Origin of the sequence: Microbacterium sp. (assembly GCF_031178445.1) — a bacterium.
Taxonomy (GTDB): Bacteria; Actinomycetota; Actinomycetes; order Actinomycetales; family Microbacteriaceae; genus Microbacterium.
Map to the genome: position 1 here is coordinate 113,419 of NZ_JAPSIY010000001.1, position 111,251 is coordinate 224,669.

General features: G+C 69.1%; 111 protein-coding genes and 1 tRNA gene (2 of these 112 only partly in view). 54 read left to right on the plus strand and 58 right to left on the minus strand.

Annotated elements, in window-relative coordinates; genetic code table 11:
* Positions 1-586, plus strand: partial view of a hypothetical protein gene (locus tag RIN43_RS00520; protein ID WP_309126915.1) — the 3' portion only. 269 nt of this gene lie to the left of the window's left edge; 586 of the gene's 855 nt are visible here — the last part of the coding sequence; the start codon falls outside the window, past its left edge; the stop codon is at positions 584-586.
* Positions 587-710: 124 nt separating this feature from the next.
* Here RIN43_RS00520 and RIN43_RS00525 read toward each other — a convergent pair whose 3' ends face one another.
* From RIN43_RS00525 to RIN43_RS00540, 4 genes are all read right to left on the minus strand, one after another.
* Entirely contained in the window at positions 711-1,847 is a 1,137-nt protein-coding gene (locus RIN43_RS00525) for a hypothetical protein (protein WP_309126916.1), read from the minus strand.
* 82 nt (positions 1,848-1,929) lie between these two features.
* The gene (locus RIN43_RS00530) at positions 1,930-2,586 is read right to left on the minus strand and encodes a response regulator transcription factor (RefSeq protein ID WP_309126917.1); all 657 of its coding nucleotides are present in this window, start codon (positions 2,584-2,586) and stop codon (positions 1,930-1,932) included.
* Positions 2,583-3,785 carry a histidine kinase gene (locus RIN43_RS00535; protein ID WP_309126918.1) on the minus strand — a complete coding sequence of 401 codons (1,203 nt, stop codon included), beginning with the start codon at positions 3,783-3,785 and terminating at the stop codon, positions 2,583-2,585. The genes RIN43_RS00530 and RIN43_RS00535 overlap by 4 nt, the downstream gene beginning before the upstream one ends.
* Positions 3,786-3,840: 55 nt before the next feature.
* The gene (locus tag RIN43_RS00540) at positions 3,841-4,470 is read right to left on the minus strand and encodes a TrmH family RNA methyltransferase (protein ID WP_309126919.1); all 630 of its coding nucleotides are present in this window, start codon (positions 4,468-4,470) and stop codon (positions 3,841-3,843) included.
* 127 nt (positions 4,471-4,597) lie between these two features.
* Here RIN43_RS00540 and RIN43_RS00545 point away from each other — a divergent pair, with 127 nt between their 5' ends.
* The 8 genes from RIN43_RS00545 (at position 4,598) to RIN43_RS00580 (ending at position 9,801) form a co-directional block, all read left to right on the plus strand.
* Positions 4,598-5,521, plus strand: coding sequence for a metal ABC transporter substrate-binding protein (locus RIN43_RS00545; RefSeq protein ID WP_309126920.1), 924 nt, complete (start codon positions 4,598-4,600; stop codon positions 5,519-5,521).
* A complete protein-coding gene (locus tag RIN43_RS00550) occupies positions 5,518-6,279 on the plus strand; it encodes a metal ABC transporter ATP-binding protein (RefSeq protein WP_309126921.1) in 762 nt (253 codons plus the stop codon). The genes RIN43_RS00545 and RIN43_RS00550 overlap by 4 nt, the downstream gene beginning before the upstream one ends.
* On the plus strand, positions 6,276-7,142 hold the full coding sequence (locus RIN43_RS00555) for a metal ABC transporter permease (protein WP_309126922.1): 867 nt from the start codon (positions 6,276-6,278) through the stop codon (positions 7,140-7,142). Before RIN43_RS00550 ends, RIN43_RS00555 begins: the two co-directional genes overlap by 4 nt.
* Positions 7,143-7,152: 10 nt before the next feature.
* A complete protein-coding gene (locus RIN43_RS00560) occupies positions 7,153-7,479 on the plus strand; it encodes a hypothetical protein (RefSeq protein WP_309126923.1) in 327 nt (108 codons plus the stop codon).
* 1 nt (position 7,480) lies between these two features.
* Positions 7,481-8,113, plus strand: a complete 633-nt coding sequence (locus RIN43_RS00565; protein WP_309126924.1) for a metal-dependent transcriptional regulator — start codon at positions 7,481-7,483, stop codon at positions 8,111-8,113.
* A gap of 142 nt (positions 8,114-8,255) precedes the next feature.
* On the plus strand, positions 8,256-9,065 hold the full coding sequence (locus RIN43_RS00570) for an HAD-IIA family hydrolase (RefSeq protein WP_309126925.1): 810 nt from the start codon (positions 8,256-8,258) through the stop codon (positions 9,063-9,065).
* Positions 9,065-9,637: a YdeI/OmpD-associated family protein gene (locus tag RIN43_RS00575; RefSeq protein WP_309126926.1), complete on the plus strand. Its 573-nt coding sequence runs from the start codon at positions 9,065-9,067 to the stop codon at positions 9,635-9,637. Before RIN43_RS00570 ends, RIN43_RS00575 begins: the two co-directional genes overlap by 1 nt.
* Entirely contained in the window at positions 9,634-9,801 is a 168-nt protein-coding gene (locus tag RIN43_RS00580) for a hypothetical protein (RefSeq protein ID WP_309126927.1), read from the plus strand. Before RIN43_RS00575 ends, RIN43_RS00580 begins: the two co-directional genes overlap by 4 nt.
* Positions 9,802-9,826: 25 nt before the next feature.
* Here RIN43_RS00580 and RIN43_RS00585 read toward each other — a convergent pair whose 3' ends face one another.
* Positions 9,827-10,729 (minus strand): ROK family protein, encoded by a 903-nt coding sequence (locus tag RIN43_RS00585; RefSeq protein ID WP_309126928.1) that lies wholly within the window; start codon positions 10,727-10,729, stop codon positions 9,827-9,829.
* Between the two features lie 130 nt (positions 10,730-10,859).
* Complete coding sequence (pyrE, locus tag RIN43_RS00590) at positions 10,860-11,420, minus strand: orotate phosphoribosyltransferase (RefSeq protein WP_309126929.1); 561 nt, start codon at positions 11,418-11,420, stop codon at positions 10,860-10,862.
* 66 nt (positions 11,421-11,486) lie between these two features.
* Between pyrE and RIN43_RS00595 the strand changes: the two genes are divergently transcribed.
* From RIN43_RS00595 to RIN43_RS00605, 3 genes are read left to right on the plus strand one after another with little or no spacing between them, the layout of a single operon-like run.
* Complete coding sequence (locus RIN43_RS00595; protein ID WP_309126930.1) at positions 11,487-12,023, plus strand: YbhB/YbcL family Raf kinase inhibitor-like protein; 537 nt, start codon at positions 11,487-11,489, stop codon at positions 12,021-12,023.
* A 32-nt stretch (positions 12,024-12,055) separates the two neighbouring features.
* A complete protein-coding gene (locus RIN43_RS00600; RefSeq protein WP_309126931.1) occupies positions 12,056-12,901 on the plus strand; it encodes an exodeoxyribonuclease III in 846 nt (281 codons plus the stop codon).
* Position 12,902: 1 nt separating this feature from the next.
* The gene (locus RIN43_RS00605) at positions 12,903-13,715 is read left to right on the plus strand and encodes an HAD family hydrolase (RefSeq protein ID WP_309126932.1); all 813 of its coding nucleotides are present in this window, start codon (positions 12,903-12,905) and stop codon (positions 13,713-13,715) included.
* Positions 13,716-13,862: 147 nt separating this feature from the next.
* Here RIN43_RS00605 and RIN43_RS00610 read toward each other — a convergent pair whose 3' ends face one another.
* From RIN43_RS00610 to RIN43_RS00620, 3 genes are all read right to left on the minus strand, one after another.
* The gene (locus tag RIN43_RS00610; protein WP_309126933.1) at positions 13,863-15,386 is read right to left on the minus strand and encodes a carboxypeptidase-like regulatory domain-containing protein; all 1,524 of its coding nucleotides are present in this window, start codon (positions 15,384-15,386) and stop codon (positions 13,863-13,865) included.
* A 382-nt stretch (positions 15,387-15,768) separates the two neighbouring features.
* Positions 15,769-17,382, minus strand: a complete 1,614-nt coding sequence (locus tag RIN43_RS00615) for an amidohydrolase (protein ID WP_309126934.1) — start codon at positions 17,380-17,382, stop codon at positions 15,769-15,771.
* Complete coding sequence (locus RIN43_RS00620) at positions 17,379-18,821, minus strand: cytosine permease (RefSeq protein ID WP_309127366.1); 1,443 nt, start codon at positions 18,819-18,821, stop codon at positions 17,379-17,381. Before RIN43_RS00620 ends, RIN43_RS00615 begins: the two co-directional genes overlap by 4 nt.
* A gap of 99 nt (positions 18,822-18,920) precedes the next feature.
* Between RIN43_RS00620 and RIN43_RS00625 the strand changes: the two genes are divergently transcribed.
* Positions 18,921-19,559, plus strand: coding sequence for a TetR family transcriptional regulator (locus tag RIN43_RS00625; protein WP_309126935.1), 639 nt, complete (start codon positions 18,921-18,923; stop codon positions 19,557-19,559).
* Here RIN43_RS00625 and RIN43_RS00630 read toward each other — a convergent pair whose 3' ends face one another.
* The 3 genes from RIN43_RS00630 to RIN43_RS00640 are packed head-to-tail and all read right to left on the minus strand — an operon-like array spanning position 19,560 to position 21,323.
* The gene (locus tag RIN43_RS00630; RefSeq protein WP_309126936.1) at positions 19,560-20,183 is read right to left on the minus strand and encodes a dihydrofolate reductase family protein; all 624 of its coding nucleotides are present in this window, start codon (positions 20,181-20,183) and stop codon (positions 19,560-19,562) included.
* Positions 20,180-20,881 carry a helix-turn-helix domain-containing protein gene (locus RIN43_RS00635; RefSeq protein WP_309126937.1) on the minus strand — a complete coding sequence of 234 codons (702 nt, stop codon included), beginning with the start codon at positions 20,879-20,881 and terminating at the stop codon, positions 20,180-20,182. Before RIN43_RS00635 ends, RIN43_RS00630 begins: the two co-directional genes overlap by 4 nt.
* Before the next feature lies 1 nt (position 20,882).
* Positions 20,883-21,323: a glyoxalase gene (locus RIN43_RS00640; RefSeq protein ID WP_309126938.1), complete on the minus strand. Its 441-nt coding sequence runs from the start codon at positions 21,321-21,323 to the stop codon at positions 20,883-20,885.
* 149 nt (positions 21,324-21,472) lie between these two features.
* On the opposite strand from RIN43_RS00640, the gene RIN43_RS00645 reads away from it, so the two are divergent.
* Genes RIN43_RS00645 through RIN43_RS00655 form a run of 3 tightly spaced genes read left to right on the plus strand, consistent with a single transcriptional unit; the run spans position 21,473 to position 23,883 of the window.
* Positions 21,473-22,741 carry a sensor histidine kinase gene (locus RIN43_RS00645; protein WP_309126939.1) on the plus strand — a complete coding sequence of 423 codons (1,269 nt, stop codon included), beginning with the start codon at positions 21,473-21,475 and terminating at the stop codon, positions 22,739-22,741.
* Positions 22,738-23,436, plus strand: a complete 699-nt coding sequence (locus tag RIN43_RS00650) for a response regulator transcription factor (protein WP_309126940.1) — start codon at positions 22,738-22,740, stop codon at positions 23,434-23,436. Before RIN43_RS00645 ends, RIN43_RS00650 begins: the two co-directional genes overlap by 4 nt.
* A gap of 54 nt (positions 23,437-23,490) precedes the next feature.
* Positions 23,491-23,883, plus strand: a complete 393-nt coding sequence (locus RIN43_RS00655) for a RidA family protein (RefSeq protein ID WP_309126941.1) — start codon at positions 23,491-23,493, stop codon at positions 23,881-23,883.
* A gap of 82 nt (positions 23,884-23,965) precedes the next feature.
* On the opposite strand, the gene RIN43_RS00660 is transcribed toward RIN43_RS00655, so the two are convergent.
* A complete protein-coding gene (locus RIN43_RS00660) occupies positions 23,966-24,538 on the minus strand; it encodes an NADPH-dependent FMN reductase (RefSeq protein WP_309126942.1) in 573 nt (190 codons plus the stop codon).
* 132 nt (positions 24,539-24,670) lie between these two features.
* Between RIN43_RS00660 and RIN43_RS00665 the strand changes: the two genes are divergently transcribed.
* The 3 genes from RIN43_RS00665 to RIN43_RS00675 all read left to right on the plus strand — a co-directional run bounded on the left by RIN43_RS00665 (position 24,671) and on the right by RIN43_RS00675 (position 27,984).
* The gene (locus RIN43_RS00665) at positions 24,671-25,837 is read left to right on the plus strand and encodes a benzoate/H(+) symporter BenE family transporter (protein WP_309126943.1); all 1,167 of its coding nucleotides are present in this window, start codon (positions 24,671-24,673) and stop codon (positions 25,835-25,837) included.
* Between the two features lie 117 nt (positions 25,838-25,954).
* Positions 25,955-26,851, plus strand: a complete 897-nt coding sequence (locus tag RIN43_RS00670; RefSeq protein WP_309126944.1) for an ATP-binding cassette domain-containing protein — start codon at positions 25,955-25,957, stop codon at positions 26,849-26,851.
* Between the two features lie 32 nt (positions 26,852-26,883).
* Entirely contained in the window at positions 26,884-27,984 is a 1,101-nt protein-coding gene (locus tag RIN43_RS00675; RefSeq protein ID WP_309126945.1) for an ABC transporter permease, read from the plus strand.
* 58 nt (positions 27,985-28,042) lie between these two features.
* On the opposite strand, the gene RIN43_RS00680 is transcribed toward RIN43_RS00675, so the two are convergent.
* The 3 genes from RIN43_RS00680 to RIN43_RS00690 all read right to left on the minus strand — a co-directional run bounded on the left by RIN43_RS00680 (position 28,043) and on the right by RIN43_RS00690 (position 31,684).
* Positions 28,043-28,177, minus strand: a complete 135-nt coding sequence (locus RIN43_RS00680) for a methionine/alanine import family NSS transporter small subunit (RefSeq protein ID WP_309126946.1) — start codon at positions 28,175-28,177, stop codon at positions 28,043-28,045.
* Positions 28,174-29,814: a sodium-dependent transporter gene (locus RIN43_RS00685; RefSeq protein WP_309126947.1), complete on the minus strand. Its 1,641-nt coding sequence runs from the start codon at positions 29,812-29,814 to the stop codon at positions 28,174-28,176. Before RIN43_RS00685 ends, RIN43_RS00680 begins: the two co-directional genes overlap by 4 nt.
* A 73-nt stretch (positions 29,815-29,887) precedes the next feature.
* On the minus strand, positions 29,888-31,684 hold the full coding sequence (locus RIN43_RS00690) for a glycoside hydrolase family 15 protein (protein WP_309126948.1): 1,797 nt from the start codon (positions 31,682-31,684) through the stop codon (positions 29,888-29,890).
* Positions 31,685-31,761: 77 nt separating this feature from the next.
* Here RIN43_RS00690 and RIN43_RS00695 point away from each other — a divergent pair, with 77 nt between their 5' ends.
* Positions 31,762-33,135: a glucose-6-phosphate dehydrogenase gene (locus RIN43_RS00695; protein WP_309126949.1), complete on the plus strand. Its 1,374-nt coding sequence runs from the start codon at positions 31,762-31,764 to the stop codon at positions 33,133-33,135.
* Between the two features lie 69 nt (positions 33,136-33,204).
* Here the strand turns inward: RIN43_RS00695 and RIN43_RS00700 are convergent, their stop codons facing one another.
* From RIN43_RS00700 to RIN43_RS00715, 4 genes are all read right to left on the minus strand, one after another.
* The gene (locus RIN43_RS00700) at positions 33,205-39,090 is read right to left on the minus strand and encodes a GEVED domain-containing protein (protein ID WP_309126950.1); all 5,886 of its coding nucleotides are present in this window, start codon (positions 39,088-39,090) and stop codon (positions 33,205-33,207) included.
* 227 nt (positions 39,091-39,317) lie between these two features.
* On the minus strand, positions 39,318-41,465 hold the full coding sequence (locus RIN43_RS00705) for an AAA family ATPase (RefSeq protein ID WP_309126951.1): 2,148 nt from the start codon (positions 41,463-41,465) through the stop codon (positions 39,318-39,320).
* A gap of 94 nt (positions 41,466-41,559) precedes the next feature.
* Positions 41,560-42,765, minus strand: coding sequence for a bifunctional phosphopantothenoylcysteine decarboxylase/phosphopantothenate--cysteine ligase CoaBC (gene coaBC / locus RIN43_RS00710; RefSeq protein WP_309126952.1), 1,206 nt, complete (start codon positions 42,763-42,765; stop codon positions 41,560-41,562).
* Positions 42,766-42,793: 28 nt separating this feature from the next.
* Positions 42,794-43,651: an alpha/beta hydrolase gene (locus tag RIN43_RS00715; RefSeq protein WP_309126953.1), complete on the minus strand. Its 858-nt coding sequence runs from the start codon at positions 43,649-43,651 to the stop codon at positions 42,794-42,796.
* 179 nt (positions 43,652-43,830) lie between these two features.
* Here RIN43_RS00715 and RIN43_RS00720 point away from each other — a divergent pair, with 179 nt between their 5' ends.
* Positions 43,831-44,547, plus strand: a complete 717-nt coding sequence (locus RIN43_RS00720; protein WP_309126954.1) for an NRDE family protein — start codon at positions 43,831-43,833, stop codon at positions 44,545-44,547.
* A 7-nt stretch (positions 44,548-44,554) separates the two neighbouring features.
* On the opposite strand, the gene RIN43_RS00725 is transcribed toward RIN43_RS00720, so the two are convergent.
* Positions 44,555-45,550, minus strand: coding sequence for a helix-turn-helix domain-containing protein (locus RIN43_RS00725; RefSeq protein WP_309126955.1), 996 nt, complete (start codon positions 45,548-45,550; stop codon positions 44,555-44,557).
* Positions 45,551-45,635: 85 nt separating this feature from the next.
* On the opposite strand from RIN43_RS00725, the gene RIN43_RS00730 reads away from it, so the two are divergent.
* A complete protein-coding gene (locus RIN43_RS00730) occupies positions 45,636-45,797 on the plus strand; it encodes a hypothetical protein (protein ID WP_309126956.1) in 162 nt (53 codons plus the stop codon).
* Between the two features lie 49 nt (positions 45,798-45,846).
* Here RIN43_RS00730 and RIN43_RS00735 read toward each other — a convergent pair whose 3' ends face one another.
* Positions 45,847-47,067 (minus strand): glycosyltransferase, encoded by a 1,221-nt coding sequence (locus RIN43_RS00735; protein ID WP_309126957.1) that lies wholly within the window; start codon positions 47,065-47,067, stop codon positions 45,847-45,849.
* Positions 47,068-47,212: 145 nt separating this feature from the next.
* Here RIN43_RS00735 and RIN43_RS00740 point away from each other — a divergent pair, with 145 nt between their 5' ends.
* Genes RIN43_RS00740 through RIN43_RS00750 form a run of 3 tightly spaced genes read left to right on the plus strand, consistent with a single transcriptional unit; the run spans position 47,213 to position 49,197 of the window.
* Positions 47,213-47,797 (plus strand): hypothetical protein, encoded by a 585-nt coding sequence (locus RIN43_RS00740; protein ID WP_309126958.1) that lies wholly within the window; start codon positions 47,213-47,215, stop codon positions 47,795-47,797.
* Positions 47,798-47,856: 59 nt separating this feature from the next.
* Entirely contained in the window at positions 47,857-48,375 is a 519-nt protein-coding gene (locus tag RIN43_RS00745; protein ID WP_309126959.1) for a VOC family protein, read from the plus strand.
* Positions 48,376-48,393: 18 nt separating this feature from the next.
* Complete coding sequence (locus tag RIN43_RS00750) at positions 48,394-49,197, plus strand: MerR family transcriptional regulator (protein WP_309126960.1); 804 nt, start codon at positions 48,394-48,396, stop codon at positions 49,195-49,197.
* 31 nt (positions 49,198-49,228) lie between these two features.
* Here the strand turns inward: RIN43_RS00750 and RIN43_RS00755 are convergent, their stop codons facing one another.
* A complete protein-coding gene (locus tag RIN43_RS00755; protein WP_309126961.1) occupies positions 49,229-49,804 on the minus strand; it encodes a dihydrofolate reductase family protein in 576 nt (191 codons plus the stop codon).
* Positions 49,805-49,872: 68 nt separating this feature from the next.
* Between RIN43_RS00755 and RIN43_RS00760 the strand changes: the two genes are divergently transcribed.
* Complete coding sequence (locus tag RIN43_RS00760) at positions 49,873-50,454, plus strand: TetR/AcrR family transcriptional regulator (protein ID WP_309126962.1); 582 nt, start codon at positions 49,873-49,875, stop codon at positions 50,452-50,454.
* An 18-nt stretch (positions 50,455-50,472) separates the two neighbouring features.
* Here the strand turns inward: RIN43_RS00760 and RIN43_RS00765 are convergent, their stop codons facing one another.
* The 15 genes from RIN43_RS00765 to RIN43_RS00835 form a co-directional block, all read right to left on the minus strand.
* The gene (locus RIN43_RS00765) at positions 50,473-51,129 is read right to left on the minus strand and encodes an SRPBCC domain-containing protein (protein WP_309126963.1); all 657 of its coding nucleotides are present in this window, start codon (positions 51,127-51,129) and stop codon (positions 50,473-50,475) included.
* Positions 51,130-51,131: 2 nt separating this feature from the next.
* The gene (locus tag RIN43_RS00770) at positions 51,132-51,518 is read right to left on the minus strand and encodes a metalloregulator ArsR/SmtB family transcription factor (RefSeq protein ID WP_309127367.1); all 387 of its coding nucleotides are present in this window, start codon (positions 51,516-51,518) and stop codon (positions 51,132-51,134) included.
* A 171-nt stretch (positions 51,519-51,689) separates the two neighbouring features.
* Entirely contained in the window at positions 51,690-53,321 is a 1,632-nt protein-coding gene (locus RIN43_RS00775; protein ID WP_309126964.1) for a fucose isomerase, read from the minus strand.
* Positions 53,322-53,347: 26 nt separating this feature from the next.
* The gene (locus RIN43_RS00780) at positions 53,348-54,835 is read right to left on the minus strand and encodes an FGGY family carbohydrate kinase (protein ID WP_309126965.1); all 1,488 of its coding nucleotides are present in this window, start codon (positions 54,833-54,835) and stop codon (positions 53,348-53,350) included.
* 110 nt (positions 54,836-54,945) lie between these two features.
* Positions 54,946-55,923: a LacI family DNA-binding transcriptional regulator gene (locus RIN43_RS00785; protein WP_309126966.1), complete on the minus strand. Its 978-nt coding sequence runs from the start codon at positions 55,921-55,923 to the stop codon at positions 54,946-54,948.
* Positions 55,924-55,987: 64 nt separating this feature from the next.
* Positions 55,988-56,911, minus strand: a complete 924-nt coding sequence (locus RIN43_RS00790) for a dihydrodipicolinate synthase family protein (RefSeq protein ID WP_309126967.1) — start codon at positions 56,909-56,911, stop codon at positions 55,988-55,990.
* Positions 56,905-57,738, minus strand: a complete 834-nt coding sequence (locus RIN43_RS00795) for an SDR family oxidoreductase (RefSeq protein ID WP_309126968.1) — start codon at positions 57,736-57,738, stop codon at positions 56,905-56,907. Before RIN43_RS00795 ends, RIN43_RS00790 begins: the two co-directional genes overlap by 7 nt.
* Before the next feature lie 24 nt (positions 57,739-57,762).
* Positions 57,763-58,635 (minus strand): carbohydrate ABC transporter permease, encoded by an 873-nt coding sequence (locus tag RIN43_RS00800; protein ID WP_309126969.1) that lies wholly within the window; start codon positions 58,633-58,635, stop codon positions 57,763-57,765.
* On the minus strand, positions 58,632-59,600 hold the full coding sequence (locus tag RIN43_RS00805; protein WP_309126970.1) for a sugar ABC transporter permease: 969 nt from the start codon (positions 59,598-59,600) through the stop codon (positions 58,632-58,634). Before RIN43_RS00805 ends, RIN43_RS00800 begins: the two co-directional genes overlap by 4 nt.
* 74 nt (positions 59,601-59,674) lie before the next feature.
* The gene (locus tag RIN43_RS00810; protein WP_309126971.1) at positions 59,675-60,964 is read right to left on the minus strand and encodes an extracellular solute-binding protein; all 1,290 of its coding nucleotides are present in this window, start codon (positions 60,962-60,964) and stop codon (positions 59,675-59,677) included.
* 320 nt (positions 60,965-61,284) lie between these two features.
* On the minus strand, positions 61,285-62,154 hold the full coding sequence (locus RIN43_RS00815) for a dihydrodipicolinate synthase family protein (RefSeq protein WP_309126972.1): 870 nt from the start codon (positions 62,152-62,154) through the stop codon (positions 61,285-61,287).
* A complete protein-coding gene (locus RIN43_RS00820) occupies positions 62,151-63,815 on the minus strand; it encodes a tripartite tricarboxylate transporter permease (RefSeq protein WP_309126973.1) in 1,665 nt (554 codons plus the stop codon). The genes RIN43_RS00815 and RIN43_RS00820 overlap by 4 nt, the downstream gene beginning before the upstream one ends.
* Positions 63,812-64,330: a tripartite tricarboxylate transporter TctB family protein gene (locus RIN43_RS00825; protein WP_309126974.1), complete on the minus strand. Its 519-nt coding sequence runs from the start codon at positions 64,328-64,330 to the stop codon at positions 63,812-63,814. Before RIN43_RS00825 ends, RIN43_RS00820 begins: the two co-directional genes overlap by 4 nt.
* Entirely contained in the window at positions 64,330-65,295 is a 966-nt protein-coding gene (locus RIN43_RS00830; protein ID WP_309126975.1) for a tripartite tricarboxylate transporter substrate binding protein, read from the minus strand. Before RIN43_RS00830 ends, RIN43_RS00825 begins: the two co-directional genes overlap by 1 nt.
* Positions 65,296-65,412: 117 nt before the next feature.
* Positions 65,413-66,078 (minus strand): GntR family transcriptional regulator, encoded by a 666-nt coding sequence (locus tag RIN43_RS00835; RefSeq protein ID WP_309126976.1) that lies wholly within the window; start codon positions 66,076-66,078, stop codon positions 65,413-65,415.
* Between the two features lie 265 nt (positions 66,079-66,343).
* Between RIN43_RS00835 and mgtE the strand changes: the two genes are divergently transcribed.
* Complete coding sequence (mgtE, locus tag RIN43_RS00840) at positions 66,344-67,702, plus strand: magnesium transporter (protein ID WP_309126977.1); 1,359 nt, start codon at positions 66,344-66,346, stop codon at positions 67,700-67,702.
* A gap of 17 nt (positions 67,703-67,719) precedes the next feature.
* Here the strand turns inward: mgtE and RIN43_RS00845 are convergent, their stop codons facing one another.
* Positions 67,720-68,757: a putative sulfate exporter family transporter gene (locus tag RIN43_RS00845; protein ID WP_309126978.1), complete on the minus strand. Its 1,038-nt coding sequence runs from the start codon at positions 68,755-68,757 to the stop codon at positions 67,720-67,722.
* 78 nt (positions 68,758-68,835) lie between these two features.
* Between RIN43_RS00845 and RIN43_RS00850 the strand changes: the two genes are divergently transcribed.
* Positions 68,836-69,774, plus strand: a complete 939-nt coding sequence (locus RIN43_RS00850; protein ID WP_309126979.1) for a LysR family transcriptional regulator — start codon at positions 68,836-68,838, stop codon at positions 69,772-69,774.
* A gap of 5 nt (positions 69,775-69,779) precedes the next feature.
* Here the strand turns inward: RIN43_RS00850 and RIN43_RS00855 are convergent, their stop codons facing one another.
* From RIN43_RS00855 to dnaK, 4 genes are read right to left on the minus strand one after another with little or no spacing between them, the layout of a single operon-like run.
* Positions 69,780-70,241, minus strand: coding sequence for a heat shock protein transcriptional repressor HspR (locus RIN43_RS00855; protein WP_309126980.1), 462 nt, complete (start codon positions 70,239-70,241; stop codon positions 69,780-69,782).
* Positions 70,242-70,260: 19 nt separating this feature from the next.
* The gene (locus RIN43_RS00860; RefSeq protein ID WP_309126981.1) at positions 70,261-71,238 is read right to left on the minus strand and encodes a DnaJ C-terminal domain-containing protein; all 978 of its coding nucleotides are present in this window, start codon (positions 71,236-71,238) and stop codon (positions 70,261-70,263) included.
* A gap of 7 nt (positions 71,239-71,245) precedes the next feature.
* Complete coding sequence (locus RIN43_RS00865; RefSeq protein ID WP_309126982.1) at positions 71,246-71,893, minus strand: nucleotide exchange factor GrpE; 648 nt, start codon at positions 71,891-71,893, stop codon at positions 71,246-71,248.
* Positions 71,894-71,895: 2 nt separating this feature from the next.
* Positions 71,896-73,761, minus strand: coding sequence for a molecular chaperone DnaK (gene dnaK, locus RIN43_RS00870; RefSeq protein ID WP_309126983.1), 1,866 nt, complete (start codon positions 73,759-73,761; stop codon positions 71,896-71,898).
* Positions 73,762-74,086: 325 nt separating this feature from the next.
* Between dnaK and RIN43_RS00875 the strand changes: the two genes are divergently transcribed.
* The 12 genes from RIN43_RS00875 (at position 74,087) to RIN43_RS00930 (ending at position 86,317) form a co-directional block, all read left to right on the plus strand.
* Complete coding sequence (locus tag RIN43_RS00875; RefSeq protein ID WP_309126984.1) at positions 74,087-74,779, plus strand: CbiX/SirB N-terminal domain-containing protein; 693 nt, start codon at positions 74,087-74,089, stop codon at positions 74,777-74,779.
* A gap of 180 nt (positions 74,780-74,959) precedes the next feature.
* A complete protein-coding gene (locus tag RIN43_RS00880) occupies positions 74,960-76,678 on the plus strand; it encodes a nitrite/sulfite reductase (RefSeq protein ID WP_309126985.1) in 1,719 nt (572 codons plus the stop codon).
* A complete protein-coding gene (locus RIN43_RS00885) occupies positions 76,675-77,415 on the plus strand; it encodes a phosphoadenylyl-sulfate reductase (RefSeq protein WP_309126986.1) in 741 nt (246 codons plus the stop codon). The genes RIN43_RS00880 and RIN43_RS00885 overlap by 4 nt, the downstream gene beginning before the upstream one ends.
* Positions 77,412-78,344, plus strand: coding sequence for a sulfate adenylyltransferase subunit CysD (gene cysD, locus RIN43_RS00890; RefSeq protein WP_309126987.1), 933 nt, complete (start codon positions 77,412-77,414; stop codon positions 78,342-78,344). The genes RIN43_RS00885 and cysD overlap by 4 nt, the downstream gene beginning before the upstream one ends.
* Positions 78,344-79,663, plus strand: a complete 1,320-nt coding sequence (locus RIN43_RS00895; RefSeq protein ID WP_309126988.1) for a GTP-binding protein — start codon at positions 78,344-78,346, stop codon at positions 79,661-79,663. The genes cysD and RIN43_RS00895 overlap by 1 nt, the downstream gene beginning before the upstream one ends.
* Positions 79,664-79,743: 80 nt before the next feature.
* Positions 79,744-80,817, plus strand: a complete 1,074-nt coding sequence (locus tag RIN43_RS00900; RefSeq protein ID WP_309126989.1) for an ABC transporter substrate-binding protein — start codon at positions 79,744-79,746, stop codon at positions 80,815-80,817.
* Positions 80,817-81,653, plus strand: a complete 837-nt coding sequence (locus RIN43_RS00905; protein WP_309126990.1) for an ABC transporter ATP-binding protein — start codon at positions 80,817-80,819, stop codon at positions 81,651-81,653. Before RIN43_RS00900 ends, RIN43_RS00905 begins: the two co-directional genes overlap by 1 nt.
* The gene (locus RIN43_RS00910; protein WP_309126991.1) at positions 81,643-82,563 is read left to right on the plus strand and encodes an ABC transporter permease; all 921 of its coding nucleotides are present in this window, start codon (positions 81,643-81,645) and stop codon (positions 82,561-82,563) included. Before RIN43_RS00905 ends, RIN43_RS00910 begins: the two co-directional genes overlap by 11 nt.
* The gene (gene cobA / locus RIN43_RS00915) at positions 82,560-83,567 is read left to right on the plus strand and encodes a uroporphyrinogen-III C-methyltransferase (protein WP_375163688.1); all 1,008 of its coding nucleotides are present in this window, start codon (positions 82,560-82,562) and stop codon (positions 83,565-83,567) included. Before RIN43_RS00910 ends, cobA begins: the two co-directional genes overlap by 4 nt.
* Entirely contained in the window at positions 83,564-84,943 is a 1,380-nt protein-coding gene (locus tag RIN43_RS00920; RefSeq protein ID WP_309126992.1) for an FAD-dependent oxidoreductase, read from the plus strand. The genes cobA and RIN43_RS00920 overlap by 4 nt, the downstream gene beginning before the upstream one ends.
* Positions 84,940-85,269, plus strand: a complete 330-nt coding sequence (gene fdxA / locus RIN43_RS00925) for a ferredoxin (RefSeq protein ID WP_309126993.1) — start codon at positions 84,940-84,942, stop codon at positions 85,267-85,269. The genes RIN43_RS00920 and fdxA overlap by 4 nt, the downstream gene beginning before the upstream one ends.
* Positions 85,262-86,317, plus strand: a complete 1,056-nt coding sequence (locus RIN43_RS00930; protein WP_309126994.1) for an NAD(P)/FAD-dependent oxidoreductase — start codon at positions 85,262-85,264, stop codon at positions 86,315-86,317. Before fdxA ends, RIN43_RS00930 begins: the two co-directional genes overlap by 8 nt.
* Before the next feature lie 29 nt (positions 86,318-86,346).
* Here the strand turns inward: RIN43_RS00930 and RIN43_RS00935 are convergent, their stop codons facing one another.
* Complete coding sequence (locus RIN43_RS00935; protein WP_309126995.1) at positions 86,347-86,808, minus strand: DUF3817 domain-containing protein; 462 nt, start codon at positions 86,806-86,808, stop codon at positions 86,347-86,349.
* A gap of 135 nt (positions 86,809-86,943) precedes the next feature.
* Between RIN43_RS00935 and RIN43_RS00940 the strand changes: the two genes are divergently transcribed.
* The gene (locus tag RIN43_RS00940; protein ID WP_309126996.1) at positions 86,944-87,444 is read left to right on the plus strand and encodes a tetratricopeptide repeat protein; all 501 of its coding nucleotides are present in this window, start codon (positions 86,944-86,946) and stop codon (positions 87,442-87,444) included.
* 154 nt (positions 87,445-87,598) lie between these two features.
* Here the strand turns inward: RIN43_RS00940 and RIN43_RS00945 are convergent, their stop codons facing one another.
* Positions 87,599-88,981 carry a DUF222 domain-containing protein gene (locus RIN43_RS00945; RefSeq protein WP_309126997.1) on the minus strand — a complete coding sequence of 461 codons (1,383 nt, stop codon included), beginning with the start codon at positions 88,979-88,981 and terminating at the stop codon, positions 87,599-87,601.
* Between the two features lie 164 nt (positions 88,982-89,145).
* Positions 89,146-89,622 carry an HIT family protein gene (locus RIN43_RS00950; RefSeq protein WP_309126998.1) on the minus strand — a complete coding sequence of 159 codons (477 nt, stop codon included), beginning with the start codon at positions 89,620-89,622 and terminating at the stop codon, positions 89,146-89,148.
* Between the two features lie 293 nt (positions 89,623-89,915).
* Here RIN43_RS00950 and RIN43_RS00955 point away from each other — a divergent pair, with 293 nt between their 5' ends.
* Positions 89,916-90,767 (plus strand): RIO1 family regulatory kinase/ATPase, encoded by an 852-nt coding sequence (locus RIN43_RS00955; protein WP_309126999.1) that lies wholly within the window; start codon positions 89,916-89,918, stop codon positions 90,765-90,767.
* Between the two features lie 47 nt (positions 90,768-90,814).
* Here the strand turns inward: RIN43_RS00955 and RIN43_RS00960 are convergent, their stop codons facing one another.
* Positions 90,815-93,517, minus strand: a complete 2,703-nt coding sequence (locus RIN43_RS00960; RefSeq protein WP_309127000.1) for a discoidin domain-containing protein — start codon at positions 93,515-93,517, stop codon at positions 90,815-90,817.
* A 196-nt stretch (positions 93,518-93,713) separates the two neighbouring features.
* Positions 93,714-94,289: an ATP-dependent endonuclease gene (locus tag RIN43_RS00965; protein WP_309127001.1), complete on the minus strand. Its 576-nt coding sequence runs from the start codon at positions 94,287-94,289 to the stop codon at positions 93,714-93,716.
* Between the two features lie 64 nt (positions 94,290-94,353).
* On the opposite strand from RIN43_RS00965, the gene RIN43_RS00970 reads away from it, so the two are divergent.
* A complete protein-coding gene (locus RIN43_RS00970) occupies positions 94,354-95,736 on the plus strand; it encodes an MFS transporter (RefSeq protein ID WP_375163689.1) in 1,383 nt (460 codons plus the stop codon).
* Between the two features lie 54 nt (positions 95,737-95,790).
* Here the strand turns inward: RIN43_RS00970 and RIN43_RS00975 are convergent, their stop codons facing one another.
* The gene (locus RIN43_RS00975; protein WP_309127002.1) at positions 95,791-96,471 is read right to left on the minus strand and encodes a TetR family transcriptional regulator C-terminal domain-containing protein; all 681 of its coding nucleotides are present in this window, start codon (positions 96,469-96,471) and stop codon (positions 95,791-95,793) included.
* Positions 96,472-96,537: 66 nt separating this feature from the next.
* On the opposite strand from RIN43_RS00975, the gene RIN43_RS00980 reads away from it, so the two are divergent.
* On the plus strand, positions 96,538-97,452 hold the full coding sequence (locus tag RIN43_RS00980) for an alpha/beta fold hydrolase (protein WP_309127003.1): 915 nt from the start codon (positions 96,538-96,540) through the stop codon (positions 97,450-97,452).
* Between the two features lie 5 nt (positions 97,453-97,457).
* On the opposite strand, the gene RIN43_RS00985 is transcribed toward RIN43_RS00980, so the two are convergent.
* Positions 97,458-97,955 (minus strand): MarR family winged helix-turn-helix transcriptional regulator, encoded by a 498-nt coding sequence (locus RIN43_RS00985; RefSeq protein WP_309127004.1) that lies wholly within the window; start codon positions 97,953-97,955, stop codon positions 97,458-97,460.
* An 84-nt stretch (positions 97,956-98,039) separates the two neighbouring features.
* Here RIN43_RS00985 and RIN43_RS00990 point away from each other — a divergent pair, with 84 nt between their 5' ends.
* Positions 98,040-98,726, plus strand: a complete 687-nt coding sequence (locus RIN43_RS00990; protein ID WP_309127005.1) for a hypothetical protein — start codon at positions 98,040-98,042, stop codon at positions 98,724-98,726.
* 98 nt (positions 98,727-98,824) lie between these two features.
* Positions 98,825-99,709, plus strand: coding sequence for an AraC family transcriptional regulator (locus RIN43_RS00995; RefSeq protein WP_309127006.1), 885 nt, complete (start codon positions 98,825-98,827; stop codon positions 99,707-99,709).
* Positions 99,710-99,817: 108 nt separating this feature from the next.
* Here the strand turns inward: RIN43_RS00995 and RIN43_RS01000 are convergent, their stop codons facing one another.
* The 7 genes from RIN43_RS01000 to RIN43_RS01030 all read right to left on the minus strand — a co-directional run bounded on the left by RIN43_RS01000 (position 99,818) and on the right by RIN43_RS01030 (position 106,123).
* Positions 99,818-101,017, minus strand: coding sequence for an MFS transporter (locus RIN43_RS01000; protein ID WP_309127007.1), 1,200 nt, complete (start codon positions 101,015-101,017; stop codon positions 99,818-99,820).
* A gap of 78 nt (positions 101,018-101,095) precedes the next feature.
* Positions 101,096-101,692: a hypothetical protein gene (locus tag RIN43_RS01005; protein ID WP_309127008.1), complete on the minus strand. Its 597-nt coding sequence runs from the start codon at positions 101,690-101,692 to the stop codon at positions 101,096-101,098.
* 1 nt (position 101,693) lies between these two features.
* The gene (gene dcd / locus RIN43_RS01010; RefSeq protein WP_309127009.1) at positions 101,694-102,299 is read right to left on the minus strand and encodes a dCTP deaminase; all 606 of its coding nucleotides are present in this window, start codon (positions 102,297-102,299) and stop codon (positions 101,694-101,696) included.
* Between the two features lie 54 nt (positions 102,300-102,353).
* Entirely contained in the window at positions 102,354-103,046 is a 693-nt protein-coding gene (locus RIN43_RS01015; RefSeq protein WP_309127010.1) for a response regulator transcription factor, read from the minus strand.
* Positions 103,043-104,338: a histidine kinase gene (locus RIN43_RS01020; RefSeq protein WP_309127011.1), complete on the minus strand. Its 1,296-nt coding sequence runs from the start codon at positions 104,336-104,338 to the stop codon at positions 103,043-103,045. The genes RIN43_RS01015 and RIN43_RS01020 overlap by 4 nt, the downstream gene beginning before the upstream one ends.
* A gap of 34 nt (positions 104,339-104,372) precedes the next feature.
* Positions 104,373-105,182, minus strand: coding sequence for an ABC transporter permease (locus RIN43_RS01025; protein WP_309127012.1), 810 nt, complete (start codon positions 105,180-105,182; stop codon positions 104,373-104,375).
* Positions 105,179-106,123, minus strand: coding sequence for an ABC transporter ATP-binding protein (locus tag RIN43_RS01030; protein WP_309127013.1), 945 nt, complete (start codon positions 106,121-106,123; stop codon positions 105,179-105,181). The genes RIN43_RS01025 and RIN43_RS01030 overlap by 4 nt, the downstream gene beginning before the upstream one ends.
* Positions 106,124-106,286: 163 nt before the next feature.
* On the opposite strand from RIN43_RS01030, the gene RIN43_RS01035 reads away from it, so the two are divergent.
* Both RIN43_RS01035 and RIN43_RS01040 read left to right on the plus strand, forming a co-directional pair.
* Positions 106,287-106,360 (plus strand) — tRNA-Gly (locus RIN43_RS01035).
* A gap of 150 nt (positions 106,361-106,510) precedes the next feature.
* Positions 106,511-107,497: a DUF4238 domain-containing protein gene (locus RIN43_RS01040; protein WP_309127014.1), complete on the plus strand. Its 987-nt coding sequence runs from the start codon at positions 106,511-106,513 to the stop codon at positions 107,495-107,497.
* Here RIN43_RS01040 and RIN43_RS01045 read toward each other — a convergent pair.
* Positions 107,494-108,663, minus strand: coding sequence for a tyrosine-type recombinase/integrase (locus RIN43_RS01045; protein ID WP_309127015.1), 1,170 nt, complete (start codon positions 108,661-108,663; stop codon positions 107,494-107,496). The two genes, RIN43_RS01040 and RIN43_RS01045, sit on opposite strands and share 4 nt — an antisense overlap.
* 317 nt (positions 108,664-108,980) lie before the next feature.
* Here RIN43_RS01045 and RIN43_RS01050 point away from each other — a divergent pair, with 317 nt between their 5' ends.
* The 6 genes from RIN43_RS01050 to RIN43_RS01075 all read left to right on the plus strand — a co-directional run.
* Positions 108,981-109,232 carry a hypothetical protein gene (locus RIN43_RS01050; protein WP_309127016.1) on the plus strand — a complete coding sequence of 84 codons (252 nt, stop codon included), beginning with the start codon at positions 108,981-108,983 and terminating at the stop codon, positions 109,230-109,232.
* 20 nt (positions 109,233-109,252) lie between these two features.
* On the plus strand, positions 109,253-109,402 hold the full coding sequence (locus RIN43_RS01055) for a hypothetical protein (protein ID WP_309127017.1): 150 nt from the start codon (positions 109,253-109,255) through the stop codon (positions 109,400-109,402).
* A complete protein-coding gene (locus tag RIN43_RS01060; protein WP_309127018.1) occupies positions 109,399-110,160 on the plus strand; it encodes a hypothetical protein in 762 nt (253 codons plus the stop codon). Before RIN43_RS01055 ends, RIN43_RS01060 begins: the two co-directional genes overlap by 4 nt.
* A complete protein-coding gene (locus tag RIN43_RS01065; RefSeq protein ID WP_309127019.1) occupies positions 110,157-110,606 on the plus strand; it encodes a helix-turn-helix domain-containing protein in 450 nt (149 codons plus the stop codon). The genes RIN43_RS01060 and RIN43_RS01065 overlap by 4 nt, the downstream gene beginning before the upstream one ends.
* Positions 110,607-110,609: 3 nt before the next feature.
* Complete coding sequence (locus tag RIN43_RS01070; protein ID WP_309127020.1) at positions 110,610-110,840, plus strand: hypothetical protein; 231 nt, start codon at positions 110,610-110,612, stop codon at positions 110,838-110,840.
* 394 nt (positions 110,841-111,234) lie between these two features.
* On the plus strand, positions 111,235-111,251 hold the 5' end (the start) of the coding sequence (locus RIN43_RS01075; protein WP_309127021.1) for a hypothetical protein. Its footprint extends 661 nt past the window's final position; the window shows 17 of its 678 coding nt (coding positions 1-17); the start codon lies at positions 111,235-111,237; the stop codon falls past the right edge of the window.

Sequence of the window (111,251 nt, forward strand, 5' to 3'; positions counted from 1 at the left end):
GCGGCTCGTCGCAGACCCGGTCAAGGTGCAGGGCTGTCCCGTCCATCTGGATGCCACCCTGAACGACCTCCCGTTCTCCTGGGTGACCTACGACACTGAGCTGACACCGGGCGACCCGTCGTCCCGGTACGGAGTCGATGAATCCGACGACCCCGCCTCGCCGACCGGCTCGTTCCGCGGTGCCCTGAGCGTGGATGACATCGGTCCGTTGCTCACCAAGGCGATGCGCCCGCTTCTCAGCGCCGAGGGTGTGCGGCTGCGCAGGCTCGCAGTGTCCGTCGAGAGCCCGGAGGCGGAACGGCTGCTCGTGCATGCCGTGATCTCGGCGAGGTGGAAGCTCCTTGCCGCGAAGGCCACTGCCGAGGTGGCCCTGCACATCAGCCCGGGTGCGGTGGTCACCGTCGAGCGGCTGCGGGTCGGCACGCGCAACCCGGTCGTCGCCCTCGGCCTGCGGCTGATGCGTGCGGAGCTGAAGGCCGTTGAGGGCCGCAGCTACGACATGAACGCGGATGCGGAGACGTTCCGGATCCGCGATCTGCGCTTCACCGTGGATGAGCGACTGACGGTCACGGGTCGGATCGGCTGAGAAGGCGGACCCCGCCGGCGACCCACCGCCCCCGCCGTGCCGGCCGCCGCACCGTGCCGGCCGCCCCACCGTGCCGGCCGCCGCACTGCCGGCCGCCGCACTGCCGGCCGCCGCACTGCCGGCGTCACGCCGGAACCGACACCAGCCCGCTGTCTCGACGCATCGCGTACCCCCAGGTCGCCACAGCGAGCAGCGGTCCCCACAACCAGAACGGCAGCATCAGCGCCATCTCCAGCGCTCCGGCGACGGCGGCGGTCCGCGTGGCCACCGCGACGATGAACTCGACACCGCCGACGGTGAACAGCACGGCGACCAGCACCGCCGGCACCACCGCGAGCAGGACCGGCACCTCGCGCCCGCCGAGACCCGCCAGCCAGCGGGGGAAGCGCTCGCCCCACGGGCGCACCAGTCCGATCGTCAGCACACCGCCGGCCAGCATCCCGGCACCGAGCATCAGCCCGGTGAGCTGCACCATCGGCTGGGCCGCGAACATCTCGGCGCTGCCGCCGAGCAGCGGCCAGGGAGTGAGCCAGCTCGCACGTGCCAGCACGTAAGGAACAGCGCACAGCGCCGCTGCGACCGTGATCGCCACGCGGTGCCTGCGCACCCAGATCGCCACGCCGCCGCGGTCACGCCGGGCGTCGAGAATCACCCAGACGATGAGCGCCGCCGCGGCACCGAGGTGCGCCAGGGCGACCAGAGCGGACGGCACGACGGGCGCAAACGCGGCGAGGATGCGCGGGATCAGCGCTCCCCCGTCGAGCCGGAGCACTGCCGACGCCACGAGCGCCGCGAGGACGGCGCCAACCGCCAGGCCGGCCCACGGCCTGCGCAGCAACAGCAGCACGACGATGACGACGGTCCCGCCCAGCACCGCGAGCGCGAACGCGTACCCCGCGACGGGGATCATGCCGCCCGGGGTCGTGACGGCGACGAACAGCGCCGTCACCACCGCAGCTGCGCGCAGAACGGCCCTCGTCCCCGTCGCACGGCCACCAGGGGCATACCGCACCGCGGAGTCGCGCGCCGCGGCATCCGACGCCTGCGCCATCACCACCACCGCGAGTACGCCGAGTGCACCGACGAACCCGATCGCGATCTCAGCGACAGGACCGGCAAGCGTGCCGACCAGTCCCGGCGGCAGTTCGCCGAACGTCTGCAGCGCAGCGGGCGCGAGCAGGCGCAGCACGCTGACGAGGATGACGGCCGACGCGCCGACGACCGCCACGAGGAACAGAGGAACACGATGCCGAGTGATCATGACTCCATGCTGAGGAACAGCCCTCGACCGGCACATCGCCCACCAGGGGCATCTCCTCACCCTCGCGGGTGAGATCGGCACATCATCCGCCCGGTCGGAGCACGCCGTTCTCGTACGCCCAGATCACCACGTGGACCCGGTCGGGCAGCGCGAGCTTCGAGAGCACGGCTTTGACGTGCGTCTTCACGGTGTTCTCCGACAGGAAGAGCCGACCGGCGATCTGCTCGTTCGACGCCCCCGATGCGAGCAGACGGGCCACCTCCTGCTCACGGGCGGTGAGCAGCGCCAGCGCTTCGCGACCGTCGCGCTGCCGGTGCCCGTCCCGAACGAAGCCGAGCACCGAGCGGGTGGCGCTCTCCGAGAGCACCGAGTCGCCCGATGCGACAGCGACGACGGCGTCGGCGAGCGCCGCCGGGGCGACATCCTTCGTGAGGAATCCGCTCGCCCCGGCCCGGATGGCGTCGTAGACGTACTCGTCGAGGTCGAACGTGGTCAGCACCAGCACGCGGCTACCAGGGCGCAGCCGGAGCACTTCGCGGGTCGCCACGATGCCGTCGACGCCCGGCATCCGGATGTCCATGAGCACCACGTCGACCGTATGCGCCCGCACGTGATCGATGGCCTCTGCCCCTCCGGCGACAGCCGTCACAGACGTGATGCGGTCGTCGCGTCCGAGCGTCAGCGCGATCGCGTCGCGGAACAGCTCCTGATCGTCCACGATCAGCACGCGGATGCTCACCGGCCCGCCTCCCCGAACGGCAGCCGCACGGTCACCGACCATCCGCCGTGCGCCTCGGGACCGGCCTCGAGCGTGCCGCCGACCGACGTCACCCGCTCGGAGGCGCCGATCAGCCCCGTACCCGAACCGAGACCGCCGCCCGCAGTGCCTGCGCCTCCGTCATCGGTGACCGCCGCGCGCAGTTCGACGTCGGACCATTCCAGTCTCGTCATGATGCGAACCGGATGCCGGGTGTGCCGCACCGCGTTGGTGAGCGCCTCGCGCACCGCACGATGAAGGGCCAGCACGGTCGGTGCAGGGAGGGGATGCCGGATGCCGCGCTCTTCGAACGACGCATCGCACAGCGGACTCCTGATCGCATCGACCAGCGCCGGGATGTCGTCGACCACGGGAGCCGGTTCGCGCGGAGCATCGGGATCAGCACGCACCACGGCGCGCATCCCGCGCAACGCCTCGCGACCTGTGTCGCCGACGACGGCGAGCGCCGCCGAGGCGCGGTCGGGATCGTCGTGCACCACCGCGCGTGCCGCGTCCGCCTGGGCGATCATCACAGTCATCGCGTGCGCGACCACGTCGTGCAAGTCGCGGCTGATCCGCATCCGCTCGTCCACGATCGCCTGCCCCATGCGCTCGTGGACCCTCTGCTCGGCCTGGGCACGTCGCACGCGCAGGAGCAGGCCGACGGCCCAGGCAGCGGTGACGGCGGCCGCCAGGCCGGCGAACGCCCCCAGCCGCAGCCCGGCACCGGCCCTGGCCGCGACAGCCAGTTCGGGAGCCGTGAGCGCGATCAGCGCCGCACCGAGCACCCCGCTGCCCCAGGCGGCCAGGCTGAGCGATCGCGGAGAGCGCGATGCGATCTGACCGAGACAGAGCAGATAGCCGATCCCCGACGGGTAGAGCGCCGCCGAGACCTCGAGTGCGAACGGCAGCACAGTGAGCGCGGCCATCGCAGCGGTCACCAGCGCGAATGCGGGCAGCGGATGCAGCACTGCCAGCAGCGGAGCGGCCAGCAGGACGATCAGCAGCGCGGCGACGGTGCCGGTCGCGGCCGGCGCGAGGGCCGCGCCTTCCTGGCCGAGCAGCACCAGGCTCGGCGGCAGCAGCACGACTGCGGTCACCACGGCGACGATCATGTCCGGCCGCAGCCACGTCGCCGAGCCGCTCACGGCGCGCAGGACAGGGGTCTTCCGAGTCGACATCGCCCTCATGCTCTCACGCGTCGTCGCCGGCCGGATCACCCGCGAGGGTGAGCGATCAGGCGTACCTGCGGCACCACTCGTACATCACGACAGCCGCCGCCGCGCTCGCGTTGATCGAGCGCGTGGAGCCGTACTGGGTGATCTCGATGTGCGCGGATGCCGCGGCCAGCGCCTCGGGCGAGAGCCCCGGCCCCTCCTGCCCGAACAGCAGCACGCATCGTTCCGGCAGCGCCGCCCTGTCGACCGGCACGGCCTCGCCGACGTTGTCGACCGCGATGATGGGAATGCCCTCGCTAGTCGCCCACGTCGAGAAGCCCTCCACGTCCTCGTGATGCACGACGTGCTGGTAGCGGTCGGTGACCATCGCGCCGCGCCGGTTCCAGCGCCTGCGGCCGATGATGTGCACGGTCTCGGCGAGGAAGGCGTTGGCGCTGCGCACGATCGAGCCGATGTTCATGTCGTGCTGCCAGTTCTCGATGGCGACGTGGAAGGGATGCCGCCTCGTGTCCAGGTCGGCGACGATGGCATCCATCCGCCAGTACCGGTAGCGGTCGATGACGTTGCGGGTGTCGCCGTGCTCGAGCAACTCGGGGTCGAAATGGTCGCCGGACGGCCACTCCCCCTGCCAGGGACCCAGCCCGTGCGTGGTGCGCTCCGGTGTGTCACCCGCGGTCTGATCGTCCATCCCCATCAGGTTAACGCCCGGACCATCCCCTCTTCGCTCCCGCCGCCGCCGGCACCCCGCCTCACCTCGATGAACCAGGGGCGCCGACGACGATTTAGGCACACCGAAAAGGAGCTATGATTTCGGCATGCCTAAATCGTCGCGGCGCGTGTACACCGGCATCATGCTCGGGGTGGCCGCGGTGCTGTCGCTGAGCGCCTGCGCCCCCGCTCAGGGCGGAGGGGGCGACCGCCCCGTGGTGCTGACGACCTTCACGGTGCTGGCAGACATCGCCGAGAACGTCGCCGGCGAGCACCTCACCGTCGAATCGATCACGAAGCCCGGCGCTGAGATCCACGGCTATGAGCCCACCCCGCGCGACATCGCGAAGGCGTCGGAGGCTGATCTCATCCTCGACAACGGGATGAACCTGGAAGCCTGGTTCTCGCAGTTCGTCGAGTCGATCGACGTGCCGCACGTCGTCGTCTCCGACGGGGTCGAGCCCATCGACATCACCGAGGACGCCTATGCGGGCAAGCCGAATCCGCATGCATGGATGAGTCCTGTGAACGCTCAGGCCTACGTGGACAACATGGTCGCCGCGTTCAGCGAGCTGGATTCCGCGCACGCCGACGACTACGCCGCCAACGGCGAGGCGTACAAGGCTCGACTGCAGGCCCTGCGCGACGACCTGGTCTCCGAGCTCGAATCGTTGCCCGAGCATCAACGAGCACTCGTGACCTGTGAGGGCGCCTTCTCGTATCTGGCCAGGGATGCCGGGCTCAGCGAAGCGTACATCTGGCCGGTGAACGCCGAGCAGCAGGCCACGCCGCAGCAGATCACGCGGACGATCGCGTTCGTCGAGAAGAACGACGTCCCGGCCGTGTTCTGCGAGTCCACCGTCTCCGACAAGCCGATGCAGCAGGTCGTGGAGGCGACCGGCGCCGATTTCGGCGGCATCCTCTACGTCGACTCCCTCTCCGAGGCCGACGGACCAGTGCCGACGTACATCGACCTGATCAGGCACGACGCCGAGACCATCATCCGCGGTCTCGCCGGAGCGGGATCATGACCGCGCAGCCCCTGTCGGCTGCGGGTGCCGCCATCCAGGTCGACGGCGTCGGCGTCCGTTACGGAGACGTGATCGCGCTCGAGGACGTGACGCTGCGCATCCCGAGCGGCCGCGTGACCGCGCTGGTCGGAATGAACGGCTCTGGCAAGTCCACGCTGTTCAAGGCGCTCACCGGGATGGTACGACCCGATCACGGCACGGTTCTGCTGAACGGCGACTCCCCCGCGGTCGCCCGGCGCCGGCGTCTGATCGGCTACGTGCCGCAGAGCGAAGACGTCGACTGGACGTTCCCGGTGTCGGTGCGCGATGTCGTCATGATGGGCCGGTACGGCCACCTCGGACCGACTCGTCGTCCCGGTCGGGAGGATCGTGAGCTGGTCGATCGCGCACTCGAGCGCGTGGAGCTCTCCGACCTCGCCGACCGCCAGATCGGCAGGCTGTCCGGCGGGCAGCGAAAGCGGGTCTTCGTCGCACGCGGGATCGCCCAGGATGCCACGATCCTGCTGCTGGACGAGCCGTTCGCGGGCGTTGACAAGAAGTCCGAGGCGATGATCGTACGGCTGCTGCGCGAATCGGCCGCCGAAGGGCGCACGGTGCTCGTCTCGAGCCACGACCTCCATGCCCTCCCCGGCCTGGCTGACGAGGCCGTGCTGCTGCTGCGCCGGGTGCTCTTCCACGGACCCGTCGCCGAGGCGCTGCGTCCCGAGCAGCTGACGCGCGCGTTCGGACTCGACATCCTCGGGAAGGAAGGCGCATGACCCTGCTCGAGCTCCTCCTCGAGCCGCTGCAGTACGAGTTCATGGTGCGCGCGCTCGTCACCACGGTCATCGCCGCCGTGGTGTGCGCTGTGCTGTCGTGCTGGCTGGTGCTGATCGGCTGGTCGCTGATGGGCGATGCGGTCTCGCATGCTGTGCTTCCCGGCGTGGTGCTCGCCTATGTGGTCGGTGCGCCGTTCGCGCTCGGCGCGCTGGTGTTCGGCTTCCTGGCCGTCGCGCTCATCGGCCTGATCAGGGGCACGAGCCGCGTGAAAGAGGATGCAGCCATCGGCATCGTCTTCACGACGCTCTTCGCGCTGGGGCTCGTGCTCATCTCGGTGACCCCCAGCCAGACGGATCTCAACCACATCATCTTCGGCAACATCCTGGGCATCTCTCAGGCCGACCTCGTGCAGATCGCGATCCTGGCGACCGCCGCCTTCATCGTGCTGATCGCGAAACGGCGCGACCTCACGCTGTACGCGTTCGACCCCGGGCACGCCTTCGCGATCGGCCTCTCGCCTCGGCTGCTCGGGGCACTCCTGCTCGGCCTCCTCGCCCTCACCGCGGTGGTCGCGCTGCAGGTGGTCGGCGTCATCCTGGTCGTGGCGATGCTCATCATCCCCGGCGCGACCGCCTACCTGCTCACCGACCGGTTCGGCATCATGCTGGCGCTCGCCCCCACGATCGCCGCCCTCTCGTCGGTCGCAGGGATCTACCTCAGCTACTGGCTGGATGCCGCATCGGGCGGCCTCGTCGTGGTCGTGCAGGGTGCCGTTTTCACCCTCGTCTACCTGTTCAGTCCGCGTCAGGGGCTGATCGGCCGGAGGCTGGCGCGCCGACGCGCTCTGCGGGCGCGCGGGTAGGCTCGAAGCCATGCCCTCCGCCCCTGCCACCAAGCATCGCGACGATTCCCAGGCGCGCCGCGCGATGAGGCTGTGCACCTGGATCGCGCTCGGTGCCGGGGCGCTCGGGGTGGCTCTGCTGATCTGGCCGCAGCTGCTGGCCGCCGGCGGGCCATGGGTTCAGCTCGTGCTGGGCGCGCTCACGCTGTTCTTCGCCTTCCGCGCACGCGCCATCGGCACTCGAGGAGTGAACGACTACGACGGACGGCTGTCGCTGCTGGCGGCGATGGCCGGCTTCGCGATCATGTTCTTCGCCGGTCAGGTGGCGTTCGGCACGCTCGTGCGGCTGGCAGGCTGACGTGGCCTCCCCCGCGTTCGACGACTACCTCAAGACGGTGTACTCGCACACCGAGTGGCAGGACGCACCGATCACGCCATCGCAGCTCGCCGCGGCGCTGGGGGTCGCGCCGTCGAGCGTCACCGAGATGGTCAAGAAGCTCGCCGCCGCGGGCCTCGTCTCGCATGTACCGTATGGAGCCGTGAAGCTGACGGACACCGGGCGCGAGCGCGCCCTGGCCATGCTGCGCCGGCATCGCCTGATCGAGACCTGGCTGGTGCGCGAGTTCGGCTACGCCTGGCACGAGGTGCATGACGAGGCCGAGGTGCTGGAGCACACCATCAGCGACCGCCTGCTCGAGGGCATCGACGAACGGCTCGGCCGCCCGCGCTTCGACCCGCACGGCGACGCGATTCCGGATGCCGACGGCAACGTGCAGCGCGAGCCCTTCGTGCTGCTGGCCGACGCGTCTCCGGGACACGTCGGTCGGGTGCTGCGGGTCAGCGACCGCGACCCGGATCTGCTGCAGGCCCTCGAGGATGCGGGTGTAGCCGTCGGCCGCACGGTTGAGGTGACCGCCGGCGGGCTCCGTCTCGACGGCACCGAGGCCGCCCTGCCGTCGGAGGCGGCCGACGCGATCTGGCTGCAGGGCTGACAGCATCCTCACCCTCCCGCGCCCCGCAACGTCGCAGTTCTGCATGACTTCGCAGCATCCGCTCCAGATGCTGCGAAGTTGCGCATTTCTGCGAGTGAGCACCACCCGCGCGTCCGTCCTCCCGCACCCATAAGCTGATCGCATGGGTGATCGCTCCGACATCGAATGCTGGCTGACCGACATGGACGGCGTTCTCGTGCACGAGAACGACGCGATCCCGGGAGCATCCGAGCTGCTGGCGGGCTGGGAGCGCGACGGCGTGCCCTACCTGGTGCTCACCAACAACTCGATCTTCACCGCGCGCGATCTCTCGGCCCGGCTCCGCGCGAGCGGTCTGCACGTGCCGGAAGAGCACATCTGGACCTCGGCGCTCGCCACCGCCGACTTCCTCGCCCAGCAGGTGCCGGGCGGGTCGGCGTTCGTGATCGGCGAGGCCGGCATCCTCACCGCCCTGCACGACGCAGGGTTCGTGATGACCGAGACGAACCCCGACTTCGTGGTGGTCGGCGAGACCCGAACGTACTCGTTCGAGGCGATCACCAGAGCGATCCGGCTCATCAACGGCGGCGCGCGGTTCATCATCACCAACCCGGATTCCACCGGACCCAGCATGGAGGGGCCGCTGCCCGCCACGGGCGCCGTCGCCGCGCTCATCACGAAGGCGACCGGCCGTGAGCCGTACGTGGTCGGCAAGCCCAATCCGATGATGTTCCGCTCGGCGCTGAACAAGATCGGCGCGCACTCGAAGAAGACCGGGATGATCGGCGACCGGATGGACACCGACATCGTCGCGGGCATCGAGGCCGGCCTGCACACCGTGCTCGTGCTGACGGGCATCAGCGATCAGGCCGAGATCCTGAAGTACCCGTTCCGGCCCGACGAGGTGGTGCAGTCGGTGGCGGATCTTATCCCGGCCGCACACGCCGACGAGCCGAAGGACGCGAAGAGCTGATGGGCGCGCTCGACGAGGGTGAGCGGGTGGTCGCACCGGATGCCGCCACCTGGCGCGCCTGGCTCGAAGCGAATCACGCCACCTCCAAGGGCGCCTGGCTCGTGCGCCCGCGCGCGGGGAACGACGACCCCTGCGTCGGCTACGAGGAATCCATCCTGCACGCGCTGTGCTTCGGGTGGATCGACGGGCCGGTGCGCAGCTTCGACGAGCGCATCGGGGGACTGTGGTTCGCGCCGCGGAGGCCGTCGAGCGGGTGGGCCGCGACGAACAAGGCCAGGGTGGCCAGACTCGAAGCCGAGGGCCTGCTGACGCCTGCCGGCATCCGCGCGATCGAGGTCGCCAAGGCGAACGGCGCGTGGTCCGTGCTCGACGGACCAGAGGCCGGGATCGAGCCGGATGATCTCACCGCGGCGCTGGACGCGGTTCCCGCGGCGCGGGCGGCGTGGGACGCGTTCCCGCCCTCGACGCGCAAACTGGGACTCACGCAGATCGCGATGGCGAAGCGGGCGGAGACCCGCGCCGCCCGGATCGCGAAGATCGTGGCGGATGCCGCGGAAGGGAGACGACCGTGACCCAGCAGGATCTGCTCTTCATGGTGATGATCGGCATCGGGCTGGCCACCCTCACGCTGATCGCGGTCAGGCTGCTACGACGCCCGAAACGCGACGAGGGCGGCGAGTGGTACGAGGGCCCGTGGGATGACGATGACGACCGCCCCCGTGGCCGGCGGCGCTGACCTCGGGACGAGGTCGGATGCGGCGTCAGCGCAATACGAGGGCGGCGGCGCCGATGAGCGGCCCGCCGTCGCCGAGGCCCGAACGCACCACCCGGGTGCGGCGCGAGTAGGCGTGCACGGCTGACGCCGACAGCGCCTGCTGCACGAGGTCGATGTAGTCGTCTGAGACGCGGGAGAACCCGCCGCCGATCGCCACGACGTCGAGGTCGACGAGCGTCGCGGCATCCGCGAGCGCCTCACCCACGGCACGGGCCGAGCGCTCGATGGCCCGGCGGGCGGTGGAGACCCCCGCCGCGGCGTCGCGCGCGAGGTCCTCGCCGGTGGCGCCGTTCCAGCCCTGGGATCGCGCCCAGGCCGCGGATGCCGGGCCCGACGCGATCTCCTCGAGGGTCAGGCCGCCCTCGCGACGCACCTGTCCGAGGTGGCCGGCGTTGCCGGAGGCGCCCGGCGCGTAGGCGCCGTCGAGGGTGAAGCCGCCGCCGACACCGGTCGAGACGACGATGGACAGAGCGGCGCGGGCTCCGCGCGTGGCGCCCAACCACGACTCCGCGAGCGCGAGGGCGCCTCCGTCGTGACCGAGCACGGCTGCCACGTCGCGTCCGAGTACGGCGGATGCGGCGCGGCGCACGGCCTCGGCGAGCGGATACCCGTGCGCGCTCGGCATGTTCACCGGGTCGATGGCGCCTGCCGAACGGTCGACGGGTCCCGCGCTGCCGATGCCCGCGCCGACCAGTTCGGCGTTCGCCGGCAAGGCGGCGAGCGCATGTGCGACCGCCTCGCCGATCGCTGCGTCGAGCGAGACGGCATCCGCATCCCGCCCGGTGGGGCGCCGCGTCCGGCTCCCGTCGACGATCGTGCCGTCGTCGCCGACCAGCGCCGCCTCGAGCTTGGTGCCGCCGACGTCGACGGCGAGTGCGTACCGGTTCATGGATGCTCCTTGCGTCGGCGGTTCTTCGCAGATCTGCGGGAATTCGCAGAACATCGTGGGCTGCGCGGCGAGATCGTGCAGATCTGCGGAGTTGTGCAGCGAGCTCGCGTCAGCGGATCTGCAGTTGCTCCTACTGCGGGTCGAGGCCGAGGTCGTCCAGGTCGAACGCGGCGAGCCACTGCAGCCCCTCGGCCTCGATGGCGGCCTGCGCGCCGGTCTTGCGGTCGACGATCACGGCGACCGCGACGACCTCGGCGCCCTCCCGGCGCAGCACCTCCACTGCCTTCAGCGCCGACTGCCCCGTGGTCGAGGTGTCCTCCAGAACGACGACGCGCTTGCCGGCGACTTCGGCCCCCTCGATCTGACGTCCGCGGCCGTGATCCTTGGGCTCCTTGCGCACGACGAACGCGTCCAGCGGGCGGTCGGTCGCGACGGAGGCGTGCATCACCGAGTTCGCGATCGGGTCGGCACCCAGCGTGAGACCGCCGACTGCGACGGCATCCGTGTCCTTGATGAGATCGAGCATGACCCGGCCGATCGCCGGTGCGGCGCGATGATCGAGGGTGAGCTTGCGCATGTCGACGTAGTACGTCGCCTTCTTGCCGCTGGAAAGCGTGAAGTCGCCGTGGAACACCGCCTCTGCGGTGATGAGGTCGAGCAGGGCCTGGCGGTCTGAGGCGAGGTCGGTCACGGCGTCAAGTGTATTCGGGGCTGGTTCCGTCGCGCTCACCCGTCTAGCGTGGCTGACGGAGGTCCCATGTTCTCGTACGATCCCTACGCCGCCCTCGCCGAACTGCGCCCCGTCGCACCGCTCGAGCTCACCAGCCCCCACTTCACCGCAGGCGGCGCGCTGCCGCTGTTCGCCTGGGCAGAGAAGCGCGGCGGAGAAGACCGCCACCCGACTCTCGAGTGGTCTCAGCCGCCAGCCGGGACGAAGAGTCTCGCGATCTCGTGCTTCGACCCCGACGCCCCGACGGGATCGGGATTCTGGCACTGGGCCGCGTACAACCTGCCGGCCGATCTGCGCTCGATCGAGGCCGGAGACGGCACCGCGAAGAGCCTGCCGGATGGGGTGACGGTCCTGCCCAACGAGGCGCGCCTGGAGCGCTTCATCGGCGCCGCCCCGCCTGAAGGAACCGGCGTGCACCGCTACTTCTTCGTGGTGGACGCGCTGGACGTGGAGAGGTTGGAGCTCGAGGTCGGCGCCACGCCGGCGGTGCTCGGGTTCAACCGTCACTTCCACACCCTGGCACGCGGCATCCTGATGGGAACGGCCGACCCCGCCGAGCGGTGAGAGCTGTCGGCGTCCCGCCGTAGGCTGGATGCATGCGTCTGGCCACCTGGAACATCAACTCGATCCGCACGCGCGTCGGTCGCGCTGTCGATTTCGCGGTGCGCGAGGACATCGACGTGCTCGCATTCCAGGAGATCAAGTGCAAGCCCGAGCAGTTCCCCTACGCGCCGTTCGAGGAAGCCGGGTATCACGTCGAAGTGCACGGCTTCAATCAGTGGAACGGCGTCGCGATCGCCAGCAGGCTGCCCATCACCGATGTGCGCACGTCGTTCGAGGGCCAGCCCGGATTCGCGAAGGGTCATGAAGGACCGGATGCCCCCATCGAGGCGCGCGCCCTCGGTGTGATGGTCGACGGCGTGCGGGTCTGGAGCCTGTACGTGCCGAACGGCCGCGCGCTGGGCGACGAGCACTACGCGTACAAGCTGCACTGGCTCGAGGCGCTGCGCACCGCGACCGCCGCCGAGCTCGCCGCGAACCCGAGCCTGCCGCTCGCGCTGGTCGGCGATTTCAACATCATCCCCTTCGATCACGACAACGGCGATCCTGCGATCGTGCAGGGCTTCTCGACGCACGTGTCCCCGCCCGAGCGCGAGGCGTTCTTCGCGCTCGAGAGCGCCGGCGTCAAGGACGTCGTGCGCCCGCTGATCCCCGAGGGGTTCACGTACTGGGACTACCAGCGGCTGAAGTTCCCCCGCAACGAGGGCATCCGCATCGACTTCATCCTTGGGTCGGAGGCCTTCGCGGATGCGGTGACCGCTGCGGCGATCCACCGTAACGAGCGCAAGGGCGAGCAGCCCAGCGATCATGTGCCGGTCGTCGTGGACCTCGACTTCGGCGGCGCCGCAGAGGATGACGATCTGCCGATGATCTTCGCCTGATATGCCCATCCGGCTGATCGCGACCGACCTCGACGGCACCCTGATCGGCGCCGACGGCCGCGTCTCGACGCGCACGCGAGCTGCGCTGGATGCGGCGCGGGAGGCCGGGGTCGCGACGATCCCCGTCACGGCGCGGCAGCCGATCGGTCTGCGTCCGATCGCCGAACAGGCCGGTTTCGACGACTGGGCGCTGTGCGGAAACGGCGCCTATGGAGTACACCTCACGACCGGCGAGCACCTGTTCGCCGAGGAGATCGCACCCGACGTGCAGCGGCAGCTTGCCGAGGCGCTGCAGGAGGTGCTGCCCGACCTCGTGTTCGCCAGCGTGCGCGACGCCGGCGAGGGATTCGTCGCCCAGGAAGGCTACGCCGCGCTCGCGCAGCTGAACGACCACAAGCGCGACCCGGCGACCATGCACGGCGTGCCGCTCGCGGACGTGCTGGGCTCGCCCAGCCTGAAGCTCGTGATCCGGCATCCGTCCATCCCGATCCACGAGGTGTTCGAGGCGCTGCGATCGCTCGGCTTGACCGGCTTCGAGGCGACCATGTCGGGCGCGCCGTTCGTCGAGGTGATGGCTCAGGGAGTCACCAAGGCGACCGGCGTCGCGCAGGTCTGCTCGCGGCTCGGCATCGACAGCAGCCAAGTGCTCGCCTTCGGCGACGCGCTGAACGACCTCGAGATGCTCGAGTGGGCGGGCAGGGGCGTCGCCGTCGCGAACGCCATCGACGCGGTGCGGGATGCGGCCGACGAGGTCACTGAGTCGAACGAGGACGACGGGGTGGCGATAGTGATCGAGCGGATGCTCGGCGGCTGATCCCGCCGCGCGCGCGGCTCCGCCCCGCCGCCGCGCGTCTCACCGGGTCGCCCCCACCACCGAGCCTGCGCGCCACCATGCAACCGGCCTGGGCTCTCTGGTGGGGCGACGGCAGCATGGCGGCGCAGAACCCAGTGCTCGCAGGCGTCAGAGCGTCAGTTCGCGGCGCCTGCCTCGCGTCGCGAGCAGCGCGCCGGCGATCAACATGATCGCTGCGACCGCCACGGCGGGCAGAGGCGGTTCCGACCCCGTGCTCGCGAGAGCACCGGTAGTCGGCTGCGCCCCGGCGTCGCCCGGGGTGTCGATCGGCGGCAGACTCGGCTCGGTGGGCGTGACGGTGGCTGTCAGCGCGAAGTCGACCCCAGCCCGGATCTCGCCCTCGGCGACGGTTATCGGCGTGGCCTCCTCAGCCGTGGCGACGTGATCGAAATACTGCACGGGGACCTCGACGTGCCCCTCTCGCATGACCGCGGAGGCACGGACGATGTACGTGCCTGCCGGCACGTGGAGGGTATATCGTCCGCGGTCGTCTGCGTATGCCATCGCGACCAGGGTCGCCCCGTCGTACGCCTCCACGAACGTGGCGTACGACGCCCTCGATTCGGCTTCGATCGTGCCGGTGATCAGCGCTGTCGCTTCGAGGACCGCGTCGATGCCCTCCAGATGCGCACCCTCGTCCACGGCGATCGGCGTCGCCTCCGCGCCATCGCGGGCATCGCGCCAGTACTCGCCGAGGGCGGTCTGGTCGCGGCTGACGAACTGCAGCGTGTAGGTCCCTGGGGGCAGGAAGAGCGTGTACGAGCCTCCGTCGTCGATGTCGACGCTGGTGGAGAAGCCGGAGTCGCCGCTCGCCCAGACGAAGCCGTTCACCGGGGCGCCGTCCGAAGACCTCGTCACCGTGCCGCTGATGCTCTGGTTCGGCTGCAGCCAGACGTCGGCGTTCGCTGTCTCTCCGACGCCGAGCTCGATCGCGGTCGCATCCTCCCGCTCGAACGCGTCCTGCCAGAACTGGGGCACGAAGGTGTCCTCATCGGACTCGAAGTACACGATGTAAGAGCCAGCCGGTAGTCCCCCGATGCGGTAGTGGCCGGTGTCGTCGGTCTGCACAGCGTCGACGAGCACATCATCGAGCGTGTACACCGCGGCCCACACCGACCGGACGGGCAGACCGTCCCCGTACCGGAAGGCCGTTCCGTCGATGAAAGACGCCCAGGCCAACTGCGCATCCACGCCCTCTTGACTCGCGCCCTCCGTCACCGTGACCAGCACCGCGGACTGTTCGTCCGCAGTGTCGCCCCAGAACTCGAACGCGTAGTCTCCATCGGATTCGAACAGCAGGATGTAGTCGCCGCCAGGCAGGCCCTCGAGACGGTAGTGTCCATCGTGCTCCGTCGTCGTCTCGCCGTATCCCGCACCACCGACCTGCCGCGCCGATACCGTCACGGCGGAGACTCCCAGCTCGGGGTCGTCGTCGAGTGTCACCCGACCCGCGATCGCGCCGCCCGCGGCGACCGACGGCGCGGCCGCAGCCTGAGGAGCGTGCGATGTCGCGCTCTCATCAGGTGCTTCGTCGGCGTCGGGATCCGGTGAAAGGATCGCGTCATCGGGTCCATCTACGAGCTCACCAGCACCGACCTCTGCGTCCACCCCCACCGGAGGATCCGCCGGCATCGGAGCATCCGCCGTCGCAACGTGGGACGCCGGCGATTCGGGGGTGGCCGGCTCATCCGCGGCCGCAGCCGCCGTTCCCCCGAGGGTCAACACCAGCACGCTGATTACGGATACAGACGCCCGCAAAGCAGCGCGTGAACGCGATCGCACCATCCACACCTCAGACTCGGCCGGATCTCGGCGTCAGCGCCGGAGCTCCGCTCCCCCACCTGCTCCAAGACGGTGCATTGAGCACGAATCTAGTGGCTGACGGGCCCGCAGCGGAAGAGCGGACTCTTCGTGGGTTCAGCTCACCGGGTCGCGCCCCCACCACCGAGCCTGCGCGCCACCATGCAACCGGCGTGGGCTCTCTGGTGGCGCGACGACCGTCAGCCCCTCCATCTCAGAGAGGCTTCTCCTCGTAGACCGTGACGCCGCCGACGACGGTGCGCGTCACCTTCGCCTCGAGCAGCTCATCGACGGGGCGCGCGAAGACATCGCGGTCGAGCACGACGAAATCGGCACTCCGTCCCGCCTCGAGGGCGCCGTACAGGTGCTCCGCTCCGCACGCCCACGCGGCGTCACGCGTCGCGTGCTCGATGGCGTCGGCGAGAGGCAGGGCGAACGCGGGGATGTTGGCGGGCAGCGACGGGTCGATCGCGGAGCGGCGCGTGGCCGCGATGAACATGTTCCGCAGCGGCGGATGGGGCGAGGTCGGCGAATCGGTGCCGAAGGCGAGTCGCCCTCCGGCCTCGGTCACGTAGGGCCAGGGGTACCCTCGCTCGACGCGATCGTCGCCGAGCATCGCACGCCAGTTCTCCTGGATCGCGGGATCGCAGTGCACTGGTTGCATGGACGCGACGATGCCGAGGGCGGCGAGGCGCTCGACATCGGCCTGCTCGGCGATCTCGAGGTGCTCGATGCGGTGGCGGCGCTCACGCGGTCCGTTGGCGGCGATCGCCCGTTCGACGGCGCTGACAGCGATGCGCACCGCCTCGTCGCCGATCGCGTGCATCGCCACCCGGATCCCGAGCGCATCGGCCTCGGTGACCACCGGTGCGAGCTCCTCGAGCGACCAGATGGGCTCGGCTCCGACGCCGGTGACATACGGCCGGCTGACGGCGGCGGTGCAGCCGTCGATCGTGCCGTCGATCATGACCTTGATGCCGACGACCCGCAGCCGATCGCTCTTGTGCCGCTGCGCGTGCCCAGCCGCTTCACGCACCTGCTCGATGTTCTGCTCGACGTCTCCGGTCGGCGCGACGAACCAGTACGCCGCCACACGGGCGGTGAGCTCTCCGGCGGACTCGGCCCTCGCGAACGCGGCGAGATCGACAGCGTCGAGGGCCATGTCCGTGGCGGCGGTGACTCCGGAGGCCCGGTACCCGGCGAGCGCCTGCCGCAGCGCCTGGTCGCGGTCGTCGGCCGTCACGAAGTCGTCCAGCACCGGGTACACGAGGCGATGCATCGCGATCTCGTCGACGTAGCCGGTCGGGTCGCCCGCGGCATCCCGATGCACCTCTCCGCCGGGCGGCGAGACAGTATGACGGTCGATCCCGACCTCGGCCAGCGCGGCGGAGTTGAGCCAGACCGAGTGGAAGTCGAACGCCTGAGCGTAGACCGGCCGATCGGGTACCGCGGCGTCCAGCATCTGCCGGGTCGGCTGACCGCCGACCACGTCGTGCCGCCAGCCGTGCGCCCGGATTCGCGGCAGCTCGGGGTTCGCAGCCGCGAACTCCGCGATCGCCCGCTGGACGTCGTCGAGGGATGACGCGCCCCACAGATCGACGTGCTGCGCGGATTCGCCGGTGTTGATCACGTGCGCGTGCCCGTCTACGAACCCGGGCAGCACGGTCGCGCCGCCGAGGTCGGTGACCCCCGCTCCGGCGCCGGCCAGGCGGCGCGCGGTGTCGTCGTCGCCGACGTACGCGAGCCTGCCCTCCTGCACGACCAGCGCCGTGGCCCAGCGCCGGGATGTCGCGGTGAACACCTTCCCACCCAGATAGACGTCGGTCATCGCAGAGCTCCTTCCCGCGCCTGATCCGTTGGCTGACCGGCGAACCGCGTCCTGATCAGCACGAGGTACGTCGCCGCCGTGGTCAGGATGCCCAACGGCACCGACAGGTCGATGTAGCCGAGCGCGACGGCGATCGGACCCGTCCACACCTCGGTGGTGAGGCACAGCGCGGTGATCACCGCGCCGAGCAGCACGGCTGCGATGCCTGGCACGCTCCAGCCGCCGGTGTACCAGAACCGGGAGGTGCGGGTCTCATCGAACAGCTCGACGCCGTCGTAGCGGTTGCGCCGCAGCAGCACGTCGACGACGAACACGGTCATGGTCGGCGCCGAGACGATGACGACGAACTGCAGGATGAGGTTCACGGCTCCGAGCAGGCTGGTCGACAGCACGAGGACGATCGTGAGGGCAGTGCCGATCACACCGACGACCACGGCCGCCGGCACTCGGCGGATCGGCAGGCCGATCGCCTGCAGCGCCATGCTGGACGTGTACGTCGTCATCGCGTTGAGCGAGATGGTGTTGACCACGACTCCGACGACGAGCACAGGACCGAGCCACGCGGGCAGGATGCCGATCAGCGCCTTCTCGATGCCGTCAGCCTGGATCGCGGATCCCACCCCCGTGGCGACGAAGACGCCGATCGCCGTGAAGAGGATGTTGGGGATCGCTCCACCGAGCGCGGTGGCAGCGGCGATGTGGCTCGGCCGGGTGCTGCGCGGCAGATAGCGGGCGAGGTCGGGGCTGTTGATGTACGACAGCGGTGACGAGGCGAGGAGCGTGAACCCGATGGTCAGCGAAGACCACAGCGCCACCCCGCCGAGCGGTTCCGGGTTGACGTAGGAGAAGTCGGCGTGCGGCAGCGCGAACGCCGCGACGACGACGAAGATCACCACGAGCACGAGAGACACGGCGCCGTAGGTCCTCAGGATGAGCCCGTGCCCGTAGACGGCGACCAGCACGGTGACAGCCGAGATCACGAGCGTGACGATGATCGGCGTCCACAGGGCATCGCCGATGCCGAGCCGCCCGACGAGGTCGGCGCCGAGGAACGACGAGCCCAGCCAGTTCAGGGCGAGGTAGACGGAGCCGATGAGCCAGCCGACGAGGGCGACGATGAGGCGGTTGCCGATGACGCCGTAGATCGCACGTGTGATCACCGACCCCGAGGTTCCTGCCGCAGGGCCGCTCGCCGCGATGATCCCCGGCAGGACCCAGAGCGTCGAGGCGACGAGGATGACGGCGATCGCCTGCCAGATCTCCAGACCCAGCAGGATCAGCGAGGCGCCGATCGTGAAGTTCAGGATGCTGACGTTGGGCGCCGCCCATACGGCGAACAGGTCGCGCGCGCGGCCATGGCGCTGCCCATCGCCAATGAGGTCGATCCCCCGCGTCTCGATCCGTGTGGCGAAGTCGTCGACCACCGCGTCCTGGGTCATGTGCACTCGCTTTCGATGCCCGGCATCCTCGCCGGGGGTGACGTTGTTGGTCATGCGACCAACACAGGTTGTTGGTCGCAAAGCTAATAGCATGACGGCATGGCGTCAACCCCTGCCCGCCCGCGGGTCCGCAAGAGCCCCGAAGCGCGACGTAGCGAGATCCTCGGCGCGGCCTCTGCGATCGCGCTCTCCGAGGGCCTCGAGCGCATCACGCTGAGAGCTGTGGCGGAGCGGCTGGGCGTGCGACCGGGGCTGGTCACGCACTACTTCCCTGCGGCCGAGGCGCTCGTGGTCGAGGCCTTCGTGACCGCCGCATCCGAGCAGCGCGAACGACTGTTCCGCGTCAACGGCAGCCCGCTCGAGCGGATCGCGCGATTCGTCGCACACGCCGACGGCGCCGACGCACTGCCGCTTGCCCGTCTGTGGCTGAACGCCCGCCACCTCAGCCGTTTCATACCGGGTCTCGCCGGTGCGCTTGAGGAGCAGGAGAAGCTCGACGAGGCGCGGCTCCGTCAGGTCATCGAGGCCGCGATCGCGGACGGCGACGTTCCGGCGCGCGACGCCGGCGATACGGCCATCCGCATCCTGATGGCCCTCGACGGCAAGGGCGCGTACGCCAACGACCGCACACCGTACACGGATGAGGTCTACCTGCACTTCGTGACCGATTACGCGGAGTGGGCTCTCGGCGTGCCGCGCGGTCGGCTGCGCGACGGCGGCCGCCGCGGCCCGGACTGATTACTCTCCCACCGTCCCCGTCTGCACCTCGCCGGGAAGGGGTGCGTACCGCAGCAGCAGCGTGCCGCCGTCGCCGATCTCGGAGTGCACCAGCCGCATGTTGGTGGGCGTCGCGCCGTCACCGAAGACCTTCTTGCCCTGGCCGAGCACGACCGGGTAGACCCACAGCTGCAGCTCGTCGTACAGCCGTTCGGCGAGCAGGGTCTGCACGAGGTCGATGCTGCCGATGACGTGCACGTCCTCGTGCTTCTCTCGCAGTTCCGCGATCTCCGAGGCGAGATCGTCGCCGACGCGACTGGATCCCTGCCAGCCGAGCTCGATCCCCGCATCCCGCGACGCCACGTACTTGGGCACCCTGTCGAAGAGCTGCCCGATCCATCCTTCCGGACCGGTGGTGTGCTGCGGCCAGTAGCCGGCGAAGATGTCGTAGGTGCGCCGGCCGAGCAGCAGCGCGTCGAGGGTGTCCATGCCCTCGGTGACGCTGCGTCCTACGGCCTCGCTCGGCAGGGGCGCCTGCCAGCCGCCGAAGCGGAATCCGTCGCTGGGATCCTCCTCCGGCCCACCCGGCGCCTGGGCGACGCCGTCGAGGGTCGTGAACAGGTCGATGATGATGCGTCCGGTCATGGTGTGCTCCCTTGCAGTTCGGACGTGACGGGTGCGATGTGGAAGGCGGACGCGAAGGCATCCAGCATCCGCTCGTCGCCGCGCACCACGGCGACGATGTCGTTCTCGATGGCCTCGGCGGGCGTCACGGCGCCCGCGATGAGCAGCCGGATGCCGGGGCCGGCGACGAGCACCGCCTCCGGCTCGCCCGCAGGGGGCGCGCCCCCGACGGGCGGCGCGGGCGGGGCGAGCTGCGCCACCCGCAGCGCAGCCGAAACGACCTGCACCCGCAGCACCACATCCCCGACATGCAGCTCGACGTCGAGGTCGCGCGCGTGCTCCGACTGGAACGACGTGCGCAGCGCCATCGTGAGCGAATCAGGCGTCACGACATCGTCGGGCGCAGGATCACCCATCGACTGGAACCCCCAGCGCCCGATCGCGAGGACGATCGGCTCCAGCGCCCGCCCGTACGGAGTGAGCTCGTACACCAGTCCGCAGTTCAGCAACGGCACACGCCGCACCACTCCGCCCTCCTGCAGCTCTTTCAGCCGGGTGGACAGGATGTTGGTGGGGATGCGCGGCAGCCCCTGTTTGAGGTCGGTGTAGCGGCGGGGGCCGACGAGCAGATCGCGGACGATGAGCAGTGCCCACCGCTCCCCGATCAGCTCGACGGCCGTCGTGACGCCGCAGTACTGACCGTAGCTGCGTGCGGCCATGTCAGACCGACGCGGTGCTCTGCTCCGCCACGTGATCCGGACCGTTCTCCACGGCCTCGGGCGTCATGTACAGGAAGCCGAGCGAGTTGCCGTCGGGGTCGTCGAGATCGCGCGAGTACATGAAGCCGTAGTCCTGGGCGGGCTTCGGCTCGGCACCACCGGCGGCCAGCCCCTTGGCGAGGATGTCGTCCACCTCCTCGCGCGAGTCGCGGCTGAGAGCGACCGAGACCTGCAGGCTCTCGTTCGGGTCGGCGATCGGCTTGTCGGTGAAGGTGCTGAAGAACTCCCGCTTCAAGACCATGAAGAAGATGTCTTCGCTCCACACGATGCAGGCGGCGTTCTCATCGGTGAAGTCCGGATTGATGTCGCACCCGAGAGCCGTGTAGAACGCCTTACTGCGCTCGAGGTCGGCGGTGGGCAGGTTGACGAAGACCTTGGTCATGATGACTCCCTTGTCGATGTGCGGCCCGGCACTCGCCGAACCCGATGCGTCGATACTTGCAAAAAGCAACCGAACTTGTCAATAGCAAGTAAGCCGCGATCCCCCGTGCGGCGGATGTGGCGGCATCCGCACGGTCGTACGGTGGAAGGATGCCGGAATCCGCCGCGTTCACGCGCACACCGACCGAGCGCGAGCTGCGCCAGGATCTTCTGCTCGCCGCCGTCGTGCTCGTCGGAGGCGTCATCAGCGCCGGCCTGTCGAGCATCGCCCAGGTCTACGGCGACGAGCAGGCGCCGATGTGGACCGCGCTCCTCGTGGTGGCGGCGGTGGCTGCGCCCATCGCCGTGCGACGCCGGCGGCCCGCGATCGTCGCCGTCTTCATCGCCCTGGTGTTCTTCGTCAGCGTGACGTACCGCGTGCCCGAGGTGTACGTGCTGAACATCGCCATGTTCGTGGCGCTGTACACGGTCGGTGCGTGGATGAACGATCGCAGGGACGCCGTGCTCGTGCGCATCGGCATCATCGCCGGGATGTTCGTCTGGCTCCTCATCGTGATGTACCGCGACGCCATCGCCGAGGCCGACGACGCGAACGTGTCGGCGGGGCTGTTCTCGCCGTTCGTCGCCTTCATGATGATCCAGCTGCTGCTGAACGTGCTGTACTTCGGCGGCGCCTACTACTTCGGCGAACGCTCGTGGATCGCTGCACGCGAACGTGAGGCACTGGCGGGGCGCACCCGTGAGCTCGAGGCGGAACGCGAGGTCACGGCGGCGCTCGCGGTCGCGCTCGACCGGGTGCGCATCGCGCGCGAACTGCATGACGTCGTCGCCCACCACGTCTCGGTGATGGGGGTGCAGGCCGGGGCGGCACGGCTCGTCGTCGACACGGATCCGGAGCGGGCGAAGCGGATGCTGGCCGGCATCGAGGAATCGTCGCGCGAGGCGATCGGCGACTTCCGCCAGCTGCTCGAGACGCTGCGTTCCCCCGGGGATGGAGAGGCCGAGGATCCGGTGACGGCGTATCGCCTGGACGACATCCACGACCTTGCGCGGTCGTCGACGGATGCGGGACTGCCCACCGCGTTCACGGTGGTCGGAGAGCCGGTGCCTGTGCCGGACGTCGTCGCCGTGAACCTCTATCGGATCGCACAGGAGGCGCTGACCAACGCCCGCAGGCACGCCGGAGCCGGAGCGAGTGCCGATGTACGCCTGCGGTACGGATCGGATGCGGTCGAGCTCGAGGTGGTGAACACCGGTCGCACCGTCGGCTCGGTGCGACCAGGTCTCGGCCAACTCGGCATGCGCGAGCGCGCACTGGCCTCCGGCGGCTCCATCGAGTTGATGCCTCGCGCCCAGGGCGGCTTCCGTGTACGGGCGACTGTGCCGCTTCGAACCGCGGCCAGGGAGGCCCGGCGATGATCCGCGTGCTGCTCGTCGACGACCACGCGATGCTCCGCGCGGGCTTTCGAACCATCCTCGATTCGCAGCCCGATATCGACGTCGTCGGCGAGGCGAGAACCGGGGCCGAGGGCGTCGAGCTGGCCGCCCGGCTGCAACCGGACGTCATCACGATGGACGTGCAGATGCCCGATATGGACGGTATCGAGGCGACCCGCCGAATCGTCGCCGAGCCATCGGTGACCGCGTCGGTCGCCGTGGTGACCACGTTCGACCGCGACGACTATCTGTTTCAGGCGCTCGAAGCGGGCGCAAGCGGGTTCCTGCTCAAGAACGCCGGCCCCGAGGAGCTGATCGCCGCTGTGCGGGCACTCGCATCAGGCGAAGGCATCCTCGCGCCGGAGGTCACCCGACGCGTGCTCGCACGCTTCGCCGCATCCGGGTCCACGCCGGCCGCCGCGGCGCCACCGGCTTCCACCGCGGGCACCGCATCGAGGCCCACGGTCGACGTCGAGGTGCTCGCCGAGCCGCTCACGGAACGCGAGCAGGACGTGCTGGCGCTGATGGCCGACGCCCGCAGCAACGCCGAGATCGCGGCGGCGCTGTTCATCGGCGAGGCGACGGTGAAGACGCACGTGTCGCGGATCCTGCAGAAGCTCGGCGCCCGGGATCGGGTACAGGCCGTCGTGCTCGCACACCGACACCACTTGGTGTGATGGTTGTCGGCGGTCGGCGGCAGAATGGGCGCGGTCACAACAGAAGGAGTCTTCATGAGCACGGGACCCATCCCGGTCGATCCGCCAGACCTGTTCCGCAGCCCCGCTTTCGCACAGGGCATGATCGCGCCGGCCGGGCGCACGCTGTACGTGGGGGGCCAGAACGGCGTGGACGCTTCAGGCGCCCTGCTCGAGGGTCTTCGCGCGCAGACCGAGCAGGCATTGCGCAATGTGCTGTCTGTACTGGCCGCCGCGGGCACGGATGCCGATCACGTGGCCAAGCTGACGATCCACCTCGACCCGGCGGTCGACCCCACTGAGGCGTACGCCGCGACCGGGGCCGTATGGGGCTCGCGCCGCGCCGCGGTCACCGTGCTGGCGGTGGCCCCGGCGAAGCCCGGGGCGCTCGTCGAGGTCGAGGCCATCGCTTCGGTCCCCGACGCCTGAGCCGCGATGACGGATGCCCCGGGGCCGTCAGGCCGCGGGGCATCCGATCTGCTTCCACGCCGATTCGTGTCGGCGCGGACGGTCAGGCGCTGAGCAGCTCCGCGGAGTGCTGCACGCGGGCGATGAGGCCGCTGAACGCCTCGAGATACGCCGTGAGGAACGCCGCGGTGCTCTCGTCGGTGACCTCGCCGTCGTCAGTGATCAGCCCCGGGGTGACCTGGATGAATCCCTCGGGCTGACCCATCGTCACGGCGTTGAAGTGGCCGAGGATGGCGCGAAGGTGCTGCTGGGCGGCAGCCGTGGCGACCCCGCCGACGGATGCGCCGATGACAGCGGTCGGCTTGCCGCTGAACGACATCTGACCGTAGGGGCGGGTCGACCAGTCGAGGGCGTTCTTGAGCACACCGGGGATCGACCGGCTGTACTCGGGGGTGACGATGATGACGCCGTCGACGTCGGCGATGGCCTGCTTGTAGTCGAGCGCGACCTGGGGGAAGTCTCCGTCGTAGTCGGGCGAGTAGAACGGCAGGTCCTTGATCGGGATCTCGACGAGCTCGACTCCTTCGGGGGCGAGCCGCTGCAGAGCCGTCGCCAGGCGACGGTTGATCGAGTTGCTCGAGATGCTGCCGACGATGTAGCCGATGGTGCGGGTCACTGTGGTTCCTTCGTGATCTGAGCCGGGGTGTCCGGCGAGCCGTAACGGTTCGCCGCATACAACATTCATGCGACCGCATATTATTCCCGTGAATTGGAAATGGCCGGCGCCGGCGGCCGCTATCCTCGGCTCATGCCCGACACCGCGCCATTGACCCGCCCCATCGCGGCCGGAATCGTCACGGCGCTGGTCGGGTTCACCAGCTCATTCGCGGTGGTCCTCACCGGTCTCGCCGCCGTCGGCGCGACGCCGGATCAGGCGGCGAGCGGACTGCTCGCGCTCAGCCTCACCATGGGCACCGTCTGCATCGTTCTGGCGATGCGTCACCGGATGCCGATCACCGTCGCCTGGTCGACTCCCGGCGCGGCGCTGCTGGCCGCCACCACGGCCGGCTCGTGGCCCGCCGCGGTCGGCGCCTTCCTGATTGTCGCCACCCTGATCCTGCTGACCGCACTGGTTCCCCGCATCGGCGCTCTGATCGCCGCCATCCCTCCGTCCATCGCGCAGGCGATGCTCGCCGGCGTGCTGCTGCCGCTGTGCATCGCCCCGGTCTCCGGCCTGGTGGAGAATCCCTGGGGCGTCGTGCCCGTCGTGGCGACCTGGCTCTTGTTCAGCCGCGTCGCACCGCGCTGGGCCGTACCGGCCGCCTTCGTCGCCGCTGCCGTCGTCGTGGTCGTCGGCCTCGCCGAAAGCGGCACACCGCTCGATCCCGCCCTGCTTCTCCCTCGTTTCGAACTCACGGCGCCGGTGCTGACGGTCGAGGCCGCGATCGGCCTCGCACTGCCGCTGTTCATCGTCACCATGGCATCGCAGAACGTGCCCGGCGTCGCCGTGATGCGCAGCTTCGGCTATGAGGTTCCGTGGCGGAGCTCGATGCTCGTCACAGGCGTCGGCTCGGCGCTCAGCGCCCCGGCAGGAGGCCACGCCATCAACCTGGCTGCGATCAGCGCGGCCCTCGCGGCCGCTCCCGACGCCGACCCGGACCCCAGCAGACGATGGGTGGCGGGGGTGTCGACCGGCGTGACGTACCTCGTACTCGGCGGCGGTTCGGCGGTGTTCGCCGCCCTCGCCCTGCTCGCCCCGACCGCGGTGATCCCAGCGGTCGCCGGTCTGGCGCTGCTCGGCGCGTTCGGTTTGGCCGTGCAGCAGGCCATCGACGACCCCGGCGAGCGGGTGCCGGCGGTCGTGACGTTCCTGGTCGCGGCATCCGGCGTCGCACCACTCGGCATCAGCGCCGCGTTCTGGGCCCTGATCGCCGGTCTCCTCGTGCGTGGCGTGCTCCACCTCGGCCGCCGCTGATCCTCCTGCCGGTGGAGCGCGCGCGATCCGTCTCGCGGGGGATGCCGCGCGCGCTTCCCGTTCCTAGCCTTGAAGTGCCCGGCGACCGGCGGGCACTGAGCGAAGGAGTGAGTCGACGTGACCACAGGGCAGCTGCACCTAGACGGCATAGTCAAGAGCTACGGCTCGCGCATCGTGCTCGACGGAGTCGGGTTCGACGTCGCGCCGGGAAGGCTGACCGGATTCGTCGGCGGCAACGGAGCCGGCAAGACGACGACCATGCGCATCATCCTCGGCGTGCTCGCCGCAGATGCGGGCACTGTGACCCTCAACGGCTCGGCGCTCAGCACGGCCGACCGCCGCCGCTTCGGCTATATGCCTGAGGAGCGGGGGCTGTACCCGAAGATGAAGGTGCTCGAGCAGGTCGTCTACCTCGCCAGACTGCACGGCTTCGCCAAGGCGGACGCCACCGCGAGAGCCACCGCTCTGCTCGAAGAGCTCGGTCTCGGCGAACGCCTGAACGACACCATCGAGTCACTGTCGCTCGGCAACCAGCAGCGGGCGCAGATCGCCGCCGCACTCGTTCACGACCCTGAGGTGCTCATCCTCGACGAGCCGTTCTCCGGCTTGGACCCCATCGCCGTCGATGTGGTCGCCGATGTGCTGCAGGCGCGCGCCGCTCAGGGGGCTTCGATCCTGTTCTCGTCCCACCAGCTCGACGTGGTCGAACGGCTCTGCGACGACCTGATCATCATCGCGGGGGGCACCATCCGCGCCGCCGGCTCCCGCGAGCAGCTGCGTGCGCAGCACTCCACCCTGCGATACGAGCTCGACTCCACCGGCGACGCCGGATGGCTGCGGGCTGAGACGGGGATCGAGGTCATCGACTTCGAGGGCGGCACCGCGCTGTTCGACGCCGACAGCCCGGAGGCCGCACAGCGCGTGCTGCGCGAGGCAGTGGGCCGCGGCGACGTGACCGGCTTCACTCAGCGGCATCCGTCTCTCGCGCAGATCTTCAAGGAGGTCATCCGATGACCCCCGCAACCCACCAGACAGGAGGCCGTCCGATGACGTCTGACACCAATGCCCAGCCGATGTCGTCGGCGCAGGCGATCTGGCTCGTCGCCGAGCGGGAGATCGGGTCCAAGCTACGCAGCAAGGCCTTTATGATCTCCACCGGCATCCTTCTGATGATCGCGCTGGCCGGTGTGCTGATCGGCGGATTCGCGAGCAAGTCGCCCAGCACCGATGCGATCGCCGCCACACCGCAGACCGCTTCCGTCGTGGAGGCACTGCCGAACGTCGAGCTCACGGAGGTGGCCGACCGCGCGGCGGCCGAGCACCTGGTGCTCGATGACGAGGTGAAGGCGGCGGTCGTCCCCGCTGACGACGACCCGCTCGGCTTCGTGATCCTCGCTAAGGAGGATGCGCCGACGAGCCTGGTGATGGGTCTGTCGCAGACGCCGCAGGTGGAGGTCCTGCAGCCTGCGGAGACCAACCCGTTCGTGCGCTACCTCGTCGCCATCGGCTTCGGAATCGTCTTCCTGATGGCTGCGTCCACGTTCGGCGGCACGATCGCGCAGAGCGTCGTGGAGGAGAAGCAGACCCGCGTGGTCGAGCTGCTCATCTCGGCGATCCCGACCAGGGCTCTGCTGGCCGGCAAGGTGGTCGGCAACACCGTGCTCGCGATGGCGCAGATCGTGCTGCTCGCTGCGATCGCGGTCGTCGGCCTCATCGTCACCGGTCAGAACGAGCTGCTGGCCGGGATCGGGGCGCCGGTGCTCTGGTTCGGCGTGTTCTTCCTGTTCGGGTTCATCCTGCTGGCGGCGCTCTACGCGGCAGCGGCGGCGATGGTCTCGCGTCAGGAGGACATCGGCTCGACCACCATGCCGCTCATGATGCTCGTGATGGCCCCGTACTTCCTGGTGATCTTCTTCAACGACAACCCGCTGGTGCTGACGATCATGTCGTACGTGCCGTTCTCGGCGCCGGTGGCGATGCCGGTGCGCCTGTTCGTCGGCGAGGCGCAGTGGTGGGAGCCGCTGCTGTCGCTCGTGATCCTGCTGATCACCTGCGTCGGGGCGATCCTGGTCGGCGCGAAGATCTACCAGAACTCGCTGCTGCGCATGGGTGCCAGAGTGAGGCTCGGCGAGGCGCTGCGCGGCTGACGCCACGCAGAACAGGGCGCCCCTTCCCGGCCTCGGGAAGGGGCGCCCTGCGTGTGCGTCACAGCTCGACCGGCGGCCCCGGCTCGGTCTCGGCGACCTCGGGGTGCCGCGCGAGATTGACGATCGCCGCGATCAGACCGCCCCAGACGGTGACCGTCGCGACGATCATCATGACGATGGCGGTGGGGGTCATGCTCGTCCTCCGTTCGACATGTGATCCGGCGCCATGTAGCCGGGCGCGGTGCCGATCGCGCCCGTCTCGGCATCCGGGTGGTATGCCTCCTCGACGAGGAACTCGTCATAGTCGGGATCCTCCTTGGCGTGCGAGCGCCTGCTCCACGGCAGCAGCGCCAGCAGCACCGCGAGCACGACGAGTGCGATCACCATGCCCCAGCCGAAGATCCACAGGAACCAGACGGGGTACCCCTCGTACGGCGTGCTGATCTTGGCGCGGAGCTCGCTCACGAACAGGTAGCCGAGCACCACGGGGGCGAGTGCCCCGACGAGCAGCATCCAGAACCAGCCGACGCGCAGGCTCGAGCGCCGGTTGAGGTGCTCGCGCAGCACCGGCAGCCGGTGCAGGAACCACGCCACGACGATCACGGCCACGAGGGCGACGGCCATGATGCCGAACGCGTTGACGAAGGCATCCGTCGTGTCAAGCACGGCCAGTGCGGTGGTCGTCGAGAACAGCGCGATCGAGATCAGCGCCACCGGGATCGCGACCACCAGCGTGGTGCGCACCCGGCCCCAGCCGAGTTTGTCCTGCAGAGCGGCGACGACCACCTCGAGCACCGAGATGAGCGAGGTCACGCCCGCGAACACCAGCGCGCCGAAGAACAGCACCCCGATGATCGAGCCGCCGGTGGCCTGCGAGACGATCGTCGGGAAGGCGACGAACGCGAGTCCGATGCCGGATGCCGCGACGCCCGAGACGTCGGTGGCCTGCGCCTGCGCCATGAAGCCCAGGGCCGCGAACACGCCGATGCCGGCGAGGATCTCGAAGCCGGAGTTGGCGAAGGCGACGACAAGGCCGGAGCCGGTGAGGTCGGTGCGGCGCTTGAGGTACGAGGCGTAGGTGACCATGATCCCGAAGGCCACCGACAGCGAGAAGAAGATGTGCCCGTACGCCGAGGCCCACACGGCCGGATCGGCGAGCGCCTCCCAGTTCGGTGTGAAGAAGGCGTTCAACCCGTCCATCGCCCCGGGCAGGAACAGGGACTGCACCACCAGCACCGCGAACATCACGGTCAGCAGCGGCATGAGGATCATGTTCGCGCGGCCGATGCCGCGCTTCACACCCAGCGCCATGATCAGGATGACCACGAGCCATACGCAGATGAGCGGGATGCCGACCTGCGGCACGAACTGCGTGGACACGCCGCCCTCGGCGACGTCGCCCATCTGCAGGAACTCGGTGAAGAAGAAGGACTCCTCCTCGCCCTCGCCCCAGGCGAGCCGTGCCGAGAACCACGTGTACATCGCCGCCCACGCGATGATCACCGCATAGTACGTGGCGATGACGACGCAGATCAGCACCTGCCACCAGCCGAGGGGCTCGGCAACCCGGTGCATGCGCCGGAAGGCGAGCGGTGCGGATCCCCGGAAGCGGTGCCCGATCGCGTAGTCGAGGAACAGCAGCGGGATGCCGGCGGTCAGCAGTGCGCACAGATACGGGATGAGGAACGCCCCGCCTCCGCCCTCGTAGGCGACGTAGGGGAAACGCCAGATGTTGCCGAGCCCGACGGCCGAGCCGATCGCAGACAGGATGAACACGTTGCGGGAGCCGAATGCCTCGCGCCGGGGAGCGTTGGTGGTCGCGGTCGCCATGCTGGCGACCCTACCGGATGGGGCTCGGATGGGAGGGTGGCCCGCTGTCACCGCTGCGCAGGGATGCCGTGGTTCATCGCGGTCGCAGCTCGGAGCGGGTCAGGGCATCGGCCGCTCTGACCAGCGCGAGGTGTGAGAACGCCTGCGGCGTGTTGCCGACCTGCCGACCCGCGATCGGGTCGTACTCCTCCGACAGCATCCCGACGTCATTGGTCAGACCGCACAGACGGCCCATCAGCTCACGTGCGTCGTCCAGCCGTCCGGTGGCCGCGTACTGTTCGACCAGCCAGAACGAGCACGCGAGGAACGGGCTCTCGCCGCCTGCGAGTCCGTCGACTCCCGTGTCGGTGCGGTAGCGAAGCAGCAGCCCGTCGTGCAGCAGCGTCTGCTCCATGCGCTCGACGGTGGCCAGCATCCGCGGATCGTCGGGGGCGCAGAAGCCGACCTCGGCGAGCAGCAGCAAGGAGGCGTCCACCTCGTCGGTGCCGTAGTACTGGGTGAAGTGTCCGTTGCGCACACTCTCACGGTCGATCTCGTCACGCATCCGCTCGCGCAGGTCACGCCACGTCTCGACGGGGCCGTCGAGACCGAACTCCTCGACCGCGCGCACGCCGCGGTCGAACGCCGCCCAGATCATCGCCCGCGAATGCGTGAACATGTGCGGGTCCCCGCGGATCTCCCACAGCCCGTGATCAGGACGGTCGATCTGCTCGGCCGCGAAACGCAGCAGCGCGCGCTCGAGCGGCCAGGCGAACTCGGTCTCCGCGAGGCCGGCCGCGCGCGCGGCGGCGAGCGTCACCATCACCTCACCCACCACGTCGGCCTGGTACTGCGACGCAGCCCCGTTGCCGACGCGTACGGGGCCCGAAGCCTCGTAGCCGGGCAGGTCGTCCAGCACCCATTCGGTGAGGTCGCGTTCGCCGGCGAGGCCGTACATGATCTGCAGGTCGCCAGGGTCGCCGGCCACGGCGCGCAGCAGCCATTCCCGCCAGCGCTCCGCCAGCGCGAGGAAACCATGGTCGAGCAGCGCCTCGAGCGTGAGAGCGGCGTCGCGCAGCCACACATAGCGGTAATCCCAGTTGCGCTCGCCGCCGATCTCCTCCGGCAGCGACATGGTCGCGGCGGCCGCGATGCCGCCGGTCTCGTGATTGGTCAGCGCTCTGAGCAGCAGCAGTGACCTGATGACCTTCTCGTGATGCGGCCCCCTGTGCTCGATGCGATCGGCCCAGCTCTGCCACCATTCCTTCGTAACCGGGAGCACGGTGTCGACGTCGAGCGGCTCCGGAGCCTCCCGGTGGGAGGGGAACCAGGTCAGCTGCAGGTCGCGCGTCTCACCAGCGGCGACGGTGACCTCTCCGCGGTGCTCGTGATCGGCGGCCCGCAGTCGCGCTCCGGTCAGGGCGATGGCATCCGGCCCCGCCATCGCCACGAGACGAGGCCGCTCGGGCGTGCCGGTCTGGCGCACCCAGGGCATGGCCCTCGAGTAGTCGAAGCGGATGCTGAGACGCTGCTCGAACCGCATCGAACCATGCACCCCGACGACACGCCTGATCAGGTCGGTACGCCGGATCGCCACCCCGGGGTCGGGATCGATCGGCATGAAGTCGTGCACCTCCGCGGTCGCGTCGGCGGTTCGCCATCGGGTGATGAGCACGAACGTGTCGCGGTCATAGGAACGGGTGACGACCGCATCCGGGTCGGCCGGGCGCAGCTCCCAGCGGCCGTGGTCCTCGTCTCCGAGGAGTGCGGCGAACGCGCTCGCAGAATCGAGCCGCGGCAGGCACAGCCAGTCGATGCTGCCCTCTCGGGACACCAGCGCGGCGGTGCGGCAGTTGCTGAGCAGGGCGTAGTCTTCGATTCGCGATGCCATCCCCCGGAGTCTTCCATCGCGACCGATCGGATGCCAGGTCCCTTGCATTCCGCGGCTGTACGACTATTGTCTGCCCCATGCCGACCACCACACTGTTCATCCTCGGCGCCACCGGCGACCTCACGTCCAGGCTCCTGCTGCCATCCCTCGCCGCACTCCTGGCGAAGTCCCCGGGAAAGCGGGTGATCCTGCGCGGCGCAGGCACCGAACCGTGGGATGCCGAGCGATGGCAGGCGACGGTGACCACGGCGTTCCGCGACGCTCCGGATGCTCTGAAGCAGGTGGAGATCGCAGACTACGCGCAGGCCGATGTCACCGACGCGACCGCGGTGCGGTCGCTCGTGGACGGTCTGGTTCCGAACACCGTGCTGTACTTCGCCCTGCCGCCGGCCGTTACCCGCGCGGCGATCGACGCGATGACCGGGCTGGCGCTCCCCGAGAACACGATGCTCGCGATGGAGAAGCCGTTCGGCGAGGACGAGGCGAGCGCGCGTGACCTGAACGAGAAGCTCACGGCACTGGTCTCAGAAGAGCAGATCTTCCGCGTCGACCACTTCCTGGGCCGCTCGACTCTGCTGAACCTGCTCGGCGTCCGGCTGGCGAACCGCATCTGGGAGCCGGTCTGGTCGGCGGAGCACATCGATCAGGTGCTGATCCGCTTCGACGAGAGCGTCGCCCTCGAGAACCGCGCCCGCTACTACGACCACGCGGGCGCGCTGATCGACATGATCCAGAGTCACCTGCTGCAGGTGATGGCCCTCGTCGCGATGGACCCGCCTGCCACCCTCGGCCAGCGCGATCTGCGCGACGCGAAGGCGGCGGTGCTTCGAGCGACGCACGTGCGCGGCGACGACCCGGTGAAGTGGTCTCGGCGGGCGCGATACACCGCCGGCGAGGTGGGCGGGCGCGCACTGCCGTCGTACGCCGACGAGGACGGAGTGGATGCGGCGCGACAGACCGACACCATCGCCGAGGTGACGTTCGAGATCGCCAGCGACCGCTGGGCCGGGGTGCCCTTCGTGCTGCGCTCGGGCAAGGCGCTGACCCGGAAGTGGTCGGAGATCGTCGTGACCTTCAAGCCGGTGCGGCACGTACCGCCGGGTCTGGACGGGCACCCGCATGACGGCGGTCGGCTGACGTTCTCACTCGGCCCCGACGAGATGCATCTGCGGTTGCACGTCACCGGGGGCGACGACCCGTTCCAGCTCCGCCATGAAGACCTCGTCGCCGATCTCGGCGAGGGCCAGCAGCGCTCCTACGAGGAGGTGCTCGACGAGCTGCTCGACGGCGAGGTCGCCCTGTCGGTGCGTGCCGACGAGGCGGAGGAGTGCTGGCGCATCATCCAGCCCGTCCGCGACGCCTGGACGCGCGGTGCGGTGACGATCGAGGAGTACGCCGCGGGGTCGGCCGGGCCGGAGGCCTGGGAGACGTCAGTGCCGTCAGACCGCTGAGCGAGCGGTCGACGGGATGATGCGCGGCGCCCGGCTCTCGGAGACGGGCACCGCGCATCGTTCGAGCGATCAGCTCTCCGAGGTTGCGATCTCGCTTCGGCGCCGCCGGGAGAAGAGCACCGCTCCTCCGCCGAGGATCAGCAGAGCGAGCGCGGTGATCGCCGCGCCCCATGCGATGCCGCCGCCGGTGATCGCGAGAGGCTGCGGAGGCGTCAGCTCGTGGCTGGTGCACAGGTCGCTGCCCGGTGCGCACACCGGCTCCTCACCCGTCACAGCGATGACGTTTCCGAGCAGGTGATCGCCCTGCTGTTCCCAGCTCTTCACGGTGACCGTGTACGTGACGGTCACCGTCGCTCCTGACGCCACTTCACCGGTCACCCGGATGGTGTCCTCCGACATCGACGCGGCCACCGACTCATCCGAGCTGCGTGGAGCACCGGTCACAGTCGCGTCGTCGAGCACATTCGCCATGTGGTCGGTGAAGTCGACGGGCGCCGCCGGTGCATCGGCGTTCGTGGACACGTTGCGGAAGCTCAGGGTGTACGTCACCTGTCGACCCTGCTCCACGGCTGTGCCGTCAGCCGGATCGGCGGACTTCGACGCGACGACGAACGAGACGTGGTTGACGGTGCAGTCCGGCCGTTCCTGATCTGCCGGTGCGCATTCGGTCGGCGGTTCCTCTCCGGCGTTCACGAGCACATTGCCCAGCCGGTCGTCCCCGCGCTCGCCGTCCGCGTTCACCGTCACCTGGTAGGTCACGGTGACCAGCTCACCCGGCTCGAGGGACCCCGCGATCCCGAAACGCGAGTCCGCGATGGCCGACACCGTCAGAGCCGCATCCGAGGACTCGGGGGCGGACGTCATCGTCGCATCGTCGAGCACCTGCGTCAGCACGTCCTCGCGGTCGACCGCGACGGGCGCCTCGCCGGTGTTCTCGAAGTGCAGGGTATAGGTCACCACCTGACCCGGCTGAACCGCGCCGCCGGATGCCGGGTCCGCCGTCTTCCAGTCGTCCAGCTCACCGACGCGGTGCTCTGTGATCGGCGGTGCGAACGGTGCGCAGTCCTCATCGTCCTCGGCACATGCGTAGGGCGGCGTATCCGCGGTCAGCACGTTGCCGACGATGTTGTCGCCGCGTTCGCCGTCCGCTCCCACGGTCACCGCGTAGGTCACCGTCACGACCTGGCCGGGTGCGAGCGCACCCTCTACCCGGATCGTCTGAGCGTCCGCGTCGTAGACCGCGGAGACGCCTTCGAGGTCGACCTGGGGGTCGCCCGTCAGTGCGGCATCGTCGATCACGTCCGAAAGGTCGTCGGTCGCTCCAACCTCACCGGTCGCCTGACCGTCGTTGGTGAAGGTCAGCGTGTAGGTGATGACAGCACCTGCTGCGACATCGGAACCGGATGCCGGATCGGAGGTCTTGTCGGGCGTGATCCTCGGCAGCAGCACCTCCACCGGCGGGGTGGACGGGTCGCAGATCACGCCGGCCCCGCACACCGGGCTGGCCGAGTTCACGAGATCCGCGTCTCCCTGGTTCGTCACCGTGACCGAGTAGGTGATGGTCACCACCTCTCCGACGGGCAGCGGGCCTGCCCAGGTCAGCACCTCGGCCGCGAATGCGGGGCCGGGGATCACGGCGCCGGTGGACGAGATCGCCTCGGCGTCTCGGTTGTAGGACGCGTCATCGAGCACGTCTGACATGTCGTCGCGAACACCCGCCGGAGCGACCGCCGTGTAGTCCGCCTCGCCGTCGTTCGTCACCGTGATCGTGTACTCCACGACGTCGCCGGGCTGCACGCCCTCGACGGGCGTGGCCGACTTCGTCACGGCGAAGTGCCTGATCGGGTTCGTGGTCTCAGGGCAGCCTTCCACGTCGCACGAGCCGTCGGCATTCTGCACCACGTTTCCGAGGACGTGGTCGCCCTGATCCGCGTGGGCGTTCACCGTGACCGAGTAGGACACGGTCGTCACCTCACCGGCGGGCACGGCTCCCGTGATGATGAGATCGGTGCCCTCGAGCACGGCCGACAGGCCGTTGCCGTCGACGGCGATCGAGTCGCCGACCAGCGATGCGTCATCGAGCACGCCCGCCAGGTCGTCGATCTTGTCGACGACGGCGGCGGTCTGTCCGAGGCTGCGGAACTCGATCGTGTAGGTCAGCGGCTGACCTGCCTCGACGGGCGTGCCGTCTGCGGGGTCCACCGACTTCATCACCTGAAGCTCGGCAGCCGGGATCCGCACGGAGGCGCAGTTCTCCGACCCCGGCGCGACCTGGTTCGCCGGAACGCACGCCTCGTTGAAGAGGATGTTGTCACCCGTGGTGGCGTCATAGGTGACCGTGTACGAGATCGTCACGTTCTCCCCCGCCTCGAGCGGGCCGGACCAGGTCAGCTCCTGCTTCTCCGCGTCGAAGGCGGCTCCGGTCGAAGGCGTCAGGATCTCGCCGAACTCCGCATCGTCGAGAACCGCGCTGAGGTCGTCGGTGACGCGCGCCGGCGCGTCGTCGGTGTAGACACCGGGACCCTCGTTCCTGACCGTCACGGAGTAGGTGACCTCACCACCGTCGGCCGGCAGATCGGTGACATCGCTGGTCTTGCTCACCGACACACGCGGCATCGCGTTTTCGACCGAGGCGCAGGCCTCGCCGGTCACCGGGTCGACCCCTTCCTCGCCGGCCGGGTCGCACGCCGGCGTCGTCGGCAGCTCTCCTGTCGGCGGCGGTGTCTGCGGCTGCCAGGCGACGTTGCGCACGATGCCGTCGCCCGCGCTGCCCAGGGTCACCGAGTAGGTGATCTCGACCGACTCGCCCGCAGCGATCGGGCCGGCCCACGACAGGTGCGCGGGAGCCAGGAATGCGGGCGCCGGCGCATCGCCGCCGTCGGATGCCGCAGCGGCGGCGTCGTCGTTGTAGACGGCGTCGTCGACCACGGCGGTGAGGTCGTCGAAGACCACGGCGGGGTGCTCGGCGGTGAAGTCGCCCGCGCCGGTGTTCTCGACCGTCAGGGTGTACTCGACAGTGTCACCGGGACGCGAATCCGCGGTCATCGTCGAGGCCTTGTCGATCTCCAGCACGCCGGTGGGCGGCGGGCAGCCGGTGACGGTCTGCGGGAGACCGTACTGGCTCACGGCACCGGCGGCGAGAGGGAAGCCCGAGGCGACGAAGCCGGGGTCGGCGGCATCCGGCTCCTCAACGACGCCGAGCGAGGTGGCGTTGAGGTTCGCGACGTACATCCTGCCGTCGGGCGCACGGCGGATCTGCCCACCGTACGTGCCGATCAGTCCCAGATTCTGCTCGGTGGCTTTCACTTCGGGGCCGGTCGATGCGCCCGCGACCTCGTAGCGGTACAGCTGAGCGCCGCCGAAGATCTTGGTTGCGTAGACATACCGTCCGTCGGGCGAGAATTCGGCGTTGTATCCCATACCGCCCGATCCCACTGTGGTGGGAAGCGACCACTGGTACTCCTGGAACAGCTGCCCTGTCTCGGCGTTGAACTTCAGAATGCGGACCGTGGTGGGAAGGTTCCCGACGCTGCCGCCGCTCGCGTTCCATCGGGCTGTGAGCGCCACCGCGCTGGTGTAATCGGCGCTGAACGCCAGCGAGCCGTATCCGTGGAAGTTGTTCGAAGGCATCACGTTCACAACGGCGGTGCCGGTCACCGGTCCGTCCGCATCGAACTCGTACGCCAGGATGTTCGGCGAGTTGTTCGTGTGCGTCAGCACCCAGAATCCGGTGCCGTCGGCGTTGGGAACCGCGGTCACCGCTTCGGAGGCCGTCGCGGCAGCCCCGAGCGGCACGTTCTTGACGTCGGTGACGTCACCGAGGCCGCCGTTGAGGCTCATGTCGATCATCGAGTAGGTGAGGCTTCCGTTCGGCGCGGTGCCCACGTCGGTGCTCGTCGCCACGACGAAGTACTTGCCGGGCTGCCCGAGCGCGGGGAAGGCGGCGACCGTCTGCGTGGCGGAGCGGTTGCCCAGCAGACCGGTGCCGTTCGGCATCGGCTCGCTGTTGCGGTCGAAGACCTCCTGACCGTTGCTCCAGAACTGCAGTGCGCCCGAGGTGTCGGTCACGACGGTGGAGCCTTCGCGGGTGATCTGACTGCCAGTGAACGGCTCGGCCGCGCTTCCCGAGGTTCCGAAGTCGACGGCGCCGTTCTGCCCGAAGAACCAGAACCGCTCGGTGGCGCGAGTCTGCTCGGCCGTACAGACCGCCGGCAGGGGGAGCGCGGCGATCGTGACCGCGTGGTCCTCGACCTCGCCCGCCGCGGCGGATCCCGTCGCGGAGGGCGCGGCGACGGCGCCGGGGAAGAGTCGGAAGCGCGCGAACGTGTCGGCGACCGTCGTGCCACCCGGGAACGTGAGGTCGTACGACGCTGTGCCGCTCGCAGCGGGAACGCTCACCGTCGCGAGCTCATCGGCGTCGAACGCACCGCTGCCGTCGAGGTCGATCCATCCCGCGAGCGTCGCGACGGCATCCGTGTCGTTGGTCGCTGACACCGCGACGGTCGAGCCGGCCCCCGGAACGATCTCGATGGTGTCCACAGCGTCCTCGTCGGACGCGTCGGTGCGGTCGTCACCGTCGGCGGCATCCGTCGGCTGGCCGTCCTCCTCGGCGTCGACGGTCTCACCGAGCATCAGCGGAGCGGTGTTCGTCTCGGCGTCGTACTCGAGGATCCGGTGCTGCGCGCCGTTCGCCGCGAGCGTCGTGTTGTGCGAATCGGGCGCATCACCGAAGTCGCGGTACGGGATCGCGGTGTTGGTGATCTCGCAGCGGATGTCGTCGCCGATCGCGGGTGCGAGCGTCTTGGTGGTTCCCGAGCCGTCCGGGAGGACCGTCGTGCTTCCCGCGGTCACGTTGACGCAGTTCCAGGCCGTGGTGTAGTCGCTCAGGTCGGTGGACGAGGTGGGCGTCGCGGTCTCCGCGAGTGTGTAGACAGCGCCGGTGGAGCGCGGCAGCACGGTGACCGCGCCGGTCGTCGCGTTGCTCGCGGTTCCCGTTGAAGCGGTGCCGAGCACTGCATCCTCGGGCGATGTGACGGAGATGTCGAAGGAGTCGTCGGCGTCCCAGCGGTCGGCGATGGTCTTCGTCAGCGAGACCTTCGCTGTCTGGATTCCGATGGCGATGCCTGAGCGGGCGTGCGTCTGCCACTGGGTCGAGAACACCGTGGGGGAGTCGGCGGCGACGAGCAGGGCAGTCGACTTCCCTCCGGCCGTGCTCGATCCCCCGCTGCCGGTACCTGCGCAGCTGATCTGCGTGGTCCCGACGCCGACCGGGTCCTTGCAGCCCCAGGAGCCCTCCGGGCGCAGCCGCTCGATCTCGGTCAGGGCCTTATCCGAGGTCCACACGAAGGATTCGCCCTGAACGTTGTCCTCGGTGTCCGCGGCGACGAAGGAGTAGCCGATGACCGCATTGCCTTCGGAGTCGACGACCTCGATGTCGTCGAATGTGAGGGTGGCGCCCTTCACTCCGGCCGGCGACGGCAGGCTGTACAGGGTGTTCTCACCGGGCACACCCCGGTACGCGTCGCTGCCGAAGGCGAAGCGCTGCTCGAGCGGGGTGCTGCGCGTCTCCATGTGCATCTCGACGGCGCCGGGCACGTCGGTGACCTTGACGTCGAAGCGTGCGATGTAGCCGCCCTCGAGCACGATCTCCATCGGCTGACCCTCGTCCGAGCGGGCCTGCGTCTCGTCGAAGGCGGAGAAGTCGAACCAGCAGATCGTCGACGCGTGGGCGCCGTTGTCCGCCGAGGAATCGGCATAGCCGCAGCCTTCTGCCGCGGCCTGCGCCGGCGCGGGGGCGGCGATGGCCCCGAGCCCCGCCGTCAGCAGACCCGCGACGAGTGCGAACACCGCACCGGATGCCGCCCCTCGTCGGAACGGACCGATCCGATCGTACAGGCCCCTGCGGCGCGAGTTCTTCGGCGCACTCTCACGTCGTCCCACGGTCTCCCCCGTCACGCTTCGCACCGCCCCTGCCCGGAGCGGCGAACCTCGTCACGGAGTCGCCTCCGTGATCGTCTCGGTGCGCACACCACGGAGCGCACTAGGATCATCAAAGCGAATCGACGAGGAATCAAGAAGCAGACGCGTCGAATTCACCCCAGCTTCACCCCAGCGTCGTGACGCTCGACAGCGCGAAGCGGCCCGCACGCGGAGGCGCGAACGGGCCGCTCCTCGCCGGAGGCTCAGCTCTGGCTGGTGAGCACCAGCCCCGAGCCGTCTGCCCCGACGTCCACGCGCACGGTGTCGCCGTCATGCACACCGCCGGAGAGCAGAGCGGTCGCGAGCCGGTTCTGCACCTCGGTCTGGATGAGCCGGCGCAGGGGCCGGGCACCGAACACCGGGTCATAGCCGCGCTCGGCCAGCCACGACCGGGCATCCGGGGTGACGGCGAGGGTGAGACGCCGCTCATGCAGGCGACGCTGCAGCTGGTCGACCGCGAGCTCCACGATCTGCGCGAGGTCGTCCTCGGTCAGCGCGGCGAACATCACGATGTCGTCCAGGCGGTTCAGGAACTCGGGGCGGAACGCCTGTCGCACCAGTGCCATGACGGCATCCCGCTTGTCGTGGGGCGACATGACGGGGTCGATGAGGATGGGCGAGCCGATGTTCGACGTGAGGATCAGGATGACGTTCGAGAAGTCGACGGTGCGCCCCTGACCGTCGGTGAGGCGGCCGTCGTCGAGCACCTGCAGCAGCACGTCGAACACCTCCGGGTGCGCCTTCTCGACCTCGTCGAGCAGCACCACGCTGTAGGGCCGCCGACGCACTGCCTCGGTGAGCTGACCGCCCTGCTCGTAGCCGACGTACCCGGGAGGAGCGCCGACCAGCCGAGAAACCGAGTGCTTCTCGCCGTACTCGCTCATGTCGATCCTGACCATGGCGTGCTCGTCGTCGAACAGGAACTCGGCGAGCGCCTTGGCCAGCTCGGTCTTGCCGACGCCGGTGGGGCCCAGGAACAGGAACGAACCGGTCGGGCGACCGGGGTCGCTGATTCCGGCACGGGAGCGCCGGACGGCATCCGACACCGCCTTCACGGCCTCCTTCTGCCCGATCAGCCGCCTGCCGAGTTCGCTCTCGAGGTGCAGCAGCTTCTCGCTCTCGCCCTGCAGGAGCCGGCCGACGGGGATACCGGTCCACGCGGCGATGACGGCAGCGATGTCCTCATCGGTGACCTGCTCGTTGACCATGCGCCCCTCCGACGCCGCCGCGGCCTCTGCCTGCTCGGCCTCGGCGATCTCGGCCTGCAGTCGCTTGATCGTCTCGTATTCGAGCTTGGACGCCTTCGTGTAGTCGGCCTCGCGCATGGCGAGATCGCGCTGGGTGACGGCGTCATCGAGCTGCTTCTTCAGGTCGCCGACGCGGTTGAGTCCTTGGCGTTCGCGCGCCCAGCGCTCTTCGAGTCCGGCGAGCTCGCGCTCCATCTCGGCGAGCTGCTCGCGCAGGACGCCGAGGCGCTCCTTCGAGGCGGCATCCTTCTCCTTCTTGAGCGCGAGCTCTTCGAGCTTCATGCGGTCGACCTGGCGCTTGAGCTGATCGATCTCGACCGGTGAGGAGTCGATCTCCATCTTCAGCCTCGACATCGCCTCATCGATGAGGTCGATGGCCTTGTCCGGCAGCTGGCGACTGGGCAGGTACCGGTTCGACAGGGCGGCCGACGCGACGAGCGCGCTGTCGGAGATGGTGACCCCGTGGTGCGCTTCATAGCGGCCCTTGAGCCCGCGCAGGATCGCGATCGTGTCCTCGACGGACGGCTCGCCCACGTAGACCTGCTGGAAGCGGCGCTCGAGCGCGGCATCCTTCTCGATGAACTCGCGGTACTCGTTGAGCGTGGTCGCGCCGATCATGCGCAGCTCGCCGCGCGCGAGCATCGGCTTGAGCATGTTGGATGCCGCGACCGAGCCCTCTCCGCCGCCGGCGCCCATCAGCACGTGCAGCTCGTCGATGAAGGTGATGACCTTGCCCTCGGACTCGGTGATCTCCTTCAGCACGCTCTTCAGGCGCTCCTCGAACTGGCCGCGGTACATCGCACCGGCGACGAGGGCCGATATGTCGAGGGTGATCAGCTCCTTGTCCTTGAGAGACTCGGCGACGTCCCCCGCGACGATGCGCTGAGCGAGACCCTCGACCACGGCGGTCTTGCCGACGCCGGGCTCCCCGATGAGGACGGGGTTGTTCTTGGTGCGGCGGGTGAGCACCTGGCTCACGCGCCGGATCTCGCTGTCACGGCCGATCACGGGATCGAGCTTGCCCTGGCGCGCGCGATCCGTGAGGTTGATGCCGAACTGCTCGAGAGCGCTCTGCTGTTCGTCCTGCTGTGCGGGGTTGGTCATCCGATTCCTCCTGAGGAGACTCCTTCAAAGTTGAGTGGCTTCGACTCAAGTTTAGCAGTCGTCCTCAGGTTGGGGGGTAGCAGGAACGCGTCCGTCAGCGGCGCGCAGAGATCACCGCATCCCAGATGCCATCGGCGACATCCCGCTTCGATCCGGCAGCCGTTGCGATCACGGCTCCGCCCTCGCCGATCACCTGCACCGCGTTCTCAGCGGCCTCGAAGCCCTGCTGCCAGCCGACCTCGTTCACCACCAGCAGGTCGACACCCTTGCGTTCGCGCTTGCGGCGCGCCCGGTCGAGAAGGTCCGCCTCGTCGCGAGGCGTCTCGGCGGCGAAGGCGATGATCGTCTGCCCCGGCATCCGGGATGCCGCGAGGCCCGCGACGATGTCGTCGTTCTCGACGAGTTCGATGCTGCGCAGTCGCCCTGATTCCTTGGTGAGCTTGCCGTCGGCCACCTCGGCAGGCCGATAGTCGGCCACTGCGGCCGCCATCACCACCACGTCGGCATCCGCCGCGGCATCTCGCATGGCCGCTCCGAGTTCGGCCGCGGTGTCCGATCGCACGATGCGGATCGACGGATGCTGCACGGCTTCCGCCAGCACCTCCTCTTCGATGTGCGCGGTGACGAGCGTGACGTCCGCGCCACGTTCGGCGGCCGCGACGGCGAGCGCGGCGCCCTGCCGTCCGCTGGAGCGGTTGCCGAGGAAGCGCACCGGGTCGAGCGGCTCGCGGGTGCCACCCGCCGAGACGGCCACCCGCACATCGGCCAGGTCCCGTGGGCGCAGGAGCCCGAGGGCGGTGGCGAAGATCTGCTCAGGCTCGAGCATCCGTCCCGGACCCGCGTCGCCGCCGGTGAGCTCGCCGTCGGCTGGACCGAGGATCGCCACCCCTCGCCCGCGCAGGGTCTCGACGTTCGCTCTGGTCGCCGGATGCCGCCACATCTCGGTGTGCATGGCGGGAGCGATCGCCACGGGCGCGGTGGTGGCGAGCAGCGTCGTGCCGAGCAGGTCATCCGCGAGCCCCGCCGCCATCTTCGCGATGGTGTTCGCGGTCGCGGGCGCGACGACCACCAGGTCGGCGGCCTGGCCGAGCGCGACGTGTCGCACCTTCGCGACGTCGTCATGCACGCTCGTCGTGACGGCGTTGCGGCTGATCGACTCCCAGGTGGGCAGGCCGACGAAGCGCAGCGCGTCTTCGGTGGGCACGACCGTCACCTCATGACCCGCCTTGATGAGCAGGCGCACCAGGTGCACCGTCTTGTACGCGGCGATGCCGCCTGTGACTCCGACGACGATGTTCACGCTTCGATTCTGCCCCAGCGACTCGACGTCAGCGCAGAAAGTCCGCGATGGCTCGCGCGACGGCGTCCGGAGCTTCTTCTGCCATGTGGTGGCCACTGTCGATCCCGTGCCCTGCAACGCGGTCGGCCCACCGCCGCCAGACGACACGTGGATCGCCGACGAGCTCCTCCAGATCGTCGCGCAGCGACCACAACGAGAGCACGGGCATTGCGAGTCGTCGGCCCGCCGCGCGATCGGCGCGTTCGTGATCGGCGTCGATGGTCACGCCGGCACGGTAGTCCTCCAGCATCGCGAGCACCACGTGCGGCTGGCGGACGGCTTCCCGCCATTCCGCATGGTTCTCGGCGCCCATGATCTCGGGGTCGCCGCGGTACCACGCGTCGGGGTCGGCGTTGATCACACGCTCTGGCACCTCCGGCTGCGCGTAGAAGAACCAGTGCCACCAGTGCAGGGCGAATCGGGTGCCGCCCTCGTCGAGATGCTGCGTCAGCGGCACCCCGTCGAAGACGCCGAGAGCACTGACGCGGTCGGGGTGATCCAGCGCGAGCCGGAACGCGACATAGCTGCCGCGGTCATGCCCCACGACGGCGAACCTCCGATGGCCGAGTCGCTGCATCAGCACCACCATGTCCGTGGCGACGGCGCGCTTGGAGTGCGCCGAGTGATCCGCGCTCGGGGACGGGGCGATCGAGCGGCCGTACCCTGGCATGTCCGGACAGACCACCGCGAACCCCGCGTCGACGAGCATCGGCGCTACACGATGCCACGTGGCCGACGTGCGCGGATGCCCGTGCAGCAGCAGCACCGGCATCCCCGCGCCGCCATGCCTGACAAGCAGCCGGGCGCGCCCGGTGTCGACGACCTCTTCAGCGAACCCTTCGAACACCGTCGACCTCCTCCGGCCGTGTCTGCAGCGGCCATCACCCCCCGGGACGCGGCGCAACTCCGCAGATCTGCAGTATCTCGCAGCATCCGGCCCGGTTGTCTGCGAGGTTATGCAGATCTGCGGCGCTGCGACAGCGCGGGCAAGCCTGCAAGGCTCTCGCGGCTCCTAGACTCGATCTCATGTGCACGGTCGTGATCGATGTCGCGGATGGCGCAGCGCGACTGCTCGCCGTGCGCGATGAAGACCCGCAGCGACCCTGGGATGACCTCGGCGAGTGGTGGCCTGACAGCTACCCGGGGGTGATCGGCATCCGCGATCGCCGAGCGGGCGGCGCCTGGCTCGCACTCGACCCTCGCGGCGGTCGGCTCGCCGTGCTGCTCAATCGCGCCGATGTGGTCGACCTGCCCGAGGAGCGCGCGCTCTCGCGAGGTTCACTCGCGTTGGAGTCCGTCGCCGGCCGCCCGCCCGGGGACGGCCCGTTGCCGATGCACGGGTTCAACCTGCTCGAAGTCGGCCGCGACGGTTCGCGCGTGCTCTCGTGGGACGGCGTTGCGCTGCGCGAGACACCGGTGCCGCGGGGCGTCCACATGATCGCGCACGATGACCTCGACGACGCCCGCACGGCCCGCATCGAGGAGTGGCTCCCCCGCTTCGCCGAGATCGAGCGCGAACTCGCGAACGCCGGTGCGGAGCCGGATGCCGAGTGGGCCGAACGCTGGATCGCGCTTCTGGCCGAGAGCGCGCATCTCTCGCCTGAGGATGATCGCGCCATCATCCGGGACAACAACGCACACGGCTACCCGACGATGTCGCTGCTCTACTGCACAGCCGAACTCTCCACCGAGAGCGCTGAGGTGCGATCGCACGTGCTGCCCACGCCCGGCAGCTGGACCTGAGGCCGGCTCAGACGGGCACCGGCATCCGCTCGTCAGACGGCATCATCTCGTCCGCGGCGCACGCGAACCGCGCGCGATAGGCGGTAGGCGTGGTGCCGAGCACACGGGTGAAGTTCTGCCGCAGGACGGCGGCCGACCCGAATCCGCACTCCACCGCGATGCGCTCGAGCCCGTAGTCGGTACGCTCCAGCATCCGCTGGGCCTGGATCACCCTCTGTCTGGTCAGCCATGACGCCGGGGTGGCGCCGAACTCCGACTTGAACCGCCGAGCGAACGTGCGCGACGACATGTGGGCGCGACCGGCGAGCAGATCGACCGACAGATCGTCGCGGATGTTCTGCACCGCCCAGTCGGCCACCGCCGCCAGCGAGCCGCTGGCCTCGACAGGGATGGGCCGGTCGATGTACTGCGCCTGTCCGCCGTCGCGCTGCGGCGGCACCACCATCCGTCTCGCGATGCGATTGGTTATCTCGGCGCCGAGCTCGATGCGCAGCAGGTGCAGGCAGGCGTCGATGCCGGCGGCGGTGCCCGCGCTGGTGATGATGTTGCCGTCCTGCACGAAGAGAACGTCGGGGTCGACGTCGATGGACGGATACATGGCTGCCAGCGTGTGCGCGTACATCCAGTGCGTGGTCGCACGACGGCCATCCAGCACGCCGGCGGCCGCCAGCACGAACGATCCACTGCAGACGCTCATCACCCACGCGTCGCGCGCGACGGCGGCACGGGCGAGGTCGACCAGACGCGGATCGATGCGGGTCCAGCTGGCGCGGGGCATCGGGCAGAACACGACGAGGTCGGCCTCGTACGCGAACGACAGATCATGCTCGACGTCGATCGCGAATCCGATCTTCGAGCGCACCAGCCCCGGGTCGGGTGTCACGATGCGGAAGTCGAAGTTCGGCACGCCGTCGTCGCTGCGGTCCAGGCCGAACGCCTCGCAGGCGACGCCGAACTCGAAGGGCGCGAAGCCCTGATCGACAACACAGGCCACGGTCTTCATCGATCCTCCTGGATGGCAGGAATCCTACGCACACCGTCACATCTGCCACTCGTGGCGGTCACAACGTGATCGTAGCATTTCTGCCATGTTCATCGCCATCATCATCGCAGCCCTCGTGATCTGGGCCCTCATCGCCACCGTGGTCGAGCTGCGCCGCGACGGATACCGTGCGGCACCGACCGAGTGGTCCCGCCTCGGCGGAGTCGAACCGCTGCAGCGCGCCGAATCGCAGAGCGCCTACCGCTGAGCCTGCGTATGCGTCCGCTCATCGACGGAGCCGGACGGTGACACCCGGCTCACCGGGGCAGTGGTTCGCCCCGGTACAGCGCCTCGAACGTGTCGAGCGTGCGGTTGATGTCGTGCACCGCGACGCCGTCGAGCGAGGCGCGCTGCATCCGCTCGTACTCCTCGGGAGGTGCGGTCAGCACACGTGTGAGCTTCTCGGCGAGGTCTTCGACGTTGCCAGGCTCGAACAGATAACCGTTCTCGCCGTCGTGCACGAGGTGCGGGAGGGCGACGGCGTTCGCGCCGACGACGGGCAGAGCCGACGCCATGGCCTCCATCGTCACGATCGACTGCAGCTCGGCGATCGACGCGATCGCGAACACCGATGAACGCGAGTACAGCTCGCGAAGCTGCTCGTCGGAGACACGGCCGTGGAACGTGACGCGATCGGCCAGGCCGAGCTGCGCCGCGAGCGCCTCCAGCGACCTGCGCTGATCTCCGCCACCCGCGATGTCGAAGTGCGCGTCCAGCGCCGGATCGAGCTTGGTCATCGCACGCAGCACGACGTCGACGTGCTTCTCGCCGGTCAGGCGCCCCACGAAGAGTATGCGGTTCCGTTCCCGAGGCCCGACGACGGGGGTGTAGTTCGTGCGGTCGATGCCGCACGAGATCGGCACCACACCGGCGATGTCGATGGTGCGCTCGAGGAAGTCGGCCGCCTTGCGCGTCGGGGTGGTGACGGCGCGGGCCATGTCGAAGGTGCGCTTCGCGTCTTCCCAGGCCAGCTTCAGCACCATGCGGTCGACGAACTCCGGCATGGTGGTGTGGTCGAGGATGTTCTCGGCCATGACGTGGTTGGTGGCGACGACAGGGATGCCGCGCTGGTGGGCGATGCGAGTGAGACCGCGGCCGATCACGATGTGCGACTGGATGTGCACGATATCGGGCTTGACGCGGTCGAGCACCTTGCGCGCGTAGTGCTTCGAGCGCCAGGGCCAGATGAAGCGAAGCCAGTCATGCGGAAGCCAGCGCACCGCGGGCAGGCGGTGCAGGGTCATCGGCTCGCCTTCGATGACCTCGGTGTGCGGCGCGGAGCGCCGGTAGGCCGTGTTGGGGGCGACCACGTGCACCTCGTGACCGCGCTGGACGAGACCGGCAGCGAGGCGCTCGGCGAATCGAGCGGCGCCGTTGATGTCGGGAGCGAAGGTGTCACAGCCGATCAGGATCTTCAGAGGGCGACGGTCAGGGGTCGCTGATCCCGGCTGGGCGCGATGATCGTCAGAAGATGTCACGGAAGGTGCTGCCTATCTGTAGCGCTCGGGAAGGGCTTCATGGGCCGGTCGGGCGCTGGCAACTCTACCGGAGGCCCCGGCGACACCGCGGAGGCCGAGCCGTCGCTCCCAGCGCGCGCCTGACGGCATCGCCTAACGTGGGGTCATGCGCCTGATCTCCTCCGCCGACCCGGCCCTGTGGATCCCCGTGACCGGCTCACTCGGCTTCGCCGGGCGGCGGCACCGCAAGGCTGCGATCCGGATGCTGCTCGCGCAGGCCGGTGCCGGAATGGGCCGCGAGACGCTGCCGGGAGCGCGCTTCGGCAGCTGGCTGGCCAGCCAGGCCATCCCGTTCGCGATGCGCAGGGCCGACGGCCGAGTGCTCGCCTGGACCTGGAAAGCCGAGCCCGATCTCGTCGTCGCGATGGCCACTGTGCAGCAGCTCACCCCGCAGCTGCGCACCGCGAGGGCGATGATGCCGATGGAGTACGACGACACCGAGAGCTTCCCTACACCGCTCGGCGTGGGCGAGAAGCTGCTCATGTCGATGCCGTCCGACCCGTCGTCCCCGCCGTCGGCCACCTACACCTGGGACACCGGAAGCCACCTCGTCACCCTCAACGTGGTGTGCAGCGATCGCGAGCGCTTCGGCACGCTGGAGGGCGCCCTCGACGACCTCGCGCGCAGCATCCGCATCGCCGACGATCTCTCCTCAGGCGAGTCGGACGTGTTGCGACTGCCGCCGGCCTGAGCCGGAAGCCGGCAGGCGCGATTTGACCCTCACGCGACGTGAGGCTCCACGATGCCGGTATGAACGATTACTTCCCTGCATTCGAGATGGGGCCGGTCTCCGCACGCGGCATGCGCGCGGTGGCTCCCAAGATCTTCCGCGGCATCTACGCCATGCCCGCCTTCGTGACGATCCCCACGGCCGACCTGGAGGCGTCGGTCGATTTCTGGGTGCGCGGCCTCGGTTTCGTCGAGCTCTTCCGCAACCCCGGCAACGTCGTGCACCTGCGCCGCTGGATCTTTCAGGATGTGCTGCTGGTACCCGCCGCACCGGATGCCGCGCCGGCCGACGTTCCTGCGATGGCTGTGAGCTTCTCGTACGTGCTCAGCGAGCTCGATCACCTCGCCGCGTCGTGCGCGGCGCTGCTGCCGGGAAGCGTATCCGGGCCTCGTGACACACCCTGGCTCACCCGCGATGTCGAGGTGATCACCCCCGAACGGACGCGCGTGGTCTGCACGGCGCCGAGGGAGTTCGACCAGGACAGTCCGGAGGCGCAGAGCCTGCTGGCGGCGGGCATCCTCGCCCCGGATGCGGAGTAAGGGATGACAATGGTCTCCATGGTTGAAGACCGCGTGGACTCCGGATCCACCGTGGGGCGCGCAGCCGAGATCGTCGGGGTGACGGTGCGCACACTGCACCACTGGGACGAGATCGGCCTTGCCACGCCGTCACAGCGCACCCCGGCCGGCTACCGCTCGTACACGCGAGACGACATCGATCGCCTGCATCGCATCGTGGCCTACCGCGAGTCGGGCCTGGGCCTGGATGCTGTGCGCGAGGTGCTCGACGACGCGACGGCTGAGATCGGCGAGACGCTCCGCGTGCAACGCTCCCGGCTCGCCGACCGCATTCGTGATCTGCAGCGCCTGGATCAGCGCCTGGAGCGGCTCGGCGAGGCGCATGAGCGCGGAATCCTGCTCAGCGACCAGGAGCAGGCCGAGACGTTCGGGAGCGACTGGGATCCCGCGCGGTCGAGCGAGGCGCGGGTGCAGTGGGGTGGATCGCTGCAGTGGGCGCAGTTCGCAGAGCGGTCGGCGACACGCAGCCGTGACGAGTGGCGCGTACTCGCCGACGCGATGTCCGTCCTGCAGATGGACCTCGGCGACGCGCTCGATCGTGGTGTGACTCCGGGCAGCGCTGAGGCGAACGAACTGGCCGAGCGCCATCGCGGAATCTTCTCGAACTTCTTTCCGCTCAGCCGCGAGATGCAGGTCTGCCTAGGCCGCATGTTCGAGTCCGATACCGGCTTCTCCGCCCACTACGACGGCATCCGGGCCGGCCTCGCGTCGTGGTTCCGGCAGATCATCGACGAATCGGCTCGGGCGCACGGCATCGATCCGGATGCCGCCGTCTGGCGGTGAGAAGGCGGCATCCGAACCCCGCGGTTGCGGATCAGCCTTTGGCGTACTCGGCGAGCACCACTCCCGAGCCGAAAGCCGTCACCGACGTCGGCGCGGTCCTCTGCGGCGCGTAGTCGCGGTCACCGAACCACCGGATGCCGTCGCCGAAGAGCACCGGGTTCACCTTCAGCGCGAGGCGATCGATCTCGTCGACCAGAGCGGCGGCGAGCGACCCGCCGCCGCAGAGCCAGATGCCCTTGCCCGGCTCGCGCTTCAGCTCTCGCACCATCTCGACGGGGTCGCGGTCGGTGAACTCGACCCCGTCCGACCCTGCCGGTGGCTCGTGGTCGCGGGTGAACACGATCTGCCGCAGGTGGGCGTAGGGGCTCGGCAGGTCGGGCAGACCGACCGCGTAGGTGTTCCACCCCATGAGGACGGTGTCGAACGGGCCGTCGTCCACGGGGATTCCGACGGCGTCGGCGAGCGCCGTCGGAACGGTGCCACGGTACTTCTCGCCGATGGCGGTCACATGGTCACCCTCGAAGAGGAACCGGTCGTACTCGCCGGCCGGCCCGGCGATGAAGCCGTCGAGGGTGACCGCCACGTAGTAGGTGAGTTCTCGCATCATCTTCCAATCACAACAGGTGCAGTGGTTAGAGACTACAACAGGTGACGTGGTTGAGCTAGTGTCGAGGCATGGCGAAGAACGAGGCACGGCGGAACGCCCTGGCGGATGCGGGCATCGCCGTCCTGGCCAGGGAAGGCTCGCGCGGGCTGACGCACCGCGCGATCGATGCGGAGGCCGGCGTGCCGACGGGCACGACGTCGAACTACTTCCGCAGCCGCGACACTCTCATCTCTGGTCTCTTCGCACGCATCGGGGACAGGCTCGCGCCCACTCCCGAGGACCTCGCCGCCCGCGCCTCGGCGCCCCCGACTCGGGAGCTCTTCGCCGACTACGTCCGCGACATCGTGCGGCGGCTGACGACCAATCGCGAAGTCACCCTCGCCCTGTACGAACTGCGGCTCGAGTCGGCGCGCCGCCCCGAACTGGCCGAGGCACTGGGCGATTGGCAGCGCGCCGGACTCGAGGGCGACATCGCCTTCAACGAGGCGGCGGGACTGCCGGGCGGGCGGCGGGAGATCGCCCTGTTCCACTATGCGATCGAGGGCCTCGTTTTCGATCGGCTGACCTCACCCATCGATCCGGACACCCCGACCGACGACGTCGTCGACGCGCTGGTCGCGGGCCTGCTGCCTGAGCATCCGCCGGCTTGATCGACCGCCGCCGCCCGACTACTCCTGTCCGGTGTAGAACCCGTACGTCGCCTCTGCAGCTCGGCGGGCCACCTCGGCATCGGCACCCGCGGCGATGTGGGCGGCCGCCCACCTGTCGGCGACCCGCCGCGTGAACGATCGGCCCTCATCCGACAGCTGCCACTCCGCGGCGTCCGCCGGAGTGACAGAGCCCTCAAGTGCCCCGAGATGCAGGGCAAGACCCAGGAGCGCCTGATCCCACCCGACACCCGTCGCTCCGGGGCCGAACATGTTCCACATCTGCGCGGGGACGTCGGCGGTTCGAGCAGTGTGCTCCAGCTCGAGACGGGTGCGTTCGTCACCCAACGCCGTGAGACGCACTGCGAGCCAGCTGACGCTGCCGCCGTACTCCCAGGTGACCCGGTACCCGGCCTCACCTCTGCTCGGAGCGCGGCACTCGAGCACCTCACCGCCGGCGTTGCGCTCGAGCTGATAGCGTCCGCCGAGGCGTAGATCGCCGCTGACCGGCAGGAACCACCGCGCGATGCGCTCGCCAGCGGTCACCGCCTCCCAGACATCGTCAATTCCCGACGGGTACTCCTGCGCGAGCGTCTGCACGTGGGCCTGGTGACCGTCTGCATCTTCCGTGCGGAGTTCGCGCGTGACAGCGTCGGCCTGCTTCTGCACATCCACCATGATCATTCCTCTCCATCGTCGAGTCGGTTGTCGTTCTCGGATCCGGGGTTGCCCGTCGCACTCCGGGCGCGTTGGACCCGGCCGCGGGCGAGTTCGGTGTCGAGCGCTGCGAGCGGGCCGCGCCAGAACCGCTCGAAAGCGGTCAGCCAGACATTCGCCTCCTGCATGCCGCGGGGATCGACCGCATACAACCGGCGCGCACCCTCGGCTCGCACGGTCGCGAATCCCTGTTCGCGCAGGACCCGCAGCTGCTGTGAGACCGCGGGCTGGCTGATGCCGAACTCGGCCTGGATCGTCGCGCCGACCGCGCCCGCGGGCCGCTCCCCGTCGGCGAGAAGTTCGAGGATGCGGCGGCGGACGGGATCACCGAGAACGTCGAGCGCGTGCATGTCAGCCATCATTGCCTCTGCGCTTATATAAGTCAAGACTTAATTTATTGGTCCGCACGCCGCGGGCACCGCGGTTCGTCTCCGGCTCGGGAGGGAGCAGGAGGCACCCTGAGCACGAATCCGCCCTCCCCCGGGAGGGAAGGGCGGATCTCACGTGCTCGGGGACGGTGGTCAGATCTTCACGTCACCGATCAGGTTCACCTTGATGCCCATGCCGTCGAACATCGCAGCCTTCGCGATCAGCGCCTTGTCGGCCGTCTCGGCGTCGGGCGCGTAGACCAGCTGAGCGTGGTTGGCCTTGTGGCGAGCCATGAACTGGTCGCGTGTGACGCCGTGCAGCACGACGTGCGCGAGGGGCCACTCGGGGTTGGTGGCCTCGCGGCGGCGCCGGGTCTCCTCCTCGGGCAGCTCCACGACCGTGGCGCGGAAGATGTCGGCCTGCAGGATGCCGTCGGCGATGAACACGCGGCTGAGCACGACCTCCCCGGGCTTCGAGGTGCCGTTGAGGGTCGCGCCTCCCGCCGGGAAGAAGACGTGCCCCTGTCGCCATCCCTCTGCCTTGTCCCAGCCGCCGAGGTGCGAGGCGGGAACGGAACCCGAGATCTCATACGCCCACACGAACTCGCCGTCGTACTCCTCGCCCCAGCGCACGTCGTGCAGCGTGTTGTCGGGCACCAGGCCCATCGCGCGCCAGACGCGGTCGGTGACGAGCGCGTCGACAGCGACGCCCTCATCGGCCTCGTTGAAGTGCGGGAAGGCGCGGCCGGCGTGCAGCTCGCGCTCGCCGTCGCGCGAGTACACCGGGGGGCGCTCGGTGGAGTTGAGGATGCCCTCGGCGAGATCCGATGCGGGCACGAGGTCTTTCAGGCCCTGCTGGTACTGGATTCCGACGGCGTCGAGGCCGAAATCGTCGGCGATGCGCAGGGCCGCGATGTACATCTTCATCTGCCACTGCACCTGCTCGCGCGTGAGCTCGGTGGCGCCGTCTTCGCCGAAGCGGAACGTCATGCCGTGGTCGATCAGCCAGTCGTAGGCGGCATTGGCTTCGTCCTCGCCGACGTTGAGCATCTCGGCGTACAGGGCCGACTGCGACAGGCGCTCCTTGTAGATGCCGGTGAGGTTGAGCAGCTCGTCGTCGAAGATGGCGTTGTACATGCCCATGCAGCCCTCGTCGAAGACGCCGATGATGGCCTTCTCATCGAGCAGCTGCTTGGCCAGCGCCTCGCCGAGCTGCTTCTCAGGGCTCTCGGGCAGCGCGGGCAGGGGACGCACGTGCGAGGCATCGTGAGTGATCGTGCTCGTCTCGGTCCACTCGCGGATGCCGTCCTTGAACCACTGGTCGGTGAAGTCGACCGACCAGGTCGTGGAGTAGGGCTTGTCCATCTTGGTCAGGCCGGCGTTCAGCCCGAGCAGACCGACCAGGCCGGGCCAGTCGCCGGCGAAGTTCGCGACCGTGAGGATGGGCCCCTGGTGGCTGCGCAGGCCTGCGAGCACATGGTGCGAGTACTGCCAGTTGGCGATCGCGACGATCAGCGGCGCGTCGACGGGGATGTTCTTGAACACCTCGAGGCCCATGCGCTGGCTCGAGATGAACCCGTGTCCGGTCTCGGGGTCGACGTCGAACGCACGGATGACGTTCCATCCGAGCTCGTCGAAGACCCGGCCGACGCCGGCCTCGAGCTCGACCTGCGTCGGCCAGCCGCCGATGTTGGCCGACTCGCGCAGATCGCCGGAGGTGATCAGGTACGCGGTCTTCGGAGCGCTCTGCGGCCGCGAGAGCGGGGTGGGAAGGGTGTAGCTCATGGGTTTCTCCGATGGGTGGGTGGGTGTCAGGCGTCGCGCTGCTGCGCGGCGAGCTCGTGAACGATGTCCTTGGTGCCCGCGTACAGGCGCACATACCGGTCGAACAGCCGGTCGTAGGCGTCCCGCAGGCGCGGGTCGGGCGTGATGGTCTCGGTGATGGGGTTCCAGTCCGTGATGACCGGATGCGCCCCGGGGTCGGCGACGGCGGATGCCGCGAGGAAGGCGGCGCCGTAGCTGGCGCCGATGGTCGTGGCGGGAACCTCCTGCACGAGACCCGTGATGTCCGAGACGATCTGCAGCCAGAGCCGCCCCTGCGTTCCTCCTCCGACGGCCACGATCCGCCGGATGTCGGCTCCCGCCGCACGCATGGTCTCCACGTTGTGTCGCACGCCGAGGGCCGTGGCCTCCAGCGCCGCGCGGTAGAGGTCACCTCGGCCGTGCTGCAGCGTGAGCCCGGCGATGACGCCGCGAGCATCCGGATCCTGGATCGGAGTGCGCTCGCCGGCGAAATACGGCAGCATCAACAGTCCGCGCGCTCCGGGGCCCGATTCGGCGGCTTCTTCGAGCAGCTGCGGATAATCGGCGGTGGTCAGCTCTTTCAGCCAGGCGGTGAGTGCACCCGAGGTCGACAGCCCTCCGGCGAGATTGCGGGTGCCGGCGAAGGCGCCCGCAGTGGTCCACATCGACGGGGTGCGCAGCGTCCGCTCGCCGGTGGCGACGAGGAACATGGTCGTGCCGTACATCAGCATGAGATCGCCGACCTCGTGTGCACCGACGCTGACCGCCTCGGTCCACGCGTCGATCGTCCCGGTGATCACGGGGGTCCCAGCGGGGATGCCGGTCGACAGCGCCGCGGCATCCGAGACGGTCCCTGCGATCTCCCCCGCCCAGGTGAGCGGCGGCTGCTCGAGGCGGTTGGAATAGCGCTCCCACCACGGGCCGTGCCAGCGCTCGTTCTCGATGTCGTAGAGCGGCGACGTCTGGCTGGCCGACTGGTGGTCGAGGACGTACGCGCCCGTGAGCTTGCGCGCCAGCCAGGATGCGGGCATGAACAGGCGCTTCGCCCGCGCCCATGATTCGGGTTCCTCGTCGGCGACCCAGGCGATCTTCGCCCCACCGGCCTGCGAGGTGAGGGTCGAGCCGCCCACGCGGGTGATCTCGTCCTCGCCGAGTTCCTCTGTGAGGCGCCTGATCTGCACGGTGGATCGGGTGTCGACGCCGTAGAGGATCGCCGGGCGCACCGGCTCGTCGTTCTCGTCGGCGAGGAGGACGCACGGCCCCATCCCGCTGACTCCGACGGCGGCGACTTCAGCCTCGGGGCGCGCGGTGAGCAGCTCCCGCGCGATGGCGACGAACTCGTCCCACCAGATGCGGCCGTCCATCTCGACCCACCCGCTGCGCGGACGGTCGACGTCGTGCGAGCGAGTGGCCGACAGCAGGATGGAGCCATCCTCGGTGACCAGCACGCCCTTGCTGCTCGATGTGCCGATGTCGACCCCGAGGGTGCAGCGCATGTCGTCCTCCTCGACGTGTCCGTCAGCGCTTCCGCGCGTATCACCAGGGTACGCGAAATCGATTTCATGACGCAAGTGCCGCCGATCTGCGCACGCACGGTGACGCGCCGTCAGCGGCTCGCGCTCGCCGCCTGCAGTTCGTTCCGCAGCACGATGGTGCGTGCCGGCTGATCATCGCCGCGGATGCGCTCGAGGAGCATCTTCGCGGCGGTCACACCCATGTGCCGGGCGGGCAGGCGCACGACCGTGACGGCGCTCGGCGACAGAGTGGTGAAGGGGAGCCCGCCGATCACCGCGACACCGACGCTGGGCGGTGTCAGCCCGTGCTCGGTGAGGACCTGGATCGCTCCGACGCCGATGAGGTTGTTGCCCGCGACGACGGCATCAGGCGGCTCCGGCAGCGCGAGAAGCTCCTCCATCGCCAGGCGCCCGCCGTCCACGCGGAAGGACGAGAAGCGAAGCAGGTCGAGCGGCGGCTGCAGACCCGCTGCACGATGGGCGGCACGCCAGCCCTCGGCGCGTTCGGCCGAGGTCTCGATGTGCTCGGGGCCACCGATGTACGCGACCCGCCTGTTGGATTCGAGCAGGTGCTGTGTGGCCAGGCGCCCCGCGTCGCGGTTGGCCATGACGACCCCGTCGATGTCATACCCGGTGCTGCGATCGACCGCGACGACGGGGCGCCCGGTCGCGATGACCTCGTCGAGGCCGCTGTGGTCGGATGCCGGCGCGAGGATCACACCGGACATGTGCTCGGCGATCGCGATGCGCAGATACGTCGACTCCTTCTCGACCTGCGAGTCTGAGTTGCACAGCACCACCGAGTACCCCGCCTCGCTCGCGACGTCCTCGACGCCGCGAGCCATCTCGGTGAAGTACGGGTTCTCGATGTCGGGGATGACGAGTGCGATCACCTCGGAGGTGCGCCTGCGCAGCGTACGAGCCGTGCGGTTAGGCACGAAGCTCAGCTCAGCCGCCGCTTTGCGCACGGCTTCGACCTTCTCGGACGAGACGCTCGTGCCGTTGAAGACCCGCGACACCGTCGCCGGCGAGACGCCCGCGCGTCGGGCGACATCGTAGATCGTCGTCATAGCCGTCCCCCTGCAGCCGGATTGTAATCACCTTAGTCGCCACGCGACCTGGGATCCTCGCTCGTCAGCGGGCGTGCGCGTCCTCCTCAGCGGTGGTGGCGATGTGCTCCTTCAGTCGCTCGAACACCGCGTCCAGGCGCGTGCGGTCCTCTGCCGTCAGGTGCGGCAGCGGGGCTCGGCATTCTCCCAGCGGCACGGACAGCTTCCCGTTGAGGTACTTGGCAGCGCCGAAGACGCCGACCGCGACCATGCTCTCGACGGTGTCGTTGATCCGGACCTGCACTGCCCGTGCGCCGTGTGAGTCGCCCGCCTCGAACCGTCGGCGGAGCGACCGGAACAGGTCGATCTGCAGGCTCACCGTGGTGCCGATGGCGCCACGGGCACCGATCGACAGCGCTGGAAGATAGAACTCGTCGAAGCCGTTCACCAGTGACAGATGTGCGTGACGCGTGATGATGCGCTCGGCGCCGTAAAGGTTTCGCGACGTGTGCTTGACCCCGATCACCTGCGGCAGTTCCAGCAGTTCCTCGAAACCCCCCTCCGAGATGTCACGGCCCGTGAACTGCGGAATGTTGTAGAGCAGAAACGGCAGCTCGACCGCGTCGATCACGGTGCGGAAGTGGCGCACCACATCGACGGTCGAGTAACCGTAGTACAGCGGCGGGATCATCGAGATCGCCGCGACACCGCTCTGCTTCGCCGCGCTTGCGATCCGGATCGCCTCGCCGGTGGTCATCGCGCCGACGTGCGAGATCACCGGGACACGCCCCGAGGCGGCTGTCACAGCGGTCTCCGCCACTTGAACGCGCTCGTCCTCCGACAGCAGCACGCCTTCGCCCGACGAGCCGCAGACGTAGACGCCTTCGATGCCGCGCGCGATGTCGCCATCGAGCATCGCTGCGAGAGCACCGTGATCGACGCCCTCGTCGGCGCGCATCGGCGTCACCGCTGCGGAGAACAGGCGATTGCCGATCAGGTCGCTCACCATGCGGTCCATCCCCCGTCGACGACGAGATTCGAGCCGGTCATGTAGGCCGAGGCGTCGGAGGCCAGGAACACCAGTGCGCCGTTGTACTCATCGGCTTCGGCCATCCGGCCGATCGGCATCCGCGCAATGTAGTTGGCCTGGAACTTCTCGTCCTGAGTGTCCCGCCGCACGCCAGACGGAGTCAACGTGTTCACCCGGATACCGGCGCGACCCCAATAGGTCGCGCAGTAGCGGGTGAGGTTGTACAGTCCGGACTTCGCGGCCGAGTACGCGACCGGCTTGATGAAGGGGATGCCGGTGTCCTCCTTCTTGTACGCGTAGATGTCCTGCACGGGCGAGACCATGCCGTAGATGGAGCCGACGTTGATGATGGACCCGCCCAGCCCGGCGTCACGCATGCGCCGTCCGGCCGCCTGCGTCACCAGGAACGTCCCGACCAGGTTCGTGTCGACCACCTCGCGGAACACCTCCACCGGGAACTCCTCGAACGGCCCGGATACCTCCGGTGGTGCACTGGGCTGGGTGTCGAGCCCGGCGTTGTTCACGACGACGGTCGGGACGCCCCATGCGTCCACGATGCTGTCGAGACCGGATTCCACGCTCTTCTGATCCGTGATATCCATCACGACAGCGAGCAGACGACCATCCGGCTCCGCGATGCCGAGGCGATCGGCCGGGTCGCTGACCTCGTTTCGCGATGTCACTGCGACCCGAGCGCCGCGAGCGTGCAGCGACCGCACGAACTCGGCGCCGATCTGGCCGAAGCCACCTGTCACGACGACGACCTTGTCCTTAACCGAGAACAGCGGGTCGAAAGCTTCAGACATGAATTCTCCTCAGAGGTAGCGGGGTCAGCCCTTGACGGATCCGGCGGTCAGCCCGGACACGATGCCGCGCTGCGCCCACAGGAAGAAGATGATCGCCGGGAGCGCGAACAGCAGCGCGCACAGCATGACGACGTTCATCGGGGTGTAGAACTGCCCGAGGAAGGACGACAGCCCGACGGATGCCGGCCACAGATCACTGTTCGAGATGAAGGTGTTCGCGAACATGAACTCGTTCCAGCCGTCGAAGAACGCGATCACAGCGGCGGCGGCGATACTGGGCATGATCAGCGGCAGCACGATCGTGAACAGGATGCGCAGTCGCGAGCATCCGTCGATGCGGGCGGATTCCTCGATCTCATAGGGGATCTTGTCGATCCCGCTCTTGATGATGAACATGCTCACCGGCATGACGAACGCGGTGTCGGCCAGCACGAGCCCCCAATGGCTGTTGAGCAGACCCGCCCCGGCGAAGATCGCGTACAGCGGGACGATGATGAGAGCTTCCGGCAGCATCTGCGTGCTGAAGAAGATGAAGCCGGCGACGCCGCGGCCGTGGAAGCGGTAACGGCTCAGGGCGTACGCGGCCATGGTGGCGAGCACCAGGCTGAGGATCGTGGTCCCGGCGGCGATCACGAAGGAGTTCCCCAACCAGCGGATGATCGGGATGTCCGCGAGGAAGCCGCCCCACTGACCGATGTTCTGGAACTCGGGGAGCAGCGGCTGCCCATCGCGGTACAGCGACGCCTCGGTGCCCAGAGAGGTTCCCAGCATCCAGTACACCGGGAACCCGGCGAACACGACGAGGAGTGTGATGAGCACGGCCTTGCCGAGACTGCCGAGTCTGGCAGCTACGCCACGCCTGCGCGGGATGTCGGTGGGGATCCGCACGGTGGTCATCGCTGGTTCTCCTGACGTTCCTGGATCTGCTCGACGATGAAATACACGACGGTGACGAGCAGCGAGAGCACCAGCCCGAGAGCCCCGATCGCCGCGGCGCGGCCGAGGTTCTGATCCTGGAAGGCGGTGCGGTACACGTTCACGACGAGCGTGTTCGTCACGTCGAGGGGACCACCGCCGGTGATGAGGAAGATGATCTCGAAGCGCCGGATCGACCAGATCGTCATGAGCAGGGTGATGACCCGGATGGTCGGCATGATGTGCGGCAGCGTGACCGCGAGGAAGGACTGGAACCGGGTCGCGCCGTCCACCCAGGTCGCCTCACGCAGCTCGTGCGGCACGCTCTGCAGCGCGCTCAGCATCACGAGCATGACAAGCGGCGTCAGCTTCCAGACGGTGGCGAACGTCACCGCGAACAGCCCGTACTGCGGGTCGACCAGCCATCCGTGCTGTCCCAACCCCAGTGCGGCTGTCGAGCGGTTGAGGATGCCTTGCTCGTTGTTGTAGATCCAGACGAAGATGAGTGCGGCCGCGACCGTGGGCACCGCCCACGGGATCGTGGCGATCGCCCGCACGATCCCCCTTCCCTTGAAGGCGGTGTTCAGCAGCAGGGCGGCGGCCGTGCCGATGCCGACGGCGAAGACGACGGTGAAGAGCGTATACAGCAGCGTCGTGATCACCGAGGACCAGAACTTGTCGCTGCTGAGCAGGTAGTCGTAGTTCTCGAAACCGACTGAGCGACCGCCGGCGGGGTTCACCAGTTTCGTCGCGGTGAACGACAACAGCACACCACGGATCAGCGGAAAGACCGTGAAGACGGCCAGATAGGCGATGGCCGGGAAGAGAAAGAGGTACGCGCCGTTGCGCTCAATGAAGCGACCGAATGCGCCGGTGTCGCGGCGCCGTCTCTTCGGCGGCACGACGGGAGGCGCCGTCCGCGGCGCGTCGAGAGTGCTGGTGGCCATGGCCGGGTGTCCTTTCGAGGGGTTCCGAGGGATCCGAGGGGCGGCGGCCGAAACCGTCCGCCCCCCCGGAAGGCTCAACCGAGCTCGGCTTCGAGGCTCTTCTGAACCTCGGCGAGCCTCGCCTTCACGTCGCCGCCGTTGACCCGCAGGTCCTCCACGGCGGTCAGAACCTCACGCCAGATGACCTTGCTCTCGGTCTCGAAGCCCTCGACGAGAGTGGACTTCGAGGTCTTCGCCGCCTCGAGGAACTGCGACGCCCAGGGGTTCGCCTCGAGGAACTCGGCATCGGGCTCGACGTCCGTCGCCATCGCCGACGCGCCCAGACCGGCTCGAATGGCGGTCTGGCCCTCTTCGCCGAGCACCCAACGCACGAAATCCTTCGCCGCTTCCTTCTTGTCACTGTTCGCGTTGACGGCGATGATCAGCTGCGAGTTGGAGCCAGGGTTCGCGAGCGGCAGCGGCGCGGCGCCCAGGTTCTGACCGTTGACGACGTTCTCGGGATTGCTGGTAATGGTCGTGGCGACGCCGGAGTTCTCGAAGAGCATGCCGACCTGGCCCTGCCCGAACTTGGCACGGAACGTAGAGGCGTCGTCGCCGATCGGGGCAACGCCGGACGTGAACGTGCTCAGGAACGCCTCGACCGCCTCGACGTTCTCGTCCCTGTCGATCGTGAGCTTGTCGCCATCGCTCAGCTCCCCGCCGAAGCCGTAGATCCAGTTGGCCATCTCGAGCGTCCAGCCATCGATCTCCGCCGTCTGGTGGCGGCCAGCCCAGCCGGGGATCCCCAGCTCATCCTTGATCGTCTGCGCGGTGGTGAGGAACTCATCGAACGTTGTGGGCACCTCGAGGCCCAGGTCCGAGAAGATGTCCTTGTTGTAGATGACCGTGCTGTACGTGGGCCGCTCCCAGTTGAAGCCGTACTGCGCTCCGTCGAAGACACCCGCCTCGTTCGTGTTGTTGAGGCTGTCGCCCAGCTCTTCCGCGATGTCGTCCAGCGGTTCGAGCACGCCGGCGTCGACGAGAGAAGCGAACTGGCTGTCCTGAAGAACCATCACGTCAGGGCCGCCACCGGCGCCGAGCTCGGTGCTCAGCTTGTCGGCGTAGTTGGCGAAGGGGATCTCGACCTTCGTCAGCTCGATGTTGTCATCCGGTCCGGTGTAGCCCTTGACCGCGTCCCAGATGATGGGCCCCTTGCCGTCCTCGAGGAACTGCCAGTTCGAGAAGGCGAGCTCGCCTCCCGCGTTCTCACCGCCGGCGCCTCCTCCTGAAGCGCAGCCGGCAAGGGCGACGGCTGCGGCTGCGGCGATGCCCGTGATGCGGAGGGCGCGAGCGCGTCCTGACGGGTGGGCGTGGTTCAACTTCACTGTTCACTCCTTTGGCCAGCAAGGCTTCTGCAACGGTGCGTACGATCATCTCTACCGCAGCTGAGATGAAATCGATTTCGTCGCGAGCGTATCGCCACGCTTTGCTAGTTGTCAAACAGTCGGGTTACACCCCCGCCGACACACGCGTAACAAGCGTCAGCCGTGAGCCTCGTGCTGTGACATCGATTTCCGCCGGAGAGGGGAGCCGTCCGACCCTGAGAGAGCACGGAACCACGAGAAACCACATCGAACACGAGAAACCACGCCGCCCGTGATGTCTCACGCGCGACGTGGTTTCTCGTGAAGCGGCTGCTCGAGCCTCAGGCGTACGCCCCCACGACGCGAGCGACCTCGGCCTTCGCATCGGCATCCGGTTCATCCAAAGCCATGCGGCAGTACGCGTCGGTGACACCGAGCACTCGGTAGCCCTCCTTCATGCGGGCCATGTCGCCGCCGATGGTCGCGACGACCTCGTCGACGGCGGCCTGCGCTGCGGCGATCGCCGATGCCTCACCCGATCGCGCCGCGTCGGCCAGTGCGCGGAACGGCTTGGGGGTCACCGACGAGACACCGGAGACGACGCCCTGCGCACCCGTGTCGACGGCGGCGACGAGGTCTCGGTCGGCTCCGGTGTACAGCTCGAAATCCGCCGGCACCGCCGCGCGGTACGCGGCGAGCTCGTCCAGCGACAGCTCGCTGACCTTCGCGCCGACGACGTTCGGCAGCGTCGCGAGCCGCACCAGCAGCTCGGGCGAGACCGGGTTCCCGCTGCGCGCGGGGTAGATGTACACGTACAGGCGCCCGTCGCCGACGGCATCCGACACCTGCCGGAAGTAGTCGAAGACGGCGTCGTCGGACGAGCGCAGGTAGTACGGGGTCAGCGCAGCGAACTCCTTCGCGCCGCGCTCACGCGCGATGCCGACCAGGCGCACGGCCTCGAAGGCGCTCGGCTGCCCCACGTGCACGATGACCCGCATCCGGTCGGCGAGCTCATCGAGCGCAGCCTCCACCACTGCCGTGAACTCGGCCAGGTCGATCGAGGGGAACTCGCCTGTGGTGCCCAGCACGAACGCGCCCTCGTTGCCTGATTCCCCGACGTAGCGGAAGATGGCCCGCGACCCCTCGAGGTCGAGCGATCCGTCGCGGCGGAACGCGGTGGGGATCGCGGTGAGGATGTCGTAACGGGTCACTTCTCGTTCTCCTTCTCAGCGCGGCGCTTCCTGCGCGCGCCCTTCTTCTCGGTCTTGCTCGCGGGGACGCTGCGCACCGTCGAGGTGAGCAGGTCGGGGTCGGCTGCCAGCTCGTCGCGCGCTGTGGTGATCTGCTGCACGCTCTCGGTGTCGAGCACCGAATCCTCGAAGGACGTGCGCTTCTCGCGGGGCGTCCGTGCCGCGCGGATGGCCGGCATGACCACCGAGAGCACGGCGAGCAGCAGGAGCGCGATCGCGATCGGGCTGACCACCTCGAAGAACGGCCTCGTCGGCAGGATCGCCAGAGTTCGCGCGAGGTTCTCCTCGGCGAGCGGGCCGAGCAGCAGCCCGAGCACCACAGGCCCTGCGGGCACCTGCATGCGCTTCATCAGCACGCCGATCACGCCGAACACGAGCATCGTGATCACGGTCGACAGGCTGTTCGACGTCGCATACGTGCCGATCACGCAGAAGATCAGGATGCCGCTCCACAGGTACGGCTGCGGCACGTCGAGCAGCTTGACCATGCCCTTCATGCGCACCAGGCTCAGCGCCAGCGACAGCAGCGTCGCGATCAGCATGATGCCGGCGATCGAGACGACCAGGTCGGGGCGGTTCGAGAACAGCGTCGGCCCTGGCGTGATGCCCCAGATGATCATCGATCCGATCATGACGGCCATCACCGAGTCGCCGGGGATGCCGAGCGCCATCGTCGTGGTGAGCGACCCGCCCAGCGTCGCGCTGGAGGCGGTGTCGGATGCGGCGACGCCCTCGATCGAGCCCTTGCCGAACATCTCGGGGTGCTTCGAGACCTTGCGCGCCCGCTCCCACCCGATGAGGCCTGCGATGTCGCCGCCCGCGGCGGGGATCAGGCCGACGCCGAGGCCGACGGCACCGCCGACCGCCGTGGCGCGGCCGCCCTGCTTCAGCTCGGCGCGAGTGGGCCACCAGCGTCCGAGGCTCGAGATGGGGCGGACCTTCGACTGGCGATGGGTCAGCAGCTGATCGAACAGTTCGGCGATGCCGAACAGCCCGATGATGACGGCGATGAAGTTCACTCCCTCGACGAGCTCGAGGACGCCGAAGGTGAAGCGCTGGTCGGCCGTGGCGGCGTAGGTGCCGACGGTGCCGAGCATGAGCCCGAAGAGTCCGGCGAGGATGCCCTTGAGCATCGACTTCGACGAGATGCCGATCATGATCGCGATGCCGAAGACGACCAGCGCGAACAACTCCGGCGAGCGGAAGTAGTCGCGTGCGAAGCTCGCGATCGGCACCGCCGCGACCGAGAACAGCACGAGCGAGGCGAGGATGCCGACGGCCGAGACGATCGCCGAGATCGTCAGCGCGAGACCGGCCCTGCCCTGTTTCGCCATCGGATAGCCGTCGAGTGTCGTGGCGATGGAGGCGGGTGTGCCGGGGGTGTTGATGAGGATCGACGGCACCCTGTCGCCGAAGTTCGCGGCGACGTAGATCGTGAGCAGCACCGCCAGGCCCTGCACGGGTTCGAGCGTCATGGTGAAGCCGGCGGCGAGCGCGACGGCCATCGTGGCGGTGATGCCGGGGAACGCGCCGACCATGAAGCCGAGCACGAGGCCGACGCCCATGTACAGCAGCATCGACACGTCGAGCAGGGAGTTCACTCCCTCGATGAAGGGGTTCACAGCGGGATCCTCAGGAGCATGCCGAACACGACGTAGACGAAGGCGGTGACGGCTGCGGAGTAGATGACCAGACTCAGCCAACGGCGGTGGCCGTAGACGAGCATGAGCGAGGCCATCAGCAGGCCGGCCGCGACCGGGAACACCTCGATCCGGTAGCCGAACAGGATCACGGATCCGAGCGACCACAGCGCGATGAAGGCGATGGAGATCGCGAGCGTCAGGCCGACGCGCAGGATGCCGCCTCGCTGGATGCGCTCGATGTCCTCACGCCCGGGTGCGGGACGGGAGATCGCGATGACGAGCAGCAGCACGGCGACCACGACGGCGGATACGCCGATGACCGTGGGCCAGAAGCGCGCGTCGAGCTGGCCGGGCGAGGCCTCGCGACGCAGCGGGATCTGCACGGAGAGTGCGAGGTAGCCCGCCGCGATCGCGAGCGCCACCGCCGCGAACGCGATCTCCAGGGGGCGGGACGAAGCCGCCCCCTGATATTCGTCCTGCACGGCCGCGGACATCAGCCCAGCAGATCCTGGAACAGCGCGAACTGCTCGCCGACGTACTCCGTCCATTCGGCCGAATCGCGGTACACGACGAGGTTTCCGGCGTCCGCCTGGAACTTCTGGTACGACTCCGATTCGACGGCCTCCTTGACGGCCGACTCGAGCTTCTCCTTGACGTCGTCCGGGAGGCCCTTCGGGGCGTAGATGCCGCCCCAGCCGCCGAACTCGACGTCGTCGCCGATCGCCTCGGCGACCGTGGGAACGTCCTCGGCATCCGGGTGGCGCTCGTCGTGCATCACCGCGAGGATCTTGACGGCGTCGCCCTGCGCGAGTGCCTCACCGAGACCCGATACGGCCGCGACCGTCTCACCGGATGCGGCAGCGGCGACAGCCGTGGCGCCGCCGTCGTACGGCACTGGCGTGAACTCGGCGCCGGTGGCGTCACCCAGACCGAGGGTGGCCGCCTCCCAGATGGACCCTGCCCCGGAGGTGGCGACGGTCACGGCGCCGGACTTCGCCTGCGCGACGAGGTCTTCGAGCGACTCGATGCCGCTGTTCGCACCGACGGTGACGACGCCCGGCGCGAGCATGATCTGGCCGAGCAGATCGTAGTTCTCGGGCAGGACCTTCGCGTCCTGCGTGGTGTTGAGCATAGCGATCTCGACGGGCGCGAAACCGATGACGTATCCGTCCGGGTCCTGCGCGCCGACGTACTCCATGGCCAGCGCGCCTGCGGCGCCCGGCATGTTCTCGGGGATGACGCTGACGTCGAGGATCTTCTCGAGCTCGGTTGCCAGGGCGCGCGACGACAGGTCGGATCCGCCGCCCGGGTTCGCCTGGATGATCAGGCGGATGTCCTTCTCGGGGTAGGTCGACTCCGGGCTGCTCTCCTCGACCTTGGTGCAGCCGGCCAGGACGAGCGCGGTTGCGGCGACGGCGGCGATCGCTGCGGCCGTTCGGGACATACGGATGCGGGGCATCTTTGCTCCTCGGTGCTGGTCGACCGGGTTGTCGACGATCGCGAGCGTATCAGTGTCGACTGTTAACAGTCAACACTGATAGAACGAGTGGGCGTCTGCGCCGCGCGCTCGGGTGGCTCAGGAACCCTGCGCGGTGAGCTCGCTCAGCATCCGCTCGCGCGCGCCGTCCAGGTGGGCCGTAAGCACCTCCGCCGCTGCGGTCGCATCCCCGCCGCGCATGACGTCCATCAGCGCGACATGATCTGCGGCCGAATCGTGCAGGTCGTCGTCGTGGTTGATCGTGACGTCCAGCAGGGCGGTGAACGTCGGCAGGTACTGACGCCACGCGCCTTCGAGGCGCGGGTGATCGGCGAGCGCGTAGATCTGCGAATGGAAGTCGAGGTCGGCGACCACGAAAGCGGCATGATCCCCGGCGTCCGCCGCCTCGGTCATCCGGCGCACGGCATCCTCCATCGCAGCCCAGCGGGCGCCGTCCGCGACACGTATCGCACGCGACAGCGCCAGCTGCTCGAGCGCACCCCGCAGACTGTAAAGCTGGTCGACGTCGTCGCGCGTGAGACCGACGACGAAGACGCCACGCGGTCGCTGGATGCGTACCAGCTTCTCGAAACTGAGCTGAGTGAGCGCATCACGGACGGGTCCGCGGCTCACCGTGAACTCCTCTGCGAGCGCCTCCTCGGTGATCCGCTCGCCCGGGGCGATCTCTCCACGCACGATGCGCTGGCGCAGGACGTTGGCGATCTGCGCGCCGAGCGACTCTCCGCGCTTCACTGTGTCGGCCATGGCCCTCCCCTGTTGACTGTTGACAGAGTACAGCCTGTCGATCCTCCGTTAGGCTTTACAGGTCGACGTCTCACGAGGAACAGGAAGCGAGGTGGTGCCGCATGTCCAGTGACAGTCACAGTCGCAGACACGTTCTCCCTCCCGCTTCCGCACCGCTCGGCTGAGTCGCGAACGCGGCGTCTCTCTGCGACGCACTCCCGCGATCGTCTCCGCATGCCTCCTCCAGCCATGCGCTCCGCGCGGTGCCTTCCCCGAAGGCATCATGATGACTCCCACTCAGCTCCAGAACGTCGCCGACGCCGCCGACTCGATCTCTCAGCTCATCGCGCGCGGTGACCTCGCCGGCGCATCTGCATTGCTCACGCCTCTTGCGATACCGGAGCTCGTCGAGCTCTTCGATCGGCTCAGCACCGAGCACGCAGCGATCGTCTACCGCCTGCTGGCGAAGCCGCGGGCACTCGGCGTCTTCGAGGCTCTGTCGCCCGGCAGCAGGGGCGACCTCGTCGGCGCGCTGCGCAACGTCGAGGTGACGAGCCTGTTCGCCGAGATGGACCCCGATGACCGGGTGTGGCTGCTCGACGAGCTTCCCGCCTCCGTCGCCCCGAAGCTCCTGCGCGGTCTCACCCGCCAGGAGCGTGACCTCACCTCCGGGATGCTCGGCTACCCGCAGGATTCGATCGGCCGCCGGATGAGCCCCGAGTTCGTGACGGCCCATCCGCAGCTCACCGTGGCCGAGACGTTCTCCCGCGTGCGGGCCGCACTCGACAGCGCCGAGACGGTGTACACGCTGCCGGTGACCGACGAGGTCCGCCGCGTCGTCGGCGTCGTGAGTCTGCGCGACCTGATGTCGGCCGACGAGAGCACCCTCGTGAAGGACCTCATGAGCGACGCGCAGGTCGCGATGGTGTCGGAGGAGGCCGAGACCGCCGCCCGCCGCATGACCGACTTCGGCCTGCTGGCGCTGCCCATCGTCGACAGCGAGGAACGACTGGTCGGCATCGTCACGATCGACGACGCCGCCCGCATCCTGAAGCAGGAGGAGAGCGAGGATGCCGCGAGGCAGGGTGGAGTGGAGCCGCTGCGGCGCTCCTACCTGTCGACGCCCATCCGCCTGCTGGTCCGCTCCCGCGTGGTCTGGCTGCTGGTGCTCGCCGTCGGCGCGACGCTCACCGTGCAGGTGCTCGACGCGTTCGAGGCGACGCTGGCTCAGATGACGGTGCTGGCGCTGTTCGTGCCGCTGCTGATCGGCACCGGCGGCAATACGGGCAACCAGGCGGCGACCACCGTGACGCGCTCTCTCGCCTTGGGCGAGGTGACCCCGGGCGATGTGCGCAGGGTGCTCTCTCGTGAGATCCGAGTCGGCTTCAGTCTCGGTCTGCTGCTGGGCCTGCTCGGATTCGCACTGGCCGGGCTCGTCTACGACTGGCACGTCGGCCTGGTGATCGGGCTCACCCTGGTCGCGGTGTGCACCGTGGCGGCATCCATCGGCGGCATCATGCCGCTCGCCGCACGCGCCATCAAGGTCGACCCCGCGGTCTTCTCCAATCCGTTCATCACGACCTTCGTCGACGCGACCGGGCTGATCATCTACTTCCTGATCGCGAGGGCAGTGCTCGGCATCTGACCGCGCGGGCCTTTTCCTCAGAGGTACCCGCAGAACGTCATGGTGACGAGGGTGGTGGCCGTCACGAGGATCCAGAGGACGGCCCCGAGGATGAGCGGCTTCCACCCGGCCACCCGGATCGCCCGCAGGTCGGTCGACAGTCCGATGCCGGCGAGGGCGGTCGCGACCAGGAAGACGCTGACCTCCTTCAGCATCTCCCCCGTCGTCGGCGGGATGACGCCCGCGGAGTTGAGCAGCGCGACCGCGACGAAGCCGATCAGGAACCACGGCACGAGCGTCAGGGCCTTGGAAACCGAGAACCCGGGCTCGTTCTTCCGGCGTCGGGCGTCGACGACGGCCAGGCCGACACTCACCGGGATGATCATCAGCGTGCGCACGAGCTTGACCACCACGGCGACGCCGAGCGATGCAGCCCCGTAGACACTGGCGGCGGCGACGACGGAGCTGGTGTCGTTGACCGCGGTCCCGGCGAGGAGGCCGAACGCATCCGGCGACATCCCGAGTGCGTGCCCGAGGAAGGGGAACGCGACGACGGCGAGGACGTTGAACAGGAAGATCGTGGAGACGGCATAGGCGACCGACGAGTTCCTGGCCCGGATGACCGGAGAGACGGCCGCGATGGCGGATGCTCCGCAAATGGCCGTCCCGACTCCGATGAGGGTGGTGACAGCGGAGTCGATCCGCAGGGCGCGGCCCAGCGCCCAGGCCGCGAGCAGGCAGACCGCGAGCGAGATCAGCATCACGGGAAGCGATCGGACGCCCACCTGCACGACGGCGCCGATCGAGAGCTGCGCGCCGAGCAGCACCACCGCGCATTGCAGCACGAACTTCGACGCGAACGTCACGCCGGCCATCAGCAGGCGAGCGGGACGGCGGACGACGGCGATCAGCACACCGATGAGCACCGCCGGTATCGCGGCGCCGAGCAACGGGGCCCACCCGCCGATCGCTGTCGCCATCGCCGCGATGGCCGCACAGGTCGCCAGCCCGGGGAGGACCTCGACGACCCCGACCGTGGTCCCTCTTGGCGATGCGGCGATCTCGGAGCTTTCCATATCTCCACTGTCGGAGACAGCACGTCCGCCGGCTACGGGGCAGGATCTTGTACGGTTACAACGAGGAGTTGTGACCGTATGGAGATCGTCGACATCCGTCCGCTGCGCGCCGTCGTGCACGTCGCCGATGAGGGCAGCATCTCGCGCGCGGCCCGATCGCTGGGTGTGACCCAGCAGGCGCTGTCGGCTCGGATCCGGGCGTTCGAGAGAGAGATCGACGTCGAGATCCTGCACCGGTCTCCCCGCGGGTCCGCACTCACCGCGGAGGGCGACCTCGTCGTGACCTGGGCGCGGGAAGCCCTCGCGGCGATGGACGGATTCAACGCCGCCATCGGCTCTCTGCGCCACCGCTCCGCGACGGAGCTGGTGATCGCCGTCAGTCAGACCGTGGCAGCGCATCTGCTTCCCGGGTGGGTGGCTGCCCTGCATCGGCGCCAGATCGCCCGCGATCAGCAGCCCTCCCCCATCGTCCTCGACACGGCCAACAGCGACGAGGTCATCCGCAAGGTGCACGGCGGCGAATGCGCGCTCGGGTTCATCGAGACGCCGAGCATCCCGACCGGGCTCGGCTCACGCGTGGTGCGCTGGGACTCGATGGTCGTCGCCGTCGGCCTGCAGCATCCGTGGGCGCGCCGCAGCAGCGTGGACTTCGCCGAGATCGCGGCGACGCCGCTGGTAGTGCGCGAACCGGGCAGCGGAACCAGGGCCGCACTCGATCAGGTGCTGAGCGCGGCGGGGTATTCCGCCGCGGCACCGGCATCGGTGCTGTCGACCGAAGCCGCGGTGAGGTCCGCGGCGATCGCGGGGATCGCACCCGCCGTACTCAGCGAGCTCGCCGTCGCCGACGATGCTGCGCTCGGTCGGCTGCACCCCCTGCAGCTCGCGCCTGTTCCCTTGCGCAGGCCCATCACCGCGCTCTGGCGGGGCGGGGCGCGCGACGTGCACGGCATCGCCCGCGAGCTGGTCGAGGTCGCCGCATCAGCAGCGGCACCGACCTCGGGAGCCGTCAGGCCCTGAAGGGCTCAGCCTCGGTCCGGGCCATCCGGCGCGTCGGGCTCCTCGCCCTCCGCCGCTACCGCCCGCGGCTGCCACAGCACGATCTCGGTCGACCGGCGGATGCGGCGACCGGACGGGACGGTGACGATGGATCCCGTCACTCCCGCCGCGAACACCCGCACGCCCGGACGGTTCTCCCGTTCTGCGCGCAGCGCCCCTTCGAGATCGGTGACCCGGCGGCGCAGCATCCGCACCTCGTCCTCCAGGTCGAGCAGGCGCGCGATCGCGGGCAGGCTCATCCCCTCGCTCGACAACTGCGCGACCTCGCGGAGCTGCTCGATGTCACGCATCGAGTAGCGCCGCGAGCCGCCGCGGGTCCGGCCGGGCACCACCAGGCCGATGCGGTCGTACTGCCGCAACGTCTGAGGGTGCATACCGGCCAGCTCCGCAGCCACCGCGATCGCGAAGAGAGGGGAATCGGCATCCATGATCAGGCCTGCTCCTGCATCAGCCGCGCGCCTTGGCCATCATCTCGGCCCGCGGGTTCTCCTTGGGCTCGAGATCGTGGAAGCGCTCGAGCGCCTCGCGCGCCGCGTCGTCGAGGTGCGACGGAACCGCGACCTGCAGCTCGGCGAGCAGGTCGCCGGTGCCCTTCGCGGTCTTGATGCCGCGTCCCTTCACCCGCAGCACACGACCCGAGGGCGTGCCAGGGGCGACGCGCAGCTTGACCGTGTCGCCGCCGAGGGTCGGCACCTCGATCGTGGCGCCGAGGGTGGCCTCGGTGAACGTGACCGGCACGGTGAGGCGCAGGTTCAAGCCCTCGCGAGAGAAGACCGGATGCGCGCGCACCGCGACCTGCACGACGATGTCGCCGGGCTCGCCGCCGTCGGGCGAGGGGCGCCCGCGGCCGCGCAGGCGGATCTTCTGCCCGTCGGCGACCCCTGCGGGCACCTTGATCTTGAACGGCTTGCCGTCCTCCGCCTGCAGGGTGATCGTCTCGCCCTGCGCCGCCGTCGTGAAATCCAGCGTGGTGCGGGCCGTGACATCGGCACCCTTCTGCGGGCCGCCGAAGCCGCGGTAGCCGCCGCTCGGCTGCCCGAAGCGGCCGGATCCGAACGATCCGCCGCCCTGGCTGAACATCGAGAAGATGTCGTCGAAGTCGGCCTGGCGTCCGCCCTGCCCGAACCGGCTGAACACGTCCTCGAAGCCGCCCGCCCCGCCGGAGCCGGGCGCGGTGAAGCGCGCACCCGATCCCATGGCGCGGATCTCGTCGTACTCGCGCCGCTGCTCGGGGTCGCTGAGCACGCTGTACGCCTCGCTGATCTCCTTGAACCTCGCCTCGGCCGCGGCATCCCCCTGGTTGGAGTCAGGGTGGTATTTGCGGGCGAGCTTGCGATACGTCTTCTTCAGATCAGCGTCGGAGACGTCCTTCGAGACACCGAGCGTCTTGTAGAAGTCCTTGTCGAACCAGTCCTGGCTAGCCATCGATCACCTACTCCGCAGGGACCGCGACGACGACCTTCGCCGGACGCAGCTCGACGTCACCCAGCCGGTAGCCGACCTCGACCACTTCGAGGATGGTCGACGACGTCGCGCCGGGGGTGGGCTGCTGGAAGATCGCCTCGTGGTGCTGCGGGTCGAACTCCTCGCCCTTCTCGCCGTACGCGGTCACGCCGAGACGCTCCACGACCGTGCGCACCTTGTCGGCGATCACAGCGAACGGCGAGCCGTCCACCAGGTCGCCGTGCTGCTGCGCACGGTCGAGGTCGTCGAGCACGGGGAGCAGCCCCTTGGCCGCCTCGCCCTTGGCACGCGCGATCTCGACATGACGCTGCTCCTCGGTGCGGCGGCGGTAGTTGGCGTACTCGGCCTGCAGGCGCTTGAGGTCGTGCAGCAGAGCGGTCTCAGCATCCGCGATGCCGCTGTCGGGGGCATCGCCAGAGGCGGCCTCCTCGGTCTGCATCGCGTTCAGGATGTCGTCGACCGTGAGGTCGTCGTCCGACCCCTCGGCGGCCGCGGCCTCGGTGGAGTCGGGATTCTCGGGAACGCCCTGGTTCTGCGACTCGGGGCCGGACGCCTGCGCGTCCGACCCCTCGCCCGGAACCTCGGCGCTGTTGTCGTCGAAGTTCTTGTCCGTCATGGTTACTTCTTCTCGTCCTCGTCGTCCACGACCTCGGCGTCGATGACGTCCTCCTCGGACGAGGATGCGTCACCGGCCGGGGCCTCGCCATCGGCCGACGCGCCGGCCGCGGCATCCGCCTGACCCTGAGCGTAGATGGCCTCGCCGATCTTGGTCTGCGACTGCGACAGCTTGTCGAAGGCCGTCTTCACAGCCTCGTCGTCGTCCCCGGCCAGCGCGGTCTTGAGCGCGTCGACATCGCCCTTGACCTCGGACTTGACGTCCTCGGGGAGCTTGTCGTCGTTCTCGTTGATCAACTTCTCGATCGAGTACGCGAGCGTCTCGGCCTGGTTGCGGACCTCGGCAGCCTCGCGGCGCTTCTTGTCCTCAGCCGCGTGCTCCTCGGCCTCGCGCACCATGCGGTCGATGTCGTCCTTCGACAGCGACGAGCCGCCGGTGATGGTCATCGACTGCTCCTTGCCGGTGCCCTTGTCCTTGGCGGACACGTGCACGATGCCGTTCGCGTCGATGTCGAAGGTGACCTCGATCTGGGGGATGCCGCGCGGAGCCGGAGCGATGCCGGTGAGCTCGAACGTGCCCAGCGGCTTGTTGTCGCGGGTGAACTCGCGCTCACCCTGGAAGACCTGGATGGCGACCGACGGCTGGTTGTCGTCGGCCGTGGTGAAGGTCTCGCTGCGCTTGGTCGGGATGGCCGTGTTGCGCTCGATGAGCTTGGTCATCATGCCGCCCTTGGTCTCGATGCCGAGGCTCAGCGGGGTGACGTCGATGAGCAGCACGTCCTTGCGCTCACCCTTGAGGACACCGGCCTGCAGAGCGGCGCCGACGGCGACGACCTCGTCGGGGTTCACGCCCTTGTTGGCCTCCTTGCCGGTCTCGCGCTTGACGAGCTCGGCGACGGCGGGCATACGGGTCGATCCACCGACCAGCACGACGTGGTCGATGTCGGCGACCTTGATGTTCGCCTCGCGGATGACGTCCTCGAACGGCTTCTTGGTGCGGTCGAGCAGGTCCTTGGTGAGGTCCTCGAACTTCGCGCGGGTGAGCGTCTCGGAGAGCGACACGGGGCCCGACTCGGTCAGCGACAGGTAGGGCAGGTTGATGCTGGTGCTCGTCGAGGAGGAGAGCTCCTTCTTGGCCTGCTCAGCGGCCTCCTTCAGGCGCTGCAGGGCGATCTTGTCACCCGAGACGTCGACGCCGGTGGTCTCCTTGAACTGCTTGATCAGGAAGTCGACGACGCGCTGGTCCCAGTCGTCGCCGCCGAGGCGGTTGTCACCGGCCGTGGCGCGCACCTGGATGGTGGAGAAATCGTCGTCCTTGCCCACCTCGAGCAGCGAGACGTCGAAGGTTCCGCCACCGAGGTCGAAGACGAGGATGAGCTCGTCCTCCTTGCCCTTGTCGAGGCCGTAGGCGAGAGCGGCGGCGGTGGGCTCGTTGATGATGCGAAGCACGTTGAGGCCCGAGATCTCACCGGCCTCCTTGGTGGCCTGACGCTCGGCGTCGTTGAAGTAGGCAGGCACGGTGATGACCGCGTCGGTCACGGTGTCACCCAGGTACGACTCGGCGTCGCGCTTGAGCTTCTGCAGGATGCGGGCCGAGATCTCCTGTGGCGTCCACTTCTTGCCGTCGACGTCGAACGACCAGTCGGTGCCCATGTGTCGCTTGACCGACGAGATGGTGCGGTCGACGTTGGTGACCGCCTGGCGCTTCGCGGTCTCACCGACGAGCACCTCGCCGTCCTTGGTGAACGCGACCACCGAGGGGGTGGTGCGGAAGCCCTCGGCGTTGGCGATGACCTTGGGCTCGCCACCCTCGAGGACGCTGACGACGGAGTTCGTCGTACCGAGGTCGATACCGACAGCACGTGCCATGTGATTCTCCTTGCTGGTTTCGTTGGGAAGTCCGTGGCGACTCGAGAAACCTGAGTCGCGATGACTCAAGACTACGCCTCCCGCCGGATGCTGTCAAACAAAGTTGAGTCCTGTTGACTCAGGTTTGGATGCCGCGACTTGTGGGTACTCGGTGCTCGCGCGTCACCCGGGACAGGGGCTTCACCCGCAGCAGGACGGATGCGGCCGCATCGTCCTGTTCTCGGCGAACAGCCTGTTCTGGGTGCGCCCGCTCCCCGAGGTGTCGACGCGATCCCGCCGAGGTGCGCGCAGCATCCCGGGCACGCGCACGGCTTACGCTGGCAGCATGATCCGCCCCGCGCTGCTCGCCGTGTCGCACGGCACCGCCGACGTCGACGGCGCCCGCGCGATCGCGGGGCTCGTCGAGCGCGTGGCCAGGGCCCTGCCCGACGTCGCGGTGCACGGGGCTTTCGTCGACGTGCAGCAGCCGGATGCGGCGAGCGCCCTCGCTGACATAGACGGCCCGGTGGTGATCGTGCCCCTGCTGCTGTCGAGCGGCTTCCACGTGCACCACGACCTGCACGGCGTCGCCGCCGCGCGCACGGATGCGGTGGTGGCCGATCCGATGGGCCCTGACCCTCTTCTCGCCGATGTGCTCGCGACCCGGCTCGACGGTCTCGACCGGGACGGCGCTCCGGTGATCCTCGCGGTGGCCGGGTCGCGCGACGAGCGCTCGGTGCCGGATGCCGAGGGCATGGCCTCTCTCCTTCGCGAGCGGATCGATCGCCCGGTCGAACTCGCCTATCTCGCGGCCCGCCGGCCCGATCTGCCGACCGCGCTCGAGGGGACGCCGGATGCCGTGGTGGCGACTTATCTGCTCGCCCGGGGCTACTTCTTCGACCTGGCGGCGCGTCTGAGCGGCGAACATGCGCTCACCCCTCCCCTGCTCGACGATCTGCTCGATGACGACGGCATCCCGTCCGCGCTCGTCGACCTCGTCATCGGTCGCTACTTGGCGGCCGACTCTCCCCTGAGCTGACACCGCGCCGGCAGCATCCGGGCCCTGATGCACAACACCGGCGATCCGGCCACCCCCTCAGCGTCACATTTCGCGTCACGTGACGTTGTGTTTCGCCCGTTGACCTTCCGTGTCATGAAGGGTTCTTGAACGGCGTCCAGCTCCGTACGTTGATGGCCAGCCATTCATCAAGGGGGCTCGATGACCATCCAGCAGCCGACGACCATCCGCGGCGCACGTACGCGCACCGGTCGCGCACCGACGAAACCGCACGGCCAGTGGGCCGTCGACGGCAACGAGCCGCTGAACGCGAACGAGGAGTTCAAGCTCGCCGGCCCCGGGCTCGACGTGCGCGAACGCATCGAGACGGTCTACGCGCAGGGTGGATTCGCCTCTATCGATCCGACCGACCTGCACGGCCGCTTCCGCTGGTGGGGGCTGTACACGCAGCGCCGCCCGGGCATCGACGGCGGGCGCACCGCACAGCTCGAGCCGCACGAGCTCGAGGACGAGTACTTCATGCTGCGGGTGCGCATCGACGGCGGCCAGCTCACCACGCATCAGCTGCGCGTGATCGGGCAGATCTCCTCTGAGTTCGCCCGTGACACCGCCGACCTCACCGACCGTCAGAACGTGCAGCTGCACTGGGTGCGCGTCGAGGACGTGCCCGAGATCTGGCGCCGGCTCGAAGGGGTGGGCCTGAGCACCACAGAGGCCTGCGGCGACGTGCCGCGCGTGATCCTCGGCTCGCCGGTGGCTGGCATCGCCGCCGACGAACTGCTGGACCCCACGCCGCAGATCCAGCAGATCGCCGAGCGCTTCATCGGCGATCCGACGCTGGCGAACCTGCCGCGCAAGTACAAGACCGCGATCACCGGGCACCCCAGCCAGGACGTCGTGCACGAGATCAACGACTGCGCGTTCGTCGCCGTCGAGCATCCGCAGCTCGGCATCGGCTATGACCTCTGGGTGGGCGGGGCACTGTCGGTGGTTCCCCGTCTGGGCGAGCGCCTCGGCACCTTCGTCGCGCCGGAACGGGTGGCCGAGGTGTGGCACGGCGTGACGCAGATCTTCCGCGAGTACGGCTACCGACGCCTGCGCAACAAGGCGCGCCTGAAGTTCCTGCTGGCCGACTGGGGTGTCGCGAAGTTCCGCGAGGTGCTCGAGACGGAGTACCTCGACAGCCCGCTGCCCGACGGCCCTGCCGCGCCAAAGCCCACCGCTCTCGGTGACCACGTCGGGGTGCATGAGCAGAAGGACGGCCGGTTCTACGTCGGTGCGGCGCCCCTGGTCGGCCGCGTCTCGGGCCGCACCCTCACCGCGCTCGCCGATCTCGCCGAGGCGCACGGCTCATACCGCATCCGCACGACGCCGTACCAGAAGATCATCGTGCTCGACGTCCCGGAGGCGGACGTCGAGGGACTCATCTCCGGCCTCGACGCGATCGGGCTGTCGGCCAGACCGAGCCTGTTCCGCCGCGGCACCATCGCCTGCACCGGCATCGAGTTCTGCAAACTCGCGATCGTCGAGACAAAGGCGAACGCCGCGGCCGCGATCGCGAAGCTCGAAGAGCGCCTCGGCGAGCTCGAGCCGGAGATCGGCCGCCCGATCACGCTGCACGTGAACGGATGCCCCAACTCGTGCGCCCGCATCCAGACCGCCGACATCGGGCTGAAGGGCCAGCTCGTGCAGATCGACGGCGAACAGGTGCCCGGCTACCAGGTGCACCTCGGCGGCGGACTCGCAAGCCCCGACCGCGAGGAGGCCGGGCTTGGGCGCACGGTGCGCGGCCTGAAGGTGCCCGCCGACGGCATCGCCGACTATGCCGAACGCGTCATCCGGCGCTATCTCGCCGACCGCGAGGACGGCGAGACCTTCGCGCAGTGGGCGCACCGGGCCGATGAGGAGGCGCTGCAGTGAGCACCGAGGTCGGCATCCGTCCCGCGCGCCGCTCGGCCGACGAGTTGCGCGCTCTCGCGGAGCGCGGCGCGGCGGAGCTGCGCAGCGGACAGCTCGACGAGGCCACGCCGGCCGAAGTCGTCGCCTGGGTCGCCGAGAACTTCGCCGTCTCGCAGGCCGCCGTGGCCTGCTCGATGGCGGATGCCGCACTCCCGCATCTGGTGGCAGAGGCCCTTCCGGGCGTGCACGTGCTGTTCCTCGACACCGGCTACCACTTCGCCGAGACGACCTTCACGCGCAACGAGGTGGCCGAGCGCCTCGATGTGCACATCGTCGACGTGCGACCCGCACAGACCGTACGGGAGCAGGATGCCGAGTTCGGGCCCGATCTGTTCACCCGCGATCCTGGCCTGTGCTGCGCGCGCCGCAAGGTCGAACCCCTGCAGCGGACGCTGGGCGGCTACGAGGTGTGGTTCACCGGCGTCCGCCGCGATGAGAGCCCGACTAGGGCCGGCACGCCCCTTATCACCTGGGACGAGCGCAACGGCCTCGTGAAGGTGAACCCTGTCGCGGCCTGGAGCTTCGACGACCTCATCGACTACGCCGGCGCGCACGACGTGCCGGTGAACCCCCTCGTCTCGAACGGCTATCCGTCGATCGGCTGCGCGCCGTGCACGAAGCCCGTCGCCCCCGGAGACGACCCCAGGTCCGGCCGCTGGGCGGGACTCGCGAAGACAGAATGCGGGCTGCACGTATGAGCACTGACATCCTCTCCGACCAGGCGGTCGCACCGGCCGCGCTGAGCACCCTCGACCTGCTCGAGGCCGAGGCGATCCACATCATCCGCGAGGTGGTCGCCGAGTTCGAGCGGCCCGTGCTGCTGTTCTCGGGCGGCAAGGATTCGGTGGTCGTGCTGCATCTGGCCGCCAAGGCGTTCGCGCCCGGTCGTGTGCCGTTCCCCGTGCTGCACGTCGACACCGGCCACAACTTCCCCGAGGTCATCGCGTTCCGCGATGAGACCGTCGCGCGACGCGGCATCGACCTCGAGGTGGCGAGTGTGCAGTCATACATCGACGACGGCCGCCTCGCCGAGCGTCCCGACGGCACCCGCAACCCGCTGCAGACCCAGCCGCTGCTCGACGCGATCGCCGCAGGCCGCCACGACGCCGTGTTCGGGGGCGCCCGCCGCGACGAGGACAAGGCGCGCGCCAAGGAGCGCATCATCTCGCTGCGCGACGAGTTCGGGCAGTGGGATCCCCGCAACCAGCGACCGGAGCTCTGGAGCCTGTACAACGGGCGGCATCTGCCCGGGCAGCACGTTCGGGCGTTCCCGATCTCGAACTGGACCGAGTTGGACGTGTGGCGCTACATCGAGCGCGAGGACATCGCGCTGCCGCCGCTGTACTATGCGCACGAGCGCGAGGTGTTCCGCCGCGACGGCATGTGGTGGGCGGTGGGCGAGTTCTCGCAGCCTCAGTCCGGCGAGGAGGTGGTGCGTCGCACGGTGCGCTACCGCACCGTGGGCGACATGAGCTGCACGGGGGCGGTGGAGTCGGATGCCGCCGGTACGGCGGCCGTCGTCGCGGAGGTCGCCCGCTCGACCCTCACCGAGCGCGGGGCCACCAGGGCGGACGACCGCATCAGCGAGGCCGCCATGGAGGACCGCAAGAAGGACGGATACTTCTGATGAGCACCACCGCACCGACAGCTCCGACCACGCTGTTCCGCTTCGCGACGGCCGGCTCGGTCGACGACGGCAAGTCGACACTGGTCGGCCGCCTCCTGCACGACGCCAAGGCGATCCTCGCCGACCAGCTCGACCAGGTCGCCGCGACCTCGCGCGCCCGCGGCTTCGCGCACGGCGCCTTCGACTTCGCGCTGCTCACCGACGGCCTGCGCGCCGAACGCGAGCAGGGCATCACGATCGACGTCGCCTACCGCTACTTCGCCACCGGCAGGCGCAGCTTCATCCTCGCCGACTGCCCTGGCCACGTGCAGTACACGCGCAACATGGTCACCGGCGCCGCGACCGCCGACGCGGTGATCGTGCTGGTCGACGCCCGCAAGGGCGTGGTGGAGCAGACCAGGCGGCACCTGGCCGTCGCGTCGCTGCTTCGCGTGGAGCACGTGATCGTCGCGGTGAACAAGATCGATCTGATCGGCTTCGACGAGCAGCGCTTCGTCGAGATCGAGTTGGAGGCGCTGCGCGTCGCCGACGAGCTGGGCATCAGCGCCGTGCGAGTGCTGCCGGTCTCGGCCCTGGAAGGCGACAACATCGTGGAGCGTTCCGGGCGCACGCCCTGGTACGCCGGCGAGACCCTGTTCGAGCTGCTCGAGACGCTGCCCGCCCGCACCGACGCCGACGAGCCGCTGCGCCTGCCCGTGCAGCTGGTGCTGCGTCCGCAGGGCGGTCTCTCGCCCGAGATCCCGGCGGACGAGGCCGAACGGCTGCGCGACTTCCGCGGCTTCGCGGGCCGCATCGCCGCCGGAAGGGTGTCGGTCGGCGATAAGGTGCAGGTGCTGCCGGGAGGCCGCGCGACCGAGGTGACCGGCGTGCACGTCGCGGGAGCGGATGCCGGGCATGCCGGCGCGCGCCAGTCGGTGACGATCACCCTCGCTGACGAGGTGGATGCCGCGCGCGGCGCGCTGATCGTCGCAGACGGATCGGCGCCTCCGCCGCGGCGAGAGGCCGTGGTCGAGGTGTTCCAGCTCGACCCGCGGCGCACCGTGCCCGGCGCGCGCGTGCTGATCAAGCACGGCACGGCCACCGTGCAAGCCGTGGTCGCCGAGCTGCTCTCCCGTCGCGACCTGGAGACCCTCGGGCACACCGACCTCACCGCCGTCGATGCGCCCTCGCTCGCCGAGAACGAGATCGGCCGGGTACGACTGCGGCTGGCTGCGGAGCTGCCGCTCGAACGCTACGCGAGCAGCCGCGAGGGCGGTTCGCTGCTGCTCATCCATCCGGCCGATGGCGCCACCCTCGCCGCCGCGACCGTCATCGACTGAACCCGCATCGACGTCTGCATCCCGCACACCGAACACACACGACCGACAACCGCACGAGCGACGCTGAAGGAGGCGAATCCGTGAAGATCACCCGCAGGAACCCGACATTCACCGCACTGGGGACCCTCGCCATGGGCCTCACCGCATGCGCACTGGCGGGCTGTGCCCCCTCGTCGGCACAGGCTGGCGCCGAAGAAGTCTCCGAGGTGCGCCTCGGCTACTTCGCCAACGTCACGCACGCGCCGGCGCTGGTCGGCTTGACGGAAGGACTGTTCGAGGACTCGCTGGGCGATCTGGAACTGCAGACCGAGGCGTTCAACGCGGGCCCCGCCGCGATCGAGGCGCTTTCGGCCGGAGCGATCGACGCGACGTACATCGGCCCGAACCCGGCGATCAACACGTTCATACAGTCCGGCGGTGCGTCGGCGCGGATCATCGCCGGTGCGACGTCGGGGGGCGCCGCGCTCGTCGTGCGCGACGGCATCGACTCCCCCGACGACCTCTCGGGAGCGAACATCGCGAGCCCGCAGCTCGGCAACACCCAGGATGTGGCACTGCGCAGCTGGCTGGCCGGCGAGGGTTTCGAGACGTCGACCTCCGGAGGCGGTGACGTCACGGTGACACCGACCGAGAACGCCCAGATCCTGGCTCTCTTCCAGAAGGGGCAGCTCGACGGCGCATGGGTCCCTGACCCCTGGGCATCGCGCCTGGTGCTCGAGGCCGACGCTCACGTGCTGGTCGACGAGGCTGAGCTGTGGCCGGACGGAGAGTTCCCGACCACCGTCCTGCTCGTGCGAGCGGACTTCGCCGAGGCGCATCCGGAGGTCGTCGAGCGCCTGCTCGAGGGGCACGTCGCGTCGGTCACCTGGCTCGACGAGCACGCGGCGCAGGCTCCCGGAGTCATCAACGACGCCCTCGAGGATTCCACGGGCAAGCGACTCTCCGACGACGTGCTCGCCCGCGCTCTCGAGAACGTGACCTTCTCGGTCGACCCGCACGCGGCCGCCTTCACGACCCTCGTCGAGAACGGCCTGGAAGCGGGCACGCAGAAGGAAGGTTCCATCGACGGGCTGTTCGACCTGCGCGCGCTGAACGGGCTGCTGCGCCAGGACGGCGCCCAGCCCGTCTCGGCCGCAGGCCTCGGGGAGCAGTGATGTCACCGCTGAAGGAGACCGCCCGCCCGCAGGTCAGCGACGCCAGACTGACCCCGAGCTTCGACGGGGTCAGCCCGCTGCCCGGCACACGCCCCCTGGTCGCGCCCGCCGTCCGGATCTCACATGTCACCAAGCGCTACGGTGCGGGGCCGGTGGTGCTCGACGACGTTTCGCTCGACATCGCCCCTGGCGAGTTCATATGCCTGCTCGGAGCATCCGGATGCGGCAAATCGACACTGCTGAACCTCATCGCCGGCCTCGAGCCGATCACATCCGGCGCCATCGAGACGCCGGCCGGCGGCTCGGCAGTGATGTTCCAGGAGGCCGCGCTGATGCCGTGGCTGACCGCACGGCGCAACGTCGAGCTCGCCCTGCGGCTGCGGGGCGTGCCCCGCGGCGAGCGCCGATCGGAGGCCGAGCGACTTCTGAGCACCGTGAACCTCGCGGAGGCCGCCGACCGCCGCCCGCACGAGCTCTCCGGCGGCATGCGACAGCGCGTCGCGCTGGCGCGCGCCCTCGCGCAGGACCGCTCGGTGCTGCTGATGGACGAGCCGTTCGCGGCGCTCGATGCGATCACCCGAGATCTGCTGCACGAGGAGCTCGAGCGGGTGTGGCGGGCGACCGGCCGCACGATCGTCTTCGTCACCCACAACGTGCGTGAAGCCGCCAGGCTCGGGCAGCGGGTCATCCTGCTGTCGAGCCGTCCCGGTCGCGTCGCGGGCGAGTGGCGCGTGGCGAACACCGCCGGCCGGCGCATCGAGTCACCCGAGGTCGCCGCGCTCGCCACCGAGATCACCGCCGAGCTGCGGAAGGAGATCAGCAGAAATGCCTCATGACACCGCATCCCTCGCCGACACCACACCGGCCCCGGCGAGCACCAGCGCCGATGAGCTGCACACGCTCTCGACCGGCCTCGACCGATTGCAGGCGCAGCAGGACCAGCGCCGCTCGCACCTGCGCGACGGATTCGCCAAAGCCCTGCCGCCGGTGGTGCTGCTGGTGGTGCTGCTCGTCGCCTGGCAGCTCTACGTCGTGCTCGCACAGCCGCGCCCCGACATCGCTCCCGGGCCTCTTCAGGTCGCCGGCGCCTTCGCCGACGCGTGGGAGTCGGGCCGTCTGCAGGAGGCGGTGCTCACAAGCCTGGAGCGCGGGGTGGTCGGGTTCCTCATCGCGATCGCCGTCGGCACACCCCTCGGGCTGCTGCTGGCGGAGTGGAAGCCGTTGCGCCGCGCCGCAGGCCCGCTCATATCCGGCCTGCAGGTGCTTCCCTCGGTGGCCTGGGTGCCGGCCGCGATCATCTGGTTCGGCCTGTCGGACGCCACGGTGTACTTCGTGGTGCTGATGGGTGCGATCCCCTCGATCGTCAACGGCCTGCTGTCGGGGGTCGACCAGGTGCCGCCGCAGCTGCGGCGCGTCGGCACCGTGCTCGGCGCGAGCAGGTGGCAGCTCGCCACCTCGGTGGTGCTGCCGGCAGCACTGCCCGGGTACGTCGCCGGCCTCAAACAGGGCTGGGCATTCTCATGGCGCTCGCTGATGGCGGCCGAGATCATCGCCGTCGGCGGGTCGATCGGCTTCGGGCTGGGCTCGATGCTGCAGCAGTCCCGCGAGCTCGCCGACCTCGCCGGGGTGCTCGGCACGATCCTGCTTATCCTCGCGATCGGCATCCTCATCGAACTGCTGCTGTTCGGTCCGCTCGAGCGTCGGATGCTGCGCAGCCGCGGACTCGCGCTGGGAGGTGCACGATGACCGGGCTCGTGACCCTGGTCGGGGCTGGGCCTGGCGATGCCGGGCTGCTCACCCTGCGCGGCCTGCGCTCGCTCGAGCAGGCCGACGTCATCGTCGCCGACCGCCTCGGCGCACGGGCCGTGCTCGAGCAGCTCGCGGCGGAGGGGTTCGTACTGGATGCCGAGGTGATCGACGTGGGCAAGCTGCCAGGGCACCACCGCGTGCCGCAGGACGCCATCAACGAGCTGCTCGTCGAGCTCGCCGGCGCCGGACGTCGTGTCGTGCGCCTCAAGGGCGGTGACCCGTTCGTGTTCGGCCGCGGTCGGGAGGAGCAGCTGTTCTGCGAAGCGGCCGGCATCCGCGTCGAGGTCGTCCCGGGGGTGACCAGCGCCGTGTCCGTGCCCGCGGTCGCCGGCATCCCGCTGACCCACCGCGGCGTCTCGACGTCGTTCACTGTGGTCAGCGCCCACGACCAGATCGACGGGCTTCCCGGCGGCGCCGATCACACCGTCGTCCTGCTGATGGGCGTCGGCACGCTCGCCCACTCCGCGCATGCGCTGGCGACCGGACCACGCGGCGCAGACTGCCCCGTCGCGATCGTCGAAGACGGGTACGGTCCCGGCGAGCGCGTCACCATCGGCACGCTGGGCACGATCGCCCAGCTCGCCGCGGCGCGGCAGGTGCGCTCCCCCGCGGTGGTCGTGGTGGGCGAGGTCGTGCGGCTCAGTCCGCACGCGGAGGGGATCCTGCCGGCATCCGCCATCGCCGAAGCCGTAGCTCTCGTCACCGAACCCGACGCCGCGTCCGCCGCCCTCGAACCTGCCGCGCCCGTCGCCGCCACCTCCGTCGCACACGCACGGCCCCGGTCGCGACTCGCCGCCGCGCTCGACGCGGGACTCGCCGTCGACACCGGCCTGGTCAGCGCGATCGACTCCACGCTGGCGCCGGTCGGTGAGGGGACACCGGCCCGCGGCATCCGCCCATCCCTCTCCGCACTGCTCTCCCGAAAGGCCACCACCTCATGACCCTTCCCTCGCTGCGCGTCGCGATCGTCGGCGCCGGACCCGCGGGCATCTACGCCGGCAACCTGCTGGCGAACGCCGTCGCCGAACGCGGCGGGCGGGTCGAGGTCGACCTGTTCGAGTCGCTGCCCGCTCCGTACGGGCTGATCCGCTACGGCGTCGCACCCGACCATCCCCGCATCAAGGGCATCGTCAACTCGCTGCACGAGATGCTCGACGCCTTCCCCCATCCGGATGCCGATCGCCGCACGATCCGGTTCATCGGCAACGTCGAGGTGGGGCGCGACGTCGCGCTGGAGGAACTGCGCGAGCGGTACCACGCGGTGATCCTGGCGACCGGAGCGATCCGCGACGCCGCGCTCGAGGTCCCAGGGGTGGAGCTTCCCGGCTCGTTCGGAGCCGCCGACTTCGTGGCCTGGTTCGACGGCCATCCCGACGTCGCGCGCACCTGGCCGCTCGACGCCCGTGAGGTCGCAGTGATCGGCAACGGCAACGTCGCGCTGGACGTCGCCAGGGTGCTGGCGAAGCACGCGGTCGACCTGCGCACCACTGAGGTGCCCGACAACGTACTCGCGGGGCTCGAGTCCTCGGCCGTCACCGACGTGCACGTGTTCGGCCGCCGCGGCCCGGCCGACATCAAGTTCACGCCGATCGAGCTGCGTGAACTCGGCGAGGTGCCCGGCGTCGACATCGTGCTGCACGACGAGGACTTCGACGGCGTCGACCCGGCGACGGCGGCGAACAATCAGCTCAAGGTCATGCTGCGCACGCTGAACGGCTGGCGTGAACGCCCCGCGACCGGCGCATCGCGTCGGCTGCACCTGCACTTCTGGCACGCGCCGGAGGCGATCGAAGGGGACGGCAGAGTCGAGAGCATCCGTTTCTCGCGCACGACCGTCGATGCCGACGGTGCTCTCGCGTCGACGGGCGAGGTTCGCGAGTACCGTGTGCAGGCGGTGTATCGGGCCGTCGGGTACTACGGCACGAGGGTCAGCGGGGCGCCGTTCGATGAGGGCCGAGGAGTCGTGCCCAATGACGAGGGCCGGGTGCACGGCGAGGCGGGCCTCTATGCGACCGGCTGGATCAAGCGAGGGCCGGTCGGCCTGATCGGTCACACCAAGTCGGATGCACTCGAGACGATCGGCCACCTCGTGGCGGACGCCGAAGCGGGCGGGCTCACCGAGCCGGGGATCACCGGCGACGTGCTCGAGCTGCTCGACGAGCGCGAGACGGCATACACCACGTGGGACGGCTGGCTGGCGCTGGATGCTCACGAGCGCGCCCTCGGCGCGGATCACCAGCATGTGCGTGAGCGGGTGAAAGTGGTGCCCCGCGACGAGCAGGTGGCGATCTCGAGGCCGGGGGTGCTGGCCCCGTGACCTACGTGATCGCGTTGCCGTGCGTGGACGTGAAGGATCGCGCGTGCATCGACGAGTGTCCCGTCGACTGCATCTACGAGGGCGAACGGTCGCTGTACATCCACCCCGACGAGTGCGTGGACTGCGGTGCGTGCGAGCCGGTCTGCCCTGTCGAGGCGATCTACTACGAAGACGACCTGCCCGAGGAATGGGCCGACTACTACAAGGCCAACGTCGAGTTCTTCGACGAGGTCGGCTCGCCCGGCGGCGCCGCCAAGACCGGCACGTACGACTTCGACCACCCGCTGATCGCCGCGCTGCCTCCGCAGGGAGAGGGTCATGACTGACTACGACGTGCTCATCGTCGGTGGCGGCCCGGCCGGGCTCTCAGCCGCGCTCAACCTCGGCCGCTCAATGGCGCGGGTGCTTGTCGTCGATGCCGACCGGCCGCGGAACGCCGCCACGCTGAACTCGCACGGGTTCCTCACCCGCGACGGGGTGCCGCCGTTCGAACTGCGACGGATCGCCCGCGAGGAGCTCGCGGCGTACCCGAACGTCGAGATCCGCTCCCGCGTGCGGGTGACCGCGCTGGCTGCGGCGGATGCGCGGTGGGCCGCCACGGACCTCGGGTCGGCGGCGACGGACGTCGGGTCGGTTGCGACGGATGCCGGCTTCCCGGTGATCGACGTCGGGTCGGCGGCGAGGGCCGGCTCGACGGCGACGCGTGATGGCTCGCCGGCCGGATTCCGCGCGGAAGTGGGAAGGCGCGGCCCGACCGAGACGGTGTCGGCGCGAGCCGTGCTGCTCGCTACGGGCTTGCGTGAGACGCTGCCCGACGTGCCGAATCTGCGCGGCTTCTACGGGATGAGCCTGTTCAGCTGTGCCGCGTGCGACGCATGGGAACTGCGTGGGCGCGAGCTGGCGCTGATCGGCGAGACACCGGATCTGGCGGAGCGGGCGCGGCTGATCGCGCACTGGACCACGCGACTGACAGTCTTCACCCACGGCTCCGAGGCGGTGACGACCGCAGAGGAAGCCGAGCTCGCCGCGGCCGGAGTGAGCGTCGTCCGCGAGCCGATCGAGGAGCTCGTGGGCGACCGGGGTCGCATCGAGGCGGTTCGTGTCGCCGGCGGAGGCACCCACGCCGTAGGCGGCGGGTTCGTTCGGCCGGAGTGGGATGCCGACCTGTCGTTCCTCGGCGACCTCGCGCCCGATCGGGATGCCGCGGGGCATGTCACGACCGACCGCTCGGGCCGCACGACCGTACCGGGTCTGTACGCGGCGGGCGATGTGGCGGCGCCTGGCCCGCAGCAGCTCATAGTGGCCGCCGGCGCGGGTGCGCGCGTCGCCGCCGTGATCATGCATGACGCGATCGGCGTGGCCACGGCGCACTGACCGCTGCTCACCGACGAGGGGATCGTCGTTCAGCGTCCGCCGGGAGGGCCGACGATCAGCAGGATGCTGAAGATCGCCGCGACCGCGACGAGGATCAGCAGTGCCAGCACCCAGGGCCGGTGCAGGAACCAGCGCATGGTGCGGTCGTACCAGGTGTGATCGCGCGGGTCGTCGGTCTCGGCGAGACGCCAGTGTCCGGCGAGCCGTCCACTGCGGTGCAGCCAGATCTCGACGGGGATCGTGGCGTAGGGCACGATCGCACTGGCGATGGTGACCGCCGCGACGCCGGCGTGCCAGCGCTGGTGGAAGGCGAGCAGCACCGCCGTCGCTCCGTAGGCGAGGAACACGAACCCGTGGATGCCTCCGGCGATCGTGACCAGCACCGCGGGCTGCCCGGCGGCGCGGGCGATGAGGGCGCTGATCAGCAGAGTCCAGGTGATCGCCTCGGCGATCGCGAGCACGCGGAACAGTCGGGCTGGGCTTCGGAACATGGTTCTCCTCTGTGCTCCCGGCCTCTGCAGGGCGTTCCGGGCAGGCGCCTTCAGGCTATTCAGGGCGGGCTATGGATTGGCTCGACCGGCGGGCTGCACATAGCCTTTGGCTGCACCGTCCGGAAGGGGCCGATGATGACTGACGACGCTCTGCGCGCCGAGCTCGACCGCATCTTCGCGGCACGCGATCGTGATCACATGGCCCCGACGATCGAAGCGTTCACCGCGCTGCTCGAGCAGCATCCCGACGATCCCGATGTCCTGTACGAGCTGGGCGGTGCGTACGACACCGACGGGCAGGAGCAGCGAGCCGCCGGGTATTACCGCAGGGCGATGGATGCCGGGTTGAGTGGCGCGCGCCTGCGGCAGTGCTATCTGCAGTTCGGCAGCACGCTGCGCAATCTCGGGCGCTTGGACGAGAGCATCGCGATGTTCGACGAGGGACTCGAACGGTTTCCGCCATCTGAATCGCTGGGGCTGTTCCGCGCTCTCACCCTGCATGCCTCCGGCCGGCCGAGCGCGGCCCTGGGCTCGGTGCTCGAGCTCGTCGCCGACCGCTTCCGCACCGACGAGGTGCTCCGCTATGAGGCGGCGCTTCGTGGAAACGCGGCATACCTTCGCTCGCTCGACGACTGAGCGGGGCTGGTCGCGACCGCCCGCTTCAGTGACAGCCGTCGGCGGCTGACACGTCACCAAGCGACAAGGCGTCCGGTCGCACCGCGGCTCTCGCGTCGCCGCTACCGTGTCGGTCGGCAGTGCGGAGCCGGTAGCGGGTCATCCCGACCTGCACTCAGAACGGACTGAGATGCTCGAGTGGTGCGGCGGCCCAGAGTTCGCCCCTGGTCGAGACGGCGGTGGGTGGGCCTTCATCGGTGAAGGCGACTGTGTTCTGGGGTGGCGGTCTGTCGATGTAGACCCGTCCGGCGGGACTGGTCCATTCCAACAGCCCGCCGCCGATCTGTTTCACGTGCCAAGGGGTGTGATGCTTCAGAACATGGTGGCGTCGGCACAGTGCACCGAGGTTCCCCTCTTCTGTCCTGCCGCCGAGCGCAGCGTCGTGCGTATGGTCGAGGTCGCTGTCACGCGCGGGCATACCGCAGCACACGAACCGGCATCGCTGATCCCTCGCCCGCAGTTGACGTCGTAGCGACTCGCCCGGCCGATAACGGTCCACGGCGAGCATCCCTCCGGTGATCGGGTGAGTCAGGACCCGGTCCCAGCCGGTGGCGGCGCCGGCCAGCTGGCGGGCCGTGGCCGGGTCGATGGGGGAACATCCGTCGAGCTCGGCCTGTGGCGTTCCCGTCTCATCGGCGCCCATCAGGGTCAGCACCGGCACGGTCACGCTCACCTGCCCGGAGATCGCGGCGAGCAGTCCGTCGGGGGTGTCGTGACCGGCCGGGCTGCCCGTGAGCAGAAGGTCCAGGGCGAGGTCGGCGCGCTTCTGCGACAGCGTGCGAGGATCCGCGGGAGTATCGCGCTCGTGCGAAGCCGCCGCGGAATCGGCATCCGCATCCGCAGCCGCATCGGCATCAGCATCGAGTGTTTTGGCCATGGAGGTGAGCCGGTCGAACACGCCGTGCACGAGGGCGGCCGGGCCGAGGAGGCCGAGTTCGGCCATCCCGTCTGGCGCATCCTTCACCCAGACCGCACGCTGCTCGCGGGCATCCTCGTGCCGCTGCTGCAGCGAACGCGCGGTGTACTGTTCGGCGAGGCGGGCAGCGATCGGCCGCAACCTGTTCGGCGACTCATCGCCTGCGAACTCCAACACTCGCGCGGTGTACGCCTCCCGCGCGTCCGGGTCGTCGAGGTGCTCACCGGCGTCGATGATGACCCGCGCGTGTCCGGCGGTGATCCGTCCGGCACCCTGCGCCCGCCACACCGCGGGGAACCCGTTCACCTTCGTTTCCGCATCCGCCATCCGCCGCTGCACCGTGCGGTCACTGACCCGCAACGCCGCCCCCAACTCCGCCGCCACCGCCCGCACCGTCAGATCCGACGCCTCGACACCATCGCCCTGTTCGGCCACCGACAGCGCCCACCGCGCCGCGAGCGCCAAAGCCCCATCCCGTGCCGCCTGGAGACTGCCGATCGTGCGCTCGATGCTCTGCACCAGGTCGACCAGCTCATCGAGCGTGGTCACCTGCTCCGCAGAGACATCCATCAGCGCCGTCATACGACCAGTACACCAGGGGCCACCGACATTCAAACCCCAGATCCCAGGCTTAAAACCACCCCGAAGATCACGAACATGCAACAAACGGAAGCCGCCCAAGCCCCATGGAAAACGGCAGACAGCGTCGACGCCCGACCGCGCCGTTCGACCTGGCACGTCAGTGCTCAGCCCGACAGCGCACCGAGGCGCTCCCAGGCGGAGCGAAGCGCACGCGCGTCCGCATGGAACGACTCGATAGGCGCAAAATGGGGGCCGTCAGAGATGTCGACGTTCCGCAGCGGGTCGTCCTCTGAGTGCTGTGGGAACACGTGGCAGTGGAGATGAGGCATTCGATGGCCCATCACCAGATAATCGATCTTCCGCGGCTCGAACGTCGCGGCGATTGCCCGTCCCGCTCGTTGCACGTCCGACCAGAAGGCTTGGAGCTGCTCCGACGAGAGGTCGCCGAGGTCGGTGATGTGTTCGCGGAGGACCACGAGCGAGTAGCCGCGGTGCGCCTGGTTCCGCGCGATGCGTGTGTGGGTCGCACGCGTGGAGCCGATCAGGATGCTGTGCTCGTTCTCATCGAGGTGCATGTCCTTGCACATGCCGCAGGAATCGGCGTCGGTCATCGCTGACCATTCCTCGGCGGTCCACCACATCGGCCCAGCCTAGGTGCGAGAACAACAGAAGCGCACCGGCGCGCGTTGAGCACCTTCATCTGATCGCAGCTGACTTTCGCCCCAACATCACGAACCGGTAACGGCCGTCACCGGCCCGTCGCGCCATCGGCATCCGCACCCCTAAGCTCGACCACGCACCGGGACGGACCCGGAAGGCACGAGCGGAAGGAGCATCCGATGAACACCGTCTTCGTCGCGCCCGCCGCCGACCACCTTCCCTTCGAGGCCTCCCGCTCCTGATCCGCGCGCGGCCTCCCTTCCGGAGCCGCACCGTGAACACGCAGAACCCCACGTCCTTCGACGCATCACCCTTCGACATCTCGCTGTCCTTCGCCGACACCGTGCTCGGCGACAACCAGCGCTGGTCCACCTGGCCGGCCATCACGCCATCCGAACGCGGGCCGCTCCCCTGGCCCGACTGGGTCGTCACCAGCGCCGACGCCGTCGACACCGAACTCGGCGTGCTGAAGACAGGCAAGGAGGCTGATGTCTTCCTCATCGAACGCGCGGTTCCCGGCGATACGGCGCAGCGCACCCTGCTGGCCGCGAAACGCTATCGCGACGAGACGCACCGCAGCTTCCACCGCTCGACGACTTACACCGAAGGGCGTCGCACCCAGAACACCCGCGATGCCCGTGCCCTGGCCCGGAAGAGCTCACACGGTCGTGCGGTCGCCGCGGCGCAGTGGTCGTTCGCCGAGTTCGCGGCGCTGAGCCGCATGCACGAGCTCGGCGCGCCCGTTCCCTACCCCGTGCAGGTGAACGGCTCAGAGGTGCTCATGGAGTTCATCGGGCACGGGAAGGAGGCGGCGCCCAGGCTCGCCCAGGTGAGGGTGGATGCCGCGCAGCTCGACGATCTGTTCCAGCAGGTCGTCGATGTCATGCACACGTTCGCCGCCGCGGGCTTCGCGCACGGCGACCTCTCGGCGTACAACCTGCTCGTGCACGACGGCAGAGTGCGGGTCATCGACCTGCCGCAGATCGTCGACACCGTGTCGAACCCGCAGGGTCTCGATCTGCTGCACCGAGACTGCGTCAACATCTGCGACTGGTTCGCCAGACGCCGACTCGAGCGCGATCCGGAGGAGCTGTTCGGGAAGCTGCTGGCCGTGTCCTTCGGCTGACGCGCACGATCCCGCAGGCCTGGCGGCCCGCGGGACCGTGCGACGGTTCAGCGTCCGAACACCTGGAGCTCCGCCAGATTCAGCATCTTCGTCGTCGAATCGAGCTGGATGCGCACGTACCGGCCCTGCGCGCCGACCTCGATCACGCTCGGTCGCTCGGCACGGTCGGCGAAGAACGTCGCCCACACGCCGTCGGTACCGGCGGTGACAGTGGGATCCTCCGACGTGAACGGGCTGTCCGACACGAACACGTAGACACCCTCGACGCGGTCCTGGCAGCAGTCATTGCGATTCCACAACGCGATCGCGTCGACCGCCGTCGAGGAGCCGAGGTCGACCTCGAGCCACGGCTGCGGATCGTTCTGCGCAGTGTGCGCGTAGTTGCTGATGTTGCCGTCGACCGCATTGGAGGCTGGGAACGGGGTTCCGCTGCTCTGCAGCACATAGGTAGACGACTGAGTCGCCGCCTTGCCGAGAGCGATGTTGGGCTCGCTCACGTACACCTCTCTGGTGCTGACGACCTCACCGTCGCCGTCGGAACTCGTGTACGAGCCGGCGACGCTGAACTCCTGGAGCTCGATCGCCTTGTCGCTGCCGATCGTGGGCACCACGGTCCAAGCGACGTCGACACCCTCCCCGCCCGGCACATCCTCGAAGCTGAGCGGCGTCTCGTCCGAGACGGTCCAGCCCTCCGGGGCGTCCAGCGAGATGGCGAGCGTGTCGAGTGCGACATCCGGCGAGGCGTTCGTGATCCGCGCCGTGATCCGCTCGGTGCCGCCGTTGTCGAACGGCGCACCGACGCTCGTCACGTCGAACGCGAGGCGCGGCATCTGGAACACCTCGCCGGGAGGGTTGGCGCCGGCCGCGGCCGCGACGGCGACCGCTTCCTTCGGCAACCAGGTGAGCGACTCGTGGTTGTCGTACTGTGTGCTGCCACGGCCGTTCATCTTGCGGTAGGCGGCAGACGCCCAGTTGTCGTGGGCGACGTTCTCGATGCCGTAACCGGCCCAGTTCGACAGCCAGGTGCGCGGAGGCTCGACACCGGTGATGACGTTGCGCGCCACGGTGATGTACGAGCTCTGCTCATCCAGGTAAATGCTGTTGTTGGTCGTCTTGTGGATGTAGTTCTCGTTGATCGTCGTGCCGGGCTGCGGCCCCTGTGTGTAGATGGATCCGCCGTCGGCCTGCTCCGACCAGGGCATCAGTGCCTCGACGATGCGGTTGGCGTCGATCCGGTTGTCGCGGCTGAACGGGTTGCGCACCTCGGGCTGGTTCCATCCCCAGCCGAGCGAGATGCCACTGTAGGGCAGGTACTCGATCGTGTTGTGCGAGATCGAGGTCTCGGCCTCGTAACCGCCCCAGATCGCCACCGCGTCTGTGAACTCGAGACCGGGGTGGAGGATCGTGTTGCGCTCGTACACGTTGCCGCGTGATTCCAGCTCTGCGACGGGGTTCGCCTCCGTGTCGCCGGTGTAGATCGCCCCCGAGGACAGGTCCTCGAAGTGGTTGCCGATCACCGAGACGCCCTGGCTTCCCTGCTCGACGACGATGCCAGCGCCGCCGAGGCGCCGGAAAGAGCCTCCGTCGATGACGACATCACGACCGGTGCGCACCACCACGGCGGACGCGGGCTTGGTGTAGTAGCGGCCGGCGTGGTCGACCGGTCCGGTCTCGCCGGTGAGGGTGAGTCCCGCCTGCATGCTGGCGTAGCCTTCATCCGTGTCGGGCTGGGTGTACGCACTGTGCGCGAAGCCGATGCCCTCGAAGCGCACGTGGTGCACGGGTGCGTCGGTTTTGCCGTCGAGCTTCAGCAGAGTCTCGGTGCGCGGGGTGACGAACGAAAGCTCACGCGGGTCCTCGCCGTCGCGCGCCTTGTATGTGACCGTCTTCGCCTTCGAGTCGTACGCCCACTCGCCAGGCTCGTCGATCAGTTCGGATGCTCCGGTGAAGAACGAAACGCCGGCGTAACGCGACGAGTCGACCGTGGTGGTGTCCCACGCCGGGCCGGTGCGATCGGTGCCCGCCGAGCTGTTCTTCCAGCACGGCTGAGACATCACGAGGGTGTCGCCGTCGACGCCGTCGACACCGCAGCGGAAGTTGCGCCAGCGGATCTTGATCGAGGCCTCCAGGTCGACGGCGTCCGACCAGGTGAGCATCTCGGCCACCCCGGGCCCGGAGATGCCGGTGTCGGTGACGACGCACTCCTTGGCCGAGCACGGCTCGCTCTCCGCGCGGGTGAGGCGGTCGCCGTCGGCGAACAGCTGACGAACAGACCCGCCGTCAGCAGCGGCGGCCTTCCACAGGCCCGCGTCCGCGTCGACCAGCTGCCACCCGTCGACGGCGACACCGCCGTCGAACACCGGATCCGCCCCCTCCGCCGCACGCCACACGACCGGCATCGCCGCCGTGCCGCTGTCACGGGCGTCGAGCACGAGCGGTTCGGAACGGTGGTAGGTGCCGTCGGCGAGCTCGACGACGATCGGCCGGTCGGCGTCCTCAGCCTGGAACTCGCGCACCTTGTCGCGCGCCGCTTCGAGACTGCATGGCGCCTCGACCGTGCACGCGCTCGCCTTGCCGTCCGGCGCGACGTGGAACGTCCTCGGCCCGGCCTGCGCCGCGGCCGGGGAGAGCGGCGAGAGCGAAAGCGCTGCGGCGATCGCGGCTGTCAAGGCCAGCGCAGAGCGCCATCTCGTGGTCATCTTTCCTGGCACTCCGGCATCGACGCCTGTGCCCTGCAACTTCTTTGTCACGTCTCGATCCCTTCAAAGATCGGATCTATGGGTCGCCAGCAACGGTAGCGAATCGTTTAACATGCAGCAATAGGCATCTGACGATGGTCGTACAGGCCACGACGTCCGATCTCTTCATCGAGACCGTTGACGACTGACCGTACCGTCCGAAGGCGCCGCAGAGCAGGATCACCGCAGCACGCGAGGGGCACGCCCGTCAGATCAGCCGCATCGTCGCTTCGAGCAGGGCGGTCAGCGGCGGCGGCATCCGCTCGACCGGGACGACATCGATCACGTCGGCGGCGAAGCGCGCCTTACGCCCTGCCGCCGTGCCCGCGAACCGGTGCAGCTGCTGCTCGAGGGGCCTCTCCCGCTGGGCCGGCTGCCCCTGGAACGTGCGGAATCGGGCGAGCTCGCCGCGGGCGGCGAGGGTCTGCAGCACGAGCTCAGCGCCGGCCGCACGGATCACCTCGTCCTCCAGGTCGCGCTCGCAGCCGAAGAATCCGACGTCGCCGGGATCGTCCGTGACGTCGGCGAGCACGCTGACGTCGTGCAGCACGCCGGCGACGTAGCGCCCCTCCGCAGAGTCGTAGAGCCCGAGCACCCGCCCTGCCGAGACGTCACCCCCAAGCCCGGTCAACGCGCGACGCAGGTTGGTGACGCCATCGAGATCGACCAGCGCCAGCCCCTCCAAGGACGCGCCCCGACGCCTGGCGAGCGCGCGGAAGGCGAGACTGTCGCTTCTGCCCTCGAACAGCACGACGGCGCGAGATGCTCCGGTACCGGCCGACATGGCTCGACCCTAACGCGCGGCGCGCCGTCACCACCCGTTCACCCTGCCCGGCCAGACTTCGAGGATGAGCGAAGAGCGTGCAATGCCGCATCCGGAGCCCACCGCGCCGGCTGTCGAAGACGTCCGCAAGCCCGGCGTGCTCGCCTGGGCCCTGTGGGACTGGGGATCGGCAGCGTTCAACGCGGTCGTCACGACCTTCGTCTTCAGCACCTTCCTGGCCAGCACCTACTTCGTCGACGACGCCGTTCTCGATGCGGCGGGAGATGATGCCAAGGACCCGGCGGTGGTCGCAGCGCTCGCGAACAACGCCAGCATCATCGGCATCGCCCTCATGATCGCCGGCATCGTGATCGCCGTGCTCGCGCCCGTGCTCGGCCAGCGCTCAGACGGCACGGGGCGCCGCAAACTCTGGCTCGGCGTCAACACGTTCGTGGTGGTGCTGGCCATGGCAGCGATGGTGTTCGTCGAGGGTGCGCCCGCCTACCTGATCCTCGGCGCCACGCTGCTGGCGGTCGGCAACGTGTTCTTCGAGTTCGCAGGCGTCAATTACAACGCCATGCTCGTGCAGGTCTCGACCAAACAGGACATGGGGCGCGTCTCCGGCTTCGGGTGGGGCATGGGGTACGTCGGCGGAATCGCGCTGCTGGTGATCCTGCTGGTCGGTTTCATCGGACTGGCCTCGAGCCCCGGCCCGCTCGGCATCACCACCGACGACGGCCTGCACATCCGCCTCGCGGTGCTCGCCTCGGCGGTGTGGTTCGGCGTCTTCGCGATCCCCGTGCTGTTGCGCGTGCCGGAGATCCCCGCGCAGGAGCGGCGGGTACGCGTCGGCTTCTTCCGCTCGTACGCCGTGCTGTGGGGCACGATCACGAAGCTGTGGCGCGGCAACAGGCAGGTGCTGCTCTTCCTGCTTGCGAGCGCCGTCTTCCGCGACGGACTCGCCGGCGTGTTCACCTTCGGGGCGATCATCGCTGCCCAGGTCTTCGGCTTCTCCTCGACGGAAGTGCTGTACTTCGCCGTCGCCGCGAACATCGTCGCCGGCGTCTCCACGATCATCGCCGGGCGGCTCGACGACCGCTTCGGCCCCAAGAACGTGATCCTGATCTCGCTGATCGGACTCGTCATCGCCGGCAGCGTGGTGCTGTTCATCGGCACCGCCGCGATCGGGTTCTGGATCGTCGGGCTCATCCTGTGCATGTTCGTCGGCCCGATCCAGGCGGCGAGCCGCTCGTTCCTCGCGCGCATCACACCGCCGGGACGCGAGGGAGAGATCTTCGGCCTCTACGCCACGACGGGACGGGCGGTGTCGTTCCTCGCTCCGGGTCTGTTCGCGCTGTTCGTCGGCATCTCCGGTGACACCCGCCTCGGCATCCTGGGCATCGTGCTGGTACTGGCCGCCGGTCTGCTGCTCATGCTTCCCGTCAAGGCGAAGCAGGCCGTGATCTGAGGCTTCCGTGGCACCCACACGGCCGGTCGAAGGACTGACGGCCTCGAGAAGGGGTCACCGCCGCAAGAGCACGAGCGCGGACTCGTCCGCACCAGCGCTGAGCAGCCGCTGCCGCATCCCGAGCGCGGCGATCTCGTACGGCCTGTCGCTTCCGTAGAGCAGTGAGCGGGCGTTGGCCTGCTCATACAGAGCGGGCAGCTCGAAGGCGAGCAGCTCGACCCCGGCGGTGTCGAGTTGTAGGTCCCCGGCCTCCGCGGCGTAGCGCACCTGGGCCGCGATGTAGCCGTACCAGTCGGCCATCGCCGCCCGCACCGCGTCGCGCACCGGCCCCGGCTTCGAGTCCACATCTGCGCTGACCGCGGCGAAGAAGCATCCGCCCGAGAACACCCTCGTGCGCGAGTACTCGATCAGATGATGCATGAGCGCGACCAGGCGAGGCAGCCCGCGCGCATGCTCGCGTGCCGGCTCCACGACGACGGCCATGAACACGGTGCGGCCGGCCTCGACGGTGGCGAGCTGCAGTCCGGCCTTGTTCTGAAACAGCCCCGCGATACTGCTCTTGCTGTGCCCGGAGGCATCGGCGAGTCGGCCGATACTCAGGCCGTCGAGCCCCTCGACCGAGGCCAGATCGGTCGCAAAGGTGAGCACCGTCCGCCGCGAGGCGTCTCCCCGCGCTCGCCGGCCGTCGAACGACGCCTCGACCGTGACGGTCGACCCCGCGGCTTCCTCAGACATGGCTCTAGTCTACGAACGATCGTTCATATAGTCTATGAACGATCGTTCGTATTGATGGGAGTGGATATGTCCACAGCGCTGAAGATCGCCGCCGCCGGCATCCGGTCCATATCGTCGGTGTCGCCCACTCTTGCCGGGAGGTTCGCGACCCCCCTGTTCTTCTCCACCCGGCCACGCATGCGGGTTCGCGAGGACGACATGGCGACGCATGCCGCGGCCGCGTGCGAGACCGCCGACGTTCGGGGTCGGCCGATAGTCACCTATCGCTGGGGCACCGGCACGCGAGCGGCGCTGCTGATGCACGGCTGGAGCGGTCGCGCCTCGCAGTTCGCGACCCTTGTTCGCGACCTCCTCGCGGAGGGATACCGGGTGCACGCGTTCGACGCTCCGGCGCACGGTTCCTCTGCGGGCGCACGCACGGACGTGCGCGACTGGATCGCGGCGGCACGGCTGATCGCCGACGCCGATGGTCCTCTCGACCTCATCGTGGGTCACTCGTTCGGCGCGTTCGCCGCACTGGCCGCGGTCCGCGGGGGAATCGCGGCGCCGCGAGTGGTGTCGATCGCGGGCGCGGGGCGGGTCGACGCGTTCTTCGACGAGTTCGGGCGCACGCTCCGCATGCCCTCTCGCACGCGCTCCAGCTTCGAGGAAGCGTTCCACCGGCGCCTGGGCATGAGCCGCGCCGAGACCGCCTCGCGTTTCGACTCTCTCGCGGACCCGCTGCCGTCGCACACGGAGCTGCTCGCCATCCATGACGTCGACGACCGCGCGTTGAGTGCACAGAGCTCGACCGATCTGCATCTCGCTCACGGCGAGCGTTCGCGCCTGCTGCTGACGCACGGATTCGGGCACAACCGGCTGCTCGGATCGGATGCGGTGCTCGACGCGGTGCTCGCGTTCGCCGCCGGTGGCGTGCGGGGCGTGGATGCCGCGGGAATCGGAAGCGGCGCCGTCGGCACCGACACCCCCGCGCCGCGGTAGCGGGCTCAGACGCCCCAGTTGTCGGCGAGCTTGGTGAGCAGGCGCGCGAGCTCGGCACTCTCCTCGTCGGAGAAGGCGGCGAGCGCCCGCGAGAGCGCCTCGCGCCGTTCCCCACGCACGCCCCGGAAGAGCCGGACACCCTCTTCCGTGAGCGCGATCCTTGTGCGCCTGGCGTCGTCGGGGTCGACCTCCCGGCGCACCCAGCCGCGATCGACGCCCTGCTGCACGAGCCTTGAGGCGCGGGGCTGATCCACACCGATCGCCTCCGCCAGGCCGCTCACGCTGAGCGGATCGGATGCGGCGGCGAGCGCCTCGACCATCCGGATCACCGCGGGCGTGCCCTGGCGTGCGCCGTCGGCGACCCACGGCGTCCGACCCCACCCGTGGGGCCCGTGTGGACCGCGCCCGTGCGGATGCTGCCTTGAGTGCAGGCCGCGCCGCGCACGCAGCCGCGACAGCGCGGTGGCGATGGCGTCGGCAGGATTGACGGGCTCGGTGGACATGGATCGATTTTACATGCGACTTGACATGGAACTGAAATGCATGTCACACTGCATATACATGCAATATGACAAGTAAGGAATGCCATGAACACCGATCAGAACCCCACCTCCTCCGATTCCCGCCCCTTCGGCTACTGGATCACCGCCGTGGATCGCCTGCTGCGAGCCGAGTTCGCGACCGTCTTCGAAGACGAGGGCATCACCCGCCGAGACTGGCGGATGCTGAACGTCGTCGACGGCACTGCGGCATCCGACCGCAGCCCGCGCGGCCGCGACCTGCACCGACTGGTCGACCTCGGCTGGGTCGCACGCTCCGCGGACGGCTGGACTCTCACCGAAACGGGCCGCCTGGCCAAGCAGCGCCTCGGCGTCGCCGTGCAGGAGATCCGCGAGCGCATCGCCGGTGCGGTGACACCCGATGAGTTCGCGACCATGGGCGCGACGCTCGAGAAGATCGCCCGCGAGCTCGGCTGGCAGGAGGGCCGCGAACTCCCCCGCCGCGGACGCAGCCACGGATCGCGCCACGGCCGCCGCGAACACGGCCACAGGAGCGGTCACGGCTCGACGCGCGAGCACCGGATGCACCATGGCGGCGAAGCCGGTCACCGCTTCCTCGGGCACGACACGGACGAGCATCAGGGCCCGCAGCGTCACGGCCGCCACGACTTCGACCACCGAGGCCACAGCGGCCATCACGGCCACCACGGCCACCACGGCCACCACGGCCACCCGAACCGCGCGCACCACATCCACATCCACACGCACGGCTGATCCCGTGCAGGCGATCCCGTCGATCCGGCGCCGCGGCGCCCGTCGGCGGGATGCCTGAACGCGGAATAGCCCGGCCGGCGCGCCGGTTGCCAGAAGGCATGAGCCTTCTCACGCCGATGCCGGGCCCTGCCATCACCGGGCGTGAAGCCGCCCTGGAACGGCTCCTCGGAGAGATCGCCGTCAGCATCCGATCGCAGCGGCGCATCCTCTCCGCCGGCCACGACACCGTCATGCTTCCCGCCGACGGCGTCTCCCTCGTCTACGTCCTCTCGGGTGAAGTCGAGCTGCCCGCGGACCGCGGACTGCCCGACGGGATCTCATCCGGCGACGCCCTGATGTCATCGGGCCGTCGCGCTCTCACGATGCAGCTCCCCGCCGGCTCGGGAGTGCTCGTCTCGCACCTGCAGCTCGCCGACAGTGCCGCGCACCTTGCAGAGCTCCTTCCCGACACGGCCTGGATCCACCACTTCGACGAACTCGAACCCGCCGCCGCGGCGCTCGCCCATCACATGGGCACGGATCGACCGGTGGCATGCCCCGAGCGCGAGGGCGATCTGGTGATCTGCCGCATGATGGCGACCACGTTGCTGCAGTCGGTGATCCGTGCCTGGACCACCGTCGGCTGCGCGCCCGAAGGCTGGCCGTCCCGCACGAACGATCCGTTCCTCGATCGGGTGCTCGACGCCGTGCGCGATGACCCCGGGCGGGAATGGACGGTCGATCAGATGGCATCGATCAGCGCGCTGTCACGCACGGTGTTCGCCGAGCGTTTCCGCAGGGCCTTCGGCCGCTCGCCCGCGCAGTACGTCACGGAGGTGCGCATGATGGCCGCCCGCGCGCTGCTCATCGACGGGCGAGCCGTCAGCGAGGTGTCGCGTGAACTGGGATACGGCTCCGACGAGGGCTTCAGCCGTGCGTTCCGCCGACACACCGGCATGACTCCCTCCGCGTGGCGGGTCGGCCGCCCGCTCACCCCGGCCTGAGCCCGGCATCCGGCATCCCGCATCCCGCATCCACGTTGCCGGAGGAGCTTTCCGCGCGGAGACCGAACGAGCGGCGAGAAGCTCGCTCCAGCGCGGGGCGGACCGCGATCAGCGTGCGAGGCGGTTCGACACCCCGAACAGCAGCGCGCCGACCAGCAGCATCGTCGCTCCCGCCGCGTACGCGAGCTCGATCCCGAGGGCGTCGACGAGCATCCCGCCCAGCCCGGCGGCGAGCATGATGGCCGCCTGGAACCCGACGACCACCAGGCTGCCACCGGCCTCGAGGCGATCAGGCATGCGGTGCCCCACCCAGGTGTTCACGATCAGCAGCCACGAGGCGAAGAAGAATCCCCACACGAAGGCGAAGGCGCCGACGGTCCACAGCGATGCTGCCCCGAAGATGATGATCATGACGGCGGCGCCGATCACGAGCGGGGTCACCACGGCGAGCGCGCGGTACGTGCGGTCGATACGAGCGCCGATGACGAGGTTGCCGATGAAACCGCCGATGCCGAACACGGCCAGCAGCACGATGATGGTGCCCTCGTCGACGCCGGCACCGTCGACCTGCACTCGTTCGAGCGCCAGACGGATGTAGGTGTAAGCGAGGGCGTGGCCGAAGATCACCAGCACGTGCCCGGCCATGCCGACGCCGATACCGGGACGGCGAAGCGTCTCGAACAGCACCGAGATGCGGGCGACGTTCTCAGCCGGCACGGTAGGCAGCAGGGTGCGCAGGGCGACGGCGAGCGCAGCGGTGGCGATGGCGGCGATGCCGAACACCCCGCGCCAATCGAGCAGCTGGCTGAGCATCACTCCGACGGGCACTCCCGCGACCGTCGCGAGCGAGGTGCCGGCGGACGTGAACATCACCGCTCGCCCCAGCCTCTCGGGCCCTGCGATGCGCGCGGCGACGGTGATCGACATGCTCCAGAAGCCCGAGAGTGCGGCGCCCAGCAGCACGCGGGCCATCAGCATCAGGGGCAGGCTCGGCGCGAACGCGACGACCAGGTTCGACACCGCGGCCAGCACCGCCATCCACACGAGCAGCGTGCGACGGTCGAGACGGGGCAGCATCAATCCGATCGTCGGCGCCACCACGAGTCCAGCGAGGGCTGTGACGGTGACGAGCTGACCCGCCTGGCCGGGAGTCACGCTCAGTTCGGCGGCGATCTCGGTGAGCACGCCGTTCGGCAGGAACTCGGCGCTGACGAGCAGGAAGCTCATCGCCATCATGGTGAGCAGGGCGCCGTACGGCAGGCGGCGGGTGGTCGCTGGCGCGACGGGGACGGGCGCGGTGACGGTCATGATCCCAGCCTGGCGGGACGGCGGACGCGGCGCCCGACCGTGCGTCCGGGCCAACCGACCGATCGTCCGGACGCGAGGTCAGCGGCCGGCCGGCACCGTCAGGACCGTGCCGGTGAGTGCGGCTCCCGAGGAGGGGAAGGGCGAGACCCCGCCGGCGAGCAGGGCGGAGACCAGGACCACGGCGCCGATGAGCAGGATGATCAGGATGCTGAAGATCGCGATCGTCCAGCCGCGATAGTTTCCGGGCGTGGCGCCGGACGGAGGCGGCACGACCGCCGGGTCGGGCGGAGGTGCGGTGGACGCGTCGGCCGTCGTGCGGCGGGCCGCCCTGGTCGCCGGGGTGGCGGAGCCCGTCGCTGATGAGGTGGGCCGCTCGCCCTCGTCAGCCGATGCCCCGGCGCCGGGGAGAGCGGGCGCCAGTCCCTCCGGGGCCGGCGGGATCACCGGCTCGGCTAGTGCTGCCGCAGGGATCTCGGGTTCCGGGATCACGGGATCGGGGACGTCGAGGTCGGCTATGGTCGCCTCGGCGTCGGAGAGGCCGACCGCGTCGGGAGGATCCGCGGCACGATTCGGCGATTCAGCCGGCGATTCGACGGCATCCGGCTCGACGGGCCCGGGCTCGACGGCATCCGGTCCTGTCTCGTGCTCGCGCCCTGCCGGATTCCCGTCGCTCATGTCAGCCTCCTATCGACCCCGCATCGGTGACGCCCACGTCGGTGCGGTGGAAATTGTGGAAGGAGCGCGACGCCGTCGGCCCGCGCTGCCCCTGGTAGCGGTTGCCGTACGGGCCGGACCCGTAGGGGTTCTCGGCCGGCGAGGTCAGCCGGAAGAAGCACAGCTGCCCGATCTTCATCCCCGGCCACAGCTTGATCGGCAGGGTCGCGACGTTCGCGAGCTCGAGGGTGACGTGCCCGGTGAAGCCGGGGTCGATGAAGCCCGCGGTCGAGTGCGTGATGAGACCGAGCCGACCCAGTGAGGACTTCCCTTCGAGACGAGCGGCGATGTCGTCGGCCAGGGTGACCTGCTCGAATGTCGCGCCGAGAGCGAACTCGCCCGGGTGCAGGATGAACGGCTCGTCGGGGTCCACCTCGATGAGCCGGGTGAGCTCCGGCTGGTCCTCGGAGGGGTCGATGAAGGGGTACTTGTGATTGTCGAACAGCCGGAAGTAGCGGTCGAGGCGCACGTCGACACTGGAAGGCTGCACCATCCCGGGCTCATGAGGGCTCAGCCCGATGCGCCCTGATGCCAGTTCCGCCCTGATGTCGCGATCGCTGAGAAGCACGTGTTCAGCGTAACGGCTGGCGTTGCGCGCCGGGTGTGCGGGTACGGAGCGGTTTCACGGCACGATCGCAGTGCCGGGGTCGACGAGCCCCAGACGGTGGGCCATGATCACGACGTGGATGCGGTCGCGTGCATCCAGCTTCGCGAGCACACGGCCGACGTGCGTCTTGACCGTCGACTCGCTGAGGAAGAGACGCTCGGCGATCTCGCTGTTCGTCAGGCCGTGCCCGATGGCCAGGAAGATGTCGTGTTCGCGTCCGGTGAGCCCGGCGAGCGGGTCTTCGCCGGTCGCGGGCGCGACCGGGCTCTCGGCGGACAGCTGAGGGGTCAACCGGTCGAGCAGGGCGCGGGTGATGCGCGGTGCCAGCACGGCGTCGCCCCGATGCACCGCCCGAACCGCCGCGGTCAGCTCCTGGCGTTGGGCGTCCTTGAGCAGGAAGCCGCCCGCCCCCGCGCGGATCGCGGCGAATGCGTACTCGTCGAGGTCGAACGTGGTGAGCACGAGCACCTTCGTGCCCGGATGCCGCCTCACGATCTCCTCGGTCGCGGCGATGCCGTCGACGCCGGGCATCCGCACGTCCATGAGCACGACGTCCGGTCGCACTGCCGCGACCTGGGTGACCGCGGCGGCGCCGTCGCCTGCCTCGCCGACGACGATCAGATCGGGCTCGGCCTCGAGCACCATGCGGAAGCCGACGCGGATGAGAGCCTGATCGTCGACGAGAAGCACGCGGATCGGTCCTGTCATGACGGGATCCCCTCGGTTGACGTGCGGGTGGTCTGCGCCGCGGACACCTCGTCCGCGACGGTCGTCGTCAACGCCGCGCCGTCGGGGTGCGGCAGCTCGGCGTGCAGCATCCATCCACCCTGCCCGACGGGCGATGACACGACCGTTCCGCCGAGCAGCCCGGCACGCTCGGCCAACCCGCGCAGGCCGAAGCCGCCCTCGGAAGCACGGCCGGTCGCCCCGTCGTTTGCGATCTCGATCACGATCGGATCGGAATCGTGATCGATGCGCACCTCGATGGCGCTGGTGCCAGGAGCATGGCGCATCGCGTTCGTGACGCCCTCCTGCACGATGCGCCCGATCGCGAATCGCAGTGCCGGCGGGGCGTCGGGCTCACCGCGCACGGTGAGCGAGGCTGTGAAGCCGGCGCGCTGTGCGGCGGCGACCGTCTCCGCGGGGCTCGCGGGTTCCAGAGGGGCGAGCGGGGCATCCGTGCCGCCGTCGCGGAGCACGCCGAGCATCGACCGCATCTCGGTGAGGGCGCTGCGCGCCGTCGCCGCGGCGGCAGTGGACGCCGCTCGCGCGCGGTCGCGGTCCGCCGTCGCCGCAGCACCCTCGGAGAGCGCGACGACGACGGTCAGCGAGTGCGACACGATGTCGTGCATCTCGCGGGCGATGCGCTCCCGCTCCGAGGCCGCCGCGAGCCGTGCGTGCTGATCGCGTTCGACCAGCAGCTGGCGGGAACGGTCGATCACGGCCTCCAGGTAGCGCTTTCGATTGCCTACGTTGATGCCGATCAGTGCACCGATGAGCCCCATCACCAGTTCGCCGATGACGGCGTTGATCGCGATGACGAACGAGATCGCTCCGAGGCTCGACAGAGCGAAAGCCAGCAGCGTGAGCGACGAGAGCCCGATAGCAAGGCCGGTCCAGCACGCCCTCGCCGAGCGGTACACGGCGAGGGAGTACGCCGTGACCAGCACCAGCGGCCCACCGACCGGCACGCTCTCGAGCAGATAGGTGGCCGAGGCGGCCCAGGCGGCGACGAAGGCTGCGACCGGCCAGCGCCGACGACGCAGCAGCAGTGCGCAGGCGATGAGGACGGCGAGCGGTGTGGCCAGTGCGGCGAGGACGCCCGAGACGCGGAAGCTCGTCGCGGGAACCAGCGACGCGGTCAGGCAGAACAGCGCGATCAGCACATCGGCGAGCACCGGATGACGTGCCCAGAACCGGCGGATCACGCCGGGCGGTCGCGGCAGCCGCAGCTCTTCGTCCTCGAGGACGGAGACGCTGCGGCTGCGCGAGGTCGACACGCTCACGACTCTACGATGGGTGAGCGTCCGCGGCTCAGGCGTCCCGCCCGCGCAGCACCGCCCACGCTCCCAGCATGCCTGCCGCTACCCATCCGGCGAGGGTCAGGAAGGCGACGGGCTCGTCGAGGCCCCACTCGTCCTGCGGCACGATCGCGTTCTGCGCGGCCGATGCGGGCAGGTAGTCGCCCAGTGCACGGATCCAGTCCCACGCGGGCCCGGCCATGCCGAACATGCTGAGCACGATCGGCAGCACGAAGAGCAGGCCGACCGTCGCGGCGATCGCACCGGCGCCGGAGCGCAGCAGGAATCCGAACGCAACGCCGATGAGCGCGAACACGGCCATGCACAGTGACGCGATCAGGATCGGCTGGATGGCGCCGCTGAAGTCGGCCCAGTCGATGGCGGCGTTCTTGGACTCGAGGATCGGTGACACCACGGTCGCGGCGACGCCGAAGATCACCAGTGAGGTGACGAACATGAACAGTGCGAGCACTGCGGCCTTCGCCGCGAGCACCAGGCCGCGGATCGGTGTGGCCGCGAGCGTGGAGCGGATCATGCCGGTGGAGTACTCGCCCGTGACCGAGATCGCGCCCAGGATGCCGGCAAGGAGCATGGTGAACTGGATAGGCGAGACGATCATCTGAATCCCGGGCATGCCCGTGTCGCCGATGGCCAGCGCCATCAGCAGGGCGATCCCCACGGTGAGGACGGCGACGATGGAGATCGACCACCACGTCGAGCGCAGAGATGCGAGCTTGATCCATTCACTGCGCAGCTGCCGCGGGAAGGAGAGTGTGAACCGGGCCGTGGGCTGGTGGGTGGCGCGAGCCTGGATGGTCGTCATGCGACAGCCTCCTCGAGCTGGGCGCCTGCCTGCGGGACGGCGCGGGTGCGGTATTCGACGGACTCCCCGGTGAGGGCGAGATAGGCGTCTTCCAGCGATCCGCTGGTGGGGGTGAGCTCGTGCAGCGGTATGCCGCGCTCGGCGGCGAGGTCGCCGATGCGCGATGCGGGGAGACCCGCGATGTCGAGCGTCTCGGGACTCGTGGTGACGATCTCGACGTCTCGCGCGGCGAGGAGATCGGCGAGTTCGGCAGAGCGCGGGCTGCGCACGTGCACGCGGGCCGTCGTCCACGAACGGACCAGGTCGGGCAGCGCAGCATCCGCCAGCACTTTCCCGCGACCGAGAACGATCACGTGGTCGGCCGTCTGCGCCATCTCGCTCATCAGATGGCTGGAGAGCAGCACGGTGCGACCCTCGGATGCCGCGTGACGCACGAACTGACGCACCCATCGCACGCCCTCGGGGTCGAGGCCGTTCACCGGCTCGTCGAGGATCAGCGTGTGCGGATCGCCGAGGAGGGCGGCGGCGATGCCGAGACGCTGGCCCATGCCGAGCGAGAACTTACCCGCGCGCTTGCGTGCGACCGAGCCGATGCCGGTGATCTCGATCACCTCGTCGACGCGGGAGGACGGGATGCCGTGCGTGGCGGCCATCGCCCGGAGGTGATTGCGGGCGGAACGGCCGGTGTGCACCGCCTTCGCGTCGAGCAGCACGCCCACCTCGGTGAGCGGCGCCTTGATGTGCCGGTAGTCCGTGCCGCTGACGGTGACCCGGCCGGCGGTGGGCCGGTCGAGGCCCACGATCATCCGCATCGTGGTGGACTTGCCCGCGCCGTTCGGGCCGAGGAATCCGGTGACGCTTCCCGGGCGCACCGTGAACGACACGTCGTCGACGGCCGCTTTGTCTCCGTACCGCTTGCCGAGACCTTCTGCTGTGATCATGCTCTCGACGCTATGCGGCGCCGCCGACTGCGCGCGTCCGCCTGCAGGATGAACCTCTACACCGATATGGCACCACGGTGCCACATCCCGCACGGATGCCGCGAGCGGTGAGAACGGATGCCGCGGATGGTTTGTTATGCTGGCCAGGCGCCGCAAGGCGTGCGGGGCTGTAGTTCAATGGCAGAACTTCTGCTTCCCAAGCAGACAGCGCGGGTTCGATTCCCGTCAGCCCCTCCACAGGATTATCCCCAGGTCACACGAGGTTTCCGTCTGCCGTCAACTCCAATCGGATGACCGCCTCCAGGCTCGTTCGTGCCATCCCCGTGCCAGTAGTGTCTGAGAAGGCCGCTTGAATGGTCCCGTCCGCAACCGCAGAAGGGGGCACTCATGCCGAACGACCACCACGTTCCGAGGGTGCATCTGCGACGGTTCGCTGTTCCCGGCACTGGTTCGCCTCCACGAGAGTGGTTCACGGACGCCGCAGAGGCGGATGCGCCCGAGAAGGTCTTTCGCGCCAATGTCCGGAGGGTTGGCGCGGAGCGCAACTTCTACACGTTCGAAGGGCTCGACGGTCAGGAGACGCGCGTCCTAGAGTCATTCTTTGGGCAGTTGGAAGGCGCCGTCTCCCCTATATTCCGAGCGCTTCTGGACCACCCGAAGTACGCGCTCACCGACCTATGGCCGCTCCCGCCGCGGATGAGAGGGCCGCTGGCCTGGTACATGGCGGCACAGATCGTCCGCACGACTCGCCAACGAAAGCGCCTCCAGGCGTGGGGAGCGGGCGCGTCTTTCACCGTTCCCGGTGCGCCAACGCCACCCGACCTTGCCACCACGCACGCGCGGTACATCAGCACCACACTTGGAGAGGTTGCACGGGCACTTCATGTTCGCCCGTGGGGTCTTGGCTTCACCAACGCTTGTCTCCCGACCTCAGATTGCCCCGTGGTGATCCTGAACGCGCACGACGACGAGGATCAGGTGGGCGCGGCGCTCACATGGGACATCGTGTTCCCTCTCGATCCGCATCGCTTCATCTTCATGCCCGACATTCAGATGGTCGAGGATGACCCCGCGAAGCGGGTCGATCATCGCCTGAATCTGAGCGGCGTCGGGGTGGCATTCGTTGATGCCATCTGCTCCGCCGCAGACCGCTACATCTACATGCATCCCGAGCACAAGCCGTGGCTCGATCGGAGCCGCGCTCCGAGGCTTCCCGCCCCGGGCGCACCGGGCTTCGCGCCGCAATCGGTCCTTCAGTACCCCGTTTTCCCTGATCACCTGACCATCAGCGCGCGGTGGGCAACGCACCATCTGCCCCGTGGAGATGGGGACCGTAGAGCCGCGTTCACGGGTGAAGCCTTTGGCGTTCGTTAAACGCTTGGCATTTCGAGCCGGATAACTGCTTCGAGGCCCGTTCCGCGGGAGCGGCCCCGTGGCTCCAGCGCGGCTCCGGCGAGCGCGTCCATCGCCTCCGCAAGAGATGCATTCCGCTCCTCCGCGACGTGCTGATAGATGAGCGCGGCGCGTGCGGTGCGGTGACCTCCTCGGGCCATGAGTTCGCGCGTCGTCGCACCACCCTGCGCCGCCATCGTCAGCCCGGCGTGCCTCACGTCGTGCACGTGGAACTGCCCCAGGCCGATGCTCCGCGCCGCCTTGCGCCACGCCTGCCCCAGCGCGTTCCCCGTGATCGCTCCACCATCGGCGCGAGGGAAGAGCGGCGACTTGCCGAACCCTGTCGTCGCGTCCAGGTAGGCTCCCAACTCGGCGGCGATGCGCGGCGGAAGAGCGACCGACCGCGCATTGCCCGTCTTCGTCGGCGTGGTGATGAACTCACCCCGCACCCGGATCGTCTGCCGCTCCACCCTCAATACGCCGTCCGCGTAGTCCCCACGCTGGAGCGCCACGAGTTCCCCGACGCGCAGGTGAGCACCGAACATCACGCGGATCGGGAGCGTCCACTGCTCGGGCATGGCGTTGACGATGGCGGCGAGCGCCTCCGGCGTCATGTAGGGGCGCTCGGCGTGAGCGACGGACCCGGCACCGACGATCTGGCAGGGATTCGACGCGATGAGCCCGTCCCTCACGGCCGTCTGGAGGATAGAGCGGAGGAGGGTGTACGCCTGGCGGAGCCGGGATTCACCCGTAGGGATGGGCGGGGCCTCGGCCGGCTCCACACCGCGCCGCTTCGCCGCCTCCACCACCTTGCGCCGGGCCTCCTCCGCACGCCGCTTCAGCGTGGCGGCGAGGTCCTTGCGGGCCCGGCTGTACCAGGAGCGGACGACGGCGGACGTGATGGAGTTCAGGGCGTAGTCGTGGAGCGGGGAGAGGAGCCCGGCGAGGAGGTCCTCGTTGTTCGCGCGCGTCTTCGGCGCGAGTCTGCCCCGCGAACCACCAGCGGCGACCCACTCGGAGGCGTAGGGGCCGAACGGTGCATCCCCGGCGCGGTGGTCGCGGTAGGTGCCGCGCATCCGGTCGGCGCGGACTCCGGCGATGTGGTCGAGGGCCGCACGCTTCGTGGCGAAGGTGGTGGGCGCGGTCATGGGGCGGCCCGCAGGATCGGGGTACCGGGCCTGGAAACGCCCGGAGGGCAACTTTCTGACATTCCCGAACGATGCCCTGTTCGCTTTCTGTTTTGCGCCGCTCATCACGGGTTCCTCGCTCCTGACTAGGGTGACAATTTATCACCTGATCTGCGGTTTCTCTCCAGTCTAGCGCGGGACAAGCCGTGCCAGTGAGATACGCTGGAGGTAATGGCGAAGACGCCAGGAGGGCCGGAGCCACACACGCTCAGACGCCATCGCCGCCGGGAAGGACCCGGGGACGCCGATACCCAAAGCGACCCCGAGGAGGTCCCCCGATGCCAGCACGAATCGATAAGACCGAGGAGCGCGCCGCTCTCACCGCGCGCCTGCTCGCGCACCCCGTCCCGACGATCACCGTCGAGGAATACGCCCTCCTAGCCGACCGGAGCCGCGACCGCGCGTTCGATGACATTCGCCAGGGACGGGTGGAGGTTGACCGGCGAGGCCGGAGCGTGCGCGTCAAGGTGATCCCGCTCATGCGCGCTCTCGGGTTCGAGTTCGACGCGCCCGTGTCGCTCACGCGCTGATCGGTGAGAGGCAGAGGCCGATGACCAACACACAGCATGCACAGCCGAACGACGCCGTGAGCCTCTTCGTGCCGCTCTTCGCGCTCATGGATCAGTTCGACGCGCACCTGGCCGAGTTCCAGGAGGCCGCACGCCAGGGCGTCCCGAGCACAGTAGGAGGGATGCCGTGATGGGCTACAAGACGCACAAGCGGATGGGCGAAGCCCTCCTCCGGGTGAAGGTGCCGACGATGGAGCGGGTCGTGCTCCTCGACATGGCGCTCGCGGTCGAGGACGGGACGCTCGTCTACTCGTGGGGTCATGACCGGCTGGCGCTCGCCATCGGCAAGGAGCCCGGCACGCCCGCCGCGAAGCAGGCTCTCAGCGGCCGCATCCTCCCCCACCTGATCGAGCGTGGCCTGATCCACAAGACCTCCCAGGCGCACCGCGGACGCCATGCCGAGTACGTGCTGTCGGTGCTCTCCGACCGTGGAATGGGTAACGGTCTGGAGGCCGAAAGGGTAACGGTTTCGACGGGAATGGGTAACGCCCAGACCGTTACCCCACTACCTACTCCTCTACCTGAATTCACTGACATTCGTAACAGCGCTTCGCCGCGCTGGACGATGACGGATGCTCAGCGCCGGAACGTGCTCGATGCCCTCCAGGCTGTCGATGCTCGATGCGACTCCATCGACGTGAACGGCTTCGCAGAGGCCGAACTCGCATACCTCGATGGCCTCCCCCCCGACGAGCGCCGCGAGCGAATCGCGACCTGGAGCGGCCTCCGCTCCCGAGCACTCACTGACGCCGGGGATGACCTCGTGGAGGATGAGCGCCTGCACGCGCTCCTCTCCCCGCACGGGTACACCTGGCCCGGCCCCTCCTGGCCGACACGCATCCCCGGCACCGACAACACCTGGACCGATCACCGAGAGGAGGCGCGATGAGCGCCAACACCACTGGCACCGCCGACCTCGCCGCCGAGTATGTCCTCGGTGAGCGTCCCGCCCCGAAGGGCGCACCGCGACGGATCGCGACCGCCACACGGAAGCAGAAGGCGCTCACGATGCGCCGCGCCGGGATCGCCGTCGAGGCCATCGCCGCACACCTGAAGGTGCATCCGTCCACGGTGTACGCCTGGCTAAAGGATGCCATCGCCGCGATCCCCCGTGAGGAGGCCGACGAACTGCGACTCCTCGAACTGGACCGACTCGATGCGGTCTTCCGCGGCCACTTCGCCGCCGCCGTGAGCGGTGACGTGCGATCCGCCGAGATGTGCCTGAAGGTCATGGAGCGCCGCGCACGCCTCCTCAACCTCGACGCCGCGCACACGGCGGGCCTGGAGCAGGTCGGGAACCTCCTCGACCGCCTCGTGCTCGGAACGGAGGGCTGAGCCATGGCCTACAGCCCTCCCCGGACAGACGCCGCCACGGCCGCCGCTCTCGCCCGCTCGAAGGCCACGTCGGCGGAGTACGGCCGCGTCATGAGCACACTTCCCAAGGAGGTTCAGGCCGTGATCCGTGCCCGCACCACCGCGCTCTCCGCTGAGGCGGCCGCCCAGCGGAATCGGGCGAAACGCGCGGAGGCCGAACTTGCGGCGCTCCGCGCTGAGAGGGGCAAGCGATGAATGCGCCCTCCTACGACCAGGTGCACTACGCGCTTAAGCGAAAGCGGGGCTCCGCCGTGGGCCTCCCCTGCTCGCACCCCGAGTGTGACCGGCCCTCGACGGGCTGGGCTCTCCTCGATCACCCGACGCACATCGTCATCAACTCGCACGGCAAGCCAGTGCGGATCAGCACCGACCTCGACGCCTACGGCCCGGCGTGCACACGACATAACGCCCAGCGCGACCACGGCGGCAACTGGACGTTGTGCCCGCACGGGCACGTCCGATTCCTCTGGGGCACCGACTCTAAGGGCACGTGCCGGGGATGCCAGCGCCTCGGCCGCATGACCTCCCACCTTCCGGTGGGTCGAATCGCTCACGTGGTGAGCACCAACACCGATGAAAGGGGGCGCTCGTGAACACCGCGACGCT

Coding starts and splice junctions, on each gene's coding strand:
- RIN43_RS00595 (WP_309126930.1), top strand. CDS start 11,487: ATGTTCTCGTACGATCCCTACGCCGCCCTCGCCGAACTGCGCCCCGTC.
- RIN43_RS00935 (WP_309126995.1), bottom strand. CDS start 86,808: ATGTTCCGAAGCCCAGCCCGACTGTTCCGCGTGCTCGCGATCGCCGAG.
- RIN43_RS00545 (WP_309126920.1), top strand. CDS start 4,598: ATGCCTAAATCGTCGCGGCGCGTGTACACCGGCATCATGCTCGGGGTG.
- RIN43_RS00965 (WP_309127001.1), bottom strand. CDS start 94,289: ATGTCGGCCGGTACCGGAGCATCTCGCGCCGTCGTGCTGTTCGAGGGC.
- RIN43_RS00680 (WP_309126946.1), bottom strand. CDS start 28,177: ATGACCCCCACCGCCATCGTCATGATGATCGTCGCGACGGTCACCGTC.
- RIN43_RS01055 (WP_309127017.1), top strand. CDS start 109,253: ATGACCAACACACAGCATGCACAGCCGAACGACGCCGTGAGCCTCTTC.
- RIN43_RS01030 (WP_309127013.1), bottom strand. CDS start 106,123: ATGATCACAGCAGAAGGTCTCGGCAAGCGGTACGGAGACAAAGCGGCC.
- dnaK (WP_309126983.1), bottom strand. CDS start 73,761: ATGGCACGTGCTGTCGGTATCGACCTCGGTACGACGAACTCCGTCGTC.
- RIN43_RS00600 (WP_309126931.1), top strand. CDS start 12,056: ATGCGTCTGGCCACCTGGAACATCAACTCGATCCGCACGCGCGTCGGT.
- RIN43_RS00685 (WP_309126947.1), bottom strand. CDS start 29,814: ATGGCGACCGCGACCACCAACGCTCCCCGGCGCGAGGCATTCGGCTCC.
- RIN43_RS00905 (WP_309126990.1), top strand. CDS start 80,817: ATGTCACCGCTGAAGGAGACCGCCCGCCCGCAGGTCAGCGACGCCAGA.
- RIN43_RS01015 (WP_309127010.1), bottom strand. CDS start 103,046: ATGACAGGACCGATCCGCGTGCTTCTCGTCGACGATCAGGCTCTCATC.
- RIN43_RS00675 (WP_309126945.1), top strand. CDS start 26,884: ATGACGTCTGACACCAATGCCCAGCCGATGTCGTCGGCGCAGGCGATC.
- RIN43_RS00585 (WP_309126928.1), bottom strand. CDS start 10,729: ATGAACCGGTACGCACTCGCCGTCGACGTCGGCGGCACCAAGCTCGAG.
- RIN43_RS00750 (WP_309126960.1), top strand. CDS start 48,394: ATGGTTGAAGACCGCGTGGACTCCGGATCCACCGTGGGGCGCGCAGCC.
- RIN43_RS00615 (WP_309126934.1), bottom strand. CDS start 17,382: ATGACCGACGTCTATCTGGGTGGGAAGGTGTTCACCGCGACATCCCGG.
- RIN43_RS00790 (WP_309126967.1), bottom strand. CDS start 56,911: ATGGTGAGCGACCTGATCGGCAATCGCCTGTTCTCCGCAGCGGTGACG.
- RIN43_RS00620 (WP_309127366.1), bottom strand. CDS start 18,821: ATGACCCAGGACGCGGTGGTCGACGACTTCGCCACACGGATCGAGACG.
- RIN43_RS00575 (WP_309126926.1), top strand. CDS start 9,065: ATGGGCGCGCTCGACGAGGGTGAGCGGGTGGTCGCACCGGATGCCGCC.
- mgtE (WP_309126977.1), top strand. CDS start 66,344: ATGACTCCCACTCAGCTCCAGAACGTCGCCGACGCCGCCGACTCGATC.
- RIN43_RS00970 (WP_375163689.1), top strand. CDS start 94,354: ATGAGCGAAGAGCGTGCAATGCCGCATCCGGAGCCCACCGCGCCGGCT.
- RIN43_RS00770 (WP_309127367.1), bottom strand. CDS start 51,518: ATGCACGCGCTCGACGTTCTCGGTGATCCCGTCCGCCGCCGCATCCTC.
- RIN43_RS01065 (WP_309127019.1), top strand. CDS start 110,157: ATGAGCGCCAACACCACTGGCACCGCCGACCTCGCCGCCGAGTATGTC.
- RIN43_RS00645 (WP_309126939.1), top strand. CDS start 21,473: ATGCCGGAATCCGCCGCGTTCACGCGCACACCGACCGAGCGCGAGCTG.
- RIN43_RS00835 (WP_309126976.1), bottom strand. CDS start 66,078: ATGGCCGACACAGTGAAGCGCGGAGAGTCGCTCGGCGCGCAGATCGCC.
- RIN43_RS01025 (WP_309127012.1), bottom strand. CDS start 105,182: ATGACGACCATCCAGGCTCGCGCCACCCACCAGCCCACGGCCCGGTTC.
- RIN43_RS00845 (WP_309126978.1), bottom strand. CDS start 68,757: ATGGAAAGCTCCGAGATCGCCGCATCGCCAAGAGGGACCACGGTCGGG.
- RIN43_RS00990 (WP_309127005.1), top strand. CDS start 98,040: ATGAACACCGATCAGAACCCCACCTCCTCCGATTCCCGCCCCTTCGGC.
- RIN43_RS00555 (WP_309126922.1), top strand. CDS start 6,276: ATGACCCTGCTCGAGCTCCTCCTCGAGCCGCTGCAGTACGAGTTCATG.
- RIN43_RS00625 (WP_309126935.1), top strand. CDS start 18,921: ATGGCGTCAACCCCTGCCCGCCCGCGGGTCCGCAAGAGCCCCGAAGCG.
- RIN43_RS00930 (WP_309126994.1), top strand. CDS start 85,262: ATGACTGACTACGACGTGCTCATCGTCGGTGGCGGCCCGGCCGGGCTC.
- RIN43_RS01045 (WP_309127015.1), bottom strand. CDS start 108,663: ATGACCGCGCCCACCACCTTCGCCACGAAGCGTGCGGCCCTCGACCAC.
- RIN43_RS00720 (WP_309126954.1), top strand. CDS start 43,831: ATGTGCACGGTCGTGATCGATGTCGCGGATGGCGCAGCGCGACTGCTC.
- RIN43_RS00980 (WP_309127003.1), top strand. CDS start 96,538: ATGTCCACAGCGCTGAAGATCGCCGCCGCCGGCATCCGGTCCATATCG.
- RIN43_RS00860 (WP_309126981.1), bottom strand. CDS start 71,238: ATGGCTAGCCAGGACTGGTTCGACAAGGACTTCTACAAGACGCTCGGT.
- RIN43_RS01050 (WP_309127016.1), top strand. CDS start 108,981: ATGCCAGCACGAATCGATAAGACCGAGGAGCGCGCCGCTCTCACCGCG.
- RIN43_RS00650 (WP_309126940.1), top strand. CDS start 22,738: ATGATCCGCGTGCTGCTCGTCGACGACCACGCGATGCTCCGCGCGGGC.
- RIN43_RS01005 (WP_309127008.1), bottom strand. CDS start 101,692: ATGAGCGACGGGAATCCGGCAGGGCGCGAGCACGAGACAGGACCGGAT.
- RIN43_RS00705 (WP_309126951.1), bottom strand. CDS start 41,465: ATGACCAACCCCGCACAGCAGGACGAACAGCAGAGCGCTCTCGAGCAG.
- RIN43_RS00775 (WP_309126964.1), bottom strand. CDS start 53,321: ATGAGCTACACCCTTCCCACCCCGCTCTCGCGGCCGCAGAGCGCTCCG.
- RIN43_RS00780 (WP_309126965.1), bottom strand. CDS start 54,835: ATGCGCTGCACCCTCGGGGTCGACATCGGCACATCGAGCAGCAAGGGC.
- RIN43_RS00570 (WP_309126925.1), top strand. CDS start 8,256: ATGGGTGATCGCTCCGACATCGAATGCTGGCTGACCGACATGGACGGC.
- RIN43_RS00830 (WP_309126975.1), bottom strand. CDS start 65,295: ATGCCCCGCATCCGTATGTCCCGAACGGCCGCAGCGATCGCCGCCGTC.
- RIN43_RS00560 (WP_309126923.1), top strand. CDS start 7,153: ATGCCCTCCGCCCCTGCCACCAAGCATCGCGACGATTCCCAGGCGCGC.
- RIN43_RS00525 (WP_309126916.1), bottom strand. CDS start 1,847: ATGATCACTCGGCATCGTGTTCCTCTGTTCCTCGTGGCGGTCGTCGGC.
- RIN43_RS00985 (WP_309127004.1), bottom strand. CDS start 97,955: ATGTCCACCGAGCCCGTCAATCCTGCCGACGCCATCGCCACCGCGCTG.
- RIN43_RS00730 (WP_309126956.1), top strand. CDS start 45,636: ATGTTCATCGCCATCATCATCGCAGCCCTCGTGATCTGGGCCCTCATC.
- RIN43_RS00655 (WP_309126941.1), top strand. CDS start 23,491: ATGAGCACGGGACCCATCCCGGTCGATCCGCCAGACCTGTTCCGCAGC.
- RIN43_RS01000 (WP_309127007.1), bottom strand. CDS start 101,017: ATGACCGTCACCGCGCCCGTCCCCGTCGCGCCAGCGACCACCCGCCGC.
- RIN43_RS00540 (WP_309126919.1), bottom strand. CDS start 4,470: ATGGACGATCAGACCGCGGGTGACACACCGGAGCGCACCACGCACGGG.
- RIN43_RS00665 (WP_309126943.1), top strand. CDS start 24,671: ATGCCCGACACCGCGCCATTGACCCGCCCCATCGCGGCCGGAATCGTC.
- RIN43_RS00550 (WP_309126921.1), top strand. CDS start 5,518: ATGACCGCGCAGCCCCTGTCGGCTGCGGGTGCCGCCATCCAGGTCGAC.
- RIN43_RS00760 (WP_309126962.1), top strand. CDS start 49,873: ATGGCGAAGAACGAGGCACGGCGGAACGCCCTGGCGGATGCGGGCATC.
- RIN43_RS00940 (WP_309126996.1), top strand. CDS start 86,944: ATGACTGACGACGCTCTGCGCGCCGAGCTCGACCGCATCTTCGCGGCA.
- RIN43_RS00745 (WP_309126959.1), top strand. CDS start 47,857: ATGAACGATTACTTCCCTGCATTCGAGATGGGGCCGGTCTCCGCACGC.
- RIN43_RS00910 (WP_309126991.1), top strand. CDS start 81,643: ATGCCTCATGACACCGCATCCCTCGCCGACACCACACCGGCCCCGGCG.
- RIN43_RS01070 (WP_309127020.1), top strand. CDS start 110,610: ATGGCCTACAGCCCTCCCCGGACAGACGCCGCCACGGCCGCCGCTCTC.
- RIN43_RS00880 (WP_309126985.1), top strand. CDS start 74,960: ATGACCATCCAGCAGCCGACGACCATCCGCGGCGCACGTACGCGCACC.
- RIN43_RS00635 (WP_309126937.1), bottom strand. CDS start 20,881: ATGGCCGCACGCAGCTACGGTCAGTACTGCGGCGTCACGACGGCCGTC.
- RIN43_RS00795 (WP_309126968.1), bottom strand. CDS start 57,738: ATGTCTGAAGCTTTCGACCCGCTGTTCTCGGTTAAGGACAAGGTCGTC.
- RIN43_RS00765 (WP_309126963.1), bottom strand. CDS start 51,129: ATGGTGGATGTGCAGAAGCAGGCCGACGCTGTCACGCGCGAACTCCGC.
- RIN43_RS00855 (WP_309126980.1), bottom strand. CDS start 70,241: ATGGATGCCGATTCCCCTCTCTTCGCGATCGCGGTGGCTGCGGAGCTG.
- cysD (WP_309126987.1), top strand. CDS start 77,412: ATGAGCACTGACATCCTCTCCGACCAGGCGGTCGCACCGGCCGCGCTG.
- RIN43_RS00785 (WP_309126966.1), bottom strand. CDS start 55,923: ATGACGACGATCTACGATGTCGCCCGACGCGCGGGCGTCTCGCCGGCG.
- RIN43_RS00920 (WP_309126992.1), top strand. CDS start 83,564: ATGACCCTTCCCTCGCTGCGCGTCGCGATCGTCGGCGCCGGACCCGCG.
- RIN43_RS00610 (WP_309126933.1), bottom strand. CDS start 15,386: ATGCCGGCGGATCCTCCGGTGGGGGTGGACGCAGAGGTCGGTGCTGGT.
- RIN43_RS00640 (WP_309126938.1), bottom strand. CDS start 21,323: ATGACCAAGGTCTTCGTCAACCTGCCCACCGCCGACCTCGAGCGCAGT.
- RIN43_RS00865 (WP_309126982.1), bottom strand. CDS start 71,893: ATGACGGACAAGAACTTCGACGACAACAGCGCCGAGGTTCCGGGCGAG.
- RIN43_RS00895 (WP_309126988.1), top strand. CDS start 78,344: ATGAGCACCACCGCACCGACAGCTCCGACCACGCTGTTCCGCTTCGCG.
- RIN43_RS00630 (WP_309126936.1), bottom strand. CDS start 20,183: ATGACCGGACGCATCATCATCGACCTGTTCACGACCCTCGACGGCGTC.
- RIN43_RS00825 (WP_309126974.1), bottom strand. CDS start 64,330: ATGTCCGCGGCCGTGCAGGACGAATATCAGGGGGCGGCTTCGTCCCGC.
- RIN43_RS00950 (WP_309126998.1), bottom strand. CDS start 89,622: ATGTGGTGGACCGCCGAGGAATGGTCAGCGATGACCGACGCCGATTCC.
- RIN43_RS00805 (WP_309126970.1), bottom strand. CDS start 59,600: ATGGCCACCAGCACTCTCGACGCGCCGCGGACGGCGCCTCCCGTCGTG.
- RIN43_RS00605 (WP_309126932.1), top strand. CDS start 12,903: ATGCCCATCCGGCTGATCGCGACCGACCTCGACGGCACCCTGATCGGC.
- RIN43_RS00875 (WP_309126984.1), top strand. CDS start 74,087: ATGATCCGCCCCGCGCTGCTCGCCGTGTCGCACGGCACCGCCGACGTC.
- RIN43_RS00695 (WP_309126949.1), top strand. CDS start 31,762: ATGCCGACCACCACACTGTTCATCCTCGGCGCCACCGGCGACCTCACG.
- RIN43_RS00690 (WP_309126948.1), bottom strand. CDS start 31,684: ATGGCATCGCGAATCGAAGACTACGCCCTGCTCAGCAACTGCCGCACC.
- RIN43_RS00945 (WP_309126997.1), bottom strand. CDS start 88,981: ATGACGGCGCTGATGGATGTCTCTGCGGAGCAGGTGACCACGCTCGAT.
- RIN43_RS00535 (WP_309126918.1), bottom strand. CDS start 3,785: ATGTCGACTCGGAAGACCCCTGTCCTGCGCGCCGTGAGCGGCTCGGCG.
- RIN43_RS00975 (WP_309127002.1), bottom strand. CDS start 96,471: ATGTCTGAGGAAGCCGCGGGGTCGACCGTCACGGTCGAGGCGTCGTTC.
- RIN43_RS00850 (WP_309126979.1), top strand. CDS start 68,836: ATGGAGATCGTCGACATCCGTCCGCTGCGCGCCGTCGTGCACGTCGCC.
- cobA (WP_375163688.1), top strand. CDS start 82,560: ATGACCGGGCTCGTGACCCTGGTCGGGGCTGGGCCTGGCGATGCCGGG.
- RIN43_RS01040 (WP_309127014.1), top strand. CDS start 106,511: ATGCCGAACGACCACCACGTTCCGAGGGTGCATCTGCGACGGTTCGCT.
- RIN43_RS00800 (WP_309126969.1), bottom strand. CDS start 58,635: ATGACCACCGTGCGGATCCCCACCGACATCCCGCGCAGGCGTGGCGTA.
- RIN43_RS00725 (WP_309126955.1), bottom strand. CDS start 45,550: ATGAAGACCGTGGCCTGTGTTGTCGATCAGGGCTTCGCGCCCTTCGAG.
- RIN43_RS00755 (WP_309126961.1), bottom strand. CDS start 49,804: ATGATGCGAGAACTCACCTACTACGTGGCGGTCACCCTCGACGGCTTC.
- RIN43_RS00995 (WP_309127006.1), top strand. CDS start 98,825: ATGAGCCTTCTCACGCCGATGCCGGGCCCTGCCATCACCGGGCGTGAA.
- RIN43_RS00740 (WP_309126958.1), top strand. CDS start 47,213: ATGCGCCTGATCTCCTCCGCCGACCCGGCCCTGTGGATCCCCGTGACC.